This window comes from Desulfomonile tiedjei (assembly GCA_016212925.1).
Lineage (GTDB): Bacteria > Desulfobacterota > Desulfomonilia > Desulfomonilales > Desulfomonilaceae > JACRDF01.
Window position 1 is genome coordinate 173,014 of the sequence record JACRDF010000052.1, and the last position, 115,343, is coordinate 288,356.

The following is a 115,343-nucleotide window of genomic DNA, read 5'->3' on the forward strand; positions in this document are numbered from 1 at the left end:
TGCGAAATCTGCCGCGCATGATCCATTGACGTGAGAGTGTTTTTAGGCCCATCAGTCGCCTCGTGCTTGCTCGCCGGCGTCTCTTTGAAAACTGTGGTGTCTCCGGGAGTTGATGATGCCTGACCACAGGTACCGCGGTCAAGGGTAAAAGGGACAAACCCAGAGGCATCGCTTGTCCCACAACGAAGGGCACGAGCGATGCTGGATATTACGGATGCAAATCTCCCGGAAAGCTAGTAAGCTGTCTCGGAATTTTCAGGGAGAACCGTTTCAGACCAGCGAACCTGCAACGTTTCAAAGGTTCTCTCTGCCGTCGCCTCAGGGCTTCGCTCTACAGAGTGAACAATTCGGCCGCTCTCGGAGAGGCCGACATCGGGAGAATGGATGAGTTCGTCGCTTGGAGACTTGCTGGCACTTGTCGAGACCGATGTGCCGGAACGCCTGATTTCCGCTAATATGTTCTCAGCGCTGATGTCCATATGCCGTCTTCTGCCTATGGAGATCTCTTCAATGATCGGCTTTGAGGGCCGGTTGGCCGAGAAGTCCGGGGAGGTCGATCTCGCCCTCCGTGTGCCCGTGCCTCGAGGATTAGAGATCCTAGCGGGAAACGTCCGGTCATGTCGGCTTCCGGCCTCGTTGTTCGGGGACGTCTCGTGGGAACGGATGCGTAGTCTAGCTCTCGATTGGCAGTCATGGCCCAAGGAGTTGCGTGAGGCCGTGGTGGCTGTGTGGCTGGGGTTCGACGCGGATCAATTCTCGGGTCCCGTGTGGAGCCCAGGCCTGTTCTATATCAGAGTCGGCAAATCCGATAGCTCGCGGGAGTACTGCGGTCAGATCGCTCGGGCAGCTCACGCAATAGTGAAGAACCATCCGCTCCCCCGGGAGTTTGCGGTCGCGCTCGATACGTGCCTTAAAAGGCTGCCCGATCACGCTCTCGTCCGGTACGTGGGGATGGGGATCTCGCGGCCTACGGAAGCGATAAGAATACTCTTGGCGGACTTGACCTCAGGCGACATGCTGGACTATCTCGGTTCAATCGGGTGGCCGGGGAATTTACGAGAGCTTGAGTCCTTCTTCCTCGACGTGGCTCCGTTCGTACACCAATTCACTCTCGGTATTGATATTTTGGACTCGGTGTGCCCAAAATTAGCCATCGAGTGGTACATTGGCGGAGAAGAGCGTTCCGCAGTGGATCGGTCCTGGCCGGATTTCCTCGACTTCATCACCGGCAAGGGTTGGTGCCTGCAGGGAAAATCCGAGGGCCTTTTGCAGTGGCCCGGACAGAAATTATTCCAGGCCGGCAACGATCCTTGGCCGTGGGTTGTGGAAAGATTCCTCAATCACAGCAAGGTTAACTATGACCCGGTCTCCGGGGTGGAAGCAAAGGGTTATTTCGGCCTTTTGTGGCGACGCGCCTCGGAGGTGGTGACTTCTATCAAGGCGAGTTGAAGATCGAGGAAGCCGACGAAGAGCCGCATCCAACGATTTCTTGAATACGCGGCTCGCCCATTGCATAATCTGCAAGAAGTTCTACGCGGGCCTGCCGTGGAATAGCCGCCGCTGCGGAATTCTTGAGCACCAAAGCAGCTGAAAAAGCCAGGCTGGAGCAGCTCAATATGCTCCCCGCGGAGAATCCCCGTTCACGGAGTCCATGAATAGACCATTTGGCCGGCTACCAGGAATATGCGCCCGGCTTTGCCAGGAGTCAGTTGAATATGCCCTCTCATTCTACACCACTTAATGAAATAGAGCGCCGAATTGCAGCTCTTCAGGCAGGCTTGAGTCAGAACGGCTTTGACGGTGCGCTAATCGTTCAGCGCGCGGACCTCTTTTATTTCTCCGGGACAGGTCAGGATGCGCATCTGTTTGTCCCGGTCGAAGGCCAGCCGCTGCTCATGGTGCGCAGAGACTTTGACCGGGCCCGCCAAGAATCGCCTCTCGAAGCGGTGTTGCCCGCAAGCAGCCTATCCGAATTAAGCAAACCGGTGCTTGCGTGTCTGCCTCGCGGAACAAAGGCCATAGGCATGGAGTTGGACGTACTTCCGGTCAACAATTATCGCTTGTACCGTGACCTTTTTCAGGAAGTGAAAATCGAGGACGTTTCTCCCCTGATCAAGGAAGTCCGTATGATCAAGTCGGAGTACGAACTGGAATTGATACGCCGGGCAGCCGAAATGAACGACGCGATGTACAGGCACATCGGAGAAATACTCCGCGAGGGCATGACCGAAATAGAATTGGCGGGGATGCTCGAAGGCTTCTATAGAAAACTGGGACACCAGGGCTACGTAAGGGTCAGAAGCTTTAATCAGGAAGTTTTCTACGGCCATGTCATGTCCGGAAGCAATTTGGCAGTACCAAGTTGTTCCGTGGGCCCCACCGGAGGACCGGGCCCAAATGCGAGCCTACCGCAAGGAGCAGGATTCAAGAAGATAGCAAGACACGAGCCTGTTCAGGTTGATTACGTGGGCATGGTCGGCGGATACATGATAGACCAGGCCAGGACGTTCTTTGTCGGGGAACCGCCTGAAAAGTTCCTGCGGATTCACTCCGAAGCGTTAGCAATTCAGAACGCGCTGGTCCAACAGGGAAGGCCTGGGACCAAGGCTGAAGAATTATATGACACGGCCCTCAGAATGGCCGCGGACGCGAATCTAACCCAAGGATTCATGGGGTATCCTCAGCCGGTGCCGTTCGTGGGGCACGGCATTGGCCTGGAACTGGATGAATTGCCTCTCGTGGGCAGAAAGTCACCCCACTTGCTGCAGCCGGGAATGGTGATAGCCCTGGAGCCGAAATTCATACTGCCTGGAGAAGGTCTGGCGGGGATTGAGAATTCCTTCGTCGTCACCGAAACAAACCTGGAGAAGCTTACGAGGTTTGACGACGCAATTCAGGTGTTGTAATTTCGTGATAAACTGCACCCTGACCGGTTCCATCGTCAAAAAAGAATTTGACTGGCGCGGTGATTACGCTTACCCTCACACTGGATCAACTTCAAAAGGGGAGGGGAAGCCGTGGAAACACAAAAGAACTGCTGGGAAGCCATCCAGTGCGGCCGTTCCAAGGAGTGCCCTGCTTATCCCAAATTCGGCCGGGATTGCTTCGCCGTGACCGGAACGGTCTGCCGCGGTGAAACGCAAGGATCCTTTGAGGAAAAAATTGGAAAGTGCAGGGCATGCGACTTTTACAAGGGATTAATGGATGCCCGCTTCTGATGAAACGTTTCTCATGGTCTTTGCCAAGAAAGTTGATTTAGTTCAAGGTTAGCCTCGTGGAGAACCGGTGCGGTTCGACGTCCCTGTGGGGCCAGGCTACCGCCGCAAGGGTTTCGTTTGCGTACTGTCCGGCGTAAGGTGGGCCGGCTGCTGCCCATTCCCATGGGTCGCTTTTCGCAATCGGACATAGCTTCCCCCTATCGCTGTAAAACCTGAAATATTACCCGTCCCTTCTGAATCCTTTCCCTCGCCCGTGCACCTATATAATAGGATTGGAGCATAATGTCGTATTTTCGGCATAAGGGAGAGTACCATGGATAACGGTGTTATTTTTGGCATCGTGGCGTTTGCGCTGGCCGTGATAATGTTTGGCAGTGTTTTGATTTTCAGGCGCGGGCGTGGGGAAGCCGGCTCCTCGGTCGGCGGAGGCGGAAAAGAGTTTAAGGACTGTTACGATCTGTGCACGCAAGATTCAAGGCTGGCCTCCGAGGGATGCGCTACCATGTGCACCACCCAAGGTTCGCCATAGGCCGTTGTCTTAGCGGAAACCTGGCTTTGACATCCTGCGGAAATAAAGGGCCGCGTCGAAACGGGGCTCAGTAGGTGTAGTCCAAGCTCAAGCCTAAGGACCATGTGGATTGAGTAAAGGATGAATTGGGTATGTCTGAACTTCCAGGCTGAAGAGGGGTCGGTCGGGTGTCTGAAATGATCGTTGAACCGATGATAGATAGGCTCGAGTGCCCTGTGCCTTGAACGTCAAGCCACGAACCGCCGGCCCAGAACCCCGCTTTGGCGAACGGTGTGATGTTCAGGAACGCCTCGATATCCCCCTCAAACCAACGGCCGCCGCTTCCATTCAAACTGAAAACCGTCCTATGAATTTCCTGTTCCGGAAAACCGCCCGGACCATTCTGGATGCGGAAGTCAATGTTGCTGTACCATCTATTCCAGACCAAGGGGCTTCCCCTTACGCGCCATTTTAAGTAGGGGTCACTCAACGTTACCCAAGAGCCTCTACCCGTGCAAATCGGCTTCTTGCAACCTTTCCACATCCCGCGTATACCGACGTAAGGGTCCCAGATTTTACTCAATGGATCGCCCTCTATGACGCCCTGGCAGCCGGGACATATCCGATTGGCCGTAATAGCGCGGCCGAGAGCTTCAACTATGGGTGGAGTGGTGTCATCCCTCCATGTGTCGTTTCGCGGATCTGTGAGCCGGAAATCTATGTGCTCGGTGCGGAATCCGAATTCCACGCTGAACATGCGGGCCACGGAGAAAGCCACCCCGGCGTCAAGGACCCACCAACGGAAATCCGTCGCTGTCCAGTCCCAGGGAGAGACAAGATTCGCGTCGAAAGCCGGCGCCGCGTCAGTGGCACGGCCCACGGCATTCATCTTGATTGTGGCGTCCCTTAACGCGCTGGCTCCCATCTCGCCATAGAACAATATTCTGGGAACCGGCCGAAACTCTCCCCCCAGGAACCCTACCCACACATTAGCGTCCCTCAGTTGCAGATCCATGGAATCGAAGGCCCTGACCGAGGTGGCAGGATTTGCCCCCGGGACGGGGAAGTCCGCGCCAAAAGTCATCCACTGATAACCGACTCTCGAGTACAGTCTGAGCACCTCGGAGTCATCATCGAACAGGACCTGGGGCCCCGGAAGTCCGAAAACAGGAGGTCCGGGAAGAGCGAGCGGGCCTGCTCCCGGCACTCCATAAGGCGTCGGAGGAGGACCCACCTGACCCGGCTGATTCGCAAATTGGCCCATAGCGGCACAGGGCAGCAAGATGGCAGCCGCCAGAATCAAAGCATGAGACAGGGCTTTCAATTCGGTCGCTCCTTACAGGAGGGCACAAAGTGCGAGAGTCGAGTTGGGACAGCAGCGTGAGGCGTCCATCCACAATCTCAGGACACGGGATATTCTATCATAAAATGTTAATCCTATCAATCTATTAAATCAAATTACTAAAGTAATGGATTAACAAGTTCTGCAGCTGGTTGCAAAACCTCGATGGGACAAGAGGACGTTGTGTTATATTGTAGGGGCGGTTCGTGAACCGGCCTAAATCAGAGCGCTTCTCGAAGCGCCCCTACCGCACCAGAACCATCTACGGAGGTTTTGCAACCAGTTGTAGGCAATCGTCTGCTGGAAGTGGAAATCCCGCACTGCTTGCTATTTCGGCAATTGAAACCCGATGTCCGCCGAGAAGCAACCTCCAGGCTCCGAAACAGAAATCGCTTGTTCCTTTTTCCAGGGGCAACAACCGCGGTCTTGCCCCACCCGCAGCTGAATGATTAGATGCTTCAGCGATTAGGCTATTGCATTTCAACAAAAACTCGCGATACTAATCATATTTTAACAAGTTGTTGATCTTCCCTTCATCACGGATTGATCGTGCGCTTGAGTTTGAGGTGAAGGTCACCTGCCTGGACTGGCAGGGGCCGCGTTCCGCCGGGTGTTTCAGACTTGCCGGCATTTGTTGCTTTCACCCGATGAGAGGGCGCTCCAAATTGTTGCCGGAGATCTCTAAATGATGCCTGACAAGCTTCGCCGTCAAAATGAGAAGGACCGCTTCGGTTCCAAGGGCTTGCCCGGCACAGGCTCCGCGTCCGCACAGTGGCTCACTATCCTGCTGTTCCTGTTCTCATCCTCACTGCTGTTCCTTTGGTTGTTCGAGTGGGACCGCTACCGCATGATCGCAGGGCCGCGCATGCTCACGATGTCGGTCCTCGACAAAGCGTTATTGTTTTGGCTGCTGCTGGCCAAATCGCTGGTTTGGTTCTTGCCGTTACTGGTAATTTGGGGCCTTCTCGTAGCATCCGGGCTCAGGCGAACAACGAATTTCGTCGTCAACTTCTGCTGGGTAGCGCTATTTTATTATATGACGATTGACCTTGTTTCCGTGGGGTTTGCAGGGTATCACTTCTGGGACTACCTCCCTAATTTTCGAGACATGTTTGAGCATCCCGAGGTGAAGATCTGGCAATGGGCAGGCGACCGGCTCACTGTCGAGGGGCTTTTGCTGTTGGCCATCTTCGCTGTTTCGGGACCGGTCTTTTTCTTCTGCTTCAGGCGGACACTGGCACTCCTCTTACACCGCCTCCAATGGACATGCTCTCCCAAGGCTTCGACCGCGTTGACGTTTGCGTTCGTTTTCATTGTCCTGGGTTTGGCGCCGGCTATGCAGTTGTTCCAAGATAGATACGCGCTGGATAGGATCTATAATGCGTTGCCCCTTCCGCTCGGCATAAGGAATTCCTTTGAGCGTATGACCGACCGACTGGATACGTGGCTCGGCACAACCGACAAGCAGGCAATAAGCGCCAGCCTTTCGACTATCGGTGATCCGGGGGCTGAACGCTTGGTGCGGCGACTTGCTTCATTCGTGCGTCAGGGGCGTGAGGCCGACTCGCCGGACTCACCCGCGGATGCCGGTGTCGAAACGGCCCCAGGGACGGCTCGATCAAAGCAGTCAGTCGACCCGCGGCGCTCTCGGCAAGCTCGACTTAATCCGGGTGGCAAGCAAACGAACTTCCAGGAGCGTCCCTGGCCGGCCGGGGATAAGTCCGACGAGCCGGCACCGGTAAGACTGCTGAACGAAGCCCTGGACCCCGGACCTATAGATCGCCAGGCTGCCGTGAAAAAGCCGCGACTTCCCAATGTAATATTGATAATTTTCGAGAGCTTTCGGCCTTCCGCTTTGGGGCCGGGGCTAATGAAGGAACTCGATGTCTGGACCAGGCAGGGACTGCGACTTGAACGACACTATTCCGGGTCGAATTGCTCGCATCTGGGCCTGTTTTCTTTGTTCTACGGCAGGTCCGCTCTGGGCTATCACGAAACTCTGGATCGCAAGATACCCGCGCAGATGTTGGAATCACTGCGAGAGTCCGGCTATCGGATCACCTTTTTGACTGCAGGAGAAGTGAAAGGATTCCGGCGGCTCGGGCAGTGGATCAACGACAAATCCTGCGATGTTGTCATTGAGGACGGCGAATCCGCTGTGTCCGGGATGCCGGATTGGCCGAAATCGGATCGCCGCAAGCTGGAGCAAGTGCGGAGTATAGTCAACAACGCTCGCGATCAACCGCAGTTCGTGTTCTTTTATCTTCTTTCGTCTCATTACAGGTACGCGTTCCCGCCGGAATTCGACATTCTTAAAGAATCGGCCTCTTTTTGGCATTTCGTAAATCCCAGACAGCAGATTCAGAACCACATGAATCGCTACTCGAACGCTCTTATGTTTCTGCAACACGAGCTGATGAAGCTGTTCCAATCGATCGATCCGCAGCGCAACATCGTAATGATCACCGGTGACCACGGCGAGTCAATGGGCGAGGACGGAGTGTTCACTCACGGGAGCCGGATGTCGGAAGTGCAGTTGCGGGTCCCGTTCGCGATGGTCGGTCCGGGAATTGAACCTCGCACAATTTCCACCGCCACTGCGCACACGGACGTCTTGCCGACGCTGCTGCATGGTTTGGCCGGCACAGAGGTCCCCATCAGGAGCTGCCAGGGGAGAGATCTGATCGAAGAAACCTCTCCAGCGGATGAAGTGTCGCTTGTGCCGGCCAATGGACCGGACTGGGAAGGATTGATGGTCATCAGAGGGAATAAGCGCATGGTGTTTCGGACCGAATTGGCCGCAAAGCCCCCTTCAATTGAATTTGCGGGCCTGGTGGATGAATCCGGACAGTATGAATTGAAGGTGGAACCAACCCGGCCAGCATCGGGAACACGCCCGTAATTCCCCGTGCACATCTCCCACCGCAGATACTGCACAGGTCGCACAGAGAAGGTTACTTGGGCTATTCTTCGTGCCCGATGCGGCCTCAGCGGAAAGATGGACAATCCGGTACATTCGATGCTCCCGCGTAACCGAACGCTCACCGGTAGAAGCTCTTTCGTCTTGCAAGCACCGGCCGAGCGTGCAAAAAACACATAAACGAGCACGTTTGCCGGAAGGTCAGGAAGGGCCTGAGAATGCGAGTCCTAGTCATCGGCAATCCCATAGCCGGAACTGGAAGAACCGAGCAGCGAATTCACCGGTTCGTGCATGTTCTGCGCAAACATGGGCACGATGTCGAGGTGTACTTGACTTGCGAGGCAGGGGAAGCGTTTGAAAGGGCCCGGTCGGTGGACAAAGGGGTGGAGAGACTCGTGGTTGCGGGGGGAGACGGAACGATAAATGAGGTACTGAACGGCCTCGAAGATCCAGCCCGCATTCCGATTCTCCACTTCCCGACGGGGACGGCCAATCAACTGGCTCGTTCCTTGGGCTTACCCGCTGAACCCGGAATACTAGCCAGGCTTCTCGAAGATGGTCCCATTCAGCGCATCGACATGGGCGTTGCCGGTGATCGCAGATTCCTGCTGCTCGTCAGCGCAGGCTTTGATGCAAAGGTAACCCAGGAAATCCAGAAGCGGCGGAATGATACGCTGGGATATGCAGGCTATGTCCTGCCGGTTCTGAAGACGCTTGCCAGCCATAGCGACACAAAACTGGAAGTGGTATTGGATGGCCGGCAGAGAATCTCCGGCTACAACGTGATGGTGCTTAAGGTGCGAGAATATGGGGGCCTTTTCGTGTTCGCGGATGATGCCCGCCTGGACTCGGGCCATTTTGACGTGTGTGTATTTCGAGAAGGCACCGTCGGGTGGTTATGTCTTTATGCCGTTGCAGGCCTGACGAGAAAGGCGTCTGACTGCCCAGGGTTGGTCCACTTCAAGGCCCGCACAGTGAGAATTGAATCCGAAGAGCCGATCCCGGTGGAAATCGACGGTGATCACTTCGGGACAACTCCGGTTAATATTGATATGAGCCCTTCAATCGTCCCCGTTGTCACCCGCCGCGGGTGGTGAAGCGGCCAGAAGTCCACCCCTGTACGTTATCTGTGTCAAAGCGGATTTCCGTGACGGTGGGCCGCTGCGAGTCCTTCATACACATTTACGTAACGTTCGATCAGGACATTCCAGTCGCGGTGCATTTCCACCCACCGCCGGGCTCTGGTACCTAGTTCTGATCTGAGGTCGGGACTGGAGATCAGTTGTCGGCACTTGTCCACGAGATCGTCAACGTCCTCTGATTTGAACAAGGTCCCATTCACGACGTTTTCTATGTTTTCGCAATGCCCGCCGATATCGCTGGCGATCAAAGGCCTCTCCATGGCCATTATTTCCATGGGCTTTAAAGGCGTGACCAGCCGAGTTTCCCGCGTGTCCCTCCTGGGAAGAACCATGAGGTCGAAAAGGCGATAATAATCCGTCACTTCCTCGTGAGGGACCTTGCCTGTAAAGATCACTCGATCGCGAATATGTCGTTGATCCACCAATTCTTCCAGTGTTGGCATCAATTCACCGTGACCCACCAACAGAAGGGACAATTCGGGGAAAGCAGGTGCCAGCCTGCTCATGGCCTCAACCAGGAGGTCCAATCCTTCATAGTGAAAGAATGTTCCCAAGTAGCCCATGACGGTTCGGCCTTTCAAGCCCAACTTTTCCAGCAGCCGTTCATTCGCCGGCCCTGGAACGAATCTTTTTACATCGACTCCATTGGGGACCACAAAGGTCTTTTCCTCGCCTATCACGTGCCGGGAGAGAATCTCTTGTTTCAACGCTTCACAAATCATGCAGCAGCGATCCGCGCCTCTTAAGGCCATGTTCTCAAGACCGCGCACCACGCGATAACGGATCGAGTTTTCGGTAATTTTGTCGCGAGCAGCGTGAGAATCTTCCCAAATTCCCCTCATTTCATACACAATCGGAATTCCGCGCACGCGGCCCACAGCATCCGCTACCAGACCGCACGTGAACGGGGAATGCCCGTGAATCACGGAAGGCCTGTAATCACGGGCGACCCGCATGGCCGTCGTAAACAAAGACAGGTTTTGAAAGACCCTCAGCGAAGCTTTGATCGGGCTTTTGTCACTCACTTCGGTGGTCGGGGGCAGGACATTGCTGCAAGTCCTGAAATATCGAATGCCGTCAATGTATTCACAGCCTTCCGAATCCAGCGTTCCCAACGGGGCCTGAGAAGGAGAGGTGATCACTAGAGGCTCCAGCCCCTTGTCGCGCTGCTTCATCACAATCTCTCTGCTTCGAATGGCATACCCGTGAGTCCCGGGAACCGATCTGTGCAAAAGATGCATTACGCGCATGACGAATTCCTAAACAATTTATAGCGATTGCCACAATTAATGTCTGATTGCCCTTGAAGAAGCCTACCGCATCCAGCCGCATGGTGCCATTCCTGAGGAGTCACTTTGCAGCGGGTGCGCCTGCGGGCTTGTCCAGCAATGCATTTCCAGGGCATCCCGCGAATCGCGGGACTGGACAAGCCAGTCCCGCGTTGGCGGGATACCCAAGCCATAGCCCCCGTCGCTGGTGGCGGGTTGGAAACAGACAGAATTTCCGGCAACCGCTATAGGTCTATTTTCAAGATGCACCATCAAGCCCGGGTATCTTTCCACCTAATGAGAGCCCTCGGAAACACCTCGAAGCAATTACTCGATGCGAGAGAACCCCCATCGTTGGGCTAGTACTTTCAGCAGAAACATAGGGTTTCCCACCAGGTACCGTTTCCACAAGCGTCGAGGCTCTTCATAGAATCGAAACAGCCATTCCAGATTCCGCTCCCGCATCCAGCGAGGCGCGCGGGGGTGCAGGCCTGCCACGAAATCGAATAAGGCCCCTATAACCCAGACCACAGGTACTTCCAATTTATCTCTGTTGGCCTCGACCCATTTTTCCTGGATGGGTGTGCCCATGCCCACGAGCAGTATTTGCGGCGCGGCCGCATTGATGGCGGCTATTGCCTGGTCGTTGACACGGGGATCTTTGAGGTAACCGTGATGAGATCCAACAACCTGAAGTCCATGACATCGAGACTGCATGATTTCCGAAGCCCGCGCGGCCACGCCTTCCTGGCTCCCGAGAAAATACAACCGCGTGCCTCTCTCGGCCGACGACTCGCACAGGTCGTGTATCCAGTCCGCGCCTGTCATACGTTCCGGCAAATGCCTCCCTAGCAAGCGAATCCCCAGCTTGACGCCCGAACCGTCGCAATAAACAAAATCAGCCCGGTTCAGGATCTCGCGCAATTCCCGATCGCGGGCCGCGACGTTCAGCACATGAACATTGGCGTACATGATGGAATAGCGATCGTGTGAACGTGCCCAGATATGAATTTGGTCGAGAAAGTCGGTCAAAGGCAGGTAATCGACTTTCACGCCAAGAACGGCCACGGATTCTCCGGCAGTTCCGCCCATGGGACCACGTGTCAGCGTATTTTCAGGTGTTCTCTCCAAAGCTCCCCGTCCCTAAATAGTCTGGGTGTTGTTTTGCTCGGGTTTCCATAGGTCTCGTTGCGGACCTTCGAGTAAAGCTAACCGCCCCGCGGACGTGGGTTTGTATCCGGGGAAGCCTCCGTCTGCCGAGAACTTATCCGTTTTATTGCGAAAAAGCACGGAAAGTTCCTCCGGCAGGTCGGTGGGCATTTGCCGAGTTACAATAGGCCATTAGTGTCGCGTCCGCAGAAGGCGCGGCTGCGGAGATCGGCGCTTTAAATCTGGCGTTATGGAATAAGCCACACAAGATCAGATAGTTATAAGGTCTACCCATGTTTAACTTTAACAAATCATTATATCAATTGATTATCATTCGCTTATATGATAGAATAATCTCAAGTGTCAGCCCCTGCCCGTCAAATCTGTGCTTGCAGGTGTTTGAACCGTGACAAGTCCAAAGGAGCGGATCTGAAATTTGATTGGGCCATACCACACCTTGCGTGATGCCGTTGGAGCCGAGAGCCGCAAGAACACGCCGCGACTCAGGTCCAGGCGGCGCTTGGCAAGGAATAATACAGTCATCGGCTCTCAAAGGCAAGCGACCATTGATGCGAGAGCTTCGCGTACGAAGACCGGCGGAGCCGGCGCCTTTCAAGAAGAAAGGCGGCTGCTGACGTGAGGCCTTCATGAGACTGATGATCAAGATCTTGAAAAAGCTCCGTGGCATCTCTGGACGATCATCGCGACCCCGAAAGGGTCCGGGCCTGTCTGACCCGTCAAGCTCGCGCTCGTCGGACCAGGCTGTTGAAGACCTCGTATTCCATCCCGATGACTTGACCTTGCAGTCGGCTTGCGAGAAAAGCACTGGGCCAGGGAATCCCGAGCAGAGCATAGGCGACTTGGTCTTCAACCCGGGCGATCATACGTTCGAGCAACTCGGAGGCGGAGGCTGGAACCCTCGGGAAAAGTTGGTTCACTGCTATGTGTCCGTCAAGGAAATCCTGATCAGAATCCAGGGCAACCTTACACCTCCGCGCGCCATCGGGCTTGCAACTCTATTCATACTGCTGGGCATCATCTGTTATTTGGCATTGTGGGATTCCTATCGGGTGGAAACCAGGCTTCTTTTTTTCCAGAGGGACAATTTGGCCAATGGTTCTTCCGCTTCCGTCCTGGAGAGGGAAGTCGCAATGTTCAAGAACCTTGAGATGATGGCGCTTTTTGCCGCGGATGTTTACGGCCAAATTTCCTCCGTTCCCGAAGCGTTCAGTGGGGACCGGACAGTCACAGGAAGGACATCAGGTCGGCCGAAAGTGGCCTATACGAACTCCGCAAGCGCATCGGATTTGAGAGACTGGCTCCGGAAGTCCATGTCCGTGGATTCAGAGATTTCAAATGGCGTGGCCAAAGTCAGTCTCAGTCTTCAAGGGGATGAACCGGATCTGCTCAAGGCTGTGATGGATGCCTACATCAGCAGTTACGCCGAACACAGGCTCACACTGGAAGCACAGGGTGCGAGACCGGCCAGAGAGGAACCGCGAGACCAGGCAGGGCTCGATGGCCCTTCTTTGACAAAGGCTGCTTTTGAACAGTTGCAAAAAATCGAGCTTCAGCAGCATGGCTGTGAACTGGTCCTCAAATTGATAGATCAGGGAAAAGGGGTTTTCAGCGGGTTTGTCCCTGACGGCAGTATGGCGGGAACACCTTCTTTATCACAGTTTCAGGAAAAGATAGTGCAATTGGAAATTAAGAAGAGGGCACTGGAAGTCCAATTTACACCAAATGCCAGAGAGGTCAGGGCCGTGGACCTGGAAATACAAGGGGTCAAACGCGCCATGAGGGAATGTCTCGTGGAGCACCTGGAGTTTTTGAAAAAGGGCAAGGAACAGGTCTTGGTTCAAAACGAGCTATCCGCACCCAAGAACGTTCCTACCCGAGGCCCCCATCCAAACGGAGACAATGGTTCCCCAAGACACGAGTCCGCGTCCTCGGATTCGTGGATCTTGATAAGAGACGGTCTCTATATGCTGCGCGATACGCCGCGGATTGGCAAGAAGCCTTTGTTGGTACGAGCCGGAGACTTCAAGCGCAGCGCAGTGGCCTATTTCTCGCCAGCAGAGCGCGGGAAGCTAGCTTCCAAGGCGGATAGGACGAAGGGCTCTTCGCACCCTCCAAACAAAGAGAGTACCGGCAACGGAGCCAACCTTGACCGTACGGCAAATGCCCGATTTGAATCACAATCGCTGCCTGGCAACGCGAACGCGTTTTCGAGGGTTTCTTCCGGACGCGAGGACAGCTCCCGGGTGGAAGGGAAACCCGACAAAGAGGAGGTGCCTTACTGGGACCCCGTGCCCGCGAGCCACTTCGGGAGAAGACCACTATGGTGAGCCTCCGCCCCATAAGTCAGGAACCGCCTGCTGAGGTCCTCCGAAAAGGGTATCGAGTCCTGTCGGCCTGGATGCTGGCCGGCATGATGCTCATCCTGATTGCGTTCCCTGCGGTGTCCGCAGGCGACCCGCTGGATTGGAACGGCTTTGGTTCCGCGGGCGTGGAGGTGTGGCTGACCCGAATGGACGGACGCGCGGGTTTTGCAAGAGAAACAGGGGCAACGGGCACATTGAACGATTTCCGGGACGACCTTGGCATACCGGGCGGAAACACCACTTTCAGACTATTGGCCTCGCTGCGGCCTCTTGAACACCATCTGGTAAGACTGTTTGGGAGTATCCCCGAGACTTACCGCGGAGAGAAGCAACTGGAACGGCAATTAAGAACCAGAAATAACGTGTACGAGCCGAATACGATAGTAAAGTCGGAAACCCGCTATGGCATGTTCGGCTTCGGCTATGACCTGGATTTTCTGGTGGGGCCGCGATGGTTTGGGGGCCTTCACGGTGACCTTCGGTACCTGGATTTTCGGTTCCGCATTCGAGGCGAGACATCGGGCTTGGAAGACACAGCCGTGGTGGCCGAGGTGACCCCTTGTATCGGCGCGCATGTTCAGGGAAGGCTTCCGGTCGTGGATCAACGATTTCCCGGCCTCGGCGTAGGTCTTTTCAGCAGAATGACGTACGGCATGACCCCGAATTTCCTGAATTATTACGATATCACCACAGGGGTGGCTTTCACCGTGGCGCCGGGAGGATTGGTGGCGGTGGATCTCAAAGCTGCATACGCGCTTGAAGGCTTGGCCGAAGAGAACATCTCGGGAAAGGACGTGCAATTCCACAGAGACGGACTGATGTTTTCCGTTCAAGCGGCTTTTTAGGGCCGCTTGCGAGGCTTAGCATTTGACAGGGCAGAGGTCGTAACCGCACGAATGGGCATTTTTCAAGACATACCCGCACCCACAGGAAGCGGCATCATGCGGACAAGAATTCCTTCCGGAAGAATCGGCAATACTATGAGACGGATCATAGCGGTTGCTGTTGCCGCGCTTCTGGTGAACGGGTGTGTCATCCCTCTACATCGCGCTGTGGTCAATGAGACCCCCGCGGCGGTTGCGAAACGCGTCACGCAGTTTTTCCCCACAACTCTCTATCGGCTCGCCGCGGGAGATGTCCTGGAAATTCTTTACCTGACTGCTCCCGGGACGACCCCGACGCCGTATACGCTGCAACCCAAGGACTCCTTTGACCTGGAATTTGCTTTTCACCCCGAGCTGAATCGCACGGTCCGAGTTAGGCCTGACGGCAAAATCAGCATTCCCAGAAAGAACGACGTTTCCGTCGTCGGCCAGACCGCGGACGAAGTTAAGCAAATGCTGACGAAACTCTATTCGGATTTACTGCGAGATCCGGAAATTACGGTCAGTGTCAGGGAATTCAGCGCCAAAATGGATGAGCTGCAAAAGGCCATGTCCGCAGGCTCGATCGGGCAGCCGAGGCTCATAAACATCTTGCCTGACGGACAAATATCGCTTCCGCTTGTGCCGAGCATGCGCGCGGAAGGGTTCACCGTATCCGAGATTTCCCGGCGGGTGAACGACGCGTACAAGAAGCTTTTCCCGGAGATGAAGATCGCTATTATGCTCAGGGAAATACTGGGAAACGTGGTGTTTGTTGACGGCGAGGTAGCCAAGCCCGGTGTATACAATTCCAAAACCCGCCTGACGGTTCAGCAAGCAATTGCCCTGGCAGGAGGGACCAAAGAAACCGCAGAGCCCAGAACCGTCCTGGTGGTGTCCAAGGCTCCGGACGGCCGATTCCTCGCCCGGACCACGAACCTAACTAAGTTGACTTCCGAGTCGGATTACCTGCTGCAACCTAACGATCTGGTGTACGTCTCCATGAGCACCATAGCCCGCGCAGACGTCTGGGTCGACCAGAACATCCGAAAGCTTCTCATGTTTACCGGCTGGTCCCTGGGAATCGCCGCAGATCTGGGACGGACCACAGCCAGATAAGTCAGGACGGGCCGCCTATTCTTTCACCCCGCGCTCAGTGAGGAATTTCACCAACTCTTCATTCTTATTCCTCCTGGCGACCGTGAGGGCAGTAAATCCAAACTGATCCTTTAGCGTCACATCTGCCCCACCGTCGATGAGGGCCTTGAGCGTTGGAGTACGCCCCGCGGACGTGGTTATGCACGCGGCGATCAAAGGAGTGGCCCCAAGATGGCCCTTTTTGTTGACGTCAGCGCCATGTTGGAGAAGAAGGGTCACCAGTTCCGTATTGCCCCACCTTGCGGCTTCGATCAAAGGCGTGTCGCCCATTTGGCCGGCTATATTGGGATCGGCTCCCTTTTCCAAGAGCAACTTCACAATGCCAATATTCTTCCAGGTCTTCAAGGCCACTAATAGAGGCGGATCGCCCACTGTGTCCTTGAGATTCGGATCCGCGGCCTTATCCAAAAGAAGCCCGACAATCGCGGGTTTGTCTCTGCGCACCCCATGCGTGAGAGGAGTGTCGCCCGCCTTGTCTCGACCGTTGACATCAACTCCCTCGTTGAGGAGCTGGGTCACCTTCTCAATTTTTCCGAAAGAACACGCGCTCGTCAGTTCGTCGATGTTGTCGGAACCGGCGACAGGAGCAGCCCAAGACAACAGTCCTAACAACAGGCCGACCAGCAACATCTTTTTGCATTCAATACGCCGTCCATTCATCTTCAAAGCCAAACCCTTTCTTCGCTGATTTCACTCTCGTCCTCAGGCTCCAGCCTGGGAACGAGAAGATAAACTCCTCCGAAGCCAAAATGTTGTCCCTAGCAGGTCGCCAACACGCCGCCCGTGACTTCTTCAAAACTCCGGCATACACAGATTCCGCTGTAGGGGCGCTTCGAGAAGCGCCCTGGTTTCGGGCGGTTCACGAACCGCGCCGTACCGAGATGTGTCGCCAGCCCGAGCCGGGTAGGATGTGGTGAGCGAAGCGAACCGCATCGCTCGCGTGAAAAGAGCCCCACAAGGCCACCGATGCGGTTCCCGACGGTCACCGCATCCTACGCGCTATTCCTTTGCCCCAACTGCCTTGAGGTATTTTACGATCTCTTTCTGATCTCCCGCTTCTGCGATCTTTAGGGCGGTCATGTTTTTCAGGGTCCTGGCTCCTAAATCGGCGCCCTTGTCCACAAGCAATCTGGCCACCGCCAGGCGACCGTTCTTCGCAGCAGCCATCAGGGCTGTCCCGCCTTGCTGATCCTTCGCATTGATATCAGACCCCCTATTCAAAAGTAGCGTCACCACCTCCAAGCGACCTTCTGCAGCAGCCAGTTCCAAGGCTGTGAAGCCATCCTTGCTCTTTGCATTGACATCAGCGCCCTTATCCAACAGTAGCCTCACCACCTTTAGGTCACCGTTACTGGCCCCGTTCATTAACGCTGTGAATCCAAATGTGTCCTTCGCATTGATATCAGCGCCCTTTTCCAGAAAGAGCCTCAAAAGCTCCGAGTGACCTTCCGTTGCAGCTAGTTGCAAGGCTGTGACGCCCCGATTGCTCTTTGCATTGATATCAGCGCCCTTGTTCAGGAGTAGCCGCACTATTTCCATGTGACCCTTCGGCGCAGCCCCTATCAGAGCTGTGAAGCCATCGTCATTTGTTCCACTGATTTCAGCGCCCTTAGCCAAAAGAAACTCGACCACATTGAGATGTCCCGCAAAGGACGCCTCTGTCAGAGCCGTTTGTCCATCGTGGTCCTGTCCATTTGCGTCAGCGCCTTTAGCCAAAAGGGTTTTGACCGCCGCCAGATCGCCGATCTTTGCAGCGTCCACGAGTTGCTCTTGCAGAGACCCCGCTCCGTGGGCTTTGAGAAGTTCTATGATCCGGCTGTGACCGTTCTCGGTAGCGATCATCAATGCCGTCCTGCCCAGGTCATCCTTGGCACTGAGATGGGCTCCCTTTTTCAAAAGCAGGTTGACTATCTCTACGCGATCCCTTCTGGAAGCCTCCATCAGCGCCGTTTCTCCTCTTGCAGCCTTGTCATTGACCTCAGCGCCCCTATCCAGAAGGAGTTTCACCACGTACGCGTGCCCCCGTTTGGCAGCCATCATCAGTGCCGTCCAGCAATGCTGATCCTTTGCATTGACGTCAGCTCCCATGTCAATACGACTCTTGACCCACTCCAGATCCCCTTTGCTTGCTGCGTCGATGAGTTGCTCATCGAGGAAGGGCGCTGCCCTTCCGACCCCGACCCACAACTGCAAGGCCAAGACAAAAACCACCGCCAACCATTGCTTCGCGATCGCGGGAGTGCGGTAATTTTTCATGGCAAATCTCCGGTTCTACACAGGTTCGGCCTCGTTCCCAGGCTCCAGCCTGGGAACGCATACCGGGTGGCTCCAGCCTCCATTAGAGCCCTCTGAAGAAATACTCCGGAATTTCCGGGCCGGAGCCCGGACGGCAGACATTCCCAGGCTGGAGCCTGGGAACGAGAGGAACGATGCGGTTCCCGTTGGTCACCGCATCCTCCGCGCTGATCCAGCCGCGCACCTCGGAATCAAACCCCCAGGTACTTGGTCATAAGCTCCTGGTCCTGTCTGAGGCTCTGAACGGTCCCTTCGTAGACTATTGTGCCTTTGTCGATTACATACGCGCGGTCGCTCACGTCAAGCGCGAATAGAGCGTTCTGTTCGGTCAATAATATGGTCAGCCGCTCTGATTTGAGTTTCTCGATCTGGCGTTTGAGCAGTTGTACCACGATGGGCGCGAGTCCGATTGTCAGCTCGTCGAGCAACAGCAGCTCCGGTTCTCCCATGAGAGAACGCGCTATGGTGAGCATCTGCTGTTCACCGCCGCTCAAGGTCCCGCCGGCTCGATTCATCAGGTCCTTGAGCCTGGGGAAAAGCGAGTAAATTCTTTCCAGGGCTGCCGAAACCTGCCTGGAGTTCTTTCCGCGGCAACCAAGCTCCAAATTGTCTTTGACCGTCAGCTCGCTGAAGATCCACCGGTTCTCAGGCACGAATCCCATTCCCATGCGCGCGATCTCGTAGGGTTTTTTCCCCGTCAGATCCACGCCTTTGAACTTGACACTTCCCGACTTCGGTGGGTTCAGGCCGACTATGCTGCTCAAGGTGGTTGTCTTGCCGGCTCCGTTCCTTCCCAGAAGGCAAACAACCTCGCCTTTGTCGAGCTGCACGGAGACATCGAAAACAGCCTGGAAAATGTCATAAAAAGTGTTGATTTTGTTTACTTCTAGAAACATCAGCCCTCGCCCAGATATATTTCCCGGACCCTCTTATCGTTGTGGACCTCCTCCGGAGATCCTGAGGCGATCACCACGCCGAAATTCATCACGGTAATGTGCGCGGATACCGAAAAGACCATGTCCATCTTATGTTCGGTAAACAAGACCGTCGTCCCGGTGTCGCGGTTTATTTTCCGAATAAGATCGATAGTGCCCGTTGTCTCGGTGGCGGACATCCCGCAGGTCGGCTCGTCCAGGAGTATCATTTCAGGCCGCGTGCCCAGGACAATGCCCAACTCCAACCTTTTCATGTCGCCTGCAGAAAGCACTCCGGCAAGTTCGTCCGCTTTGTGGAGCAGATTCACCTGAGCCAGCACGGCCCGGGTTTCTTCGTGAGCCATGTTGGTGGAGTCCGAAAACAGGTTCAGGCCTTGTCCCTGGTTGAACAGAACCGCGGCCTGCACGTTTTCAAACACCGTCAGCTTCGGAAAGATCTTCGTCACCTGAAAGGATCTGCCCATGCCCAGTTTGACAGTCTGTTCCGGCTTGAACCCGGTCACGTCCCGGCCTTTGAAAATGACCTGCCCGCGGTCGCAAAGGTAGAATCCGCTTATCATGTTGAAGAGCGTGGTCTTTCCCGCTCCATTGGGGCCGATAACACTGTAGATTCGGCCCTGTTCCACACTGAGGTCAACTCCTCCAACGGCAACAACACCACCGAATGTTTTCGTGAGGCCCTTCAGTTCCAGGATAGCCATTTAAACCTTTTTCCTTTTGGAAGAGAATCCGAGCTTTTCTTTGATGAGGCCGCCGACGCCTTCAGGGAAGAACAAAACTATCAAAACTAGAGTCACGCCCAGGACCATTCCCCAATACTGAGTGTAAGAGGTGAGAAAACTGTTCAGGAGCACCATTATTGCCGCGCCGAGCGCCGGGCCCAAGAAAAGGTGCATGCCGCCGAGCAATCCCATGAGTATGACTTCGCCTGAGGAACTCCAGAAGAGGATTTCAGGTGACAAAGATGTTTCGAGAAAAGTGAACAGCGCTCCTGCAACGCCTGAGAAGAAAGCGGATACCACAAAGGCCACGAGCCTGTAGTTGTTTACATTCACGCCAATAAAATTGGCGCGTTCCGTGTTTTCTCGCATAGTCCGCAGAATCAGCCCGAAGGGGGATTTCGTAATCCGCCACAAAACGTAAATGCATACCAGTGTGACCGCCAGCGCGAAGAAGTAATAATTCACATAGGATTCAAGTGTGGAAAGCAGCTCGGGAACCGGTATTCCCTGGATGCCGTCGTCGCCGTACGTAAAGCTCCGCCATTTGTAGACCAGGATGTAAAGGAGTTGCGAGAAGGATAGTGTAAGGGTGGCAAAATAGAACGTGCCCCTTATTTTTACACAGAAATAGCCTATCATGCCCCCGACCACCGAAGCCGCCAGCGGAGCGGCCAGGAACGCTACAACCGTCGGGCACGAGGTTTTCACCAGGAGCAAGCCGCACGCGTACGCGCCCGCACCGAAAAAAGCCGCGTGGCCGAACGACATCATACCCCCGTACCCGAGCACCAGATTGAAACTCATGGCAAACAGGGTCCAGACGAGTATTTTAGTTATTAGATATAAATAGTATTGCGAAACCGACTCCACCACGAAAGGCAGCGCAATAAAAACAGCCCCCAGAGCTAATCCCCAGCAAATCTTCCCGACGGTTCCGAGCTTCATGAATTCTGTCTCACCCCAATTCGCATTCGAAGAAGTGATCTGGATGGGAGCAAAAGTGAGGCCGTCGGTCAAAATCCCCCCTTCCCCCCTTTAAAGAAGGGGGGGAAGCCAGAATGTTACCCCCCTTTGCTAAAGGGGGGTTGGGGGGATTTTTTTGAGAACACTCCATGCGCCCGCGACTTTGGATGTTACTTCTTTGATTGCGCATTGGTCTCAGTTACCTAGTCGTTTTACCCAGCAGGCCTGAAGGCCTGAATATTATGATCAAGGCGGCCAAAGCAAAGAGAAAAGCCATGGCATACTTTTCCAGAACCAGTATGCCGAAAGCGTAGGTTTGGCCGGTTATAAGAGCGGCAAGGAGTGCTCCCCATACGTTTCCCAAGCCCCCGATTATGACCACCAGAAAGCATTCGATGATGATCAAAACGTCCATTCCTAGAGCCAGCCTGACGGTAGGCGCAATTACAACACCGGCCAGCCCCGCCAGACCCGTAGCCACCATGAAGACCAAAGTGAACAAAGTCCCCACATTGTAGCCCAGCAAGCCGACCATATCGCCCTGTTCCGAAGCCGCCCTCATCAGCTTGCCGAGCTTGGTGGTGTTCAGAATGAACCACATGCCCACTGCCACAGCCAGGCCTGTGCCTATTATGAAAAAGTAATAAGCAGGAAAGGCCTGCCCCAAGAGGTTCACTGACCCTTCAAGCTGCGGGGGCATTCTCACGATCCTCATGTCCGATCCCCAGAGCAGCTTGACGGCATCGTTGAAAATGAATATCAGCGCATAGGTCAGAAGAATCTGCAGCAAATGCTCCTTCTCGTAGATCCTTCGCAGCAGGAAATATTCCACAGCTCCTCCGACAACGCCTATCGCGCACGGTACCACGATCAACGCAATCCAGAATCCATAGCCGGCCCCCATGAAAAGCTGGGTGAGAGAATAGGCCATATAGGCGGCCAACATGTAGAAAGACCCATGAGCAAAATTTATTACGCGCATCACCCCGAATACCAGGGTAAGGCCGGAGGCCATAAGGAACAGGATCATGCCGCGACATAACCCGCTGACGAACTGCGCCACCAACATTGAAGGGTCTATACTCATGAAGTCACACCAATGTGGGCTCAAGCAAATGCGCTTGCCGTCCTCACTCCGATTCCCTCCCAGAGGGAAAGTGGAGCAATTACGTGGGCCTTTGGGTTCCCTTTACTGCCGAGAGAGGGCAGAGTGAGGGTCCCTTCCGTGATTGTGAACAGATACGAATGAGCTTTCAGACCGGGAAATTCAGAGGGAAGCTTGCTTGCACAAAAGGGTTTCCCTCGCGGATTCCCTGTCTGATACCCGATCGCGTTCAAACACTGAAGGATCAGGTAGATCCCGCACGGACCTAAGCGACCTTAGGTCCGTGCTGATTTTGGATCAAACAATCTTCACCGTTTGAAAGCGAATCCGTATGAAAGCTTATAACAATCGATCCAGGAACCGGGACCGACTTGTCGCTGTGTCGTCTACTTGGCTGTTTTCCTGGCTTCCGCGATCTCTGCGCAGGAAGGCATCGTCTCTCCCGCCGGGGTAGTGACCACATCTTTGATCACGGGGAACGGAAACCCATCGACCTTGACTATTTTCCCCCAAAAAGCCGGAGTTTCCGCCTGATGATCGCACTCTCGCATCTTGATCTTGCCAATTGGCGTGTCAATGGTGAGACCTTCCAGAGCCGCGATTACTTTCTCAGTGTCCGTGGTCCCGGCTTTTCGTATCGCCTCGGTGAGGAACTTGGCACAGCAGTAGCCCGCAAAACTCCCAATTCCCGAGGGATAGGGATCGGGCGCGCCGGCCTTGGTAGTGAAGTCGAGATATTGTTTCACAAATTCCTTGTTTTGTGGGGTATCCGGATAGTACCAAAGGTAATTTACCCCGCCGTACGCGCCTATAGGCATGTCTTCCTTCAGAGCTTTAGGGAACAGCGAGTCTGACAGGGCAAAGGCGTATACCGGAAATTGCTCGAAAAGGCCAAAGAGCTTGGCCTGCTTCATGAAAGCAATCAGTCCGGAAGCCCCGAAAGCCGCGTACACAGCGTCGGGTTTCTTCGCGGCCAAAGCCGTCAGATAAGGAGTATAATCGGTCTCTCCAACCTTGGGCCACACATCGCCGACTTTTTCCACGTCAGGCTTTATCTTTTTCAGTCCGTCCCAGAAATTCTCGGCAATCGAGTGGCCGTATTCATAATCATCGCCAATAATGTACCAGTTCTTATAAGGTTGCTGGGACGCATATCGGCTTCCCGCCAGCCCTTCAATAGCAGCGCTGGGGCATCCTCGGAACACATATTTGTGGCCCTTGTCGCCGGTGATCCGGTGACTCCTGGAAATGTGAACCATGAAAAGCTTCTTCTTCTGCTTAGCGAACTCGGAAACAGCAAGGGCGCCACTGCTATTTACGGTCCCGGCAAGGAAATCGACGTTTTCTTTGAGGGTCAACTCTCTGGCGTGCGCGAGGGCTTCATCCGCCTTGAACTTGTCGTCACGGGTCAGGATCTCTATCTTTCGGCCATTGATCCCCCCTTTTGCATTGATCTCTTCAACCACCATTTGCCAACCTATGAGGGCAGGCTTGGTAAACGCCGCCGCTCCTCCGGTGTAGCAGTCAATCATTCCGATCTTGATCGGTTTCTCCGCAGCTGAGGCCACCAAGGTAACCGAGAAAACCATGACTGCCGCGAGGCCCAAGACCAGCCCGGCATATCGGCATCTAGCACTGAACCGCATTTTATGCCTCCTTGTGTGAAAGCTTTACTCCAAATGCAACCGTAGTTCGGCCGCTCAATAACTCCCCATTAGACGAAGAATATCGGAGCACCTGAATCCCGTATTCGCGGAATAATCACACTGATATGACTGCAAACATACTTTAGCGGAACAGTTGGTTCGGAAAGTTTTCGGCTTACACATATTGCCAGGACAGATGCCCTAAAATGCTACACGATCAAGGTTGTCGCCAACAATCAGGGTCGGCGGGCACGGCCCGCCGACTACGATTGGGCGAGACCTATCCTGTAGCGGGCCGTACCCGCCTTTTTGGGCTGGTTGCTAAAAGGGATGCCTAAGATTGAGGTCTTTTTTGCCGACAGCTCAGTCGCGCTGTTCCGACAAAACCTTTGGCAACATCTACATGCGTTCTAGCCTGTTTGGGAGGATACGCCACCACTGGTTTGCGTGTCAACGATAACCTACCCGGTTTCTCGTCATACCGGCAAAATGGTGCCCACGAGCCTTTTAACTTTTCTCGCTATTTGGGAACGCATACCGGGAGGCTCCCGCCTCCATTATGACCCCCTGAGGAAATGCGCCGGAATTTCCGGGCCGGAGCCCGGACAGCAGACATTCCCAGGCTGGAGCCTGGGAACGAGAAGACCACGAGCCTTTAACTTTTCTCGCTATTCCGGCTCCTTGGCAAGGGACCTCCTGACAAGCTCTATTGTATGCACGACTTCCGTGCAATCGTCGTCGGAGAGGTTCCCGGCAAGGGTAAGGCGGCAGCCGGGACATCCTGTGGCCACTATTTTCGCGCCGGTTGCAAATATGTTGTGTTTCTTCTTTAAGGTAATTTCCCGTGAGAGATCGACGTTATCGAATTGGTACGAGCCCCCGCCGCCGCAACATTCGTTCGCTCCTTCCATGTTCACCAGACTTACACCGGGAAGAGATCGCAGTATTTTCCTGGGCTCTTCACTAACGCCCATGCCACGGATCAGGTGACACGGATCATGGTAGGTCACGGAAAGAGGTTCACCGGAACACGAGTCTTGAATCGGCAAATCGTCGACGTGCTCGGCCACAATTTGCGAGATGTCTTTCACCTTTGCCGCGACCCTTTTCGACTTTTCCGCGTCCATGCCCAGATCTTCGAGAAGTTCCGGAATGCCTTTCTTCAAGGCTGAACCGCAGGTGGCGCAATCTACCACTATCGCGTCAACGTCAACGCTATCGAAAATATCCAGGTTCTTGAAGATATTCGGCAACGCCTGTTTGGCCGCGCCGCTGAGGAACATCGGAGCGGAGCAGCACACCTGATCCTGCGGAACTACCACTTCTATGCCCAATCGAAGCAATACTTCCAGCATCGCGTTTCCCACATCGCCGTAGATCAGGTCCGTAGCGCAACCTACAAAATATGCGACTCGACCGACCTTTTTGTTTTTAGGCGACAGCTTTTCCGGTGTTGTTTGCCGGAAAGGCTTTTTGTTAGGCCTTGGCAATTTCTCGATTGGGATGTTGCCGACCTTCAACTGCAATCCCAGTGTGTCCACAAGAAGGCTTTGCCCTGCTCGAGCTGCGGCCGAAGCTTTCCAGGCTCGCGAACTCTTGCTCAGGGCCGAGAAAAGGATCCTCTTGGAAAATGGCTTGCCGAAAATATGGTCAAGTTCCAGTCGCATGTTTCTGAACAGCCTGTCGATCCGAACGCCGGACGGACAAAAGGCTGCGCAGGCGTCGCACAACATGCAGCTCATCAAGGCCTGTTCCACTCTGGGAGAGATCTTCAGGTCGCCTTCCAGATAATGCTTCACGATCTGCGCTCTCCCCCTCGGGGCAAAGTATTCCTGCCTGGTAATCTTGTAGGTGGGGCACACCTGCTGGCACATCCCGCATTTACGACAGTGGTGCAGATCTTGTTCGATTGCCTGGGAAAACATGGGTTGTCTACCTATCTGCTTCTATTGTCAAAGCCAATGGATTGGCGGGCCTTTGAGGCTCAGACGAACTTGCCCGGATTGAGAATTCCTTTTGGATCGAAGTAGTCCTTAATGCCGTGCATCACTCTGAGCGCGACGCTATCCATTGCCAGTGGCATGAAGGGTGCCTTGGCCAGCCCGATACCGTGTTCGCCTGAAAGGGTCCCGCCCAGGGCCAATGCTTCGGGAACCAGTTCGTCACAGGCCTTTAGGACTCTTTGGTATTCTTCTTCATCTCGCCGATCGAACACCATGCAGGGATGAAGATTCCCATCGCCTGCATGCGCGAACACACCTACGGAAATCCCGTTGCGCTCGCAGATTTCCACGACCTTCCTTATCATCGCGGTGAGATTGGAAACCGGCACTGTAACGTCTTCCGTTACAATGTTCGGCTTGATCCGCATCAAGGCAGTCCCCGCGGATCGTCGGGCCAACCACAAACGGTCCGCTTCGGCAGCGTCCGCGGCGCTGACGATGTTTACCGCGTGCTTTTCCTTGAGAACAGCTTCAATCTGCTTGACCTCTCGTTCCAGGGTTTCAGGACCGCCGTCCACCTGAATGAGGAGTATTCCTTCCACATCAACTGGCAGTCCCAAGTTGAAGGATTTCTCAACCGCTCTTACTGTGAACTGATCCATAAGCTCCAGCGAGGCGGGAATGATGCCGCCGGCCAGGATGGCTGACACCGCATCGGAGCAATCTTCGAGCTTGACGAAGTCGGCCCGAACCGTCCGACTTGCGAGCGGCCTGGGGACCAGGCGTACTATTATTTCCGTGATGATCCCAAGGGTGCCTTCTGAACCGCACAGAAGCGTTGTCAGGTTGTACCCCGTCACGTTCTTCAGAGTGCGTCCACCTGTCTTCAGCACATCACCGTTGGCGAGGACAACAGTCAGCCCCAGCAAATAGTCCTTGGTCACGCCGTACTTCAGAGTCCGAGGTCCTCCCGCGTTGGTTGCCACCGTGCCCCCCATGGTGGCCACAGCCCAGGAAGCCGGGTCCGGCGGATACATAAAGCCGAGCTTTTCAACCGCCTTCTGAAGATCGAGATTCACCACTCCGGGCTGTACCGTGGCCGTAAGGCTACCTGTATCAATTGCGAGAATTTTGTCCATTTTGGTCAGGCAGACGACAATACCGCCCCGAATCGGGATGCTTTCCCCGGCCAGGTTGCTGCCTCCTCCCCTCGGAGTCACGGGAACGTCTTCCCGGTATGCAACTTTCATGATGGCCGATACTTCTTCCGTAGTAACAGGAAAGAGTACGATCTCCGGAAGATGCTCTTCGGTATAGGCATCGAACGAATAAGTCACAAGATGTTCAGGCGCATCAGTGGCCCGATCCGGACCGACTATTTTCGCAAGCTCCTTCTTTATTTCATCCCTCATTAAGGCCTCCAAACCTTACTTAAATCATGGTTGGGCCGACATTGCTCGGCTTCTCTTGTTCAAGGAAGCCTGCCTCAAATGGGCGAGATTCTCTTCCGGAAAAGGCTCGATCGCCAGGATTAGGCTTTCTTCCGCGGTTTTCACCGAATTCATTCCGGTTTTTGTCCTGATTAGCATGGTATTCCACCCGGGCCTGCCCTCGAACATGCCTACCGATATGTCGGCAAATTCAGAAGTCATGTCAGGGCATCGTTGACAAGCGCTTTGAATCAGAGGGCGGAGTTCGTCAAGGGAGATGGATTCCACTCCGTCCGCGGTTTCAATGTTCAGAGTATTTGCCGGCGGCGGAGGAATGTCATATTTCTTGATCTCCTTATTGGGCCATCGCATGGAGAGAAGTGAGTTGAATTCCCGCGCTGAAAACGTCCAGTTGCAGAACAGCCCCACCAGGAGCACGATTCGTCCTTTAAGGTTTTCCTTTTTCAGGTCATAGACCTGCATTTTACGAACCGACCTGATTTGACAGGGAAGTCCGACCACTCCGATTCGATTGAAACCTCTGTCCAAAGCCTGTCGCAAAGCCTCCAAAGAATGGGCCCCGATGAACTTCGATCCTGTGCAGGCTTTTATTTCGTCAGCAGTAGTTGCAACCACCCCACGGGCAAACCCATCGGGACCGCCGGAAGCGGTGAGGACAGCCGCGTCGATGAGACCTTTTTCCAACGCCATGACCATCAAGGAGGTGACTGTGCCGCCGGCTTGCGCAACCGAAGCTATTTCACCGGAGGTCGATCGGGATGCTTTGGCTTCAATCCAATTGCCTAGGCCGTCCCCGTCGTACTGGGCGGCAAAGACCTCTCGTGCGACAACAGCCTCGTCGAAGGACACGGCGGGGCAGTACGCGTAGCATCGGCCCTCGGATCGGGTGCATGAATCCAATTTAACCGTTTTGCCCTTGAATTTCGTGAGGTAAGGGCATTGTCCGACGCATGCGCCACAGGCAGCGCATACCCCCTGGGCAATGACTCGCTCATACAGTTCTTCCAGTATGCCGGCTTGCTGCACTGTTGCTCCTTTCACAGCGGACGCTTCCGAACTTACGAGAGGCCTTCACACCATCGGCTCAGTTGCCTCGCATCGAGCGTCTCGTTTGTCAATCTCTTGAAGTGTATTCTGACCTCAGCTCCCTTTGACCGACGGACCTCCATTCGCCCCCCCAGTTGCTTGACCAGGATGTTGACGAGGCGCAAGCCCAAGGTTTGTGGGCTATTGAGATCAACGTTTTCGGGGAGGCCGACCCCGTTGTCGGAAACAATCAGATCGAACCGATCGTCACTGGACGCAAAAAAGAATCGAATCGTGCCGGGCCTGCCGTCCGGGAAAGCATGCTTAAGGCAATTGGAGACCAGCTCATTGGCAATAAGTGCACATGGAGTTGCGATGTCTACCGTCAATGGAACGACTTCGATGTCAAGCTTCACAACAACCTGGTTTGAGTTCGCGCCGAAAGAGTGGAACAGGTCAGCCAGAAGACTGCGGATATATTCCTTGAAGTCAATGTGGGCCAGGTCGCTTGCCCGGTAGAGTTTCTCGTGGATGAGCGCCATTGATTGGATGCGGCTGCGGCTCTCCGAAAACATCTGTTCGTATGTCTTTGTTTTCGAATCTCGAGATTGTAGATTCAGCAGGCTCGATACAACCTGAAGATTGTTCTTGACCCTGTGGTGGACTTCCCGCAACAGGACTTCGTTCTCCTTTAGGGATTCCCTGAGCTGATCTTCCGCTATTTTGCGGTCTGTTATATCACGGTCGAAAATGGCGACTGCCTTGACATTTCCGCTGTCATCCAAAATGGGATAAACAGAGTTGTCAAAAAAACGTCCGGCGCATTCATCGTGGAATCGGACACCCGCGCCGGATTGAACCGCCTTGTCAAGCCAGCTCTCTCTAATTTCCCGCACTCCCGTAGGGAGGTAATTCAGCGCTTTTTTGCCTATCAATTCGCTCACCGGTTTCCCAATTCTCCTGGCGGCGGCTTCGTTCAAAGCCAGAAAATTTGCTTCAGGATCGAGCAACAGGGCATGGTCGGTTGTGCCGTTAAGTAAGGCCTCGATGGTATCTTTGCTTTCCCTCAAGGCCTCTTCTTGACGTTTGCGCTGGGTGATGTCCCGGGAGATGCCGATTATGCCCACAGGGGTTCCGTTCTCGTCACGCAAAAAAGAGGTGGTGATCTCGAACCACACGATGGTCCCGTTCTTGTGGTAATGTTCGACCGTCACGGTGCGGGAGACGAACCTGTCCCTGGGCTTAGGTTTTTCCAAGCCCAGTTCTTCCTCCAAAGCACTGAGGACGAGTTCACGAGATTGCGGGGTCAGGACGTCGAGAGGGTTCAATGACATGATCTCTTCGACAGTATAACCGAGGACTTCATGGACGGAGGGACTGATGTATGTATATTTGAGATTCAAGTCAACCGACCAGATGAGGTCTTTGGCCGTCTCTACGAGCATCCGGTGGAGCAATTCACTTTTCGCCAGCTCATCCTGTATTTTCTCTCGCCGCGAGATCTCATTTCTTAGTTGGGCGTTGGCTTTCGACAATTCCGCTGTGCGTACCCGGACTCTCTTTTCGAGTTCATCGTGCGCCTGACGTAAAGCCACCTCCGCCCGCTTTTGCTCCGTGATATCACGGGCGAAAACAGCCAAGGCCGTGACGGTGCCTTGTGAGTCCAAAATAGGATAAATGCTCTCATCAAAGACGCGGCCACGGTTCTCTTGTTCTTCCCGGAGAGGTTTGCCTGTGCGAATCACCCTTGCGAGTCGGTTTTGCCTTCGTTTGGTCACGTCAGGGGGGAAGAATTGGAAGGCCGATTGCCCCAGCAGTTCATCCGGCCTTTTCCCCAGTCTCTGAGCCAGAGCATCATTCACAGCAAGATAAACCCCTGAAGAGTCCGTGATACACGCTACATCCGTAGTGGCATTGAGAAGCGCAGCGAATCTCTCATTTGTCTGTTTCACCAGTTGTCGAGCGTTTTCTTCCCCCGGCTTCGCGTGATTCCTTTGCTCCTGGGCGGCCTGAAGCTCCGAGAGCTTGCTCCGCAAATCCTTGAGTTCGTCCAAGAGCTGTTCTCGGGTTTTGTCTCTATCCTGCATGCGGGTTTTCCCGGAAGAAAGCCATCCTCGGCGGGGTCGCTGCTCCGTGGCATAAACCGTTAGACACTAAGCTTATGCCAAACTATCGGTTAAGTCAAAACAATGGCACTGAAATGGTTTCGCGATCCCTCAGGTTTCAGGAATTGCAGGGGCGGGGTAGGGGAAAGTCACAGATCGGCTCTTTCAGAGCTTATATAGCAGTTCTCGAAGGTAATCGCAGATTGACTTATGAGTGTCCCGCGAACGCGGGACCGGCTTGTCCGGCAGTGCGACTCCCTTCGGAAAAAACTTTTGAGAATCATCATATAGTAGTTCTCGAAAGTAATCACGGATTCACTTGTGGTTGTTCCGCCAGACGGGATCGGCTTGTTCGACAGTGCCACGCTCCAGTCGACAGGACGCTGCTTCCGGCAAGCTGCTCCTTTGTCCAGGATTCCCCGAAGGGGAATGCCGTGAGTAGCCCTGGGTGAAACCCAGGGAAAGAGCCCCCGGCAATCACGGTTCCGGCCCCGGAGGGGTCGGCCCCTCCAGGGCCGTATGAAACTAATTCTTGGCTCTGCATACCACGGGTTTCACCCGTGGCTACTCAAGGAACTCCCCCTTCAGGGGAACGATTTATGCGATAGCTATTTTCGCGATTAGTTTTGGGAAGTACTATAGTAATACCAACTTCCGTGGCGGCGAGTGCCACAACGAATTATGAAAACGCCGGTAGCGCCGTCCCGCGCTGAACGCGGGATTGCCGGTTGTCTTCGAGGCGTTTTCAAGGGAATGCGCTTTCAAGAAGGGACATTAGCAGTGGCCGGCAGGGACGCCAGCCGCTACCATAATGTGGTGGCGGTCCCGCGGGACGCGGGATGCCCGCCATCTTCAGTTGTACGAAAGCGCATTGGCATAAGTGGTAATGGCAAAGCCGATGTCCCATTGCATACAGGGCGGTGAGCGCCATCCGGTCGCAATTTTGGCTACGGGCAGAGAATTTGCCGAAAGACCTTATTCTATACTTTCTTGTCCGACACCAGGGCTCGCCGGACAGCCTCAGACAGCTCGATCACTGTGTAAGGTTTTGCCACAACTCCAATAAAGCCATGTTTTTCATGATTGGCCATAATGGGATCATTGGAATAGCCGCTGGACACGATTGCTCTTATCTTGGGGTCAGATTTGCCAAGTATATCGATGGCTTCCTTCCCTCCCATGCCGCCGGGAACCGTCAAGTCTACTATAACAAGGTCATAGGGTTCCTCGGTCTTCAGGGCTTTCCCGTAAAGTTCCACCGCCTCGGCCCCATCGGTTGCTACATCCACGTCATAGCCCAGCATACTTAGTATTTCTTTGGCCAGATCGCCTATTATTTGCTCGTCATCCATCAACAATATCTTGGCCTTGCCGGTAAGGAGCCGCAGCTTCGTGCCGTTGTCCTCCGGGATTTTATCGTCCGATCTGGGGAGATACACATCAAACGTGGTGCCCGTTCCCGAGGTCGAAGAGACCGCAATCAGCCCGTCATGTTTTTTGATTATGGAATAGGATGTGGCCAGGCCGAGGCCGCTCCCTTTCTGTTTGGTCGTAAAATACGGGTCAAAGATCTTGGACAGATGCTCTTCGGGTATCCCGCGGCCATGATCCTCGATTGATATCCTCACGTAGGGCCCGGGTGATATTGGCAAACCATGCTCCGGTGCCACGACAACATCTTCCACCCTCATCTTGATCACACCACCCTGCGGCATGGCCTGCTGAGCATTTATGACGAGGTTGCTGATAACCTGACTGATCTGTCCTTCATCCACGTTCACCGTCCAGACGGTCTTCGGAATGGAAAATTCGCATCGGACCGTGGAACCCCTCAATGTGAATTCGCACGCGTCTCGTACCAGGCCCGCAATGCGGCATGCCTTTCTAACCGGCTCACCTCCTCTGGAGAATGTGAGCAACTGTTGTGTGAGGTCTTTAGCTCTTGTGGACGCCTTTTCCGCATTTTCCAGCAAGTGATACACCTTGTCGCCAGGTCTTGCGGTCAACTTGGCCAGCGACACACTCCCTTGAATGGCTGTCAGAATATTGTTGAAATCGTGCGCAATGCCGCCCGCAAGGACGCCTATGGATTCAAGCTTGGCCACCTTGAAGAGTTCCTCCTCCGCTTGTCTGCGGCCGGTAACATCCCGCCAGATGCCTCTGAACCCCAACGGGTCTCCTAACGAGTCTCTGATCAAAGAGACGGACACCTCCATGTCTCTTTCGGAGCCGTCCTTGGTCACCATCTTCCAGTGAGACGCATTGACGGGCTTCCCCGTCTCCAGCACTTTCTTAAAGGTTTCATGCGCGTCCGGCAGACTATGGTCGTGTATGCTCGAGCGGAAATCCTTTCCCAGGAGACACTCTTTTTCATGGCCCAGTAGTTTGCACGCCGAATCGTTCAAGAAGTTGAAATTGCCTGCGTTATCCAGTTCGTAATAGGCTTCCTCGATGGTCTCGACTATGGTGCGATATTTCTCTTCCGACTCACGGAGCGCGGCCTCGGCTCTTTTTCGTTCGACGACCTCCAGCTTAAGCTGTTTATTGGCGGCCAGCAGCTCAGCAGTGCGTTGGTCGACGTGCTTTTCGAGTTCGGCATGGGCTCTTTGCAATTCCTGTTCCGCTCGTTGCCGCTCGGCAATCTCCTGGCGCAGGCGCCAATTGGTCGCTGCCAGTTCCGCTGTACGGTCCTCCACACGCCTCTCCAGTTCATCTCGCGCGGTCTGAAGCGTGGCCCCGTGTTTCTTGATAAGAAAAAGCTGCTTCTTCTCAAGGGTGAGGTCTTCGATGAGGACAAGTAACAGCCTGTCCCTGTCGAGCTTGATGGATCGAAAATGCATGCGCGCCCAGATCTTTTTTCCGCGAACCTGTAACAGGCCTTCACTCACCTGCCGTTTCTTCTCGTAGAAAACCTTGTCCACCAGCACCTGAACAGCGAGGGCGTTGCGAGGATGAGGGAAGAGTGCGAAAAAGGGACCGCCGGCCATGTTTCGATAATCAATATTGATTTTTTCTGATGCTTCGTTTGCAAAGACAGCCGAATAGCTTTGATCCACGAGCATGGCAGGGATGGGCAACGCATTCAACAATCGATGAAATCCCTCTGCCTGAGTTCCGCTGACCTTGAAGCTCCCCGAGCCGGTCATGGGATCCGTGTCAATTGTTGCCAGATCAATCGAATCGGCGAAGACCTTCTCCAGAGTGACGCTCTCGGGCACCCGATAATGCGCCTCTGTGAAATCGAAAGCTCGTAATTCCTGACCCGACATGGCATGCTCCTGGTTTGTCAATTAAGGCGCCTAATAATTGTCGCCAAGTTGCGGTGTCAATGGTTTTGACGCTCTGGCGGCCCCCACGCGTTACGTTTACGCGTTGCAACGAGTATGCCACTTTCGTGCCCATGAGAAGAAAACTCAGCACACTTAGTGATAACAACTAAGTAGATATGGATGCTCCCACGGTCATCCCCGGACAAGCTGCTCCCGAATCGCGTCGAGGCAAAGAAGAGGCGCGAAAATCGTACAGCCTCGCCTCTGCCTGAACGCGTTTACCGGCATTCCAGGTTTTCCAATGTGCCTTTGTTACTTACTCCGGTACGGTTATAGAGGCTCTCTCGACCACATTTATGCGTGAGCGCTTTTCGGGCATTCTCGCCGACAATGTTGCTCGCTCGCTGCACAGTCTGGGTCGTGTCGTTGGCAATCGTAGCCCCAGTCAGGACTCCTTGACGCGAAAGAAACCACTAAACCAGCGCAGGAATAGCTGATCGGCACTGAACTGGGATGGACATCTTAAAGAAAAAAGAAGAATGGTGATCCAAAAAAGACTAGAGTTTTTGAAGCAATGGGCATAACTGCATGTTATAATAGTGATGTGCAGGAGGGCCCCAAGCAATGTCACCAAAACGGGAAATAAGCGCCAGAGATTTTGTCGCGGATCTGCGTTTTTCGGGATTCAGCAATCGCCAATTAATGGAGAAGTATCGACTCACCGAAAGAGAACTGGAGTTCATTTTCAAGAAGCTCGTTGCGGTAAAGGCTATCAACCCCTCCGAACTAAATGAGAGGTCCGCGCCTGCCGATCCGGCGCTATATCCTGAAATGCCCTCGGATTTTCGCATATCCATAAGAGATGAACTGGACTTTCCTTTGCCTGTTTATGAAAAGGACTTTCCTGACGAACGGGGTCTGGTCCTGAACGTCTCGACCATGGGGCTGGGAGTGAAAGGAATTGAGGCCAGTGTGGGCGAGATAAAGACTTTAGTGATCCCCGCACACGAGCTGTTCCACATTAACCTGATCGAGGTGGAGGGGCAGTGTCGTTGGGCAACGAGGGAAAGTCTATCCGGGGTTTTTTCAGCAGGCTTCGAAATAATCAACGTAGTTAGCGGCAGTTTGGAAGAACTACAGATGATGATCCGATCCATCCCCCTTGAGGATCGGGTGGCAATGAGAAAGAAGCTCTAAAATCAAGGGGGTTCTCAGTTAAAGATTCGGCCGGTGTCCCTTCCTTGGAAAGCGTTCTCGGACTCCTGCATGTTCATCCAAAAACAGTTGCCTAGAGCGCCACGGCTACCGTGCTAATTCAATGGCCTTCTCCAGTGCCGACAGCAGAAGAATCACGTTTTCCCTTCGGCTGTTAAAGCCCATCAATCCGATACGCCAAACCTTTCCGGCCAACTGCCCTAATCCTGCGGCCATTTCTATGTTGTAGTTTTCCAGGAGCCAGCCGCTGACTGCCTTGCTGTCGATGCCTTCGGGCACAAGCGCGGTGGTAAGGCTCGGCAGACGAAACTGCTTCTCCACATGACATCCGATGCCCAACTCTTCGAGCCCTTCCCACAGGAGTTCCGCGTTGGCTCGATGTCGTGCCCAGCGATCTTCAAGGCCTTCCTCCGCGACAACACGCAGAGCCTCACGAAACGCGTAAACCATATTGATCGGAGCGGTGTGGTGATACGTCCGCTCTCCGTTCCAGTATTTTCTGATGAGGGTCATGTCCAGGTACCAGTTGGCCGGTTTTGATTTGCGGCTGTTCAGCTTCTCCATGGCTCTGGGGCCTAGAGTAAAAGGAGCGACCCCGGGCGGGCAGCTAAGGCACTTCTGGCTCCCGCTGTAGGCTACGTCCACATGCCAGCGGTCGAGAAAGACAGGGATTCCTCCCAGACTGGTAACCGTGTCCAACAGGAGGAGCGCGTGAAATTCACGGCACAGCTTGCCTATGCCGTCCATGGGTTGAAGCGCGCCTGTGGATGTTTCGGCATGCACCAAGCCGAGTAATGCGGGACGATGGGTTTCCAGGCCTTCCGCGACTTCCTCAAGGGAGAAAACCTCACCCCAAGGTTTTTCCATTCTTCGCACATCCGCTCCGTATCTGGAGGCCATTTCGCAAAGCCGTTCTCCGAAATAACCGTTAACGCCGATCAGTACCACATCACCGGGTTCTACGCAGTTGGCCAAGGTTGCCTCCATGGCCGCGCTTCCCGTGCCGCTCACGGGAATGGTAAATTGGTTGTCAGTTTGCCACACGTAGCGGAGCAATTCCTGCGTCTCACTCATCAGCTCGATGAACTTGGGGTCCAGGTGGCCCACTATATTCATGCCGAGGGCCTGGCGAACCCTCGGGTGAATGTTCGAGGGGCCGGGGCCGAGCAGTAGCCTGGGAGGCATCTCCAGTTGACCGGTTTGAATCCGATGAGCGTCATCCACTTGCAGATTTGTGCTTTGCATGCAATATGCCCTCTTCATTACTGTTGTTTTTGAGGAAGCTCGGGTAAGTGTGAATAGTGAATAATATGGACTTTGCGACAAAAGTGCAAGATTGCGTTTGAAAAAAGTTCCGCGCTATTCTGTGGGAAAGCATTTCCCGACGAACGGACAACGCCCCGGCGATTGCGTGAGCCTAAGATCTGTCTGGTTCCCAGGCGAGCCTGGGAACGAGGAACAAAAAAAGACCCGACGCTGCTTCCCAAAAAAATGGATGGAGACTCTTTGATGATCGAAACGAGTTGTTTTGACGGCGTAACCCAAATCAAAATGTCCCGTGGAGGCAAGGGCAGGATCCACTATTGGGTGTCCGCTTATCTGGTTGACGGGGTGCTTATCGACACGGGGTGCAGTCACTGTGCCAAGGAGTTCGTGGACTATCTGGAAGGCACGGACGTGCGCGTTGCGGTCAACACCCATTACCACGAAGATCACGTAGGGGCCAATAAACTGCTCCAAGAGAGGCTGGGCATAGAAATACTCGCCCATCCCCAGGCAATTCCTCTGATCAAAAGGCCGCCGGCTCTGCCATCGTACCGCGAAATCACATGGGGAAACCCTGAGCCGTCGGAAGTCAATCCCGTACCCCGAAGAATCGAGACTTCGAGGTTCTGTTTTGATGTCATCGAAACGCCGGGGCATTGTGAAGACCACATTAGTCTGGTGGAATCCTCCCGGGGGTGGTGTTTCACCGGTGACTTGTATTTCGGGGAAAAGCTGAAAACAGCGGGACGGGAAACCGATATTACCGCGATGATGCACTCCATGAAAAAGATCCTTGAATTGGGGACGGAAAACCTAATGCTTTTCACCGCGCTGAGAACCGTGGAGAAGCGCGGTCAAAAGGCCCTTCGAGCTGCAATTAATTACTTTGAGACCCTCGGTATGAAAGCCAAAGATCTTCAAGAGAGAGGACTCGATGTCTCAGCCATCGTGGATGAATTAATGGGCGGTGAAAGCATGTTTTGTCGGCAAACAGCCGGGCATTTTTCTTCTGCGAACCTCGTACGGCTGTTGCTCGACGCGGACCTTTCCTGACCGGGCCGCGCTCGCCTGCCTGGCTCACTCCTCTTTGAGCGACAGCCCCGCGGGTGCTCTGATCAGCTTGTAAGTCGGATAGAGCGCGGAAACGAGGCATGCCAGCATAGTCAGGAGGAAGCTTTTGGCAAATATCCACAAATTGACATGAACATCCACCGACCAGCCGAACGATCGATAGTTGATAGCGTATATTATTATGTAAGTCAGGATGAGGCCGCATATTATGGAGATGGAGAAAGCCGCAAACCCCATGATCAGAGCCTGATACACATTCATCTTGCCCATCTCCCGCCTGGTAAGCCCGAGATAGCCCAACACTGTCATTTCTCTGGATCTTTCCAGTAAGATCGCCATGAGAGCCGTGGCCACCCCCAGAAGCGCCACCAAGAGAGAAACTCCTTTCAGAGTCGCAGTAGGAGCGAAGGTCTTGTCAAATATAACGAGAACGTCGTTTTTCATTTTGGTGTTCGACGCCATGGTACGATCCAGGTCGGGATATTTCCGCAATATGGATTCACGTATTTCCTCCACAGACGCGGTCGGCTTCAAAAAAAGGGCTATTGACTGCACGCGCTTGTCCTTCCAGATCTTCTCATAGATCTCCCGATCCATGTGGATGGTCCCCTGGTCCGAGGAGTAGTCTCGTAAAACGGAAACCACACGGAATGGCCGCTCGCCTTCCGGAGTGACGAGACCTACCATGTCGCCCAAAGACAAACCGAATCGGTACGCGAGAGACTCCGAAATAAAGACCCCTCCTGCAACGAGCTTGTCCCAGGCGGATTTCTTGCCTTCGAGAAAACGGAATGAAGAGTGGTGCTTCAGAACCGACCCGTCCACCACACGCAATTTCACAGACTTGTCCTGGAGGAACACATCATAGGCGGCATATCGTTCGACCGCCTCGACACGAGGGTCGTTCTTCAAATCTACGACCAGGTCTGCAGGAAGTGGATGGTCCCACTTGGTCGTCCCCGGAGAAATATACAGATGCCCCTCTAATGATCCTTCCAGCCAATCCGCCACGGATTTCCTGAAGCTGTGGATCATGGTATCCACACCGATGGTCATGGAAAGAGCTACAGCCAGTGCGGCAACAGCCATGCTCGTGCGACTCAAAGAAGCTCTAATCGTGCGAGCGGCCAGAAAAGCCTCCAATAATCCTCGGATTTTACGCAGATGGATCCCTGCATAGTGCGTGAATGGAGAAAGAAGGGAAGGGGTGAAAAGCGCGAACGCAAGGGTCATTCCGAAGGCTGACAAAAACCCCCAGTAAATGGAAAAGCGCGATCCCCAGGCGGCAACCAACGCGGCCAGGAAGCAGAAGATCCCACCCGCAAAAAGAAAGCCTTTCAACCCGTGAGCGCGGTCTTCGATGCTTTGACGCTTTATTCCCAATATCGGGGAGGTAACCGCGACCTCAAGGGCCGGGAGCCCGGTCCCCAAGAAAGTGGCCAAATATCCTACTCCAAAACCGCTCAAGACCACGGGCAAGGTCAGCCGCACACTCTCAACTCTTACATAGAAATAGAGTTCACCGATTGTCGATGAAACTCTGTCGATACTCCACCACGCCACCGCGTAGCCGAAAAATATTCCGACCAGACTTCCCAAAGTCCCCAGGAGGAGCGATTCCGTCATGAACGCTACAACGAGGCCTTTCCTATCCGCGCCAAGTGTGAGTAGCAGCGACATGTTTTCGCGACGGGACAAGACGGAAAACATGGAAAAATTGTAGATCAGGAAAATCCCAACAAAAAGGGCAAGCAAACTCATGGCTGCCAGGTTCAACTGGAACGAATAGAGCATGGCCTTGAGCGCTGCCTTCCTTGAATTTCCGTCAGTAAGCCTGAGACTTGTAGGTAGCCGCTTCGTAAGTTGTTCAACATCTCCGGAATAAACGATGTCGATGCGATCCAAGTGCCCTTCTTTGCCGAAAATCTCCTGGGCCGCGGATATATCCATTATAGCGATATTGTCTCCTAGGCCGGCGTCTGCAGATCTTGGCAGACTCCCCAGTATCTTCACCTTTTTTTCGATGCCCGCGGTCAGAACGGTTAAGGTCCCGCCGGTCTCCAAGCCGTGGCTTTCCATGAGCTTTCCGGACACCAAGATCGACGGAACGCGACCCGCAAGGAACCTTTCGAAATCGTCCGCTTTGGCCGCAGCTGGAGCTAGCGCCCGAAAATCGGAGTCCAGAAAAGGGTCCAATCCCAAGAAACGAATGGGCTCTCGCCCGGTCTCCAGGGTGTGGGCCATGACTTCTACCACGGGCGAAGCAGCTTCAATGTCCGGGTCGTTCCATATTTTAGCGAACAGCTTTTCGTCGATGCGACCATAATTGGAAACGAGCGAGTGAGTAGCTCGGCCGGAAAGGAAATCCACGGATGCTGAAACCGATGATAGGGCTGAATTATTTATCAACTCGACAGCGATTACGATTCCCACGCCGAGGGATATCCCCATAAGACACAGGAGTGACAGCAGACGGTGACGCCGATAATACCGCAAATTGAATTTAAGCAGTGGAAGAATAGTCATGGACAGCCCATCAGGAGATGCCAGTGCCCGCAAGGCTTACAAATACTTCTCAGCAGATTGTTCCGGGTCTTCCTGCTGGTGCCCAGGCTCGCCTGGGAACCTTCACCTTCGGGGCTCTGCCCGGAAACACGTGTCATTTCAAGCCAGTCAGGAAGGCTCCCTTGGTCCTCCGATCCTAGATGACCTCTCCGGACTCGGATTCTTCGACCAATTTTCCGCCGCGCAGTCTATACTTGCGATGAGCCAACCAGAGCGCTTCGGCGCTGTGGGTAGCCATGACAAGCGTCGCGTCGGTCCTGCTGCAAATTTCGTGAATCAGTTCCAGGACGCTGTTTCCTGTCTCAAGGTCCAGGTTGCCGGTAGGCTCGTCCGCCAGGATTAGTTTGGGGCCCTTCACCAGCGCCCTCGCAATCGCTACTCTCTGCTGTTCCCCGCCGGAAAGCTGTTCCGGGAATTTGTCCCAATGACTTGCAAGCCCGACTGCCTCAAGAACCTCGCGCGCCTTGGTTTCATCGGTTATTCCTAACAGATCCAACGGAAGCGTAAGGTTTTCTCCCACAGTGAGGGTAGGAAACAGATTAAATGACTGAAATACGAATCCCACTTCTTTGCGGCGGTACAAAGCCAACTCTTGCTGGGGAAGGGTCGAAATTTCACGACCGTCATACAACACGCGGCCGCTCGTGGGTAGATCCACTCCCCCCAAGATGTTCAAAAAAGTGCTCTTCCCGGATCCGCTCTTTCCCAGCAGCAATATCCTTTCGCCCTGATGAATCTCCAGGCTGACTTCCTTTAACGGCACTACCGCACGGGACATTCCGCTCGGATAGCGCTTTGTTACGTTTTCCAGGCGTATCAGAGGATGCATGGGCTGCCCGGCCTCCGAATTGGTCCAGAGACAGATTATTCCGATTCGCGATCGAATGCGTAACAATTATTCTCGGGGAGCGCGTTCTATCAGGACAGACGACAATGGCTCCGTTTGGCGGGCACTACTTGCCCCACGCGCAGCAATTTTTAAAGCCATATCTATTTGTTGGAGCGTTTCTGCGCGGAGCTGCCGTCAGAGGACTTCTCGTTGGCCGTATGGCCGTAGATCTCTTTGAGCCTCTTCTGAAAATACTCGCTCCGCTTCTTTCTGAATGCCATGTAGTCATTCGGCTTCGGGAGCTTATTGTCGTTGAAGACCAGCCACAGCCGCGTCAAAGTTACTTCCTCGAGGGTCCAGCCGAGCTTCATGCAAATGAGTTCCCCTTCCGAAAGTTTGCCCATTTCGGTGTCCAATGCTTCGGGAGTGGATTCGCAGAGCCGATAAATCTCGTCTCTGAATTTGCGATCCGGGATCAATTCCATCGGATGTTTTCTTCTCTTGTCGGCAAGCTGCTTGGCCGCTTCGATTACCTTGAGGAAATCTCGCTTCGTCAGAGGAATCCCATACGAGACAATCCTGTCGGCCGCGGATTTAAGCCCGAGTATCTTTTTCTTTTCGCCGGATGAGAACGCGACAGAGTAGGGGAGCGAATCTATGTTCTTCTGAGCGTCGCGCAGCCTGTGGGTTTGTTCTTCCAGGAACAGGAGGTTTTTGAACGGTCCCCTTTCCGCTTGTTTTATGAAGAATGACACCGAAGGATGATCCTTCAAGAGCGGCTTAGCCGCGTATTCGTTGACTTCCCTCAATTCATACCTGAGGAACTCCTCTATTATTACTCTATTGTTGTCCTTTCCCACCTCCTGGGCCACTTCCGCGTCGGAAAGGGTTTTCCCCGCAGCAAGAATGGGGATCAGCATCGCTATTCCACAGAGTAAGAGTATGGTTGAGTAATATCCTTTGCGAGGATATTGGATTGTCATCAAGATTTGTCCTTTCCGGCCGCGAGTTTTTCCCGCTCCCAGGCGCTATGCGTCTCGGACCGCAGCTCCGGCTGTTCAATCCCAAGTTTGCGAACGGCTTATTTTGCTGTTTGGATCTGGTCTGCCAGCCACCCCGCCAAATTATCAATCCCTTCTCCGGTTTTTGCCGATACCGGGAAGATCTGAATAGAAGGATTCATTGCACGGACGGTCTTGTTCAATTCCTCCATGTTGAAATCCGTGTACGGCAGCAAGTCGATCTTATTCAGTATCAAAGCATTAGATTCCGTGAACATCAACGGGTACTTGAGCGGCTTGTCGTGGCCTTCGGGGATCGACAGGATCATCACTTTAATGTTCTCTCCAAGCCTGAATTCCGCCGGGCATACCAGGTTTCCCACGTTTTCTATTATCACAAGGTCTTTTCCCTGAATGCCGAGGCTTTCCGACGCGGACAAAATCATATTTGCGTCCAGGTGGCAAGCCCCGTCGGTGTTGATCTGGACCACGTCCACCTTGGTCTCCTGGACCTTCTGCGCGTCCACGTCCGAAGCGATGTCGCCTTCAATGACTCCGATTTTGAACCTGTCGGAAAGGGACCGGATAAGCCTCAGAATAAGGGATGTCTTGCCGGCTCCAGGCGAAGACATAAGGTTCATGACGAAGACCTTGGAATTGTCAAACCGTGCTCGCAAATTATCGGCAAGCAGATCGTTCGCGCTGAGGATATCTTTGTTGACTTGTAGCGTCTTGACGGCCATTATCGCCTCCTTTTGGAATTGCGGGTCCTTTTTCTATTGTCAGCGGCCACACGAACCTCGGCCAAAGTATCTATATGCCTGATATGTGCCACGTAAGCGCAGTCTTCCGGCAACCAGTCGAGGGAACGAACGAGGTGCTCGGTCAGGCTTATGCAGTCGGGCTCGGCCTCATGACGATTGTGGTATACCTTACACAGATTGGTCTCAACATCCAGGTGCTGGCAGGGCTCGTCGGTGTACCGGACCACGCCTGCACCCAAATCAACCTTTTCATAACAGCACTTGCCACACTTACTGCAAATGCTTTCCCATTCCTCTCGTTTCATCTTTTCCCGTCCCGTAGTCCCAGCCCGCCGAAAGTATTTACCTAGCATAAAACTCGGAGAAGAAAAAGGGAGGCGAACTCTCCCTGTCCGGTCCTTGTATGATGTTCGAATGTTATGCACTTAATCGAAGAATGGTAGGCTCCCGGCTCTGCCCAGGGGCATCCAACTGTTGAACGGCCACTTCTGCAGTCTATTGCCCTCTTGCCACCGTCAATACCCTGCCCGGGATTTCCAGGCTCCGCATTCTATATCCCATCTCTCACAAACTTTTATTGAGAATTTGCTACCTTAGCCGTATAATCGGCCATCTGGAAGCTACAGAAGCGGCTTGATGTTACAATAGGCGACATGTCTTCGGCCGGAGATCCTGACTTGCCCCTGAACGAATCCGACCCCCGTGCTAAGCTAACAGACCCTGCCATTAATGGCCGTGGATGGACAGAGGACTTGATCCGCCGCGAGGAAACCGCGGGGACTATCGAGATCATTGACGGCAAGGTCCGCAAGAGATTCAAGGGCCGCGTCGATTACACCCTGCGCGTGAAAGTTCATACCGGAGCCGGAAAGGATGTTCACAGCTTGAGTCAGGTTCACGATGGGTCTTGCGAACCACATCTGTTGGACGTACTCTGATGTGGAGAACGGAAAAGGGGATAACAACACATGAGGTTCTATTCATTTCAAATTGTGATTGAAAAGGAATCTGACGACGAAGGCTATTTCGCCTACAGCCCGACCATTCCTGGCTGTTTCAGCAATGGAAAGACAATCGAAGAGACAAAACGGAACATCCGCGATGCCGTAGAGCAACATTTGGCATCTCTGCTGGAGCACGCTCAGACCGTGCCCCAACACGAGCGCCTCGTTCATGTGGAAGAGCTTAGTATTGGGGTGCCATAATGAGCAGGATGCCACAAGTTACAGCACGGGAACTGATCCTCAAAGCGAAGGGCTTCGTGGAGAATCGACAATCCGGGAGCCACTTGACTCTTTGGCATGAGGAACGAAAGCTCTCGATAACGGTTCCCGTCCGCACCGGATGCGAGATTGGGCGAGGTTTGGCTGTGCGGCTTCTCGAGGATGCGGGCTTCACTGTGGAGGACTATCTGGGCCGGAAATGACAACGTGCCCACGAGAATGGCCGGGCGCCCCCGACCCTGCTTGGGGCATTTAACTGAGAGCAAACGGCTCGTATTCACCGGTCGAGCAAATCTCGTCGTCGGGGTTGTGCTTTATTCGCACCAGGTTGATGCGGTCCAAGTGATTCAGGACCATGTACATGAACTCTGTTCCCCTAAGAAGTCCAAGCGAACCACTTGAACAATCTATTTCATTGAAAGACCGGACATTGTCACGGCGGGCGTTCGCCCCGACCATGGTCAGCGGAACCGGCTCTCCGGAATGGATCAAAGGGCCCGAACTGGGGGTCGAGTGGTCGGAAGTAACAACCAGGAGCACGTCGGGGTTGTCCAGAATGGGCTGAATCGACTCCCCAATTGCTCTATCCAGGGCCTCGATGGCTCTCACCTTGGCGGTCGGGCTCTTGGTGTGCGCTGCCTCATCAGGCGCCATGGTGTGAACGTGAATGAACTCGTAGTCATGCAGATTCTCTGCGGCGAGAACGATCCTCTCCTTAAGGTCGCGTCCAGGATCGTCGCTGCTCTTTACCCTGCGAACTTCCATGCCCAGGACCTTGCCTAGGCCCCATTGAACCAGTTTTGAAGAAATGAGCAGCCCTTTGAGTCCCCAGCGTCTGCTGAACGGCGTCACCGCCTTAGGCTTGTCCGCGAGATGGGTCACCAAGGCATTAAGCGGCCCCTGCCCGCGCTTGGCCCTTGCTTTGTTGATTGGGTGCTTGTTCAGGCTTTTGTACACCCATACCAGATAGTCTTTTAGTGCGTGAGCGGTGATTGCCGCGGTATTGGTATCAGCCTCCGTTTTCAAGGGTTTTATTTCAGCCGCGGGAAGGCCGCTGAACATCGGGTCCATGTCGGTTATCTGGGGCGACACGCGTCCTCTCATTACCAGGATGCCTTCCACCTGTTTGGTCTGCGTGAAATGGAATTCAATCCCGCGTGATGCGAAGGTCGCGACTTCAGCCATCAGAGCCTTAATCTCTTCCGGCGTCGCATCCGGCACACGGTCAACGATAACCAGCTTGCCCATGTCCTCGTTGGCCGTCACAAGGCGGGCGAGAGCCGCGACATCTTCGCTTTCCACATTCATCCCGGAGCCTAACGCTTCCAATATGCTCCGCCGCGGCATGTCCCGCCAATCGTAACCGAAAAGGGAAAAGTGCGCGTCTTGACTGGAAAAGGCTGTCCCCACTTTGTCCGCATGAAATAATCCGTTGGCTCCTACTGCGGCCAGAGAGTCCAGCGTGGGGGTCTCAGCGGCCTGGAGAGGGGTCATGAAGCCCAACTCCGGAAAGGATCGGTCCCCAAGCCCGTCCAGAAGAATGACTACACAACGAGACGGCATGACCAAAGCTCCTCCGGTAAATGGAATTTGTTTCATGTTGTCAGGGAGTTGGAGTCTAGTCGCAAAAGTGGTGAAAGTCGAGGCATTTCGTGTTAGCATAATACGTTTCGGGCCAGCCGAAACATACAACTCTTTGATTATCCGGGAAAACCTTGAATCATCTTGCTTTGGCTTTGTCATCAATAGTTTTGCTTTTCGTCATCTCCTTTTGGATGCTGAGAATGCGGGACGTACTGCAAGCCTTGCTTCGGGTGCCGCACATTGATCCGATCGAGGAAGCAAATCTTCCGCCGACGCCCCCTTTGATTTCCGTTATCGTGCCGGCTCACAACGAAGAGGCCAAGTTAAGAGCATGCCTGCAATCTGTTATTGAGCAGGACTACCCCCGGTTTGAACTTATTGTGGTCGACGACCGCTCGACGGACGATACAGCCGCGATTGCCGCGTCTGTGGTTCGCGGCCTCGAAAACTGCAAAATAGTATCGGTTGATCATCTGAGACCGGGATGGACGGGCAAGTGCCACGCGTTGGACGTGGGAGTCAGACATGCGACAGGCGAATGGCTGGCATTCCTCGACGCAGACAGCAGGCTTCACAGGTCTGCTTTGCGTCAATGCTATCATCACGCGACGCGTTCACACGTGAACATGATAACGTTAAGCCCCAAGTTCATTATGAACAGCTTCTGGGAAAAAGCCTTGCAGCCCAGCTTTGCAGCCATGTCGTGCATTCTCTTTCCTCTCGATAAGGTGAATGATCCCGACAGCTCCGTGGCCTCCGCAAACGGGATGTTCTATCTCATAACCAGGCATGCTTACGAAAAGATCGGCGGCCACCACGACGTGCGAGAACTGGCCGTGGAAGATATCGGCATAGGAAAAAGGGTCAAGGCGGCAGGGCTGGGGCTTATATTCGCAAATGGCCGCCACATTTTGCAAACACGCATGTACACTAGTTTCAGGGAAATCCTGCGTGGTTGGACCCGGATTCTCAGTGCCGCCATGAATTACGAACTTCCCACGGTCTTGAGATTCCTGGGAATGCACCTGTTGATGAGCTTTCCGGTTTTGCTGGCTTCAATGTACTTTTACGTATGCGGGGCCCCGTCGGTCTGGCCTGGAGGGTGGTTCCTCTTGCCCGCCGTTTGCCTGGGCGTAATGTGCCTAGTCCCCGCCCTTTTTTATTCTCAATTGGGAACCGCCCATAGATATACGGTTCTCCTCATTCTGGGAAACCTTATGTTGATCTGGGTGTTTCTAGTGATTGTCAAGAAGATACTGTTCAAAGACGCTCTTCAATGGCGCGGAACCACTTATCATGGAAGCCGCTATCAGCCGACAAGACTGGAGCCCGGTACGTCACATGCGTATCCGGCCAGGTCACCGGTGTTTGAGTAGAGGTCTATCCCGCGTGGTGGCGTGTTCGTGATGGCCTCGAACCGCTAAGGTTGCCCACAATCACCAAACCAACAGAACGCTCCTCACAATCCTCATTTTAGATTGCATGGTATTTTCACGTGCCGGCCTCCAATCGGCGTCTGGCGGTGAGTTCGTCCAAACCGCTTACAAGCAACACCTTGTCCCTGGAAGCATGTCCCCGAACGATTGTGATTGAGGATGGGGCAACTCCCAGCCGTTTGGCCAGGAACTTTACCAGACTCTTGTTGGCTTTCCCCTCCGTAGGAGGGGCCGTAAGCCTAATTATCAGCCGGCCGGCGCTATCTAACATGATTGCGTTGCGGGAGGCATTTGGAGCAATCCTGGCCTCTATGGTAACCCCTTCCGAATGATCTCTAAGATACATCGGCACCTATCCACCTCGGCAATAACATGTTTGCCCTCGGCTCGCGAAGCTCGACGCGCAAATGCAGCGGTCCGTCGCAGGCCGGTACACGGTACTTACTCAAATCAGTAGTTGCCTATTGAAGGTTTACGGCGATCTGGTGCAAGGTCTTCACGAGAAACTGCTGCAAGAACACAATTACCAACAAGACTATGATGGGAGAGAAGTCAATCCCCATGGCAGGCAAAGGGAGATGGCGCCGCACGATCCCAAAAACAGGCTCGGTCACACTATAGAGAAAACGAACAATGGGATTATACGGATCGGGATTTACCCAGGAGATTAAGGCAGCTATAATAATGATCCACATATAAATAGTAAGCACTATATCAATTACGCCCGCTACGGCGTCTATCAAATTCGCCACCACAAACATACACGTTCCTGTTACTATGATCTTCCGGAAAGCAAAGCCGGTGTGACCGGCCTCCCGTGCAGATTGAAACTATCAAGTTCGCAAAACCGTGTCAAGGCCTGTCAGAGGAGTTTCCCCGAGGGACTAAACGGCGGGTGCTGGACCCAGCTAGAGCACTGGGCGACATCACTGGGACTTGCCCCGAGACCGCAATCCTCAACGTCCGGTCCGCATCATTACAAAAAGATGCCAGCCGTACCGCGAGGCACAGGGACGATAGCGCTGAAACCTGAACAAAAAAGTATCCCGAACCTGAGGTTAAACCACTACCTCAAGCCCCAGCCGGGACATCAGACGTCCAGGAAACTACAATTGGGTTCAGTGAGTCGATCCGGCTACAGACCACCTACAGGGGAACAAGAAAACCGATGCTTCGCCCCCCTATCGTTCCGAACAATTTGAACCGGATCTAGACTTACTTAACCGATTCCTTCAAGGCCTTTGCTGCCGAAAACTTCGGAGCTTTCGTGGCCTTGATTTTGATCTTCTTCTTGGTCTGAGGATTGATGCCTGTGCGGGCAGCCCTCTTGACCACGGAGAACTTTCCGAACCCTGGAATCGAGATCTGCTGTTCCTTGGTCAACAGCTCCTTTATCGCTCCGAAAACTAAGTCAATAGCTTCAGCAGCGTGCTTCTTGGTGGTTTCCCCCTTCTTGGCCAACTTGTCAACAAATTCGGCCTTTGTCATGTTCCCTCCTCGATGACGCCTGTGGATTCAGGTGATTTTTCCAGAGCCCATAAGAACTCTATTGACACCCAAAAACAGGGTAGTCAAGGAAATTCGCACTGGTGAGGCCGGATTTTGAGGCGCGAAGGCACTGTCAAATCCGGCCGTCCCGAACATCCCTTTTCTTATCAATCGGTTGTGCCCAGTACCCTGCAACTGAAACCAGGTCGCCAAGTTCGAACCGACCGCAGGTGAAGGAGCCGGCAGCTCGCTGCACGCGCGTGTCGGCTAGGAAGCGGAGGTCCTTTCGGGCCTTTCTAACGCTTGTCAAAAATACTGTCCGATTACGAAAGGGTCTCTTTAAATTTGGTAGGTGCCGGCCTCCGTGCCGGCACATTTTGCTGATAAAAATGAACTAGTTCGGACCGGCAGGGACGCCGGTCCCTACCGGTTCTTTTGGGGCGCTGCGGTGCAAAAGGTCAAAATTTGCGGCAAACGGTATAAGCTGCAGAACACAACTTAGGCGCAACTACGGCTAGCCGAACGCGGGGCTGGGTTCTCCCAAGAGGTTTTTCCATGTGAGTGAATGGTTGAAAGAGATTCCAAAATGGGGTTGACTGGAAAAACAGGAAGATGTAAAGCTCACATGATAAAGACTTTTAGTTTTCTCAAAACAGCGGAACATAGGGAAAGGAGAAACAATGGCAAAGACGGTCGTGATAGATGAAGAAGCTTGCAGCGGATGCGGTACATGTGCAGCAATAGCGGAAGATTGCTTCGTACTCAATGAAGAGACTGAAAAGGCCTCGGTGGTTAGTCAAACCGCATGCGCCGAGGATGTCATGCAGGAAGCCATAGACACTTGTCCTGAAGAGGCGATCAGTTGGCAGGACTGAACGAGGTTACCCTTTCTTGCCCGTCGCTTGCTTGTATCTGAAAGGGTTACTTCCCAGGTCTCTTGAAAAGAGAAGTCCGTGGAAGCGCTGTCCCGGATGATGTGCAGCGACGTTTGGGAGTGTAACACATGCTCACCGGGGATGAACTGATACCCCGTCTCACTGGGCTCTACAGGCTCATCGATTCAGCCTATGGTGAAGCCGCGGAGGAAATGGGCTTTTCATGTGAAGGTTGCGATGGTGTGAAATGTTGCACCGTCGATCTGACTTTGCACACCTTTGCAGAAATGCTCTACTTGAGACGGGGTTTCAACGCCCTGGACACTTCCAGGCAACTGGAGATCCTTGGCCGATGTTTGGCCATGATCAAGGCCAAAGAGGATGACCCCTGCGGCGCCGTTTACCGGAACGGCGTTTGCGTGCTGAACTTCGAAGGAATTTGCTCTCTTTACGAATTTCGTCCAATGATTTGTCGCCTTGCCGGCATACGGCACTTCATCGGCCGGCCGGACGGCACCACGATGGAAAGTGGCGGATGCGCGCGCTATGAGCAAGAAGTAATAAAACAGTACCCGGATTTGAAAATTGATCGAACCTCGTATTACAGAAAAATGGCTGAAATCGAAATCGAAGTGGTACGAACCTTAGGCAAACGCACGTCCCCTCGGACCATTTCGGAAACTCTTGGTATCGATGACCCGGACCTCCATTTGCCGTAATGGGTCAATTGATGCGTGTGCGCGTATTCGGCCGGATTGGGCCAAGTCCTTGAGACAGACGTGGAAATAACCTGAGGGTTTATTGTGTACGTGTTTGTTCCTTCCTTTTTGAGAACCGAGAGCTGCTGATCTTCGGTTCGCCTTCCTGTGAAGAAATCCTGGCTTCATGAACATGTTGACTCAACTAACCCGGAATCCGAAAGACAAGCGTCCCGCGGGATCTTTGCCATCATTTGATTCTTCACGTGGATTTTGGCTTCCTTTGTTTTTTTTGCTCTTTCTCTGGGGAGTAATCGTAGTTGTTGTCAATCCCATCGGAGAATTCCAGGTCAATGATGACTGGAGTTTTCAAAGGGCACTGGAAAGACTCGCTTCTCAAGGAAAAATCGAGTCCACAGGGTGGGGACCCAACTGGGCGCCGGGTGGACCGTCCCTGATATTCCATCTTTTGTGGGGAAGGCTGTTCACGCTTTTCGGCGGATGGTCGGCCACCACACTTAGAATATCGGTTCTGGTAATGGGTGTCCTTGGCTCGATAGGGATGTTGATGTTGCTGCGGCGGTGCGCAGGCAGTGAGTGCTTTGCGCTCTGGGGAACCCTCACGTTCCTCCTAAACCCACTGGTTCTGTCTCAGTGCTTCACCTACATGAGCGATGTTACGTTCGCCGCTGTGACCCTGTTTTCAGTATTGTTCGTTTACGTGGCGGTACGAAGGGGAGGCATTCCCTTCTTGGTCGTGGGTTTAGTATTGGCCTTGTGCTCAATTCTCACAAGACAGCTCGGATTGGTTGTGCCCGCGGCTCTCCTCGGAGCATGGGCACTGCATCCTGGAGTCAGGCCACTGAGCACCGTGTGGATGCTGGTCCTAATTGTGTCGATCGTTCTGGCGCCCTGGTTAGCATACGAGTATTTCCTTTCTTGGACAGGTGGCACCCCGTTAACCCAACACCAGGTGCTGTACAATGTTTTGCGTCACCCTCAGGCAAAGGGGTTCTTCGGGTATCTAGCGTTTCTCGCTGCCAACTGCGCAATTGCTTTTGCCTATGTCGGTTTTCTTATTTCGCCCGTATTGGCGCTCAGATTGCCTTCTTATCTCAAGTGGAAGCCATTCGCGTATTTCGCTGCGGCACTTACAGCCGCTTGCCTACTTTTCGAGTCGGCTCTGCTCGCGGGTCTGATTGACCCACCGGTCGGGTTCTTGCGCAATGTTATATTTGATTTCGGTATCGGCCCCATACTGCTCAAAGATACGTACATAATGGAAATCCAGCGGACCATCGGTCTTCCCAAGGCTTTGTTTTATTTGTTGGTTTATTGGGCTGCTCTTTTTGCCGCGGTGTTGGGGTGCGGGATTTGCGAATCCCTGAGGCATCTGTTCACGGAAGAGGAGGGCTATCGCCAAGAGCCCAGGGGCTTTCTCTCCACTTTTTGCCTGCTGGCGGCCCTGTTATACCTGGGGGTGATAATCTTGTCCGGGTTTCACGATCGGTACCTGATCCCGGTCTGCATGTGGCTCATTGTCTGGTTTGTGGCCGACAAGCCAAGCGACAAGGCCTTGCCCGTTCGACGGTTGACCTGGATCCCGGCTGCCGTCCCATTGGTGCTCATGGGTCTGTTCGCGGTGATTGGAACTCATGACTTCATGTCCATGAAACGGTCCCTCCATCAGGCACAAAATTACCTGGTCGCAGATCTGCATGTGAACCCGTGCCATGTTGATGGAGGCTTCGAATTCAATGGATACCGGTGCTATCGGCCTGATTTTATGCCTAAACAGGGTCTGAGCTGGTGGTGGGTCGAACAAGAGGACTACCTATTGGCGATGGGCCCTCTGCCTGACTACAGTGTGGTCCGAACATTTCCCTTCCCGCGCATTATAGGAGGGCAGGCTGCCGTATATGTTCTCAAGCCTGACGAACCCGCCAGCGCCGGTGGACATTGAGAGCGTTGCCTTGTGGCTGGAAATATTCCCAAAATAGTAGTTGTCGCCGGCCCGACTGCCTCGGGTAAGACAGCAGTCGGAATCAGGTTGGCCGAAAGATTCTCCGGCGAGATTGTTTCAGCCGATTCCGTTCAGGTCTACAGATACCTCGATATCGGCTCGGCAAAACCCACAGCGGAAGAACGAGAGCGAATCGCTCATCATATGATAGACATTCGTGACCCTGATGAAGAGTTCTCCGCGGGAGATTACGTGAGGGAGGCTCGAGCAACCATTGGGAAAATCCTGCAAAAGGGACGCGTTCCCTTTGTGGTTGGGGGAACCGGGCTCTATATTAGATCCCTGTTGGGAGGCATGGCCGACTTACCTCCCGCCCAACCTGCACTGAGAAGCCGGATGCTGGAAGCGGAAGCAGACTCGAAAGGAACCTTATTTGCAAGGCTGGAGCAAGTCGACCCTGCAACGGCGCGCAGTACGCCGCCTGATAATATCCCCAGAATCATTCGAGCCCTTGAGGTCTTCGAAGTGACGGGAAAAACCATGTCGCAGGTTCAGGAAGAACACGGCTTCCGGGATCGGCCTTACGGGCACATTTTTATATGTTTGTCGTTGGAAAAGTCACTTTTGTACGAACGTATTGATAAGCGAGTTGACAGTATGATAGAAGGTGGATTATTGGAGGAAGTAGTCTCTTTGTACGAGCGCGGGTATTCCCCAAATCTCAATTCCATGCAAAGTCTGGGATATAGGCACATCGGCATGATATTGTCCGGACAGATTGAAACCCAGGAAGCAATCCGGCTCATGAAAAGAGATACCCGACACTACGCCAAAAGACAGTTAACATGGTTTCGTTCCGAACCCGGGGTTTTGTGGTGTGATCCTGAAGAAATCGCAGGGATCGGATTGATGGTTACTAATTTTCTCGAGCGCTGATCAGCGGTGCGAGATTTTTTCCCATGAACGCGCAAGCCTTTGAATGTGGAGGCGCAAGCGCGCTCGGGGGATTAGTGCACGGGGGTGCGGAAAATGCCAAAGACTCATTTCAACATTCAAGATCAATTTCTGAATCAGGTGCGAAAAGCCCGAATTAAAGTTGAAGCCCTTCTCATATCGGGCGATTCCATCAAGGGGTACGTCCGTAGTTTCGACAGCTTCTGTATCATCCTGGAAGACGCGGACGACATCAGGTTGATCTACAAGCATGCCCTGACCCAGATTAAGCCCGCAGAGACAGGGGTGAAGATCCCAGGCCTCGTGTAATACGCCGGTTGCGTTCGTGGAAGCTCCGAAGACTTGATTCTTGAAGCTACGTCTGTGATCGCGCATGGGCAGAATTGAATTATTCTTGCGCGGCAAGGGTCCTCAGGAACCTGACGGTACGACGCCGACGAGTGCGGAAAACCTCTCATGGTGTAGCGGAAGCCAGAGTGTGAACATGGTTCCTTCTTCGTCCGATTTCACGGAGATGGAACCATCGTGCTCCTCGACGATCTTCTTTGCAAGTGTGAGACCGATTCCGGTGCCGTAATTCTTTGTAGTGTAGAAGGGGCTAAAGATCTTTTGCAGCTCGTCAGGCGGAATCTCGCGACCCTGATTCCCAATTTTCATCTCGAAGTAGCTTTCCGATTCGAGCCCCCCGGTCTCGCTGGCCTTCTCACTTGGAATGAAAAAGCCCGTTGAAACCGTAATGACTTCGCCGTTAGGGGAAGCCTCAATCGCGTTGGACACCAGGTTCCGGACCACCTGCTCGAACCGTTCAGGGTCCAGGGACACGTCGCCTACATGCTTTTCCAGATTGACCTCGACGCGTAGATTCTTCTCGCCAATTCTGCCTTGATTCACGCGCAGCACGTTCTCGATTATGTCGTTGGGGTCTACTCGCTTAAGATGTATGCGTTCATGACGAGTGAAGTCGATGAGGGTGTCGAGTATCTTCTCCAGCCTTTTTATCTCGTCAATGATAATGCGGCAGGACTCTCTTTGCCCACCGGTGTCCGTTATCTCGCAGGAATCAAATTGCCTCGCTAAACGCCGGGCGAATCCGCCTATAATGGCAAGTGGCTGCCGGAGTTCATGGGCCACTTCCGCTGTATGGTCAGCGATGGCTTTTGATTTGCCCGTTTGAACTATATGTTCGTACAAGTCATCAATAATTTTAATCTTTTCAATCAGCTGTTCCCGCGAGGCTTTGACCTCCTCCTCCAAGCTTTTCCGGCGTGTAATGTCCCTCATGACGCCTTCATAACGGATTGGCCCGGTCTCCTCCGAAAGGATCGCTTTGGATCGGATGCGCGCAAACTTCTCCGCTCCGGAGGCATCTATCATGCCCACTTCCTCGTCCCAGATTGCGTCAGGGCTCATCGTGAACATGGTTTCCACCAATGCTCGGTCTTCAGGGACAACGTGGTCTTGGAGGGGAGTCTCCAAGATCTTTTCGACTGGATAGTGGATGAACTTCTCAACTTGCGTGTTGACGTAAGTGAAGTGCCCTTCTTTGTCCAGCAGGAATATGACGTCGGGGACTTCTTCAAGGAGTGTGCGATAACGACGCTCAGAATCTTTCAGCCACCGCACCATTTTCTTGCGTTCACTCAGCTCTTGTTTCAGCGATGCAGTCTTTTCCTTAACCTGCCTTTCCAATTCATCTGTTCGCACAATCATCTTTCCTGCAAGAGGTCTGACCAGGAGCACCATTCCCAGCGTACCAAGCAGGATCAACACGACTATGATGCTGCTTGTGGAGAAAATTTGCTGTTTTACCGGCGCGTAAAGCTCGTCCTGGTCCATCTTTACGGCGATGCACCAATCCGAGTTTCGCACCGGGCCGAACGCGACTACGTCTTTGTCGTCGGCCGAAGTTTCATGACGAAGAAAGCCGCTCTGCTTCATGGCAGCCTTTTGAAGGGCCTGTCCCAGGGTCGATTCTTTTGGAATGCTTCCAGGGACTTCGTCCTTACTTCCCCGAAGAGGAAAGACCAGATCTATGCGCCCGTCGTTAATCACTCCCAGGACTGTTTCTCCCGTTTTCCCGAGGCCGGTATAGTCTTCGATGATTCGCTGCAAATGAAAGAGCCTGAACAGGATCAAATCGGTTCCTACCAGGACCGATTGTCTATCCATGATGGGAGCCCGGATTACCAAAAAGGAGCGATTTCCCATGGGGAACGGTCCATAGAAGCCGGTGTGCTTTGATGTCACTTCCGGGACAGGCCAGGCCGCTTCCGGAAGCTCCAACCCAACTTGAACGACCGTTTCCCCCTTTTTGTCCAGTCTCGTAATGCCCCAGACTTCTTCTGAATAATGGACCGCATCCAGCAGGATCTCCCCCGTAATCTCAGCGAGCTTTGCCCGACTTATCCGGCCCTGGTTATATTGCTCGAGTATTTGCCGGGCTACGGTACGGCTTGCTATTTGGGATGCCACGTCCTTGGCCCTGGCCAGATACTCCTCCACAGCCATGGTCTTGGCGTTCATGGCAAGGACAAGATTTCTTTCCTCTTCCTTCTTCAGGTACTCGTACAAAGGGACTATTGAGGCCACCGCGACTATGACGCCAACGGTGAAAATGCCCACAACCGAGGATAGGACGAGTGAATTCTGAAGACGTTTTGCAGGACTCTGGCCTATCATGGAGCCTCTATCCAAGAGCCATCGCGGGAAATTGCACGTCAGCCAAGATACATTATAGCAGTGTTTTTCATGGGTACAAAAAACTCGATGTGCCGGCCTCGTGGTCGTAGAGATAGGCGACGCGGGAAATCTCCCGTCGAATTAGGCGGATTCTCGGAATCCAAGAGAGCGCTTGGTCACGCGTGGGTGTCGCTGAGTCATTCGGAACACGGGACAAACCTTCTCGAATCTCGCGCTTTTTCAAAAAGGTAGGTGACAGCGTGAATTTGAGAAATGGCTACTCTGAGTCGGCTAGCCTTTATGCCGCTTGTATGATCGCTCACTCGTTCTACGCCTCCAGGGCGTACAGATTTCCATCTCCGCATCCGAAGTAGACAACCCCTCCGTGTACGGACGGGCAGGAGACGATCCAATTCCTCGTCTGGATGCGCCATCTTTCTTTTCCGGTTTCCTGATCCAGCCCGTAAAAAGCTCCGCCGCCACCTCCGAAATAGATGGTTCCGCGATCTACTGCCGGCGCGCACATGATCCAACCTCTGGCCTTGAACTTCCACTTTTCTTCTCCACTGGCTGTATCGACTGCATACAAGTAATGATCGTTGCTGCCGAAATACACGGTGTCATCCGCCACCACGGGCCGCGACACAATAGGATGAGACTGCCACCAGTCCCCGGTCTCGAATCGCCATCGTTCAGTGCCCTTATCAATTGCCGCGGCGTACAAATTCCCGTCCCTACTCCCACAATAAATGGCCGCGCCGGCCACAACCGGAGACGAGACATCTCCGCCGGTCTTGAGGGTCCACCTTTCCTTTCGCGCGTCGATGTCCACCGCGTGAAGTCGGGAATCGCCGCTGCCGAAAAAGATCACGCCCTCATGCACTACAGGAGCGGAGATCATCCAGTTTCGTGCGGAGTATTTCCAGACCGCTTGGCCTGTAAGAAGATCGACCCCGTAAAGATTTCCGTCGTTGCATGCTGCGTAGACATTCCCGTTCCAAAAGACCGGCGAGCCCATGATCCAATCACCGGCCCTGAACCTCCATTGAGATTGCCCGGATTGGGTGTCTATCCCGTACAGGTACCCATCATTGCTGCCTACACACACCAACTCACCGATCACCACAGGGGAGCAGTCCACTCTCCCGGCGGTTTGGAATCTCCACTTTTCAGCGCCCGAGCCGGCGTCGATCGCGTACAGATTCCCGTCTCTGCTACCGCAATAGAGAATGCCGCGATCCAGACATGGAGACGACGCAACCGCCGCGGAGGTCTTGAACACCCATTTGTGCCTTTCGATTACCGGCGGAAACAATAGGTCCCTATAGTACGGCGGCAATTCTTCCTCGCGCTCGATAAGCCCGATGATATGCCGCCTCTCTGCTTCAGTGAGTCGGCGCATTGATCACTCTCCTCAGGTTAAACGGGAAAACCCTATTCCTGCAAACTGGTATTTCCTCCGGCGGTCCGGGCGTCAGGGAAGACAATTAATCCCGTGCCTACTTTGCCCCGTGATCCCGCAAAAGGCCCACGATTTGGCTATGGCCCATGGATGAGGCCCACATTAAAGCAGTCCATCCGTTCCTGTCCTTAGCTGTGACATCCGCGCCCTTCTCCACGAGAAGTCTGACAACGTCCGTCCGGCACTCGGATACTGCAATAATCAGGGCCGTTGCCCCGTACTGGTCTTTGGCCTCTACATCCGCGCCTTTTTCCAGCAACGCTGCAGCGAGTTCCAGAGCGCCTCGGCGGCAGGCCCGCATCAACGGCGTCCATCCGTATTCGTCCCGAGCATGGACATCCGCACCTTTTTCCAGAAGCGCGACCGCCACTTCCAAGTGACCTCTTCGGCAAGCCTTCATCAATGAGGTTGCGCCGTACTGGTCCTTTGCCTCAAGGTCCGCTCCTCTTTCCACCAGCATTTTCGCGATTTCCGGATATCCCATCGACGAAGCCCACAGCAAGGCGGTCCAGTTCGACTGGGTCGTAGCATTTGGATCCGCTCCCGCTGCCAGCAACTCTGCGACCATTTCCGTTCGACCTTCAGAGCAGGCCAGAATCAGGGGCGTGTAACCGTACTGGTCTTTGATGGTTGGATTGGCGCCTTTGGCCAACAGGGCCTTCACTTTGGCCAAATCCCCCGAACTGGCTGCACTCCAAAGCTTTTCATCCATGAGCTTGTCTCCTTGCCCCGATCAAGAATTCCCGCACCGTCCGGGACAATAGAAGCGGATGGGCTCCATCCTGTCCGGTCAGCAATGGGTTGCGACCGACCTCAATAGAAGGGGAGGAATCCTCCCAAGCCGCCGTCCGAAATCACCTCACGCTTTCTCGTGTTTTTTCAGAAGGTCTACAACGTCCTTGTGGCGCATCGAGATTGCCCACATAAGAGCGGTCCAGCTATTCCTGTCACGGGCGTGGACGTCCGCGCCGCGTTCCAGGAGCAATTTGACCACGTCGGTATGGCCCTCGGCCGCGGCCATGATCAGCGCGGTCGCACCGTATTGGTCCGCCTCTTCCAGCCGGGCCCCCGAATCCAGCAAGAGCCTCACCACATCGACGTATCCCCTCCGCGATGCCCTCATAAGAGCGGTCCAGCCGAATTCATCGCCCGCATTCACTTGCGCTCCCGCCTCTACCAGGCGTTGAGCTACGTCGTAAAAGCCTCTGCGGCAGGCTTTCATCAGAGCGGTGGCGCCGTACTGGTCCCGCGCGTCCCTGTCCGCCCCGGCTGCCAGCAGCATTCCGACTACGTCCGAGAAGCCCATAGAGGCCGCCCACATTAAAGCACTCCAGCCAAAATCATCTTTTGCATTGGGGTCAGCGCCCAGAGAAAAAAGGCGCCGGATTTCGGCCAGGTCGCCCGAAGTCGCCGCGGTCAAGACTTTTTCGTTCATGACTTAAAACTCCTGAATAACCGTTCAGTCTTGCCCGTAGAAGCCGGGGAAGCAGTCCGCCGCCACGCTCTCCAATCCGCCCGGCCACCAAACGGTCAAGCGATTCTGTAATTTGATTACGCAATAGGTGTGCCAAGAGGGCGCGGTAGGCACGAAGCCTGTAACACTTGTTCGGACCGGAGTTTGTGGCACATGTTCGAATCTCCGCTCCAGGCTCAAACAGATCGCCTGTCCGGAATCTTTACATGATGTAAAGCTGTTAGCTCCGGAGAAGCATGGAGCTGGAGTCAGGCAAATTCCCGTTCAGACTCTTGATGTCATTGAGATCGGGTCCAAGGCCCGGAGTTCGGAAATGAGGGGGAAAGCATTTGAGTAGTGGGTACAGATAACTTGAGAGCGGAGCGCTGTTGTCTAATGAGTCAGGAAGGGCGCGAAAAGCGCATACCGTGTCGGAAGGTGAGGCACCAATTTCGAAGCCACTCGCCGAAAGCCGATAGCTCTCGAACGGCATAATACGGCTCTCTGTACTCTCCGTAAAAGCAGCCTTCGCAAGCATTTGCCGTCTCTTCGGCTCGACGGCCAAATTCCCGGCTCCGATAGAAAGACAGAAAGTCATGGTCGAGGATGTTGGCTATGGGTTCCTTTTCTTTGCAAAAACACACCCCTCCGTCGGGGCGAACATCCAAGCTTAATCGCCCTGCCTGGCACCGCCACGCACTATCTTCGTTGGCCAAGTTGTGAAGCCAATCCTGAAGAAAACGGGTCGAATTCGTCAGGCCCATTCCGGCTCGGCGCATTGCCATGAGCTGCATGACTACACGGTCCCGGACACTTTCGTCGAGTCCCTGAAGAGTGAAGCTCCTGTCTTCCCCCCGGAATTGGTAATCATTGCTTCTCTCGCCCGGGTTCCGGGCTATCATTACAGGAGTTACGTAGGTATATACGCCCATCTTCCGGAAAAAGCCTACAAGCTCCGGCAGCTCTTCAAAGTTGTAGCGCGATGCCACCACATTGGCTTGCGTCAAACCCCTTGACAATAGTTTTCTGGCCAACTTAAGGGTACGCAATGAATTAGCTACGGCATTCCGCGTCCCGGAGATGGAGTCCTGGACCGCCTCATCCAGCGTGTCAATCGATACACTCAAGTCCCTGAGCCCGGCACGTGAGCATGCGGCCATGAGTTCGGGGGTCACTTGAGGCCCTCCGTTCGTCTGAACTCGAACTGAAAAGCCCTGATTTGCAAACACGGCGACGACATCGGGAAGATCCTTTCGGAGGAAAGGTTCCCCGCCAGTGATCACCACGTGGCGAGCACCAAGTTTCGCCAGCCGCCGACCAACTTCAGTGATGGACTGTAGGTCAAGTTCTGTAGAATCTCCTCCACGCCTGTGGATTCCGCACATTCGGCAGTCGTAATTGCATCTGTACGTAACGTGCAATCGTACATAAAAAGGGCGTCCAAAAAACCTGGCACCCAGAATCCCTGCCGCAGTGTTAAACAGTTTCATGCAGGGCTCTCACGTTTCTCCATTTCACATCTCTCATCGTAATGGGAGCGACCTGTCTGCGTCGACAGATGACATTCCATAGTCGCAGGGAACCTTGCCTGCGGACTCCACCGCAAGTCCATCAAGTCGGCTGGACAGCCGCGTTCATGCCTGGCAGGGGCCGAGTCCCGCGGGCAAACGGCCTGTCCGGCTAAGGCTTGATTATATCTCATCGTGAGACTGCGCGCCACTCCCCAGGTTGAGGGGCCTGATTGGGTTGCACACTCCCGGAATCCTCTTATCGGGCCAAATGCTCAGCCCGTGTGGATCGGCCACACCAGGTGTAGCACGCAGGAATAGGGTCTTGCGGAAGAGATTGGAACTTATTTCATTTTCTTGCATACGGACACTTGATAACGGTGCCCTTGACGCGGACCTCTGTCTCGCTTTTAATACCTGCAAGGCATGCAGGCCTTAATGGGCTTCGCTGGAAGAAAGCTTGCGTGGGCGAATGATAATCTTCCCGCACACGCCATCGGCTTCGACGGAGACTTCGATGACCAGGAACAATTGGAGCTTACTGCTTGTTGTCCTGCCCATGTTTATTCTTGTGGCATTGGCCCTGCATTGGAACTCCTTTACCGCGCCCATGTACTACGACAGTGTTGGAGAGCTGGAATCGAAGGAGCATATCTATGCTTCGGGCCTGCTCAAGGTTATCCAACTTTACCCTCAGCGGCCTGTCCCGTTTCTGAGTTTCTATCTCAACTACATGATATGGGGGATGAATCCGTTCTATTTTAGGATCATCAATGCGGTGATTCTGGCGCTTACCGCTCTGGTTGCGGCCGGAGTCTTCATTCTCATGATTGATATTGCCGTGCCCGCGAACTCAGCGAGTTGGAGACAAAGGCAGGCTGTCGGTATTTTTCTCGGGCTTGTGTTTCTAGCGCATCCTATTCAGACCTATTTTGTTGCGTACATCTGGCAAAGAGTCGGGCTTCTATGTTGTTTTTTCTACATCTCCTCATTGGGGATGTACTTGGCCACCCGTACGGGTCGATTTCCGCACACCGTTGCGGGTTACATCTTCTGTTTGGTCCTCTTTTGCCTGGCGCTGATGAGCAAGGAGAAGGCGGCCACGCTCCCCGTGGTCTTGACACTCGCGGAAATCGCGTTTTTCCGGAATGGGTGGAAGAATCTGCTCAGGCGCATCGGAGTATTCATCGTACTGCTGATTCCGCTGCTCGTTATACTATCATTTCTTGTGCGTCCGCACGGTGAGATAGCGGGATCACCAGGGATCCTGGCCACTATTGGCAAACATTATGCCTATAGCAATTTAAGCCTCTCTCAGGTTGTACTCTCGCAGTGCAGGGTCTTATTCTCTTACCTGGAGATGATTATAGCCCCCGTGTCCTCTAATGTGAGGTTTACCACTGCCCACGTCATATTCTCCTCGCCCTTGGAATCGCTGGAGATTGCGGTTTCGGTTCTCGGGGTATGCGCGATTTTCGCCGCGAGCATTCTCTTGATCAAGAAAAGGCCGCTTAGTGGATTTGGTTTGCTTTTCTTTCTCGTGAACCTGATCCCGGAAGCGATTTCTGTCCCGCAGTACCTTTTCTTTGCCCATCGAGCGAATCTGCCTATGTTCGGCCTGTTGTTGGTTTTGGGAGACGTTGTTCTTGTAATCCTGGCACGCGCCAGATCTCTTGCCTCGCGGAAATGGTATTTGAGCGCACCCGTCGCGGCTTCCTTGGCCGCGCTGGTGATCCTGGCGATCAGCGCTGTGACCATCTCAAAGGCAAGACTGTGGCAGGACCCGGTGGCCTTCTGGACGGAGATAGTGGACGGGCTCCCCCTTAATCACGAGAAGCTTGAAAAACGGGTCATTGTTGATGCACTGGGCAATCTGGGCACTTCCCTGCAACGCCAGGCAAAGGTCTCTGAAGCTATCTCGATCCTTCGGAGGGCAGCGGGAATCGATCCCCTCTATGCGCGGACGCATCTCGCCCTCGGGGTTGCTCACAGTCAGTTGGGCGAAATGTCCGAAGCGGAGTCAGCACTAAAAAGGGCCGTAGAGACAGATCCGAGTTCGGCGGCTGCCCGATTTGGTTTAGCCGAACTTTATTTGACTCAGGACAAGGTTTCGGAAGCATGGCCTCATATGCAGAAAGTGGCAGATCTCGCACCGTACGATCCGAAAGGCTTTAATGGTATGGGCACGGTCTTGCTTCGCCAGGGGAATGCATCCGAGGCTGTTGCGTTTTTTCGAAAGGCGATTGAGATCGCGCCCGGGTTTCACGAGGCGCAGTACAACCTTGGGGAAGCGCTCGCAAACTTGGGACGGGACGGAGAGGCAGTCAAGCACCTCAGGAGGTCCGTGGACTTGAAGCCCAGCAACTGGAGAGCCCACAACAGTCTGGGACTCGTCCTAACAAAAACCGGGAACACGAGGGAAGCCACGACGCACTTTCGTGAGGCTCTGGCCCTGAAACCTGACGATTGGGGCGTCCACAACAATCTCGGAGCCCTCCTGGCCAAATCAGGAAACCTTGAACAAGCCGCTGTCCACTTTCAAGAGGCTGTAAGAATAAATCCGGATGACATTTCGGCAAGGAAGAATCTTGAAAGAGTTCGTCGGTTGATCGGAACTCTACGGTAGGGGAACCCCAGTCGGGTTGGTCGTCAATTGCCTCGCTCTCAAGGTTTATTCTGTCGCCGAATCCGCCCCCCGGTTCCTGGGGTTGCTGCACTGAGCCGCTGTCAGTGCGGGTAGTTTTTCAGCATGACTGAAATATTCACATGAACAAGGAGCATCGCGCAATGGGGCTTAATTGGCGCTTATGGTTTGTTGCGCTTCTGCTGTTTATTATCGCGGCTCTGGCGCTTCACTACAGTTCCTTCAGCGCGCCCATGTACTACGACAGTCTCATCCAGTTGCAGACCAAGGAGCACATTTACGCTTCGGGGGATTTGTTAAAGGTCATCCAGATTTTTCCTCAACGCCCCGCGGCCATGATCAGCTTCTATGTTAACTACCTGATATGGGGCATGAATCCATATTATTTTCGGGTGGTCAACGCTGTGCTCCTCGCCCTCACCGCGTTCATGGCCGCTCTGACAATCATGCTCATCTTTGTGGCTTCAGGGTCTGCGAACGCAGTTGATTCACGCGAGAAGCAAGCTGTGGCCCTGGTCCTCGGGTTCGTCTTTCTGGTGCACCCTGTGCAAACGTATTTCGTTGCGTACATCTGGCAGAGGATGGGGCTTCTGGCATGCCTCTTCTTTTTTTCAGCTTTCACCGCTTATTTGGGCGCTCGGACAGGCTTAATTAAGCGCGCCGTGTGGGGTTACGCCGCGTGTGCGATGCTGTTCATTCTGGCCCTCTCAAGCAAAGAGAACGCTGCCACGCTCCCTGTTGTGCTGATACTCGCTGAAACTGCGTTCTTCCGGGAGGGTCGGAAAAGCCTGCTTAAACGCTCGGGTGTAATTGCAGCGATCGCTATCGTTGTGGTGGCGGCCCTGTCGCTTCTGGAGCGTCCGCATGGGTTGGGAGAATCCTCCGGGATTCTGACCACAGTTGCAAAGTATTACGGGGAGGCCGGTCTGGCGGTCTCTCAGGTCGTTATTTCCCAGTGCCGGGTCCTGTTCTCCTATCTGTTCATGCTCCTGATTCCTGCCGCCTCCAACGTGCCGTTAACCGCTGCTCAAGTCATTTATGACTCGCCGTTTGAATCTCCCGTAATAGCGGCAGCGGTGGTCGGGACTCTGGCCATCCTTTCAATAGGGATATACCTTCTCCGGAAGCGTCCGTTAACAGGATTCGGATTGCTCTTTTTTCTGCTGAACCTAATGCCGGAAGCCTTTCTGGTCCCCCAATACCTGTTTTTCGCTTACCGGGCGACATTGCCGATGTTCGGGCTCCTGCTGGTTTTGGCCGATGGACTTCTCTTCGTTTTGGCGAAGACCGGCTCTGTTTCTTCGAGGAAATGGCATCTGGGACCGCTTGCCGCAGGCCTTGCGGCCGCGATAGTTATAATGAGCGCGCTTACAGTATCAAAGGCGCAATTGTGGAGAGATCCCGTCGCCTTTTGGACGGACATCGTGGAAGCCTTGCCGCCCTATAAAGACAAGGTGGAGAAAAAAATCACGCTTCATGCTTTGATTAGCCTGAGCGCCGCGCTTCACGCGGAAAACAGAAGCAGCGAAGCGATTGCCATAATCCAGAGAACCTTGGAAGTTGATCCGAACAACTCCATGGCTTACGGGCAACTTGGCGAAGCGTATAGGACTCTGGGGGACCTGAAAAAGGGTGAATCTTACTTGAAGAAAGCTGTTGAGCTTGATCCCGATGCGGTGGCCTTCCGGACCGTACTGGCAGAATTCTATTTGGCGCAGGACAACCTGCCGGAGGCTTGGTTACATATGCAGCGGGCCGCGGCACTTGCGCCATCTGATCCGCGGTGCTTGACAGGGCTCGGTAGGATTCTGGTTCGGCAGGGCAAAGATACCGAGGCGATATCATACTTCCGCCAGGCCATTAAGGTCGCGCCAGGCTCCGGGGAGGCCCGGTACCACCTCGGCGAGACTTACGTAAATATGGGGATGGACCGAGATGCGGAACACCAGTTCAGGCAGGCCCTGCAACTGAAACGGCAATACTGGCAGGCACATAACAGCCTGGGTTTGCTGCTGGCAAAATCCGGCAACGTCACTTCCGCGACGGCCCACTTCCGCGAAGCTCTGGCCCTGAATCCGGGAAACTGGAGAGTCCACAACAACCTGGGGGCCCTCCTTGCCAAATCCGGAAACTTCCAACAGGCGGCCGTTCACTTCCAAGAAGCTGTAAGAATTAACCCCGATGACATGTCGGCCAGGAAGAATCTTGAAAGAATTCGGCGCATGACAGGGACGTCCCGGTAAAATGAGATGAATCAGATTGGCTCTCAGGGTCTTTCAATTGGTTTTGATCACGTGATTGTTGCTTGCAACGGCAGATCCTCACGTGAAAAAAAACATTGACCTTGCGAGAATTCTTTAATATTATCGGATCAAGTCAAAAGGTTCGAAATTTCATTGTTGGATTGCGAATCTGACGCTCCTGGCGCAGGTTTGTTTCGTTTTTTGTCTGGAGGTATGGTCATGAAAAAGGGTTTGATTCTTTTTGCCGCCTTATTAATAATCACCGGCGCCGCTTCTGTGCATGCTCAAGGCCTATTGGGTTACGGTTTGCCGGGAGTCCCCATGTTCGGGGGAGGCGGTCCGGGCGCGTATGGTCCTTACGCACGGCCTTTCTTTACCCCCCCCACTTTCTACGTCGGGTGGATGGAATCCTACAAACATGCCACCTTTGGGTATGACGACACGGACTTTGGCACCCTCCTTGGTATAAAACACCGCTATCCCCTGTCAGGTCTGTGGCTGGGGCTGGAAGAAAAGATCAACGTGGGTGAAAACTGTGAAATCATTCTCGACGGTTGGGTACTAGTGCCCTCAAATCGTAGGGGCACAGAGCAGGAAGTTAACACTTTCGCCATCGGAACTATCGGCGGCCAATTCGCGTCAATTCAAGGCGGAAGAAGCTGGAACGCCAGGCCTGATTGGTGGTACATAGACGCCCTGGGCGCCTGCGGTTGCTCCAAGACCTTTATGGTGCTGGCCGGCTTTCGGTACGAGCATTTTTCAGTGCAGCTCAACGATCCCCAGGACCCTGTTTTCGTCGCGATAACCGGTGACGATAGGGCTGACCTCACTGTCAACAGCTATCAGCCCTTGGTCGGGGTTCAGTACAGATTAGGGGGCGGGTCCGGTGGAAGTATTAACGTCCGGATGATGGGCTTCCCTTATGTGCCTGCTGACGTGAAATTCTATCAAACCGCGACGGGTGGGACCACCAGAGTCGAGTCCAATGGAAATTTCAAGGACAGCTATTTCTTTGAGATTTTTGCTCAAGCCGAGCGGAACATATTTGGCGACGCTAATATAGGCGCGTTTTTCCGCTGGAACCTGCTTCACGGCCGCGCAAGACTGAACAGCGAATTGGTGCCGGGGGGGCTTTTCAATAACGAAGATAGAGCTACCCTTGACCGAAATACTCTAACGTTTGGCGGAAGCTTTTCATTGAATTTCGTAACCCCGTACTAGCGGCACGGTCCCGCGATTTTGACGGAAAATTGCCGGTGCACCACCGGTCGAGATCACGTTAGCTACGGTTGTTGGCTGCCGTAAGCGCAACGAAACGTTGCATATCCCTACAAAAGCCCCCAGGTTCCTTTGGGATCTTGGGGGTTTTTTTGCATCTCGTGGGTCGGAGTTCGACCATCCTGAGAGGCTGATGCGAGGGTCACGTTTTGGCTGCCTTGTGGCCCGTACTGTGCTCCAAATGCGGGAACGGCGGGAACAGAGGTTCCCCACAGTTAGGCCGACACGATCTTGCTTTTTCTAAGCCATGAACCTTACATGGAGAAAAACATTGACGTTGCGAGGATTCTTTTATAATATTACGCCAAGTTAAAAGATTGAGATTAGGTTTCTTGCCTTACGAATCTGCCGCTTCGGGCGCAGATTTGTTGAGGTTTTCTTTGGAGGAATGGTCATGAAAAAGGGCTTGTTCCTATTCATTGCGTTATTGATACTAACAGGTGCCGCTTCTGTGCATGCGCAGGGGTTATTGGGCTACGGTCTGCCTGGGGCGCCTCAATTTCCGGCAAGCGGTGCGGGCGCGTATGGTTATTCCACAACGCCTTTTCTAGCCCCACCCACCTTCTACATCGGTTGGATGGAATCCTACAAGAATACCACTTTTAGGTTTGACGGCAGCAACCTTGGCAGCGCCAGATGGCCGGCGGCAGGCCTGTGGTTGGGTCTGGAAGAAAAGATCAACGTCAGCGAAAGCTGTGGCGTGGCCGTTGACGGGTGGATCCTCGTGCCGACGAATCGCCGGAGCGGCGGAGCGGAGCCCTTAACCACGGTAGTTTTTGACACTTCTGGCATACCTATCTCAACAACGACAAGTCTAGGCTCGGGAACGTGGGATACCAGGAATGACTGGTGGTACGTGGATGCGATGGGGTACTGTGGTTGTTCCAAGACCTTTGCAGTGTTGGCAGGGTTTCGATACGAGCATTTTTCAACGCGTTTCAGGGATCCGAAGGCCTTTGAGCAGATCACAATAGATTTCAATGGCGGAACTGCGACCACATCAGACCCCGATGCTGGGGCGGATTTTACGGTCAACAGCTACCAGCCGTACGTGGGCGTCCAATACTTTCTAGGCGGACCGACCGGCAGCATTAACATCCGGCTGCTCGGTTTCCCCTACGTGCCGGCCGACGTGAACTGGCTTTTAACAGGGGGGGGCGCCTCAATCACGTCGAAAGGAAATTTGAAAGACAGCTATTTTTTTGAGCTTTTTGCTCAGGCCGAACGGAACATTTTCGGCAACGCCAATATTGGCGGCTTTTTCCGCTGGAACTTGCTTCACGGTCGCACATCACTTCATACAGAAGTTTTGCCGGCAATTGGCAGCATCGATAATGTTGGCTCTTTTGACCGGAATACCCTGACGTTCGGCGGAAGTTTTTCCTTGAACTTCGTCACTCCGTACTAACGGCGGATTTTGCAGAACATTTAGATTACGCGCCGGCTGCATAGAAGCCACCACGCAGTAAGAATAATTCAAAAAGCCCCCAAGTTCGTCTTTACGATCTTGGGGGCTTTTTTGGGTGCTCTTGTCCCCTGCTTTAGTATGGTCAAAGCCGGTTTGGGGCGAATAGCGAAAAGATTCCGGGGAGAATCCTCGTGAAAGACCCTCCCCGGGAAAAGACTCGCTGTGGTCTAATCTTTACCGGTGCACGAACGGCGCTTTAGAGCGAGCGCCTTTTTCGATGAAGTTCTGTAATCCAATGCGGTTGTCTTCGGTGGTCCAGCACTGGCCGAACAATTTTGCCTCGTGCTTGAGGCCGTCCTCCAGTGTCATTTTTCCGCCTTCGAGCATAGCCTGAACGGCAAGTTTGTCCATTGCTCTGGACAGGTGGCCGATGTCGATGTCCGGCAGCTTGTCGGGCACGTTGGAAAGAGGGCCCATTTCGATCAGTTTGACTTTGGTCTTTCCCGCCGCGAGTTCTCGCGCCAGCTCAATGGCACGCTCCAGAACGTCTCCCTGAACCTCCTCGTTAATCAGGCCGTATTCTAGCGCCTGTGCGGTCGAGATCGGATTTGCGGTGCGGATCATTGCTGCAGCCTTTTCAAAACCGACTAATCGAGGCAGCCTCTGAGTTCCTCCCATGCCGGGAATTAGCCCCAGGTTGACTTCCGGCTGGCCTATCAGCACCTTGAGCCCCTTGGGGGCTACACGGGCAGTGCAACACATGGCAATCTCGCAACCGCCACCCAATGCAATGCCGTTGATAGCCGCAACAATGGGTTTGCCGAGGAGTTCCAGCCTGTGGGACGCAATTTGACCTTCGCGGGCAAAGGCCTCACCTCCAGCGGGATTGGTAAGCCCGGCCATTTGCTTGATGTCCGCGCCTGCCACAAAAGCCTTGTTTCCGAAGCCTGTAATGACCGCAGCCTTGATGGCCGGATCGTTCTTTATAATTTCACAGCAGGCCTCCAACTCTTTGAAGACCTTGGTGTTGAGGGCGTTCAAGGCCTTGGGCCTCCGGATGGTGATAACGCCCACGTCCCCTTTTTTCTCGAACAGCACGTCGAGGACTTCCCAGGGCCTCCCGGAAGCGGCCTGTTCCTTCAGGCTACGGGCGATCGGCATATCAGGGTACTTTTTTGAATAGGCTTCGACCAGTTGCAGGGCTTTGTCCACGCCAAGGGAGTTCATGAATGCGAAAGGAGGTTTCATGTCCAGCGCGACGTTGATCAAGAGGTCGAAATCGCTCGTGGTTATGATGCCGGCATCGATCATTTCGGACACCATGGCGAAATAAGCCCCTTGCAGCTCTTCACTGATGGCCTTTTCCTTATCCGGCGGCACTTCGACAACCTCGCCGCGGCCTGGAACCTCCCAGTTGGCGTTGGCCTTTACCATCTCCTTAAGCCGCTCGGGTACCCGAAACCAGGCGTTGATGGCATCGTGCATTCCGGCAAGCCCATGAACACAGATTGGATTCCCTCCGGTAAGATTCTGGGCCGTGAACGGACCCACCGCAAGGCCCAGAATCTTGCAGGCCACAGTATCTATCTGCTTGGTGTCGCCAAGGCCCTCGTCCAGACACTGCATGCCCGCGAGGAACAACCCTTCGAAAATCGGGTCCACAGCGTAGCCGTATCTGGAGCCCACTTTGACGGGAATCTTCCCGATATACTCATAGAAACGCATCATAAATTCTGTGACATCGGACTTTGTATCTTTGCCAGGGATGATTTCCATGGCAGGGTTGCGTTCCGCGGGAAAGAAGTAGTGAGCGCACACGGCCCTGCCTTTGTGTTCGACTTCTTCGAAAATGCGTTCGGGTTCAAGGTGAGAAGAATTACTCGCGAGGATCGCATCGGCGTTAACAAGACCCTCCAATTGCTTAAAAATTCTACGTTTCAAAGGAAGATCTTCGGTTGCGGCTTCCACAACAATATCGGCTCCCTTGAGTTGGCCGTAATCGGAAGTAAAGCTGACGTGACTCTTCATTCCCTCTACTTCATGGGGCTTGAACGCTCCTGTCTCGCCGCCTTTGTCCACTTTCTTGAAGAGTTTGGCTTTTCCTTTCTCCAGAGCCGCCTCCGCAACGTCGACCACCACTACCTGGGCATCGTAAGCGTGCAGGACTTTGACGAAGTGCAAGGCTATATCGGGTCCTATCTGCCCGGAGCCGACAACACCTATCTTGCTGATATTACGACCGCGGAACGAAAATGCCATTTTCATCCTCCTTCAGGGGAATCATCGACTGAAAAGAGACTTGTGCAATGCTGCCTTGGTCAATTCATGTTAGTTAGGACCGGTTGCCGAGGGACCTGCCCTCGGTCGGTTGCCTCCCGGACAGGACGGATTCGGGACCGAATCTTCTTGAGTCTCTGACCGCAACTATGTTGAAAACTACCATTCTCGTCGGCTGGTTGTAAAGGCGAATTGTTCACTGGGTAGCATAATTATATCCTGCGGCGGCAAGATGGTTATGCGGTTGAGAATGTTGGAATACCAACTACTGGTGAGGATTAATGAGATTTCGGCGAAGGCGCGGTCGCCTTTGGTCGTGTCTCCTGGGGTTCGCTATTATGAAATACCGGCCAATTGCAGTTTATATTTCTCCGCGCGACCAATCGTGTTATTCTTAGCGTTTGTTTGTAGACTAAAGCTTCGGGAGGGATATGATATGGAATTCGATGCCGTTGTCCTGGGTAGGAGAAGCATTCGCGCTTTCCTGCCGGACCCGGTTCCACGAGACAAGATCACAAAGATCGTTAAGCTGGCGCAATGGGCGCCATCGTGGGGAAACACTCAACCGTGGGAAATCGTTGTGGCGGATGGCGAAAAGGCAAAGCGTCTGGCCCAGGCGTTTTCGGAAGAGGTGATGAAGGGCGGCGCAGCTCGTTCGGACATCCCCATGCCGGTGGAATTTCCTGAAGTGAACAAGAAACGCTACTCAGGGCTGGGCAGAGATCTGCTGGGCTTCCTCGGAATTGCCAGAGACGACTCGGCAGGCCGCGCGCAACACTATCTCAATATGTTTAAGCTCTTCGGCGCTCCGGCCGTCATCTACCTAGTTGTCGATGCTCGTCTGAGCGTTCCGTATGCCTGTCTCGATTTAGGTTCGATCGGCACAACGATATGTTACGCAGCGGTGCAGGAAGGTCTGGGAACAATATATCTGGCGGCTGCAATGCAGTTCCCCGATATAGTCAAAAGTGTGCTCGAAATCCCCGAAGACAAGAAGGTCGTCATAGGCATTGCAATAGGCTTTCCCGATCCTGATGCCCCTGCGGCCTTGTTCAGGAGCAGCCGGGCGCCGCTGGAAGAAATCCTGAGATTTGCGTGAAGCTTGCCTGTCTGCCTGGGCGTGTTGCCAACACACTAAATTGAAAGTGTCCTCTGACATTTCCTTTGGCAACGGCTATGGGTGGGGCTAAAAAGGTGCAGTCTTGACTGGGGAGTGAATTTTCACTATGATACCGTCCGTCCCCATCGATAATCCAAAAACCCGAGACCAGTTTCGAGAGTTTCCCGGAGACGATAGAGGTCTCCGCAACTCATCACAGCAGGTGACGGCTAAATCTGTCCGCGGGGCCGAAATGTTTTCGCTGCTCGGACCGTGTGCAGGTTTTTCGAAACATGGGGGAGGGTTGCCGTTATACTCCATTCTCGGACCCGAATCCGGGGCGAATAAGCTCCGTTTTGAGGACCCTTGCGCTGTTGCGAGAACCGTGAGGGGTCAGATCGGGGAGCATGGGGTGTACGCCGAGCAATTCCCTTTCACAACAGAAATGACAGGTGGTAGCTATGGGGAACATCGTGAAGAGTAGTGAGGTAGAAGTAGTTACGCATGACGTATTGATTTTCGGGACGGGATTGGCCGGGCTCCGAGCCGCGGTGGAAATCGCACGGACCTCCCGGGACTCCGTCAACATGGCCCTGGTGTCCAAGGTTCAGATTCAGCGCCCCCATTCAGTGTGCGCTGAAGGAGGGACCGCCGCGGTCCTCCAGCCTGAAGCCGGGGACAATCTGGACCTTCATGCCTGGGACACGGTCAAAGGATCCGACTTCCTTGCCGACCAGGATGTAGTCTATAGACTTGTTGAGCTTGCGCCCAAAGAGATGCTGCTTTTAGAGCACTGGGGAATACCGTGGTCGCGTCGCCCGGATGGGAGAATCATGCAGCGCGCGTTTGGAGGCCACAGCTTCCCGAGGGCCACGATGGCGCAGGATAAAACCGGCTTCTTCGAAGTGCAGACCCTGCACGACACTTTGATGAAATACAAGAATTTTCAACGTTACGATGAATTCTTCGCCACTTCGATTCTTCACAAGAATGGTGAGTTTGCCGGCCTAACCGGAATAGATATGGCCACAGGAAAGTTCATGGTCTTGAGAGGCAAGGCTATGCTTATTGCCTCGGGCGGCCTTGGCACCCTTTACGGATTCACAACCTACTCTCAAACGGTCAGTGGCGATGGGCAGGCAATGGCCTACCGTGCCGGCATTAACATTGAAGACCCTGAATTTCTGCAGTTTCACCCGACAGGTCTTATTCCTTCGGGCATTCTAATGACCGAGGCATGTAGAGCGGAAGGCGGGTACCTTATAAACTCCAACGGCGACAGACTCATGGAGAAATACGCTCCCAAGATGATGGAGCTTGCACCGCGCGACATCGTGTCCCGGTCGGAGATGACGGAAATCAAGGAAGGAAGAGGGTTCCCAGGTCCTCCAGGCCTTGATTACATTCATTTGGACCTGACTCATCTGGGGGCGGAATGCATAAACAAGGCCCTGCCATTGATTCGGGAAGTGTGCATGAAATTCATCGGACTCGACCCCATACTTGAGCCGATACCGATTCGTCCGGTGGCCCATTATGCGATGGGGGGCATTGAAGCGGACATTAACGGGGCAACCTCCATGAAAGGGGTCTGGGCGGCGGGAGAGGCGGCTTGCCACTCCCTGCACGGCGCCAACCGTCTGGGATCGAACTCCACGACCGAATGCATTGTGTGGGGCGGTATCACCGGAGGAGAAATCGCCAAGTACATGAAGACAAACCCGAGCCTGCTGGATGTCCCGCAGGAACAGGTGAAGGCGGAAAAGAAGCGTATTTACGAAGACCTCCTCGAGAACCAGGGCGGGGAAAACCTGTATGACATCAAGAAGGAATTGCGGGAGCTGATGGACCAGCATGCCGGGGTGTTCCGCACCGGCGAGCAACTAAGTGCAGGTTTGGAGAAGGTCAAGGACCTGAAACAGCGCTTCGGCAAGGTCCACATTACCGACAAAAGTTCTGCCTATAACACCAACCTGACAAACGCGATGGAAGTCGAGAATCTCATCGATCTAGCGGAAATGCTGGTCATTGCGGCCCTTGTTAGGGAAGAGTCCCGTGGCGGACATGCCCGATATGATTTCCCGGACCGCGATGATGAAAAATGGCTCAAACATACGCTGGTCAGTTACAGCCCGGAAGGACCGAAACTTTCCTACAAGCCGGTAACCATTACCAAGTGGAAGCCGGTTGAGCGCAAGTATTAGGGGGCGGAAAGATGAAAAACAAACATTACGAAAACCGTTTGGGAATAACCGGATGGCTTGGCGGTGGCCGCTGGGGTGTGGAGCGCTATCTGTACATTTTGCATCGTCTTACAGGGCTGGCGATTCTAGGGTTCTTTCTGCTGCACATATTTGCCAGCTCTGCAAGGATGTACGGCCCGGAAAATTGGAATGCGGCCATGCAGATCCTGAAGAATCCGGTTCTCAAGGTTGGCGAGTTCCTTGTCTTTGTGGCCTTCGCGTTCCATGCCTTGAACGGCATCCGGCTAATTCTTATTGAACTGGGTCTGGCTGTGGGAAGAGCCGAGGAGCCCATATTTCCTTACAAGTCCTCCATTAACAACCAGCGACCTTTAATGGTTGTGGCGATGGTGCTTGCCGGCATTCTCATCGCGTTCGGAGGATTCAACGCTTTCTTTATGAGTCATTAGGGAGGTACCCATGAAGGAAACAGCATATTGGACCTGGTTCATAATTGCTGCGATTGTTATCCTCGTGCTTGCAGGATTACACATGGTGGTAATGCATTTGCCGGCCCTTGGGGTCTACAACCCGGCCAGCGGCGCCGCGACGGATTGGCAAAACGTGGCTTTCCGCAGTCAGCATCAGTTCATTGCCTTTACCTATATTATTCTGCTTGCCGCGGCTTTGTACCACGGGCTATACGGCCTGCGAACCATCGTGTTTGAACTCGGCCCCACAAAAGCATTTCAGGAAGTCTTTACTGTTGTTTTGTGGATAGTCGGACTGATTCTGTTCGGCGTCGGCGCATATGCGGACCTCGCGGCAAAGTCGGTTGGAAGAGTACTATAGGAAGGACGGCAACATGGAAACAAAGACTCAGAAGAAATACAATATTACCGTTTATGTACGCCGCTTTGACCCTGATAAGGACGCCGCACCCAGGCAGCAACAATATACGATTCAAATCGAGAAGGGGTTGACTGTCCTCGATGCGTTGAACCTGATCAAACAGACCCAAGATCCCACGGTCGGTTTCCGGTTTTCCTGCCGCATGGGCGTTTGTGGCTCGTGCGGAATGCTCATAAACGGCAAACCGGGATTGGCCTGCAACACGCAGGTTCTCGATGTGACGGAATCCGCACTGACGCTGGCGCCCCTGCCCAATTTCTCCATTATCAGAGACCTGGTAGCTGATCTGGTCCCCATGTTTGGGGTCCTCACCGGCGTTCAGCCTTACATCCAGAGAAGCGATGTGGAAGAAATGGAAAATCCGACAAGGGAATATTTCCAGACGCCTCACCAGTTGGAAGAATTCCTGCAATTCACCTACTGCATAAAATGCGGTTCCTGCATGGCCGCGTGTCCGACAATGGCCACCGACAAGGAGTATCTGGGGCCGATGCCGTTAACGCAGGCCTACAGGTACAACACGGATTCCCGCGACGATGCCGCGGACGCGCGCAGGGAAATAGTGTCGTCGTGCCACGCTATTTTTAACTGCCACTATGCTGCGGAATGCTCCAACGTTTGTCCCAAGGGAGTTGATCCTGCGCGGGCGATTCAGCTTATGAAAAAGGATCTGGTGCTCCGATACTTCGGCCTGCGCAAGAAGAAGTGCGCGCATGTTCACGAAGGCCCTTCTCAGTCGGATTATAAGCCGAAGATCGAGGCCCCTCCATTCACCGTGGACCAGTGAGGCGGAATTTGACGAGAAGGTAGCCTTATACCCATGCGCTTACTAACCGGTGAAATGAATTCCCTGTTCCACGACAAGCCTAGGTGACCCTGTAGGGGCAGACCTGCGTGTCTGCCCTCTATTTGGGCGCACACGCAGGTGCGCGCCGTACACGGGCCCCCTGTACTCAATGGTTTTGAGACAGCCTCCAGGCCGCGTCCCAGTGCCGGATCATCTAGAAGTATCAGGAGATCCTGACAGGCCGTTCATCAGCTTCTAGGACCCTGACAGTCCTTCCCGGTAGACGAAAACGTAGTCCTCGTCGTTAATGTCCACAGAGTATCTGCCGCCCCGTGACTCCGCGTACACCAGCCAGGTCGGCTTTTCCGTGCCGCAACAGGTTACGTCCGGCGCATACCGGCCGGATTTCTTGTCGAACCAGGACAGGAGCACGGGATCTGTGGTCAGCTCCTTGGCCCTTCTATCTGCAATTGCTTTTGCGTCATAAAAAGTCAACTCGCCCTTATCTTTGGTCCGTACTTCAATGGGATCAGCCAACATCTCTCTGGTAATGAATTTGCAGTCGAACATGGTTTTCTCCTTGTCAATAACAGCTTGGACAAGCTCAAATGGCATGTACAGCCGCGCTTGGAAATGGTCGGCGGTTTCGAGAGGCTCTTGCCTCCTATTCTAGTAATTAATCATGCCCGCGCTGATGTGACAGGGCAGGGCGGACGATTTATGCCAAACTTTGAATGCGACCCGGTACCGGCTAAGAAATGGTCTATTGCCGGTTCTAGGATGGACAATGCCGCTGCATGCTTCTATACTAACGGCAAATTCAACTTATGGAGAAGATTGTCTTGGACCACGTCTTGAAACAAATCGCCCTTGAAGAGGGCGTGGATGAACGAACTTTCGAGCAAAGCTTCGTCAAAGGTCGGATAGCAGTCTGCAAGGCTCCGCCTACGGGCAAGCCCCTCGCGGTCGGGGAAAACCTTCGTGTGAAAGTCAATACCAACATTGGCACGTCGGGCGACGTTCATGACGAGGACCTGGAATTGCGTAAGCTGGAAACGGCAGTTAAAGCCGGCACCGATGCGGTAATGGATCTGTCCACAGGCGGCGACCTGCGGTCTGTGCGACGAAAGATAGTCCGGAGTTCACCGGTCCCCGTGGGATCGGTCCCGATCTATGAGGCTCTTGTCGAATCGGTTCGCAAACGCGGCGGTGTGGAGCGAATGGAACCCGAAGAAATGCTCGACGCGATCCGCCTGCACGGGGAAGACGGCATAAGCTTTGTCACCGTCCACTGCGGCGTCACGCTTTCGGCTCTAGCGCATCTGGAAAACAAGCCCAGAGTTTGCGGTATAGTGAGCCGAGGTGGAAGCTTTCTGGCCAAGTGGATGCGGGCCAACAAAAAAGAAAATCCCTTGTTCGAGCGATACGATGAGGTGCTGGATATCTGCGAGCAGTACGGAATGGTCATCAGCCTCGGTGACGGCCTCAGACCCGGAGCTATTGCAGACTCGATGGATCAGGCCCAGGTGGAAGAGCTGGTGACGCTGGGGCAATTGAACCGCCGTGCCCGTGAAAGAGGCGTGCAAGCCATAATCGAGGGGCCGGGACATGTGCCTCTGGATCAGATACCCGCTCAAATGATGATGCAGAAGAAGTTGTGCGACAATGCGCCCTTCTACGTGCTCGGGCCTCTGGTCACCGACATTGCGCCGGGACTGGATCATATAACCTCTGCAATCGGAGGGGCCGTGGCAGCTATGCACGGGGCTGATTTCCTATGCTATGTGACTCCTTCGGAGCATCTGGGCTTACCGGACGTGAACGACGTGCGAATGGGCGTGCTTGCCGCTCGCGTCGCCGGACACGCCGCGGACATTGTTCGCGGGAGGCGCGATGCGTGGGAATGGGACGAGAAAATGAGCCGGGCCCGGAAGAACCGCGAGTGGGACGAACAAATCAGATTAGCCCTCGATCCTGACCTTGCACGGGAAATCCGTGGACGCACATGCAAGGAAGACCACGAAACATGCACCATGTGCGGGGATCTGTGCGCGTATAAGGCGGACTCCATCGGGTGAATTCACGCGTGGATGCAAGACGGGTCACAGAACTCTTTGCAGCGAACAGTTCTCAGTAAGAATGGAACCAGCAATCTACTCGGACTGTGGCACGGGCACAGCATAGAGGCTGTCAACAAGGTTACAGATCGTGCCGAATTGTAGGACGAATTCCCCTCATCCTGTCCTTCTCCCGGAGGGAGAAGGGACTCCAAAGCGGTCCCTAACAGCCCCCTCTCCCTCTGGGAGAGGGTTGGGGTGAGGGCGGCACAACGGGGAGATGGGTGTGAGGCGAGCTGTGCTCGCCGTCATAGAACTCGCCTGGCCGGCATGCCCTCCCTGCGGATTGATACCAGTTCGCTTTCAAACGGCGCAGACCACCTTGGATCAAAAACAGCACTGACCTGGTTCCCAGGTCAGTGGCACCCAACAGCCAATCAATATCGGCCCAGGGGTGCCACGGACCTGGGCTTTGGCAGGTCCGTGTCTGATTCACCTGAATATTCATTGTTTGACGGCACAGTGGTATGAGTCAAAAACTGCTGCACAGACGTTGCCGAAACAGCACCCCAGGAGTTTCAAAATCCCCCGGCGTCGGGAAAATATCACGGGTTCCCACATCAAACGTAGTTTGTAGGGCGAGCCGTGCCCGCCATCCTAGAATTCCCGTGGCGGGAACGGCCCGCCCTACAATATGTGGTCTCTTCGGCTCGGAGCAGGAATCGGGCACCGGGGCTGCTCGTAAAGCACCATTGCCTCAGTAGGCGACAACGCTAGAAAATTACAGGAGTTTTTGGGGAGGGGTCCGGGGAGGGCGTTTTTGCAGAAACGCCCTCCCCGGATACTCTTGCAGTTTCTAAAACGGCGATTTTCGCAGGATGCTTTGCTCTCTGCCGGGGCCTACGGAAACCAAGGTTACAGGCACGGCGGTCAGGTGTTCTATGGTTTCGACGTAGTCCCGTGCTCCCTTGGGCAGGTCATCGAAGGACCTGCATTCGTGAAGCGGCTCGTCCCACCCTTTTAATTCCCTGTACTTAGGTTCCAGGCGTTCCAGGTCACTTATTTCGGCAGGGACCCTGTCTATAACCTTTCCGTCCAACTTATAACCGGTACAGATACGCAGGGGTGAGATGCCTGTCAGCACGTCCATTTTTGTCAGAGCTATGCCGTTCAAACCGTTTAAGCGGATGCTGTGGTTTACCACGACCAGGTCCAGCCAGCCGCATCGACGCGGCCGTCCTGTTGTGGCTCCGTATTCCGCACCGGTCTCCCGTATCTCTTCTCCGAGTTTGTTGTTCAGCTCGGTCGGAAACCCGCCTTGGCCCACACGAGTGGAATAAGCCTTCACTACACCCCAGACGCTCTCCAAGCGATTGGGGCTGACGCCCGATCCACAGCAGACATTTCCTGCCACAACATTTGAAGATGTCACAAAGGGATATGTCCCGTGATCGATGTCCAGGAGTGTGCCCTGCGCACCCTCGAACAGAACGTGATGGCCTTCCGCTACCCGTTGCTGGAGCACCTGCGCGGCATCGGTGATGTGCGGCTTAAGCTGTTTCCCGTAATCGAGGTATTCCTTGACAACCTCATCCGGATCGAGCTTCGCGCGTTTGAACCTGTGTTCGATGAGGAAATTCTTTTCTTCAAGCGCCGCGGTCACTCGCTGCCGGAGTTTCTCCGGTCTCAGTAGATCTCCCATTCGGATGCCCATGCGCGATGCCTTGTCTTCGTACGCCGGGCCTATCCCTCTGCCTGTAGTTCCGATTTTTGCACTGCCCAGGATCTCTTCGCGACCTTGGTCGATAACCCTGTGGTAGGGCATGATCACGTGCGCGCGTTCGGATATGATCAGTTGGCTATCCTTTTTGAAATGCCCTCTTTTACGCAGTTCATCTTTCTCGCGAAGAAGGACCGCAGGATCAACCACGAGGCCGTTTCCGATAACATTGAGCGTATCAGGATAGAGTATTCCGGATGGGATAAGATGAACGATAACCTGCTCTCCGCCTACTTTCAAAGTATGTCCGGCATTGCTGCCGCCTTGAAATCGAACCACCACGTCTGCTCGACTGGTCAACAGGTCAACGATCTTCCCTTTGCCTTCGTCACCCCATTGAGTTCCAACTATGACAAGAGTTCCCAAAATTTCACGCCTTTCTATATCATTCTTGAAGGCCGAATAAGATCGGCCTGGGCGCCGACCGCGAGCTATTGATCCAAGATCACTTGCTTCACGGTCAGAATCCCGTCAATTTTTCGAATAGCATCCAGTGTGCCCTCTTCGGCCGGCGTGTCGATGTTTATGATCGACATGGCGCTCCCCCCCACACGATCGCGTGAAAGGTTCATCTGGGCTATGTTGATTCCGGCCGCGGCCAAAACGCCCGACATTCCGGCGATCATCCCCGGTATGTCCTTGTTGGTCACAATGAGCATTGGTCCCGCAGGCACCGCCTCTGTAACGAATCTGTCAATGCCGATTATTCGGGGTTCGTGGCCTATTCTACTGATCAGCGCGCCCTGCACACTTCGTAGGCTTCCATCCTTGGCTTTGACTCTGATCTCCAGGGCGGAACCGTGATTTGCGCTTTCCGTCAAGGTGGTCTGTGAAACCCGAATACCTCGGTCCCGAGCGATCATGGGCGCGTTAACCTGGTTGACCTCCTGGCCCTCAAATCCGGAGAGCAACCCAACCAGGGCCGCGTTTGTTATGGGCTCGAAATCCCACCCTGCAACTTCCCCACTGTAAATCATTTCCAGGTCCACAATGCCTTGCGGGGTCAAACCGGCTAAAAACTGGGCCAGCCTGCGCGCGAGATCCAGGTAAGGGCCTACCTTGAGGCTCAACTTCGCGTCCATCGTTGGCAAATTCACGGCATTTCTGGCCACGCCCTTCTCGAGGAAATCAATGATTTGTTCTGCGATTGCCACGGCCACGTTGATCTGAGCTTCGCTGGTGGATGCCCCCAGGTGAGGCGTGGTAACGACATTGGGGTGCATAACAAGAGGGTGCTTTTCAGGCGAGCCGGCCGCCAGCACATCAAGCGCGGCCGCTGCAACCTTTCCCGATTCCAATGCCGCCAACAAGGCATCTTCGTTGATGATGCCTCCGCGAGCACAATTGACTACGATGACCCCATTCTTCATGCTCGAGAAAGCATCCGCATCAACCATGTCCCGTGTGTCGTCATTCAGAGGCGTGTGCACGGTTATGACATCGGAACGCCGAAAGATCTCCTCCAGGTCGGCAAGAGTCACACCCATATTGGCGGCCGCTTCTTCGCTTGTAACAGGATCGTACCCCAGCACATTCATCTTCAATCCGCGTGAGGCTAATCTTGCCACCAGGCCTCCAACTTTGCCCAGGCCTATTATCCCGAGGGTCCGTCCGGTCATCTCTCGGCCCTGGAACTTCTTTTTCTCCCACTTCCCTTCTTTCATGGAGGCCACGGCTTGAGGTATGTGCCGGTGCGCGGCCATGATCATGGCTATGGAATGTTCCGCGGTAGCCATAGAGTTTCCGCCCGGAGTGTTCATCACCACTATACCTCGCCGCGTAGCCTCTACCACGTCCACGTTGTCCAATCCGGTGCCGGCCCTTCCCACTACCTTCAATTGCGTGGCGGCTTCGAGCACTTCTTTGGTCACCTTGGTAGCGCTGCGTATAACCAGGGCGTGGTAATCTCCCAGGATCGCTTTCAACTCATCCTGGCTAAGACCCATTTTCACGTCTACGGCAAAGCCCTCTCGCCCCGCGAATCGGTCAATCCCCTGCTGATGAACGTTGTCTGAAACAAGAATACGGTACATCAATCTAATCCTCTCCAGGTCAGGAGGATCAAGGAGGATCCATGAAAAACCGGACCTCGGCCGTGGGGCAAGTCCGTGAAAGACGCATTCGCATCCCCACGCGGCAAACGTTTCCGCACGTAGCAAAACATCCGCCTCGAACAGGCCCCCTGACGGGCAAGTCTCACCCGTTCTTTTGTTCGAAAACTCTCATGAAATCTACAAGTGCCTGAACCACGTCAAGTCCTATCGCATTATATATGGAAGCTCGGCATCCGCCGACAGAGCGATGACCTTTCAGGCCACCCATTCCGTTTGCCAGTGCTTCGGCCACGAATTTCTTTTCCAGGTCCTCATCGGCCAGACGGAACGTGACGTTCATCATGGATCGGCTGTCAGAGTCGGCAGTCCCTTTATAAAAACCGCTCTTGTCGATTGCCCCGTAGATCAGGTCCGCCTTTTGTTTGTTGATCTTGGCCATAGCCTCAAGCCCGCCGACTGTCTCTTCCAGCCACTTTAGCACCACCTGAACCATGTAAATGGCCACGCAGGGTGGGGTATTGTACAGAGAATTCTTTTCCGCAAATGTCGTGTAGCGCAGCATGGTAGGGATGTCTTTGGGCGACCTCTCCAGCATGTCATCCCTGATAATCACAAGGGTGACACCCGCGGGGCCCAGGTTCTTCTGCGCACCGGCATAAATCAGACCGAACGGGCGCGGATCAAAAGGCTTTGATAGCATGTCCGATGACATGTCCGACACTAGAGGGACTTGTCCCGCGTCGGGGAATTTCTGCCACTGTGTTCCTTTTATGGTGTTGTTTGACGTAAAGTGCAAATAGGCCGCACCCGGAGACACTGAGAAGTCCTTCGGAATGTACCGAAAGTCCCTGTCCTTGCTGGACGCGATAACCTTATGGGGCTTGTTGAGTATCTGTACTTCGGCGATGGCCTTTGTAGCCCACGTGCCTGTATTAATGTAGTCGGCAGACGACCCGTCCGGGATCAGATTCATCGGGATCATGCTGAACTGCAGGCTTGCACCACCCTGCAAGAAAAGCACTTTGAAATTTTCCGGCAGCTTCAGCAATCGCTTGATACGTGCCACAGCATCGTTCAGCACGTCTTCGAATACGGCCGAGCGATGGCTGACTTCAGCAATGGACATTCCCGAGTCCTTGAAATTGAGAAACCCTTCCCTGACCTCTTCCAGAACCTGGAGCGGCAAGGCTGCCGGACCGGGGCCAAAGTTGTGGATACGAGCGGCCATTTGTTTCTACCTCCTGGCGGGGACAATGATGAAGTGGCTGAAATAAACAATATAATCTACCCTATCCCGTGCGCAGATTTCAACACAAATCGCCGAACAGGCAGGATTGAGAAACCGGGGACTTTCTCATTCTGAAGGCTCTTTGGAAGGGATGGTATCAAAACGGCCCGGGTCAGATTCCACATCCGGTTTGGTCCGATCCGGGTCCGTATTTATGACAAGCCAGCGCCACGGGCCTGCCGTGTCCGGCGTGAATTCGAATGAGGTCCTTCCCTGCGGAACCTTCAGCAAAACGTATGTGCCCGACGGCCTTATGAAAACAACATAGTAGCCCTTCCCGGAGCCTTCTTCAGGAGGGCAGGTCCAACTGAACAACCCCGCCTTACCCAACTCTATAGGCCCCACCCTATCGAGCATCGGCTTGCACACCTGGTTGGCCTGGTCTTGCGCTGCGACTCGTCGGGTAGGCGCGACGAACCACGCGGAAGTCAGAAGCAAACAGAAGCTAGTGATGATCACCGAAGCTCTTGTATTCATTGCAGTATTCAAGGGGCGGTTGCCCCCTTGACTGACTCCTCGCTTGGTTCGCATCCGGCCACTGAGTTTAAGGTCAGCTCCGCGATGGATTAGTTTCGCCGTTTCCCAGACTAGCCAAAAGCATCTGTTGTCGAAAGAAGTTAGCCCATCTTTTTAATCTTGGCAAGGCATATCAAGAGCTTCGGGTATCCATTCACTTACGGGTGGAAAAGATTGTCATTGCGAACGTAGAGAAGCAATCTCAGCGTTTGAAGGCAGAGATTGCTTTCCCGCGGAACGCGGGATTTCACTCCTCGCATTGACAAAGAACGGCAATTGCCCCCGCATAAGTGAATGATCACAGTTTCAGCCCGGTGCCTCGGGGTCCAATATATAAAGTAATTTCTAGATAATTGATACAATATATGAATGTCGCTTGACATTTTATGCATTGTATTCTATAAAAAAGCTGCCATTGCCTATATGAGGTGATTACCATGAACGCGGCCCCAAGCACTCAAGAAAAACGCAGCATAAAAGTGAAGGATTTTCTCGCGGATTTCCGGTCAGGGACGGGAGACGAAACCCTTCTCGCCAAATACCATCTCACGCCTGTAGGGTTGGAGAAGTTCTATGCCATGCTGGTGGAACGAGAAATTCTCCGCCAAGACGAGCTGACCGGGCGAAATGCCTTTCCGGCTCCGGGCCGGAAGTCTGCGGGTGATGCTGAGAAATCCAGCTTCATCTGCCCTGCCTGCCTCGCGGCCCATGATACGATGTTCGACATATGCCCTTGCTGCGGGGTTTCATTTCAAGAAATGATAAGCTCGCAGAGCAGCGCCGACAGACCCGTCGCGGAACAACAGGATCAAGATTATTTTGCCGGGCAAAAACAGCAACAGGCAGACAGCAAGGGAGATCTGTTCGTTTCGCCCCCGCCGAGCAATCGTGAACGACCGGCCAGGCTTCGTTCGCCCGCGGGCAATCCTCTGACGGCCGATGTGAGGGAAGAAGACGAGTTTGCGCACCCCTACGATTGGCGAAAAACCAATTCCCAGTTCGAGGACCCTCTGGATGAAATAGTGTGCGGAATGCCGGTGGAAGACGACTACGCATACGAGAACAAGACCCCGGATCAAAAGACCGTTACGTGCGACAATTGCCAAGGAAAGGCCTCCGCGGCCCTGAGAGACATCTATGATCGCAAGCGAAGCTTGTTGTCTCTCGGGCTTTGCGGCGTTTCTTTGTTTTTGGGACTGGTCGGGGCCATTGTTATCACCTTCTTTGAGGGGTACTCGTTTGCCAGGCTGTTGACGCTATATTTTACGGGCCTGTTCCTGATGTTCGGCGGCGTACTTTGCGCTGTGGGTTCTTTCATGTATTTAGCACGGGAAAAGGTCTACTACTGCGCGGCCTGCGGCCGAGTGTATCCCAGGGGTTGACGGGCGGACTCCCTGCCTGCTAATTTGCCACGGCGCCTTTCTGGTGTAATGGACCATGTCACCGCTATGGCGGCGCCGAAACAATCCCGTTGGTCGGACAGGCTTCCAGCCTTTCTATCAAGAAGACCGGCAGGCTGCCGGTCCCGCTGAGCATGGGATCGTATTCCCACGGAACGCGCAATTTCTCCCCTTGTAATCACAACAGCGGTAACCATCCCGAAGCAAAGCTTGTGGATCTCATGTACAATCCGTTGTGTAAAAGGGCCTCCTCAATGGTTTCCTGTTCGAATGTAATTGCGCGTGGCCGGTATCGGCCGGGATGGCCTCGATGGAATTGAATCTCATAAGAGTATTCTTCGGCAAACTGCTGGACGCGCTTCGTATCAAGAGCCGGCCGGGTGCGACTGCCGTGTCTGATGCCCTCAAAGATAGACGGCAAGATGCTTTTCAGGCCGTTTGTGAGGGCATAACGATCCGCGGGCGGACCTTCTTCCCTGTGGCCAAGCCTTCGAGGCAATACCCTGTTGTAATCATATGCCACGGTATTCCTGGCAGCGGCGCTCAGAGGCCTCCGGACGACCCTGGATATGACGGCCTGGCGGAGGAACTCGCGTCCAAAGGTTTGGTAGCGGTCATCTTCAATTTCAGAGGGTGCGGAGATTCCGGCGGCAATTTCGATATGATGGGGTGGGCTCGGGACCTGGAAACCGTTGTAGATAGGGTCCTCAACACCCCGTATATCGATCCCACTCGAATTGTGGTTCTAGGATTCAGCGGGGGAGGTGCTGCCGCAATTTACGCGGCTGCGGACAATCCTCAGATATTTGGGCTTGCTGTGGTTGGCACGCCTGCTGATTTTAAGATCTTCGAGGCAGACCCTGACAAAATAATAGCGGATTTCAGGAAAAGAGGGATCATTAGAGACCCGGCTTTTCCTCCTGATGTGAAAAACTGGGTACACGGCTTCGAAGCGATCGAGCCCTGCCGATGGATAGCTCATTTCAAAGGCAAACACCTCTTGATCGTTCACGGTGACGCTGACGAGTTGATACCGCTGGAACAGGCGTACGAATTGTTCGAGAGGGCCCCCGCGGGCCTTGCACAAGTCTTCGTGATTCCCGAGGGAGTTCATCGCCTCAGACTTGACCAACGCTGCATTGATATCTTGGAGAAGTGGTTCTCACAAATCTTGGGGTGGTAGCCCTCGTGATTGCGGGGATTTGAGGGACGAAGGTATGGGGGGAAGAAGAACCGGCCGGCAAAGAAAACCTTTACCGATCAGACTTGATAAAACCTCATCCGGGGGAGTTCTACAGCGGTGAGCTTGTTGCCGTAAACAGCGCCCGTGTCTATCCCGATTTTGCCGGGGGTCACGAAAGGCGTTTCAAGGGCCGTGTGTCCGAAAATAATGCGCTTGTTCCAATCGAAAGCGGAGTAGATGAATTCTTCCCTGATCCAGAGAAGGTCTTCTTCGGACTGCGTATCGATCGGGATTCCATCCCTGAGTCCCGCATGGACGAAAATGTAGTCATCAGTTTCGTAATAGAGGCTCAGCGAGAGGAAAAACTCCAGGTGGTCTTCCGGGAGGACAAACGCCTTCCTCCCTATTCCTCCCTCCACATAGCTTGCGATGGTTTCCGCACCGCCGTTGGCCACGTAAAGCATCTGGTCTTTCTGATGAATGTAATAATCCAGAAGCATTTTTTCGTGGTTGCCCTTGAGGAATACTAATTCTCCTCCCTTGTTGCGGATGTTTACAAGATGGTCCACCACTTCTCGGGATTTAGGACCGCGGTCGATATAGTCTCCAATGAACAAGAGCAAATCACCATTGTCCTTGTCCCAGGGAAGGATCTTCATCATTGCTACGAGTTTGTCGTAACAGCCGTGAATGTCGCCGACAGCAAATATTTTTCTGGTCATCATGGTAAAATATAGTTCCTGATTTGGCGGCTTGTCAACGGTTCGAGATCCGGCGGTGTCCCGCTTTCATGCCGTCCCGTTGCTGCGCCACGACCATCTGGACAGATCGAAGCTGGAAGCTTGGGACAGGCGCTCGCTGAAACGGCGCGTGGTACCATTCCGCTGAATTTAGAGCAGAAATGCAGGTTCTCGACACGATGATCAATATTTTAACAAAATTTAAACGAGCCACGAGCATTAGACAAGGAAAAAAAGCCTTCACCGGAAACCCCTCCATACAGGGCCGTTTCGCTGACCGCGCCTGGAAGGTCCGGATGTATTTTCATTCAAGGGAAGAACCGATCCGTATTTCAGTGGTCAACTGAACTTAAGTTGTCCGCACTCTTCTTCGAGGGTGCCGGCACTTACGGGCATGTAGCGTAGGTGTTCGATTCTTATCGGCTATCCAGCAGAACGTCTTTGACCGGAACGAGTCGTATTGATATCCAGCAACGCGGAGTCAAATAGATGCGTCGTTTTTACAAGGTATTATCCGTATTACTAGTCCTAATCGCCTTGATTGCAGCTACCGCGTTGGTAGCTGTCCGCTTCCTCCCGGAAAGCGACCTGATCCGGAACAACGTCCAGGAAAAGCTGGGGGCCTTGATAGGGCATGAAGTTGTTTTGGGGGCCCTGAAGATCTCTGCCTCCTTTCCCAGTTTGATTCATTTGAGTTTCGAGGGGATTTCGGTCAATTCCCCACGAGGAAAAAGAATCCTCTCAGCCGATAAGGTGGTACTGTCCCCGGCTTTAAGGCCGTTGCTGAACCGCGAGGTATCGGTGGAGTCGATCACCGTGCAGGGATTGAGACTCTCGGTGGATCATATTCGCGAAGGCGAGGACAAGGAAACATCGGAACCCGCTTCGCGATTGGCGGCACAGAAGCAGACTCAAGGAGACGGCGGGGTCGATGCCCCGCCCACCGGTGCAACGCAAGCAGCCGGACCTGAAGAAAGACCTGCGGAAAAGGCCGGCACCTTTCGGTGGTCCGTGAATAAGGTCAAGGTGGTGGATGCACGAATCGACTGGGCGGACAGGCAGATTGTCCCAGGCAGGGAAGTAGTGGTCTCGCTCAACGGACTTGATGGCTCTCTGATTCGCCGGAACGAGGGGAATTCCTTCGCTGTGAACCTGGCCGCGTTGATCAGCGTGGACAAAGCAAACAGCGGGGCGGTCAAGATCGGAGGAACTATCACCGCGAACAGCGATTTGTCACGCGTAATAGGAGGGCAGATCGACCTTTCGGGGGAATCATTGGAACTCAAGCCTTTCCATGCGTTACTCCCGGCATCAACGCCCCTTTTCAGGGAATTCGACTCGGCCGTGGTTGGCGGCCGATTTTCGTGGGAAGACGCACAGCGGCCCAGAATAACCTGTAAATTGGACTTGAAAGCCGCAAACAAGGGGCACGCGCAAGTAGGCCTCCAAGCAGAGTTGGTAGCGGCCGAAGATTTGTCATCAGTTGAAGAAATCCGTGGGACCGCAGAGACGGCTTCTCTTCCATTAAGTTTTATCAGAGCACATTTGCCTGCACAGATTCCCCTCGATCCATCTCAAGGAGTTGTCAAAGGCAGCCTCAAGGGAGAATGGACCACGGGCAAAGACTGGTTGGTAGGAGGCGCTCTCGGGGTGGAAGATGCAGCCCCGACTGGAAGCATCAAAGGCATCGCCAAGCACTTGCGGTTATGGGCGCACATCAAGGTGAATCCTCAACTGTTACTCCTGGAAAATATGGAAGTCTTTGGGGCCACCAGGCTTGCGTCCATAGGGGGTAAAGTCACCAAGCCATTTTCACCGAACCCCGGCATAGACCTGAAGGGGGAGGTGGCTGTGGAGCCACATTGGCTCAAAGGATTCGGCATTCAGATCCCGAAAACCCTTGAAATCGGCGGCGTGATCCCCGTTCGAGGACTCGTAAGAGGCGACGCGGACCAACTGTGGATGGATTTGACCGGAGACCTTACGGGGACATCCATCAAGTGGAACCAATCTTTTCGCAAGGAGCCGGGGAAGAAAGCGACCCTATCCTTCAAAGGGAAATTTCTGCCGAGTCGGGACGGCAAGGTCCGCCAGCAGAAACCCGAAGCCTTGATTCGCCTGAGCATGGCTGGTGTGAATCTCCGGTTGACCCCCAAAGCGCCTTGGATGTCGGGCGCTGTTGTTCAGTTGGATTCTAGAGTCCTTACAAACGGAAGCGCTTTTGATTTCAAAGACGCTGTCCTCGCTGTGAGGCGGGGATCGGAGGCCGGCGACCTTCTGACCGCCAAGGCGTCTGCCAACGGGGTGGGGTCGGCTTCACCTCGGATCGAGGCGAACGGGACGGTGGTTCTGGACAAAAGACTGCTTGATCTGGGAGGTATCGAGACCCCGGCAGGGGTCGCTGTATCCGGCAGCGCTCCCTTGAAGGTCTCCTTTAGCGGTTTCCCGCCCAACTTGGACTGGACCGCTGAGGTTCCATTGACTCATCTGGACATAACCATTCAGCAGGCCTTCAGAAAGCCAGGCGGAGTGAACGGCTCTCTGAGCGCTTCCGGTAAATTTGTAGGAGATGAGCTATTGCTGACCAACGGTCGCTTGACCATGCCCGGGCTCCACGTTGCGGCTAGCGGAATGCTGCGAGATGCCGCGGGAAATTTCCGTGGCATAACTCTCAACGTGAAAAAGACCGAATTGAAAGATGTAGCTCGGCTGGTCCCCGCAGCCGCGGGTATGGGCCTGTCAGGGCCGATTGAAGCCGCACTGAGCATAAAGCCTATCCAGAAAGGAGCGGCTCCCGCTGGGACTATTCGTCTATTGGGTGTGGATTATCGCCCGGACAAGGCTGGTTGGGCCGTTGAAAAAATGAAAGGGACCATTGAACTGGACGGCACCTCGGTAGAAGTTCCCGATTTGACCGGCAACCTTTCCGGGGCCGTTGAAGGACCACTGAAACTCAAAGGGGCCCTGAACGGGATCGGTTCTGTGGAGAGCCTCAACGGCCGGGTCTCTGCGTATGTTGGTCAGGGGAGAATCAAAGCGGACCGACTCCGAGGCATACTAGATCAGACGCGACTCTTGGTTGGGACCCTGATAAACCCTCAATCCCCGGACAAGGCGAAAGATCCCCTGGAATTCCAGTCTCTGGCAGGAGATTTCCAGATAGCCTCGGGAACGGCTCGGACGGACAATCTGACACTGAAAGGGCCTAATCTGGGGTGTGGCGTGATAGGAAGTCTGCGCTTGACGTCCATGGACTTGGACGCGCTGGTCGGCATTCACACGGTAACTGTGGTGGGCGACGCACTCGGGAAAATACCCGCGGTGAAGCAATTCGTTAAAAAACACGAGGGCCTCCTCGCAGCAACCGGGCTTGACAAGGAACTGAAACGAATCGGCATAGACGTTGGTGATACAAAGGAAGCAAAGCCCGGCCAGCCTCCCCAAGTGGTAAAAACCCCGGTAACGATGATCCTGAAGCTAAAGGGGCCGGCGTCTTCGCCAAACGTCGCCCCTGTATTGGAGACCGCGGTGGAGAAAGGAACTCTCACACGGCTGAAATCCCTGATGAACTGATGTGGCGTTCTTGTTCCCAGGCAGAGCCTCCCGGGCACTAACTAAACGAGACGTGAGAAGGATGGGTGTCACTGCTGAAACTGTCTCAAGACCCTGAAATGGACGGATCTCAGGGTAGGGGCGCTTCGAGAAGCGCCCTGGTTCCAGGCGGTTCATCCCGCGTCCCGCGGGACCCGTACCGACCTTGGGGTGAAATTCTCAGTTTTGACCCAGTTTCTGCCGCTTGTCCGGCAGTGCAGGAGATCGTTCATTATTGGAGTCCATGATCTGACCGGGACAGCGCCCAGTTAACGTTGTGCAAATCCGCCGTTGATGTTCATGTCCACACATGATAATATTCACAAAACATAAACGTTTGCAGCGTGAGAAGTTCACTATAACGAATTGAAATCCCAATCGCGCCTGAAAAACTTTCCATCCCGATACAAGGAGAAGTAAATGGCGAAACCAAGGGTCGCTGTCATCGGTGTTGGGCAAAGCACTTTCGTGCGATCGTACCCGGGTTCCATCCGAGAACTCGCGTTTGAGGCCTACCGGGCCGCTATGTTGGATGCGGGACTCAAAGCCGAGCAAATAGATGCGTCGGTGGTGTGCTCTGCACCGGAATACGACAAACAAAGAACACCCGCCGGGCTCATGGCGGAGTACATGGGGCTGAATCCGCAGCCCACTTTCTATGTTGAAAGCGTGTGCTCCTCAAGCTCCAGCGGCCTGCGCACCGCCTATGCATTGATCGCTTCGGGACTCCATGACGTGGTGCTCATCCTGGGGTTTCAGAAGATGTCCGAGATCACCTCCGCGGAGTCGCAAGAAAGGATGGGCCGAGGAGCAGACATCCAGTGGGAAGCGCCCTTTGGAACAATGATGCCTGCTTATTATGCCATGTTCGCCCGAGGCCACATGACCCAATACGGCACCACAGAGGAAGACCTGGCCCTGATCAGAGTCAAAGCCTCCACGTACGGGCAGATCAACGACAAGGCGGTGTTTCGCAAAGCCGTTACCCTTGAGCAAGTCCTCGAACCAAAATATATAGCGACGCCGTTGAAAATGTTCGATTGCTGCGCCAACGCTGACGGCTCCTCATGCATTATTCTTGCTTCAGAAGAGAAGGCCAAGGAACTGAGCCAAAAGCCGGTTTGGATCAAAGGCCTGGGTATGGCCACCGCCCCGATAAATATGTCCGGGCGGGATACATTCAGCGGGCTGAGATGCGCTCAATTGGCCGCGAAAAGGGCCTACGACATGGCCGGAATCAAGGCCTCGGACGTAAATGTGGCTGAAGTCCACGACTGCTTCACCATAGCCGAAATGATGGCTTACGAAGACCTGGGCTTTGCCGAGCCCGGCCAGGGCAAGGAACTTATCCGAAACAAAGAAACTTATAAGGAAGGCAAAATACCCGTGAATGTCGACGGTGGGCTCCTTTCCAAGGGACACCCTATCGGAGCGACAGGGGGCTCCCAAATCAGAACCATAATTCTACAACTGCGGGGGGAAGCCGGTGAAATGCAGGTCCCCAACGCAAAAATCGGACTCGTCCATAATATCGGCGGTGTCGGAATCTACGGCAACGTGAGCATTTTTGGGGCAGAGTGAGGGAGAAAATGGCAGAGTAAGACCAGGGAGGCCCTTTTTTGCAAAAAAGGGCCTCCCCGGACCCCTCCCCAAAAAACTCCCATATTATGTAACTCGCTGGGGGATGCCTTCGGAGTTGCGTATCGATCCAGTCAGACAGTTGCCAGCCGGCGATTTTGTGAAGAGCTTAATGGAGAAAGAAACATGGGCTTCGAACAATTCGGTATCATAAGCTTCACCGGGACCACGAAAGCTGAACAGTTCATCGATTTTTTGAAAGACAACGAGCTTCGAGGGACTGTGTGCATGCGTTGCGGCGCGAAATTCTTTCCACCGCGAAGCGATTGCGACGTCTGCCTGAGCAGTGACATGGAATGGTACGCTGTCACGGGCGAAGGCACTCTTATTACGTTCACCAAGGCAATGTTCGCTCCCGCAGGGTTCGAAAAGGACGCCCCGTACGTGCTGGGTGTGGCTGAATTCCCCGATGGGACAAAGGTTTTCGGCCGTTTGGACAAGTCGCTTAGCGATGACGCGATTAAGCCCGGAATGAAAGTGAAGATCAAAACCGTCAACCTGGAAAACGACCGCCTGAGCTACGAATTGACAGCCGCCTGAACTGTTGTCCGGAGGCCGTTCCCCAAAGAACGGCTTCCGGACAGTATTGCCAAGCCCCTCCGGTCCTTGTCCCGCCCTATCGAGCCGTGACGCAAGTCTGGTAATTTGGCATTCCCGCAAAGTCTCCATTAATAGTAGTTCCCGAATGTAAACACGGATTTATTCGCGGGTGTCCCGCCAACGCAGGCGACCTCATTCGGGAAGAGCTTTTGGGAACAACTATAGCGGTTCTCGAAAGTAATCACGGATTGAATTGTGGGTGCCACTGCTGGCTTGTCCAGCAGTGCGACTTCATTCCGCGAAAACTTTTGAGAATCACTATATAGTAGCCCCTTCTGTCAAACCATGCCTTTTGTATTGGGTGCCACGGACCTGGGCCTTGCCAGGTCCGTGCTTCCTGCCGGTTCTATCGCCACGATAACTCGGAAGATTCCCAGCCTTACCGTACCGTCGGCTCGCTTTTCAATTTGGTGTTCAATGCGGGGGACAATCTTACTGTTTTACAAAAACGCCGGCACGGACCTGGCGGAACCCAGGTCCGTGGCACCCAGGAGTCAATTCGTGATAACTTTCGAGAACTCCTATAGTTGTCTTATATCCGAAACACGTACCGGCACGGAGGCCGGCACCTACCATTTTCCAAGAGGCGCTTTTCGTAACGGGACATTGCTTTTAACACTTGCTATAGATGTTACTAACATGACCGCGCTTCGGCATGAACACCACTCATTCGCACTGCTCTCGCAGGAAGAATCGCTTGCACCGAGCCCAAGCTTATGCTAACAAACACGCGAATAACTCTAAGTTGTATTTTCCATGAAATGAGAAACCCACCTGAAGGGTAGGGTCTTCTTATCCCATGGTTTAATTGTATGGGGGTATGCGTTATGACGAGGCACTGGGCCATTTTAATTGCCCTGGCTATTATTGTCACATGTCTTGCGCCGGCTTTTGCCCAGGATGTGACCTCTTCTTCGTTCCTCTCAGGCGGGTCGCCAGTGGGGACAGGCCAAGCTTCGTTTCCCGGGCTGAACGTAGGAGACATCAGTATCTGGCCCACGGTCAAACTGGGCTACAAAGCGCTTGGACTCAACTTCAATCTCAACATCCCACCGACCCAGGTGCTCAGCCCCTTTTTGCTCTTCCCCAACTATGGCTCCCTTCTCGACTCGTATCCGTTGGATGCCAAGATACAGCACGCCGACCTCCTGGTCGGGGGAATCCGCGTCGATACCAGGATCACACCGACGCTGAATTTTTTTGGCAGCATTTCGGCGAACGTTCCGCGAACCATAGGATTTCAGGCAAGTGAGGGTCCCGCCATCGGGCAGATTCCTCCCCAGGCGTGGGATTGGACGGGATCGAGGCTCCAGTGGTCTCAGTATGAATTAGGTGGTTCGTGCAGAATTGCTCAAAACCTTGCATTTGTCGCGGGGATAAAATTCGATCGCACCACCGTGCGGTTCTCCGATCCTGAGCCTATCCCCAGTTACGGACTCCTGGTCTTCACTCCGTTCCCCACAATTCAAACGTTCAGTTTTCCGGATTATGGCGGTGACTTCGATGCTCGATTTACGATCCCGTACATCGGCTGTGAAATCCTCGGCCCATATTTCAAGGGAACGATGATAGCAGGGCTCGCCAGCGGTCGTTTGAGGTTGCCTCTCAACCTCAATCACGGCGGCACCTACTTCAACTTCTTGGTCCCCTTTCTGGGACGGCAGGATATTTCGGAACAGGCCGAGTATGCTTTCTCTAAGACCGGGCTTTTTCTTGAAGGAATTATGGAATCAAGCTTTCCCGTTACCGACCGGATAAGTCTCAATGCGTGGTTGAAAGGAAGCTGGCTGAGAATACGCGGCTCCGGAGACGTGAACCTAAACGGTCAAAGCAGCCTGTTCTTCTTCGTATTTGCCTTACCGGAGCCCTTCTCGTCGTCGGCAAGCGGGACGTCCACGCTGACCCAGTATAGCTTCGATGTGGGGTTCTCAGGCGCCATCAATTTCTAGCTAGGGCCTCTATCAACGCTAATAGTTCCTGGGTCTTTTCGTGCAGCAAGTCCTTGTTCTGCCTGGTTTCCACGTTCAATCGTATGACAGGTTCGGTGTTTGAAGGACGGAGGTTAAATCTCCAGTCCTTGAATTCCATGCTCAGGCCGTCGATATGGTCGACGGACAAAGCATAATTTTTGTACTTGGTCTCGATCCCGGCCATGGCCCCATGTGGATCGGAGACGGTCCGGTTAATCTCGCCGCTCACCGGGTATTTTTCCATTCTAGCTCGCATGAGTTCCGAAAACGGCTTGCCTTCAGCGCTGATCAATTCCGCAAGAAGAAGCCATGGAATCATACCGCTGTCACAGTATGCGAAGTCCCTGAAATAGTGGTGCGCTGACATTTCACCGCCATAAATAGCATCTTCCTGACGCATTCTCTCCTTAATAAAGGCGTGGCCGGCCTTGGTGACGACCGGGATTCCGCCTGCTTCCCGGACCATCTCGACCGTGTTCCATATCAGCCTTGGATCGTGAACTATCCGGGCGCCGGGACGGCCTCTGAGAAAGGCCTTGGCCAGGAACCCGACCAGGTAGTACCCTTCAATGAACTGCCCTTTTTCGTCGAAGAAGAAGCACCGGTCGCAATCGCCATCCCAGGCTATCCCCAGGTCGGCCTTGTTCGAAATAACGGCTTCCGCGGTGACCCCCCTGTTCTCCGGAAGAATTGGGTTCGGAATGCCGTTGGGAAAACTTCCGTCCGGTTCAGGAAACATTTTGATGCATTCCAGAGGCAGTCTGGGCTCAAGTTTGTTAATCACAGGACCCGCGCATCCGTTTCCGCAATTCATGACGACTTTGAGTGGGGCGATCTTCGCCGGATCAACGTAACCGAGGAGATGTTCCACGTACGCGTCTCTGGTATCAATTGACTGAGCAGAACCCTTTTTCGCGGACTCCGCTTTGAAAGCCTCAGCCAGAACCATTTGCTCTATGTCCTTCAATCCCGTGTCAGCGCTTATAGGCCGGGACTCCTCCTTGACCAGTTTCATGCCGTTGTAGTCCACCGGATTGTGGCTGGCCGTCACCATGATGCCCCCGCCAAGTTTCATGTGCGACGTGACAAAGTAGACTTCTTCGGTGGGACAAAGGCCGATGTCGACAACGTCGCATCCCTGGACGTTCAGTCCCTTTGTAAGCGCGGCTGAAATCGCCTCACTGGAGAGCCGCACATCGCGGCCGACGCATACCCTCGATGGGGAAAGCATGGAAGCGTAGGCCCTGCCGATCTTATAGGCCATCTCTTCATTAAACTCGCCAGGGATGCGCCCGCGTATGTCGTATGCTTTAAAGCTGCTCAACGCCTTTTTGTCAGAATTTGCCATGACCCCTCCCGTTTTATCCGGATTAATTTATGCCGGTCGCCCAGGAAAAATTGTCCGATGGTATGATGTTTGTAAGTCTCAGGAAATCGCGTCATTGCCAGGGTGAAGAGTGAAGGCACGCCTCCCGCGAGAAATCAATCTACGGATAATTGCAGTCGCGCAGAACGCTCCCGCGTGGGATACGGCAGTTCTTACCGGTCCGCGCGTCAATTTTAACCTCCCCTTCGATCCGAACATCCCGCTCGAAATAAGCCGGTCCTCTCACCTCCAGCGAGGAAGCCAGGACCATTGACACTGACGCCGGGTCCTCGAAACGTTCTCCAAGCTTATGAGGAGATACCAAGAAATCATCCCCAAAATAGACTTTCGGGACTAATGGAAGCGATGCGGGACGCAAGGGATTCCTCTGCAACCGGGACATGGAATCCAGTATGCACACATCTGATTGAAGCACGAAAAGATCGCTGACTTTTTTGGTGGGAAAGAACCTGTCTCTGCCCACCCTCAGGCCGCGAGAGCGGGGAAACGACCCAATTGCCGCTCCCATTGCGGTTTCAAGCTGGACGACCCTTATTCCGTCAATGCTTTTATGGTTTTGAATTATGGGAAGATTGAGCGATCTCTCTTGCAACACCCGGTCGAGCGCCTCCAAATCAACCCAGACGTTGTTGGTATTGAAAACCCGGAATCGGTCGATGTCCATGAAATCGTCCCGCTCCGCCGGCGCCACTTGGGCAATCTCCAGCAAATCGAGGCGTCCGTTTTTGACCACCAGGGTCCCACCCTTCCGGTCAGCGGGAGTCCGGTCAGTGACTTCCAATAGGAATTCAATTTCGTGACGGTCGAGCAGGCCGATTATCCACGGTTCCAGACAGGCCGCCAGATTGTCCAGGTTGCTGATGAAGGCCCAGCGGCATCCCCGTTCCCTGAGGTTACGCAGTAAGCCTGTTGTTCTGAGGCTTTCGTAGACATCGCCGTGTCCCGGCGGCACCCAGTCTTCGTCGGTCCCCGTTTCCAGCGGCGCCAAGGTGTCTTCCACCAGGCGAGGAACCTGATTCTGGACAAAGGTCAGCGCGGAAATGTTGTGCCGGTTCACAATTTCCATGGTCGGACCATGTGTAAAGAAACTATTCATGAGAACCAGCGGCACGTCCACGCGCCATTTCCTTCTAATTGACGCGATTTGGCCTATGATGATTTCAAGATAAGATCGTCCGTTCTTGGCCTCCAGAATTCCCTTGGGGACCCGCGTCCCCATGGTGGTGCTGCGGCCCCCATTCAGCTTGATGACCGCGACTTTGTTCAGTAACTTTTCGCCGCGCTCCTCCAGTCCCGGGAGATCCTTCAGTTCGGACTGCGCGTCCAACAACCGGCTCGGATCGGGCGTCGCGACGGAATCCAACGGCATGTAGCCGGAATTTCCTTCCGAGACATGCCGGAGCATGTCCAGAAACCGATCCACAGCGCCCGAGCTGATAGCTCTGCCTTCCATCTTGCGCCTGATCCGATCTTCTATGGCCTCCAATCTCATCTTATCCTCGATCGTAATTGCGACGGCCGCAAAAGGTCATCCCTAGCGAACCGGACACGCATGCACGTAACCGAGACTATATCAGTCCATACGATTCGTGGCAACGATGAACGCCGTTGGGTAGTGGCCCAGTTTGCGTTTTTCCATCTCTAGCGAAAGCAGATCTTTTCGTCACCCCGTTGAAAAACTGGTTGTTATACTTGACAACCCCAAGAAAAGGGGGACTTAATTCATCCCCCTTTTCTAAAGGGGGGCAGGGGGGATTCTTACCAAACACTGACAGGAGATGCGAAGTGGAATCACTCAAGCAAATTGCCAAACTGGTCGAGCTTCCGGAGACCGCCGGGACCGAAGAGGTGATCGGCGCGGTCGAAGGGCCAAAAGGCGGCGCTGCTGTCGCCTGCAAGGAAGTGCTGGACGCCCTGGGGCTTTCCATGGAAGCCGGAAAAAGCGAGGCGGTTGCGACCATACACGCCCTGCGCCAAACGCCGACCTGACGCTCGAAGTCGCGTCCCTCAAGCGCAGACTGGCCGAGCGCGACCGGGACGACCTGGTCCTTGTGGCGCTGAAAGAAGGCAAAATCACGCCAGCGCAGCGCAAATGGGCCGAAAAGTACGCCTTGGCCGACGCCGAAAGCTTCAAGCTCTTCGTCGCCAAAGCGCCCCGGGTCGTCCCCTTCGACAGGATCGGGGCGCCCCCTGCAGCCCCGGCGCGGGTGCGCCCGACGCCGGCCAGCTCCGCATCAATAAGCTCCTCGGAATATCCGCGGAAACGTGGCGAAAATACGAGGGGTCAAACCTACACTCCTGACAAAGCGAAGCCTCTCGCCCCATGCTTTGCGACGGCGCATTGTCAAGAGTGTAGACCTGACCTCTGGCTGCCGGCCTCATCGCGAACCACTTCGAACATGCGATCCATCAAAGCAGCGCCGTATCCGGCTACGTCTTTTTTAATGGCCGCGACTGCCGCCGGCACGTCATGCCGCTTGAGGGCCTCGATGAGTTGCAGGTGAGGGTGCTCGTCGTAGAGATGCACAAATGGTTTGCGATAAAGATAGGAAAGCGACGGACCGGTTTGCGCCCACAGCCCTTCGATAATGGCTAGGAGTTCCGGCATGCGTGACGCCTGATATAAAACGAAATGGAATTCCCAGTTGTTGCTTAGCACGCCCTCTTTCTCTTCCTTGAGTTTATCTCCGTGCATTTTTTTATGGATCTTTTGAAGTTTCGATATTTCCGCTCCGGTAATGAGCGGCGTCGCTCGTTCGGTGGCCAGCATCTCTAAGCAAAGCCGAATGTCACGGAGTTCCTGGAGTCTATTTTTGCCCAAAATAGGTACAGTTATGGATTTTCCGGGCGACATCGCCAACGCCCGCTCCGATACGAGTTGTAATAAAGCCTCCCGGACCGGTGTCTGGCTGGTGCCGAACGTTTCGCTTATCGAACGCAGCTTTAGGGTATCGCCAGGTTTCAGGGTCCCGGTCATCAACCGGCTTTTCATCTGCCGATAAATCCTGGCCGTTATATTTTCTCGTGGTAGCGGTGTTAGCTCTGCCTTCATGATTTCGAAAATTCCCCTGTTCGGCGTGAATCGGGCGATCTGATTTTCAAATGGGTTGGGTCGAACTCGAGTTTGGCTGTCCGCCGCGCTGTCTAACTTTTCAAGCACGGGAAATCCGGGCCGGTTTGCCGGGCCCGATGAACTCAAGCGCGGCAGCTTCGGCCCCGGCGGCCAACTCCAGCAACGTCAATACCGACCCTTTTCATGTAATACAATACTACAATGAGCACGGAGAAGCTGATGACAAGAAACAAATTATAAAAAATATAAAAAAAAAGAGCCGGCCGGTCTGAAACAGTAATTGGCCGCCGGTTGTAAGCGGAGCATGACGACGATGACCCCTTTCCCCGGTGGCGAGACCTTTCAGACTTCCTCCTGGAATGCTTCCTCCCGTTTTTTGTGCATCCTCGGGCTTATTACCACCAGCAGCGCAACCAGCGCCACACACAGCATGGCCAAGCTGACCGGCCGGGTGACCAGCACCATCGGGTCCCCTCTGGAGAGCTGCAAGGCTCGCCGCAAGTACTCTTCTATCATCGGTCCCAAAATAAAACCGAGCATCATCGGCGCGGGTTCACACCCCAGCTTGCGAAAAATGTAGCCGAGGAAACCGAAGACCGCCATCAGGTAAAGATCGAAAGTCCTATTGGATAGCCCGAAGGCGCCGATTGCGCAGAACACCAGAATTGCCTGATAGAGCAGGTGATAGGGTACCGCTATCATCCTCACCCAAATCCCGATCAGCGGCAGATTGAGCACCAGCAGCATCAGATTGCCCATCCACATCGAGACGATGAGCCCCCAGAACAGCGCCGGCTGTTCGGTCATGACCGATGGTCCGGGCTGAATGCCGTGGATGATCATCGCGCCGATCATAAGGGCCATGACAGGATTGGAAGGGAGCCCCAAGGTGAGCATTGGAATGAACGAGGTCTGCGCGCCGGCGTTGTTTGCCGATTCCGGCGCGGCCACGCCTTCGATGGCCCCCCGGCCGAATTTCTCCGGCGTCTTGGATACCATTTTCTCGAGGGCATAGGATGCAAAGGATGACAACAAGGCGCCGCCTCCAGGCAAAATACCCAGCACCGACCCGATCGCCGATCCACGCGCCACCGGCGGCAAAATGCGTTTAAAATCCTCCCGTGTCAGCAGAAAGCCGCTCACCTTGGTCGGTATGGGCTCCCTTATATTTTCGTGCTGCAGGTTGGCTACTATCTCGCCCAACCCGTAGACACCCATGGCGATGACTACGAAATTGATGCCGTCCATCAGTTCCGGGAAACCCAGAGTGAAGCGGGCCGTTCCCGAGTTTACGTCTGTTCCCACCAGCCCGAGCAGCAGCCCCAGGACAACCATACCCGCGGCGTGGAGGAGCGAGCCGGCGCCCAGCACGATCGACATGACCAGGCCGAGCACCATTAAGGAAAAGTATTCTGCCGGTCCGAATCTGAGGGCCATCTCGGCAAGCGGCGCCGCCGCCAGTGCGATGACGAAGGTTGCGGTCGTTCCGGCGATAAAGGAGCCGATTGCGGCGGTCGACAGTGCTTTACCCGCGTTCCCCCGGCGCGCCATTTGGTAGCCGTCGATGGTTGTCACCGCCGAAGAGGCTTCACCCGGAAGATTTACCAGGATGGAGGTCGTCGATCCACCGTACTGCGCACCGTAGTAGATGCCGGAGAGCATGATGAGCGCGGACACCGGCTTCAAGCCAAAGGTCATTGGCAGCAGCAGGGCGATGGTCGCCACCGGTCCCAATCCGGGCAAGACCCCGATCGCGGTGCCGACGATGACGCCGACAAGGCAGTAGAGAAGGTTGCTCAAACTCATGCATGTTTGCAGGCCCAGCGACAGGTGGTCCAGCAACTCCATCGTTGATCCTCGCTACCTGCCGAGCCATGAGCCTAGCAGGGGTATCGGAACGCCCAAAGCTTTGATAAAGACCAGCACGCAGAATACGATCAGACCAAGCATGACCGCAACTGTACGTAAATCGATGCGGGACTTGCCGCTTCCCAGTCCACTGAGCAGAATCAGCGCCGCCAGTGAGACAGGAAGCCCCGCCCCTTTCAGCAGCAGGCCAAAGACCACCACAGCGCCGCATACGATCAGGCACTGTTTCCATGCCAGCTTGCCTATCGGCTCCCCATCGCGCAGGAACGAGCGCGCCAGTGCAATCATACCGAAAACCATCAGCAAGCCGCTCAGCAGCGTCGGGAAGTATCCGGCCCCCATCCGTGCGGAAGTACCCGGGCTGTAGTGTCGGGCTATGGCCAGCCCCGCCGCTCCAAAACCCGCATACAAGATTCCCGCCCAGAAATCCTTCTGATTTCGAACCCTCACTGCCATGTTTATTCTTCTCCGAGGAAGAGCGTGCCGCTCCTCCTCCTTATACCGGATCATGAACTCATATTCAGTCGATACGCGGCAAATTGGCGGCCTTGATGGCGCTACCCATTTTTTCATAGCCCTGCTTGAGGGTGTCCCTGTATTCTTTGCCGCTCAGGTTTGCGGGATCGACACCCATCCGGTTGAGGTTATCGCGCACCACCGAGTCCATCATTGTGGTGCCGGCCGCCGAGGCGAGCCTCTCAATCACGTCCGGCGGAGTGCCTTTCGGTACGGCGATCCCGAGCCAGGAATCGATTTCCACTGGATAGCCCTGCTCCTTCACGGTCGGCACGTCAGGCAGTTCGGGCCAACGCACGGGGCTTGCGGACGCCAGCAAACGCATTTTTCCGCTTTTCACATGCGGCAAAATATCGGACGGATTCTGCACGATAACTTCTACCTGCCCCCCCAGTAGCGCGGTGACCGTTTCCGCCCCGGATTTGTAGAATACCTGTTCGAATTTGGCGCCGGTCAGGCGGCCCAGCTCAAACAAGGCAAGATTGTTCGGGGCCGACGGGGCGCCAAAAAACATGCTTTTGCCGTTCCTTGCCGCTGCTACGAGATCTTTGATGGTTTTGTACGGAGAATCGCTTCGCACGGCCACGCCATAACGATAACGTCCAAAACCGTAAATGAAATCGAAGTTATCGATAGTATAGTTTACCTTCATAAGATGTGGAGTTATGGCTATGGTCGAGTAAGTGACGACGCCCACATTATAGCCGTCTGCCGCCTGACGCGCGACATACGATGGTCCGAGGGTCCCGAATGCCCCCGGCCGGTTTTCTACAATCACCGGCTTTCCAAGCGCCTTTTCCATCCCCTGACCCAGTGCGCGCGAGGCCCCGTCAGTATTTCCGCCGGCGCCGTAGTTAACGATCAGAGTAATTTCGTGGTCCGGGAAACCCGCGGCCAGAGCGAATCCCGTTGCAGCAAAGACAAGCACTCCGAAAACAAACAATGATTTCATGATCTTTGACATGATGTCTCCTTTCAGGATCCTTTGCACTATGTTTCATTTTCAATGGGGACCTGCCTCAAGGCATAAAGAAACCGCCATTGATGTCGATAATGGCCCCATTAATAAATCCGGCCTGCTCTCCGCAAAGAAAGGCGATGGCTTCCCCGACTTCTTCCGGTGTTCCCAACCGCCGCACAGGTATTTTTTCAGCATAGCGTAGGTTTACTTCCGGGCCCGCCTGCCGCGCCATATCGGTCAGGATGCGCCCGGGCGCGACGCAATTGGCTGTTATACCAAACGGCCCCATCTCCGAGGCGATAGCGCGGGTAAGCCCGATCAACCCGGCCTTGGAGGCCATATAACTCGGACCGGCGACCACTGATTTGGTCCGGCCGGCAAGCGACGCCAGATTGACAATGCGGCCGAAACCGCCGGCCTTCATGGCGGGCAGGAACAGCCGGCACAACAGCATGACACTGGTAAGATTGATGTGTATGACCTGTGCCCACTCGTTTTCGGTCACGTCGAGAATCCCGGAAGAGGAGCCGTCAGGGCGCTTTGGCGAGATGCCGGCGTTGTTGACCAGAACGGACACCGGCTCAATTTCTGCTTCGATGCGCTCTTTCAGGTCCCTGACGGCGTTAAGGTCCGCAACGTCCACGACCGCGGTTGTCACCCGCAAAAGATGATCTTCGCGGAGCAACCCTTCAGCGTCGATCGGGTTGCAGTCCACCATCACGACATGGTTGCCGTTGGCCAGCAAAATGCGACTCGTTGCCAGACCGATTCCCTTGGCGGCGCCGGTTACGAGCGCAACGCGCTTTTTGCTCATGACTTCACCTCGGCTTCCGGCGTGAAGGCCGTGATCGGGGGAAACGCGTTCTCATCGCAGATTACTTCAACCAATGTAGTCAGGGGCGATTTCCTGGCGTGGGCAAGGGAGGCGCTAAGCTCGCTCGGATCGGTGACGCGAATCCCGTCGCATCCGCAGGCGCGCGCGATTGCCGCATGATCGACCGCGTGAAACTGCACCGCGGAGGTATGCGCGCCGAATTTCACGTTTTCCGCATGTTTTTGATAGCCCAGAATGCCGTTGTTGATCAGAAGTATTGTCACCTTAATGTCCATGCGGGCCGCCGTCTCCATCTCCGACCAAACGTGGCCGAAGCCGCCGTCTCCAACGACGGAGAAGACTTCCGACCCCGGCCTGGCGATCTTTGCGCCAAGGGCCATGGGCAAGCCCCACCCTAAACCCGCCAGGCCGCGCGGGGTAATGAAACGCATCCCGGCGCGAAGCGATGTCAGGAAGTTGCTGATCCATATGGAAGAATAGCTGGCATCGGCAACTACGACAGACTCCGGCGTGAGATGCCGTTGCAGCTCGCACATGATTCGCTCCGGGCGAATCGGAATCGAAGATGAATTCCGAACTTCGGAAGATTCTTTCAGATAGGACTCGCGCCCGGAAGAAATGGCATGTTCGATTTCCGGGCGCCGGTTTTTGCGCTCCGACAGGTCCATCGTCCCGAGGGCATCCGCAAGGGCGTTCAACGTCAGGCGCGCATCTCCCACAAGGCGCTGTGATTCGTAGTTGCGGCCGACCTCCAGGCCGTCGATGTCGACATGGATATAGGCGGCGTCCCTGGGATAGAGCTGCCAGGAATCCGTCCCGTTTTGATTCGTGCGGTTGCCGACGAGCAAAACGACGTCCGCTTCGGCGATGAGCCTGCGGTGGTGTCGCGTTGCACTGTTGGGACCCATAGAATAGCCGACTACGCCGATTGACAGCGGATGTCGTTCGTCAACGGCTCCCTTGCCCATGACGGTTGTCGCAACTGGCAGATGGGCCTCCTCCTGCAGGCGGACCAGGGCATCACAAGCGGCGGAAATATGTACGCCGCCGCCGGCTATCACGACGGGACGCTTCGCGGCGGCAAGCAGCTTCGCCGCTCGTTGAATCGATTCCTGCGCGGGAACCGCGCGATCCAGCGGAAACCGTCCAAGCGATGCCTTGCGCCGGCCCGAGGGCGCCTGGTCGAGCAACAGATCGGCTGGAAGCATCAGGGCGACGGGACCGGGTCGGCCTGAACAGGCGATTGCAAATGCCTGGTCGATGTAGTCCTCGACGCGGGAAGCCTCCGTCACGCGACGTGCCCACTTTGTAACCGGGGAGAAAAGAGCCGTGTGATCGAATTCCTGAAACGCGTTGCGGTCGGTTTGGTTGCGGTTGACGTCCTGGACCAGCGCAATGATCGGCACGGAGGCTTTCAATGCTTCGGCAAGAGGCGCGACCAGCAGCGTAGCAGCCGGGCCATTCTGCGCCGTAACGATCGCCGGCTTTCCCGATAGCCGGGCGTAGGCGTCAGCCATGCAGCCGCCGGCATTTTCCGTGCGATAGGCAATTTGTTTCATGCCTGCCTGTTCGGCCGCGAGCTGAAACATGGTGGGCAGACTTTGTCCGAAAGTCGTGCTGACGCCGTGGCGCTGCAAGGCTCGGACGATCGCGTGCGCAATGGTATTGGCGTGATTAAAGCCGGGGGCCGAAAGCGGTTTTGGCATTGGCATGGTTTTAACCTGCTCCTCGGGCTCTGGAATGAAGGTCATAGTGATCGACTCCCTCGAGTAAGAACAGCATCAATTCTGCACCCGGCCGTTTAAGGGGCTGCGTTTAAACGATGATGTTATATTTTATAAAATATATGTCACTGCTTCCGGAGGGTGTCAAGCAAAAAAGAGAAAAAATCTTCGCAAGAAACCGGCCCGGACCCTCGATAGAGGGAAATCAGCCCTTTTTGCTGCTCCAACATCCCGGTTTCAATCCGTAAATCAAACTTATCACTACGTGAGAAAACCGCGCCCTATAGTCCCCCACTAACGCGGCCGGAAGCTCGCCGAGCTGCTCCGGGCGGCCCTGACCAACGCCCCGCGCCTTAACTGGATACGGCCGATCGTAGCCAAGGAAGGTCCGCCCTTTTCCAAAGAAGGGCCTAATCCACCCCCTTTTCTTGGGGTTGTGAAGTATAACAACCCGTTGAAAAACGGGGTCCAGTGTGTTTTCCCTGGATTTCGGCCCCGGTTTTCACCGGGATAAACTTGGCAATCGCCGGAATGACGGTAGGGCTGCGTCCACCGAATCCGAAATTTCAAACTGACCCACTACCGGCCGTTGGATTTCCTTCAAATGTGTGGAAGGCAGGGAAGCCGAGAAGGATGTTCGGTGGGATGTGGTTCAAGCGTCCTGGAAGTCAGGACGCAGGCGCTGCGGATGCTATTGTTTCTGCTTGTTTTCGAGGGTCTTGCGGGCTTGTTCGATCAATTCAATCAAGGTGACGACTTTCGAAAGGGGCTGTTCCAAGAAACACGCGTCAAACTCGTCGGGGGTAAGTCGTTCCCGGAAGAACGCCGCCACGTCGAAATGGCCGCTCCAGCATTTGATGGCCCTCTGGCAGGGGCGCTGTTGCCTCTCGATGCGGCAGTATCCGAAGGTAACCGGCCCGCCGAGCCTGGGGCACCTGATTTCCGTCTCTTCAAATGGTGGACTGAAAGAGGAATCTTTCATTTCTTCACATGAGGGTAAAGGTAGAATTCTCGCGTGGAGCTAAGCCCACCGCAGGGCCGCTCGCGCATCGAAACCATAGCGTCATTCTAGCCCTTTTCTTGACAAAATGAAAGCGCCGGACCACGGCTGTCGCAGCTCCGGCGCTTTCAGTCCTCATCCCAGCTTCGGCTTGGGGAATGCTTCGATGGCCTTCAGAGCTTCGTCGATCGCGCTCTGGGGAAGGTCGTAATCCGAAAGCTTGCCCTGGAAGAACGCGTCATAAGCCGCCAGGTCGACTAAGCCGTGACCGCTCCAGTTGACCAGGATGGTCTTCTCCTTTCCTTCCTCCTTGGCCTTGTGGGCCTCTTGTATCAGAGCGGCCAGCGCGTGATTGGTCTCGGGCGCGCTGATAAATCCCTCGCTCCTGGCCCATGTTACCCCGGCATTGAATGTTTCGAGCTGAGGAACGGCCCTGGCCTCTATGATTCCGTCCATCACCAACTGGCTCACGAGAGGGGCCATGCCGTGGTAACGCAGCCCACCGGCATGGATGGGCTCCGGCACAAAAGTGTGTCCCAGTGTATGCATCGGCAAAAGCGGCGTCATCTGAACCGTATCCCCGAAGTCATATGCAAATCTACCCTTGGTCATGGTGGGGCAAGACGTTGGTTCCACGGCAATAATATCAATCTTCTTTCCGGCGATTTTGTCCCTGACGAAGGGGAATGCGCACCCCGCGAAGTTACTACCGCCGCCCGCACAGCCTATCACTATGTCCGGGTAATCCCCTACCTTTGCGAGTTGCTTTTGCGCTTCCAGCCCTATCACGGTCTGGTGAAGCAGCACATGGTTAAGGACGCTCCCCAGGGAATACCTGGTTAAGGGCCTGCCCATAGCTTCGCTGGTGACCGCGTCCTCTACGGCTTCGCTGATCGCGATGCCGAGACTCCCCGGAGAATTGGGGTCCATGCTCAGTATTTTCCGTCCGGCCTCTGTTTCAGTGCTGGGACTGGGAATGCACGTCGCGCCCCACGTGTTCATCATCAATCGGCGATAAGGTTTCTGCTCATAACTTACCCGGACCATGTAAACCTTGGCTTCAAGCCCGAACTGATTGCACGCAAAGGCCAGGGCGCTTCCCCACTGGCCCGCGCCGGTTTCCGTGGCTATCCGTTTGATCCCGAAAACCTTATTGTAATAGGCCTGGGGAATGGCAGTGTTCGGTTTGTGGCTGCCCGCCGGGCTGACTCCTTCGTTCTTGTAATAAATCTTCACGGGGCAACCGAGGAACTTCTCCAGATGAACCGCACGGTACAAAGGACTAGGGCGCCAGATGAGATACTTATCCAGGACCTCGTCCGGGATGTCGATCCACCTTTCCTGGCTCACTTCCTGTTCAATAAGATTCATGGGAAAAACAGGGGCCAAATCCTGAGGACCAACCGGTTGCATCGTTCCAGGGTGCAAAGGCGGCTGCATCGGGTTCGGCATGTCAGCAGCAATATTGTACCACTGGCGCGGGATCTCATCCTCGTTGAGAAAAATCTTCACTGGCATAAGCATCTCCCTTCTTAGAAGTTTTAGGCCGGTATGGGTGTTCCCTTTCTCAAATGCCGGAAGAAAAAGGACAGGACAGGAAAGTGGAAAGATTCACGGTTCATGATCGGGTCCGGTGCCGGAAGCCAGAGAAGGGTCCCCGCGTTTAGTACCTGGAAATCCTCATCCCCGTGCCTGTTATTGGTGGTGAAGTAAGGCCAAATGATATCGGATTCTACTTTCAACGGACTCCGGGCGCAAGTTTTTTTGCTTGAGGTAAGTAACCCTTTGAGTAAGTGGGGGGTGGATTTCCCATAACTGCTGACTGTATAGGCAAAGCCCATTCGTCCCGGAGGGACGACAAACCGCTTTCTGCGTTTTCTGCACAAAAAATGGTATTCTGCTCCCTCCCTGCGTAATTGATAAGAATGCGGGGATGGTTTCACCTGAAGAAAAGTATGATGCGAGCTGCCTGTATGGATACTGACACTGTAGTGATCCACGATTCCGCGTTGCAGCAATGGCTGACTTTTCGCCGTCCTCACCATGTGATTAGCGCGCACCGGGTCGAACAAGTCATTCCCGCTCTAAAACGCCTTGAAGAACTTGTGGAGGGACATAACTTATACGCGGCAGGGTGGCTGGCCTATGAGGCCGCGGCCGCGTTCGATTCCGCGCTGGCGGTCAGGGAATGCGGATCGTTTCCCCTACTATGGTTTGGCTTGTACAGCGAGCCTGAACGCGGACCCTTGCTTGAAGCCGACGAGCCGTGTCCAACCGATGCTTTGGCTTGGGAGGCATCGGTCACGCGAGATGCGTATTACTCTGCTATCGCTCGGATCAAGGACTGCATAGAAAAGGGCGATACGTACCAGGTGAATTACACGTACCGGTTGAACACACCTTTCACGATTGACCCCTGGTCGTACTTCCTCCGTCTGGCCGAGGCGCAGAACGCTCTGTACAGCGCGTTTGTGAATACCGAGCGTTGGGCATTGTGCTCCGCGTCCCCTGAGTTGTTCTTTCGTCTGGACGGAACGACCCTTGTGTCCCGTCCCATGAAGGGCACGGCAGCCAGGGGCGTACAATTGTCTGACGACCTTGAGCAATGCCAATGGCTCGAACACAGCGAAAAGAACCGAGCCGAAAACGTTATGATCGTGGACATGGTGCGGAATGACATGTCCCGTGTTGCAGAAACCGGGACAGTACACGTACCCAGGCTCTTCGAGGTTGAGAAGTATCCAACCGTATGGCAAATGACCTCAACGGTAGTTGCCACTACTCAGGCCTCCCTAACAAGCATCTTGAAGGCCCTGTTTCCTCCGGCCTCGATTACCGGCGCGCCCAAACCGAGGACAATGGAAATCATTGCCGACCTCGAAACTGAGCCGCGGAGGATATATACGGGAAGCATCGGATTCGTCGCCCCCGACCGCGTAGCTCAGTTCAATGTCGCAATCAGGACTGTACTCGTGGATAAAGCGCTCAAACAGGCGGAATACGGTGTGGGAGGCGGCATAGTGTGGGATTCAACCGCGGATAGTGAGTTCGAAGAATGCCACACAAAGGCAAGGATACTCACCCAGCGGCCGCCGAATTTCTCATTACTGGAAAGTATATTGTGGACGCCTGGCGCGGGCTGGTTCTTGCTCGATTACCACATGGCTCGCTTGAAGGATTCCGCGGATTATTTTTCTTTCAGTGTGGATGTGGACGCTGTCCGTGAGGTACTGGCGATGCTGGCTGATACCTTGGAGCCCGTTCCTTACAAGGTCCGCGTCATCGTTGACAAGTTTGGACGTGTGACTTGCCAGAGCGAGTCTCTTCCCCACGATCACGCTTTGTCCGTGCCGCGGGTGTGCCTGGCGCGCTCGCCGGTCAATTCTTCGGACCGATTCCTGTACCACAAGACGACCCATCGGAGCGTATACGATGCCGCATTGGCCGCATGCCCCGGATTCGATGACGTGATTCTGTGGAACGAGAAAGGCGAAGTGACGGAATCATGTTTTGCCAACGTCGTTGTGCGCCTCGATGGAGAGCTGTACACTCCGCCGATTCGATCCGGTTTGCTAGCCGGTACGTTTCGGGCGTGGCTCCTGGAGCGCGGGGAGATTCAGGAACGTGTCATTCTCAAGGATGACCTTACGAGGAGCGACAAAATATATCTCATCAACTCCGTCCGCAGAATGCGTGAGGCGATACTATTCGTGCAAGGGGGTCGTTAGTGGCTCTTCGCGGGACAAGAACCTGGCGACCCTGTGGTCAGTTCAACTTATGGGTGTCCCCTCGGGGACGCACTCTCCCAGTTCCCCGGGTGCCACGGACCTGGGCTCCGTCAGGTCCGTGCCGGCTTTCTTGGAAAACAGCAAGGTTGACCTCAGCACTGAACGCCAAATTGAAAGGCGAGGCGATGGCACGGTGAAGCTGGGAATCTTCCAAGTCATCGTGGTGACAGAACTGGCAGGAAGCACTGACCTGGTAAGGCGCAGGTCCGTGGCACCCAATACAGAAGGCATCGTTTGACAGATGGGGTACTATAGTTCTTCCCCAAAGCTCTTCCCGAATGAGGTCGTCCCACGTTTTCGGGACGCCCGCAAATGAATCCGTAATTCCTTTCCAGAACAACTATATTCTCGACGGAGCGTCGCACTCTCCCAGTACCCCTGAGCCAGAATTAGCGTCTGTCATTGAGAGGACTTTCTAACTTCAACGACTTTCAGACCGGGATTTGAAATTTTGTGCGCGTTCCTCCAGTTTTGAGGCCTCTTCTTCGTTTCCCGTCTTTCTGTAGAGTGCAGCCAGTTTGCTAAGAGAAATTGCTACATTGGGATGTTCAGGTCCTAGCTTCTGTTCCCATATCGCCAAGGACCGGTTATAAAGAGGTTCTGCATCAGAATACTTGCCCTGAGCCAAGTAAAGGCTGGCTAGATTCATCAGAGCCCCGGCTACATAGAGATGTTCAGGTCCTAGCTTCTTTTCCAATATCGCCAGGGACCGCTTATAAAGAGGCTCTGCATGAGAATACTTGCCTTGGTCCAAGTAAAGCGTACCCAGATTGCCCAGAGATCCGGCTATGTTGGGATGTTCAGGTCCTAGCTTCTTTTCCTCTATTGCCAGAGAGCGCTTATAAAGAGGCTCTGCATCAGAATACTTGCCCTGGGCGCTGTAGAGATTGCCCAGGCCGTCCAGGGCCGTGGCCACATCGGGATGTTCAGTTCCTAACGCCCTCTCCCTTATTGCCAATGACCGCTTCAACAGAGGCTCTGCATCAGCATACTTCCCCTGTCTCATATAGAAAAGGGCCAGGTTGTTCAGCGACGTGGCCACAATGGTATTGGTAGGGCCAAAGGTTTGTTCAGCAATGTCCAAGGCGCGGGCTGCCACGCTGGCGGCTTCTACGTACTTACCCTGATTCGAGAGCTGTAACGCCTGGTCGTTGAGTTCCTTCAGCCCGGGCTCTTGTGCCAAGGCAACCCCAACAAGGCCAAGGCACAGGACATGGACAAGAATGAGTCTGGTGCCCTTCATGCTGCACTCCGTCCTAAGTGATTCCCCACAAAATCTGGTGCTTCAAGCTCTTCTCATGCCGCCACCAATGGAATAGTTCTCAATTGGGTCAATAGCCTCAAGAATATCCGCTAGACGGGCTCGATCGTCTCTCATAGGGGAACCGCTTCTTTAAGGGCTCGGTCGCGCACTCTTTCTTTTAAAGTTTTTCCAGTAAAGACATCGACTTTCACTTCGAGCAGTGAATTCAAATCCGACCACAGTCCCCCAAGGTCAAGCAGACTTCGCCCCGGCTCCATTTCCACCAGCAGATCCAAGTCGCTCTTTTCGTCGGCTTCCCTTCGGGCAACAGAGCCGAAGACGCGTACGTTGCGGGCTCCTCGGCTGACGGCTATCTTGAGAATCTCTTCACGTTTTTCTTCTAATAGCCAGTATAAGTCCACGCACCCGTCCTCTCAACTTATAGGTGTCCCCGCGGGGACATCCCCTGCCAGTTCGCACACGGTCACTTTGCCATCTTTTCCCGCGGCAGCGAGGACCATTCCCTGGCTCAGGCCGAACCGCATCTTTCTGGGTTTGAGGTTGGCGATAACCACGACTGTCTTTCCCACAAGGTCTTCGGGTTGATACGACCCCTTTATACCCGCGAATACAGTCCTGGTTTCACGGCCCAAGTCCACGGTGAGCTTGAGGAGCTTGTCCGAGCCTTCCACTGTTTCGGCAGTCATGATCCGAGCTGCCCGCAAATCCATTTTCGCGAAATCGTCAATGGTTATTTCTTCCTTGAAATCGGGCGCCTCCGGCAAAGGTGGGGCCTCAGCGGCGCGGAGGCTCTCACGGCTTGCTTCAATGAGTTTCTCGAAAGAGCCGGGTTCAAGCCGGTCCAGAAGCTTCTCAAACGTTCCAATGGTAGTGTTTTCCATATCAAAACGCGCGTGGTCCCATTTCAATTCGCCCAGGCCGAGGATCTCCTCCACCCTAAGGCAATAGGACGGCAGAATCGGTTTAAGCAATACGGTTATTACCTTTATGCAATTGACCGCGAAGGTCAGACAATTCCTGGCGCGCTCGGGATCCGACTTCATCAAGGCCCAGGGTTCTGCGTGTTGGACGTAATTGTTGGCAAGATCGGAGATGGCCAGGATATGGCGAGTCGCAAGGCTGAATCGAAGCCCGCGGTAGTCCTCGAGAGTTTTCCGCACCAAAGACAAGACCTCATCCACAAGGTGCCGGGTGTCCTTGGGAATGGAACCCAGTTTTGATTCCAATCTCTTGTTAAGGAAGCCGATAGTTCGGCTGATGAGGTTGGTGATGTTGTTGACCAGCTCCGCGTTGGTGCGATTTACGAACTCCTCCACATTGAGGTCCAGGTCATCAATGGAATCGCTCAACTTGGTCGCATAATAGTAGCGCAGGTACCAGGGGCTCAGGAAGTCGGCGAACTGCCTCGCGGTGATGAACGTGCCCCGGCTCTTGGACATCTTGCGAGAGTCGACGGTAAGGAACCCGTGCACGTGAACAGCTGTTGGAATTCGATAGTCCGCGGCTTTGAGGACAGCCGGCCAAAAGAGGGTGTGAAAGTACGCTATATCCTTGCCGATGAAATGATGTATCTCCACGTCCGAATCCGGCTCAAGCCAGTACTCTGCCGCACTGCGGCCGTCCAAGGTCTCGCAAAAATGCTCTGTCGCTGCGATATATCCGATGGGCGCGTCAAGCCAGACGTAAAAGAACTTATCTTCTTCCCCGGGGATCTTGAAGCCGAAATACGGGCCGTCCCGCGATATGTCCCAGTCCTGAAGCCCTTGATCGATCCAGGTTTTTACGAAGGCCCTCACTTCATCTTGCAGATGCCCCGGCTCTGAAGTCCATTGTGTAAGGAATTCATTGAAATCGACCAGCCGGAAGAAGAAGTGCCTGGAAGTGCGCAATATCGGAGTGGCCCCACAGATCGCGCACCGGGCGGCGATCAACTCTGTCGGCCGATAAGTTGCACCGCACGATTCGCATACGTCACCGTACTGATCCGCCGCGCCGCATTTCGGGCAGGTCCCCCTGATGTACCTGTCCGGGAGGAAACGTTGGCAATTGGGACAATAGAATTGCTCGATTTCTCGGCTGACAATATGCCCTTTTCCCTTCGCTCGAAGATAGATCGTTTCGCAATGGCGGCGGTTTTCCGGCGAATCGGTGGTGTAGAATTCGTCGAACCCGACTTCAAACCGCGCGAAGTCTTTCTTGTGGCGATCGTGGAATTCATTCACCAATTGTTGGGGAGAAATGCCTCTTTTGGCTGCATTGATTTCAATGGGGGTACCGTGCGCATCGGAAGCGCACAAATAGATTACGTCCTCTCCGATGAGCCTGAGGAAGCGGACATAGATGTCGGTTTGAATGTACTCCACCAGGTGCCCTATGTGAATGTCGCCATTGGCATAGGGAAGCGCGCTGGTAATTAAGATCTTCGGCAAACTAATCTCCTATCTCATGTCATCGGTGCGTGTCTGCACGGAATTCACAACGCTTACCGGCAGGCTTCGTCGCTTTCGGTATTAGCCCGAACGATCGCGCGGCGAGGACCGGGGGCCGCCGGTCCTCGCGGATATCTTACCGTCTGAATGATGTTTTCCAGCGGACGGCCGGCAGGCCTACTATTCCAGGGCTATTTCCAGTGCCTCCAGATTGGGGTCTTTTTCCCTGTCGATCTTGAACACTCTGGCCTTCATTACTACGGTTTCCATCTCCTTCAGCGAATCCAAAACCTTGGCCTTCTCTTTCTTCATCCAAACCTTGTTCAGAGTAATATAACTTACGCGGTCAGCTATTATGAAATTCACGTAATCCTCGCCCAGTGGACAGGAAAGGTCGCCCTTCTTGTAATATCGGACCGAAAAGACAATTTCCTTGTTAAGGTATTTATTAGGATTTTCGGTCAGGCTCACAATCGTGAGATTCTCGTCGAGGTCCCGGTGAATTCCGCTCTTCAGGAATTTGGTCGCGCTGCAACCTCCGACGGTAAGCAAAGCCACTACAATGGGTACAAGCATCTTGTGAGCGGTCATACCGTGATCTTTCATACCGGACATATGGAGACACATAGGATAGTTAAAGGCGGCCGGAAAGTCAAAAGGATTTGATTTGACCGGAGAAAAGGAAATTGGGCGACTTTGTTGCAACTTTTTTGTTCCGTAAGTATACTAACAACAATGGACAGGTTGCGTTGGCCTCGGAGACCCCACCGGGAATTGCCCGTGACGAGGTCTGGATCAGATCCCCCGATTTCTTAAGATTTGATCGCTTATAGACTTCTTCCTTCATGTCTGCGAAGTCTTCCCCGTGGATTCGACAAGTACGTATTTGACAACTTGGGACGCACGTGGTAAGACTCCCGTTGACATGCTCAAAGGCGGTTTGAAAGAGAGCCTGAGTAGAATTTTAGAATCACCCCACAGCCTATCCGCAGAGTTTACGTGAGCATTTCCCGCTCGTTAATGTCGAGAAGGTTTGGTCGAAACGGTTTTTCTCAGCCCAACCGAGAATTGTGACCGCGTTGTACTCTTGGGGCAAACTTTCCCGTCGCTCGATTGTCTTGAGCAATACGGAAGGGCAGTTGGCAGGGGCATGATTCAGAGAGCGTCCTGAACGATAGGTCAGGGACGAAACATCTCATGATAGCGCTATAAGGATTTTTGGGGAAAGATGAACCGTTGTGCATAGGGCTATTTCGGGCCTCGTGTGCACGGCGCGGCAAGCAAAAACTTGCCGCCACATTGTTACCTGGAGAAAAATTAGAGAGCCACTTAATTCAAGATGTCCCAAATTGGGGATCACCTCGATCGCCTGAAATAGGTTGACATCGTTGATCCAAGCTATTATAGGCGTCCATTATTTTTTCACCACGAAAGTGGGGAAATCGTTTTCACATTAACACGGGGGCAACTTCGACCAACAAAGGGCCGTTAGCTTGCGGCCAAGGAGGATATTTTGCAGAAATGTAAGACTTGTGGCAGGGAGTACACCGTCACGCAGACAATGACCTATTCAGTTTACGGATATTGTTCATGGGATTGCCTTATGAACAAGAAAATCCGGGGCGGAAACCAACCATCAAGGCCTAATCGCAGGAACGGCGGTCCCAGACACGGGATGAACGGCACTCCGGGTCAACGCAAGACAGCCTAATTTACTCCACAGTGTTTCGTCTCCACGGTCCGGCCGTGTACTGAGCCAAACGCGCCGTGCGATGGCGCTTCCGGGTTTAATTGTTCGGCAAGAATCATCTCTAGTTGCCTGTGGGCCTTTTGGACCTTCTGTGTCCTCCCAAAGCGTTGACAGGCTTCCAAGACAGAGACAAAACTCGTTGGAGATACCGGGTTGCAACCAGTACAGTTGCGCCATATGGGAAAGAACTGCCGTGAGCCGCTTGAGAGTTGAAAAAGTTGTTGAGGAGATCGACGCGATTCACCGGGAACTGGCTCGCCTGACGGTGAACCATTTTCTGGGGACCCCGTCCGCACTTAACGCGGCAGATATCCTGGAATCCCATCCCACCCCGCTTAGACCGAAGACAGTGGCCTATCTCCGGCAAGCCATGAAGGACTCGGAGGACAGCGAAGAAACACTCAGGATCGAACGCGTGCTATTCGGCTGTATGGACCTTACTGTGGAGGAGCAGACCGCGTCTCTGGCTGACATGCTGAAGTTCTATTTCGAGCGCGGGCGGATGATTATAGGGCAATCGAAAATTCCTGCGGTGGAAGTGGTTCCATGGTTGCAAACCGAGTCCGATTTCGACAAGCGTGAGGAGATGCGGAAAGAGAATACGATATTCTTGAAGGGCATCATAAACCCCATGCTGATGGGAATGCTGGAACTCTCTATCCGGACTGTGACGGAGAGGTTTGGCTTCGCGAACTACGCACGGTTTTCAGAAGCCAAGAAGGGAGTCTCCTTCGAGGACTATGCAGGTATCTTTGAGCGTTTTCTTGAAGACACCTCGGAGGTTTACTACCGGCGGATGACCCCCTGGGTCGAGGACCGGATCGGCCGACCGTTTGAGGGTCTTAGCAGGTACCATGCACTGCATTTACTTCGCCTGAGAGAACTCGACGAGTTCTTTCCGCTTTCCGCTCTGCGAGAAACGGTCGGAAGGACTTTCCAAGGGCTCGGCTTCGACCCATGGTCCAGACCCGACGTGATAATGGATGTTTCCGACGGGCCTACCAAGAATCCGAATGGGATCTGCATAGGCGTTGAGATACCCGGTGAGATTTACGTCCTGGCTAAACCCGTGGGCGGGTTAATAGATGTCGAGACCCTTCTCCACGAAACCGGGCACGCGTTCTTTCTAAGCAACTTCGATCCGGCTTTGCCCTTTGAGTATAGACGCCTCTATCGGTCGCCCGCTCTTGATGAGACGTTTGCCTTTCTGTTCATGGGCCTTATTGAGAACAAAGCGTGGTTGACCAAGATTGGCGGCCTGCCTGGAAGCAGTGCTGAAGAATTGTTGGGCCTTTTCCGCACAAAACGCCTGTGCCTGATGCGCCGTTACGTCGGCAAGTTTTTGGCCGAGAAGGAGCTTCACGAGACAGGAGACTTCAAGAACCCTGAACCTTATTGTCGCCGTTTGAACAACGCAACCGGGTTCACGTACGAGCCCCAGGGTTATCTCATCGACATGGAGCCTGATTTCTACGCGCTGGATTACTTGCTGGCCTGGTGCGGTGCGGATGTTCTGCGCGAATTCCTGGAAATCCGATTTGGTGTGGAATGGTTCGAGCGCGCGGAAGCCGGAGAGTTTCTGAGGAGGATAGCTTTGCAGGGCCGCCGCGATTCCTTGGAAAAGGTGCTGAATTCCTTCTGTGGCGAAGATCT

The 115,343-nt window shown here is 54.2% G+C and carries 91 protein-coding genes (2 of these 91 only partly in view); 39 read left to right on the plus strand and 52 right to left on the minus strand.

Going from position 1 to position 115,343, the window contains the following annotated elements; genetic code table 11:
- Positions 1 to 19 carry the beginning of a glycosyltransferase gene (locus HY913_24080; GenBank protein ID MBI4966380.1) on the minus strand. Its footprint begins 839 nt before the window's first position, so only the first 19 of its 858 coding nucleotides appear in the window; its start codon is at positions 17 to 19; the stop codon falls past the left edge of the window.
- A gap of 365 nt (positions 20 to 384) precedes the next feature.
- On the opposite strand from HY913_24080, the gene HY913_24085 reads away from it, so the two are divergent.
- The 4 genes from HY913_24085 (at position 385) to HY913_24100 (ending at position 3,747) form a co-directional block, all read left to right on the plus strand.
- Positions 385 to 1,449 carry a hypothetical protein gene (locus tag HY913_24085; protein ID MBI4966381.1) on the plus strand — a complete coding sequence of 355 codons (1,065 nt, stop codon included), beginning with the start codon at positions 385 to 387 and terminating at the stop codon, positions 1,447 to 1,449.
- Positions 1,450 to 1,715: 266 nt separating this feature from the next.
- Positions 1,716 to 2,906: an aminopeptidase P family protein gene (locus tag HY913_24090; protein MBI4966382.1), complete on the plus strand. Its 1,191-nt coding sequence runs from the start codon at positions 1,716 to 1,718 to the stop codon at positions 2,904 to 2,906.
- Between the two features lie 111 nt (positions 2,907 to 3,017).
- On the plus strand, positions 3,018 to 3,218 hold the full coding sequence (locus HY913_24095; GenBank protein ID MBI4966383.1) for a hypothetical protein: 201 nt from the start codon (positions 3,018 to 3,020) through the stop codon (positions 3,216 to 3,218).
- 313 nt (positions 3,219 to 3,531) lie between these two features.
- Entirely contained in the window at positions 3,532 to 3,747 is a 216-nt protein-coding gene (locus HY913_24100) for a hypothetical protein (protein ID MBI4966384.1), read from the plus strand.
- Between the two features lie 67 nt (positions 3,748 to 3,814).
- Here HY913_24100 and HY913_24105 read toward each other — a convergent pair whose 3' ends face one another.
- Positions 3,815 to 5,050, minus strand: a complete 1,236-nt coding sequence (locus tag HY913_24105; protein ID MBI4966385.1) for a hypothetical protein — start codon at positions 5,048 to 5,050, stop codon at positions 3,815 to 3,817.
- A 703-nt stretch (positions 5,051 to 5,753) separates the two neighbouring features.
- On the opposite strand from HY913_24105, the gene HY913_24110 reads away from it, so the two are divergent.
- A complete protein-coding gene (locus tag HY913_24110) occupies positions 5,754 to 7,970 on the plus strand; it encodes a sulfatase-like hydrolase/transferase (protein MBI4966386.1) in 2,217 nt (738 codons plus the stop codon).
- Between the two features lie 236 nt (positions 7,971 to 8,206).
- Entirely contained in the window at positions 8,207 to 9,085 is an 879-nt protein-coding gene (locus HY913_24115; protein ID MBI4966387.1) for a diacylglycerol kinase family lipid kinase, read from the plus strand.
- Positions 9,086 to 9,120: 35 nt separating this feature from the next.
- On the opposite strand, the gene HY913_24120 is transcribed toward HY913_24115, so the two are convergent.
- Positions 9,121 to 10,380, minus strand: a complete 1,260-nt coding sequence (locus tag HY913_24120) for a glycosyltransferase (GenBank protein MBI4966388.1) — start codon at positions 10,378 to 10,380, stop codon at positions 9,121 to 9,123.
- Between the two features lie 345 nt (positions 10,381 to 10,725).
- Entirely contained in the window at positions 10,726 to 11,529 is an 804-nt protein-coding gene (locus HY913_24125) for a WecB/TagA/CpsF family glycosyltransferase (protein MBI4966389.1), read from the minus strand.
- 665 nt (positions 11,530 to 12,194) lie between these two features.
- Here HY913_24125 and HY913_24130 point away from each other — a divergent pair.
- The 3 genes from HY913_24130 to HY913_24140 all read left to right on the plus strand — a co-directional run bounded on the left by HY913_24130 (position 12,195) and on the right by HY913_24140 (position 15,913).
- The gene (locus HY913_24130) at positions 12,195 to 13,895 is read left to right on the plus strand and encodes a hypothetical protein (GenBank protein ID MBI4966390.1); all 1,701 of its coding nucleotides are present in this window, start codon (positions 12,195 to 12,197) and stop codon (positions 13,893 to 13,895) included.
- Positions 13,889 to 14,776, plus strand: coding sequence for a hypothetical protein (locus tag HY913_24135; protein ID MBI4966391.1), 888 nt, complete (start codon positions 13,889 to 13,891; stop codon positions 14,774 to 14,776). Before HY913_24130 ends, HY913_24135 begins: the two co-directional genes overlap by 7 nt.
- A gap of 96 nt (positions 14,777 to 14,872) precedes the next feature.
- Positions 14,873 to 15,913, plus strand: a complete 1,041-nt coding sequence (locus tag HY913_24140) for a polysaccharide biosynthesis/export family protein (protein ID MBI4966392.1) — start codon at positions 14,873 to 14,875, stop codon at positions 15,911 to 15,913.
- Positions 15,914 to 15,928: 15 nt separating this feature from the next.
- Here HY913_24140 and HY913_24145 read toward each other — a convergent pair whose 3' ends face one another.
- The 12 genes from HY913_24145 to HY913_24200 form a co-directional block, all read right to left on the minus strand.
- A complete protein-coding gene (locus HY913_24145; protein ID MBI4966393.1) occupies positions 15,929 to 16,624 on the minus strand; it encodes an ankyrin repeat domain-containing protein in 696 nt (231 codons plus the stop codon).
- Between the two features lie 327 nt (positions 16,625 to 16,951).
- On the minus strand, positions 16,952 to 18,208 hold the full coding sequence (locus HY913_24150) for an ankyrin repeat domain-containing protein (GenBank protein ID MBI4966394.1): 1,257 nt from the start codon (positions 18,206 to 18,208) through the stop codon (positions 16,952 to 16,954).
- A 230-nt stretch (positions 18,209 to 18,438) separates the two neighbouring features.
- Positions 18,439 to 19,143: an ABC transporter ATP-binding protein gene (locus HY913_24155; GenBank protein ID MBI4966395.1), complete on the minus strand. Its 705-nt coding sequence runs from the start codon at positions 19,141 to 19,143 to the stop codon at positions 18,439 to 18,441.
- On the minus strand, positions 19,143 to 19,883 hold the full coding sequence (locus HY913_24160) for an ABC transporter ATP-binding protein (protein ID MBI4966396.1): 741 nt from the start codon (positions 19,881 to 19,883) through the stop codon (positions 19,143 to 19,145). The genes HY913_24155 and HY913_24160 overlap by 1 nt, the downstream gene beginning before the upstream one ends.
- On the minus strand, positions 19,884 to 20,849 hold the full coding sequence (locus HY913_24165) for a branched-chain amino acid ABC transporter permease (GenBank protein MBI4966397.1): 966 nt from the start codon (positions 20,847 to 20,849) through the stop codon (positions 19,884 to 19,886).
- A gap of 217 nt (positions 20,850 to 21,066) precedes the next feature.
- Positions 21,067 to 21,954 (minus strand): branched-chain amino acid ABC transporter permease, encoded by an 888-nt coding sequence (locus HY913_24170; GenBank protein ID MBI4966398.1) that lies wholly within the window; start codon positions 21,952 to 21,954, stop codon positions 21,067 to 21,069.
- A 404-nt stretch (positions 21,955 to 22,358) separates the two neighbouring features.
- Positions 22,359 to 23,618 (minus strand): ABC transporter substrate-binding protein, encoded by a 1,260-nt coding sequence (locus HY913_24175; protein ID MBI4966399.1) that lies wholly within the window; start codon positions 23,616 to 23,618, stop codon positions 22,359 to 22,361.
- A gap of 668 nt (positions 23,619 to 24,286) precedes the next feature.
- Positions 24,287 to 25,543 carry a (Fe-S)-binding protein gene (locus tag HY913_24180; GenBank protein MBI4966400.1) on the minus strand — a complete coding sequence of 419 codons (1,257 nt, stop codon included), beginning with the start codon at positions 25,541 to 25,543 and terminating at the stop codon, positions 24,287 to 24,289.
- A 59-nt stretch (positions 25,544 to 25,602) separates the two neighbouring features.
- Positions 25,603 to 26,973, minus strand: coding sequence for an FAD-binding protein (locus tag HY913_24185; GenBank protein ID MBI4966401.1), 1,371 nt, complete (start codon positions 26,971 to 26,973; stop codon positions 25,603 to 25,605).
- Positions 26,974 to 26,997: 24 nt separating this feature from the next.
- Positions 26,998 to 28,053, minus strand: coding sequence for a Coenzyme F420 hydrogenase/dehydrogenase, beta subunit C-terminal domain (locus HY913_24190; protein MBI4966402.1), 1,056 nt, complete (start codon positions 28,051 to 28,053; stop codon positions 26,998 to 27,000).
- A gap of 17 nt (positions 28,054 to 28,070) precedes the next feature.
- A complete protein-coding gene (locus tag HY913_24195) occupies positions 28,071 to 30,125 on the minus strand; it encodes a PAS domain-containing protein (GenBank protein MBI4966403.1) in 2,055 nt (684 codons plus the stop codon).
- Between the two features lie 998 nt (positions 30,126 to 31,123).
- Positions 31,124 to 33,412 (minus strand): PAS domain S-box protein, encoded by a 2,289-nt coding sequence (locus HY913_24200; protein MBI4966404.1) that lies wholly within the window; start codon positions 33,410 to 33,412, stop codon positions 31,124 to 31,126.
- A 624-nt stretch (positions 33,413 to 34,036) separates the two neighbouring features.
- Between HY913_24200 and HY913_24205 the strand changes: the two genes are divergently transcribed.
- Entirely contained in the window at positions 34,037 to 34,609 is a 573-nt protein-coding gene (locus HY913_24205) for a hypothetical protein (protein MBI4966405.1), read from the plus strand.
- Between the two features lie 105 nt (positions 34,610 to 34,714).
- Here the strand turns inward: HY913_24205 and HY913_24210 are convergent, their stop codons facing one another.
- Positions 34,715 to 35,872, minus strand: a complete 1,158-nt coding sequence (locus HY913_24210; GenBank protein MBI4966406.1) for an alanine--glyoxylate aminotransferase family protein — start codon at positions 35,870 to 35,872, stop codon at positions 34,715 to 34,717.
- Between the two features lie 264 nt (positions 35,873 to 36,136).
- On the opposite strand from HY913_24210, the gene HY913_24215 reads away from it, so the two are divergent.
- The gene (locus tag HY913_24215) at positions 36,137 to 36,946 is read left to right on the plus strand and encodes an MBL fold metallo-hydrolase (protein ID MBI4966407.1); all 810 of its coding nucleotides are present in this window, start codon (positions 36,137 to 36,139) and stop codon (positions 36,944 to 36,946) included.
- A 24-nt stretch (positions 36,947 to 36,970) separates the two neighbouring features.
- Here HY913_24215 and HY913_24220 read toward each other — a convergent pair whose 3' ends face one another.
- The 5 genes from HY913_24220 to HY913_24240 form a co-directional block, all read right to left on the minus strand.
- The gene (locus tag HY913_24220; GenBank protein ID MBI4966408.1) at positions 36,971 to 39,490 is read right to left on the minus strand and encodes an ABC transporter permease; all 2,520 of its coding nucleotides are present in this window, start codon (positions 39,488 to 39,490) and stop codon (positions 36,971 to 36,973) included.
- Between the two features lie 175 nt (positions 39,491 to 39,665).
- Positions 39,666 to 40,358, minus strand: coding sequence for an ABC transporter ATP-binding protein (locus tag HY913_24225; GenBank protein MBI4966409.1), 693 nt, complete (start codon positions 40,356 to 40,358; stop codon positions 39,666 to 39,668).
- A gap of 161 nt (positions 40,359 to 40,519) precedes the next feature.
- Positions 40,520 to 41,341, minus strand: a complete 822-nt coding sequence (locus HY913_24230; GenBank protein ID MBI4966410.1) for a hypothetical protein — start codon at positions 41,339 to 41,341, stop codon at positions 40,520 to 40,522.
- Between the two features lie 98 nt (positions 41,342 to 41,439).
- A complete protein-coding gene (hypB, locus tag HY913_24235) occupies positions 41,440 to 42,102 on the minus strand; it encodes a hydrogenase nickel incorporation protein HypB (GenBank protein ID MBI4966411.1) in 663 nt (220 codons plus the stop codon).
- Entirely contained in the window at positions 42,102 to 42,428 is a 327-nt protein-coding gene (locus tag HY913_24240) for a hypothetical protein (protein ID MBI4966412.1), read from the minus strand. The genes hypB and HY913_24240 overlap by 1 nt, the downstream gene beginning before the upstream one ends.
- Before the next feature lie 372 nt (positions 42,429 to 42,800).
- Between HY913_24240 and HY913_24245 the strand changes: the two genes are divergently transcribed.
- The 3 genes from HY913_24245 to HY913_24255 are packed head-to-tail and all read left to right on the plus strand — an operon-like array spanning position 42,801 to position 43,549.
- Positions 42,801 to 43,061, plus strand: coding sequence for a hypothetical protein (locus HY913_24245; protein ID MBI4966413.1), 261 nt, complete (start codon positions 42,801 to 42,803; stop codon positions 43,059 to 43,061).
- Positions 43,062 to 43,091: 30 nt separating this feature from the next.
- On the plus strand, positions 43,092 to 43,328 hold the full coding sequence (locus HY913_24250; GenBank protein MBI4966414.1) for a type II toxin-antitoxin system HicB family antitoxin: 237 nt from the start codon (positions 43,092 to 43,094) through the stop codon (positions 43,326 to 43,328).
- Positions 43,328 to 43,549 (plus strand): type II toxin-antitoxin system HicA family toxin, encoded by a 222-nt coding sequence (locus tag HY913_24255; GenBank protein ID MBI4966415.1) that lies wholly within the window; start codon positions 43,328 to 43,330, stop codon positions 43,547 to 43,549. The genes HY913_24250 and HY913_24255 overlap by 1 nt, the downstream gene beginning before the upstream one ends.
- 49 nt (positions 43,550 to 43,598) lie before the next feature.
- Here the strand turns inward: HY913_24255 and apgM are convergent, their stop codons facing one another.
- On the minus strand, positions 43,599 to 44,909 hold the full coding sequence (gene apgM, locus HY913_24260) for a 2,3-bisphosphoglycerate-independent phosphoglycerate mutase (protein MBI4966416.1): 1,311 nt from the start codon (positions 44,907 to 44,909) through the stop codon (positions 43,599 to 43,601).
- A gap of 221 nt (positions 44,910 to 45,130) precedes the next feature.
- Here apgM and HY913_24265 point away from each other — a divergent pair, with 221 nt between their 5' ends.
- A complete protein-coding gene (locus HY913_24265) occupies positions 45,131 to 46,306 on the plus strand; it encodes a glycosyltransferase (GenBank protein MBI4966417.1) in 1,176 nt (391 codons plus the stop codon).
- 115 nt (positions 46,307 to 46,421) lie between these two features.
- On the opposite strand, the gene HY913_24270 is transcribed toward HY913_24265, so the two are convergent.
- The 3 genes from HY913_24270 to HY913_24280 form a co-directional block, all read right to left on the minus strand.
- Entirely contained in the window at positions 46,422 to 46,712 is a 291-nt protein-coding gene (locus HY913_24270; protein MBI4966418.1) for a YggU family protein, read from the minus strand.
- Positions 46,713 to 46,827: 115 nt separating this feature from the next.
- The gene (locus tag HY913_24275) at positions 46,828 to 47,127 is read right to left on the minus strand and encodes a YggT family protein (GenBank protein MBI4966419.1); all 300 of its coding nucleotides are present in this window, start codon (positions 47,125 to 47,127) and stop codon (positions 46,828 to 46,830) included.
- Between the two features lie 454 nt (positions 47,128 to 47,581).
- Positions 47,582 to 47,854 carry an HU family DNA-binding protein gene (locus tag HY913_24280; GenBank protein MBI4966420.1) on the minus strand — a complete coding sequence of 91 codons (273 nt, stop codon included), beginning with the start codon at positions 47,852 to 47,854 and terminating at the stop codon, positions 47,582 to 47,584.
- 680 nt (positions 47,855 to 48,534) lie between these two features.
- Between HY913_24280 and HY913_24285 the strand changes: the two genes are divergently transcribed.
- The 5 genes from HY913_24285 (at position 48,535) to hfq (ending at position 52,653) form a co-directional block, all read left to right on the plus strand.
- Positions 48,535 to 48,729 (plus strand): ferredoxin, encoded by a 195-nt coding sequence (locus HY913_24285; protein MBI4966421.1) that lies wholly within the window; start codon positions 48,535 to 48,537, stop codon positions 48,727 to 48,729.
- A 128-nt stretch (positions 48,730 to 48,857) separates the two neighbouring features.
- Positions 48,858 to 49,448 (plus strand): hypothetical protein, encoded by a 591-nt coding sequence (locus HY913_24290; protein ID MBI4966422.1) that lies wholly within the window; start codon positions 48,858 to 48,860, stop codon positions 49,446 to 49,448.
- Between the two features lie 262 nt (positions 49,449 to 49,710).
- Complete coding sequence (locus HY913_24295; GenBank protein MBI4966423.1) at positions 49,711 to 51,390, plus strand: glycosyltransferase family 39 protein; 1,680 nt, start codon at positions 49,711 to 49,713, stop codon at positions 51,388 to 51,390.
- A gap of 24 nt (positions 51,391 to 51,414) precedes the next feature.
- On the plus strand, positions 51,415 to 52,326 hold the full coding sequence (gene miaA / locus HY913_24300; GenBank protein ID MBI4966424.1) for a tRNA (adenosine(37)-N6)-dimethylallyltransferase MiaA: 912 nt from the start codon (positions 51,415 to 51,417) through the stop codon (positions 52,324 to 52,326).
- A 93-nt stretch (positions 52,327 to 52,419) separates the two neighbouring features.
- The gene (gene hfq / locus HY913_24305; GenBank protein ID MBI4966425.1) at positions 52,420 to 52,653 is read left to right on the plus strand and encodes an RNA chaperone Hfq; all 234 of its coding nucleotides are present in this window, start codon (positions 52,420 to 52,422) and stop codon (positions 52,651 to 52,653) included.
- Between the two features lie 102 nt (positions 52,654 to 52,755).
- Here hfq and HY913_24310 read toward each other — a convergent pair whose 3' ends face one another.
- The 5 genes from HY913_24310 to HY913_24330 form a co-directional block, all read right to left on the minus strand.
- Complete coding sequence (locus tag HY913_24310; protein MBI4966426.1) at positions 52,756 to 55,023, minus strand: PAS domain S-box protein; 2,268 nt, start codon at positions 55,021 to 55,023, stop codon at positions 52,756 to 52,758.
- A gap of 328 nt (positions 55,024 to 55,351) precedes the next feature.
- Positions 55,352 to 56,425, minus strand: a complete 1,074-nt coding sequence (locus HY913_24315) for a PQQ-binding-like beta-propeller repeat protein (GenBank protein ID MBI4966427.1) — start codon at positions 56,423 to 56,425, stop codon at positions 55,352 to 55,354.
- Between the two features lie 97 nt (positions 56,426 to 56,522).
- Positions 56,523 to 57,197: an ankyrin repeat domain-containing protein gene (locus HY913_24320; GenBank protein MBI4966428.1), complete on the minus strand. Its 675-nt coding sequence runs from the start codon at positions 57,195 to 57,197 to the stop codon at positions 56,523 to 56,525.
- 147 nt (positions 57,198 to 57,344) lie between these two features.
- On the minus strand, positions 57,345 to 57,920 hold the full coding sequence (locus HY913_24325) for an ankyrin repeat domain-containing protein (protein MBI4966429.1): 576 nt from the start codon (positions 57,918 to 57,920) through the stop codon (positions 57,345 to 57,347).
- A 419-nt stretch (positions 57,921 to 58,339) separates the two neighbouring features.
- On the minus strand, positions 58,340 to 59,428 hold the full coding sequence (locus tag HY913_24330) for a radical SAM protein (GenBank protein MBI4966430.1): 1,089 nt from the start codon (positions 59,426 to 59,428) through the stop codon (positions 58,340 to 58,342).
- A 535-nt stretch (positions 59,429 to 59,963) separates the two neighbouring features.
- Between HY913_24330 and HY913_24335 the strand changes: the two genes are divergently transcribed.
- From HY913_24335 to HY913_24350, 4 genes are all read left to right on the plus strand, one after another.
- Positions 59,964 to 62,072 (plus strand): tetratricopeptide repeat protein, encoded by a 2,109-nt coding sequence (locus HY913_24335; protein MBI4966431.1) that lies wholly within the window; start codon positions 59,964 to 59,966, stop codon positions 62,070 to 62,072.
- Positions 62,073 to 62,233: 161 nt separating this feature from the next.
- Positions 62,234 to 64,333 (plus strand): tetratricopeptide repeat protein, encoded by a 2,100-nt coding sequence (locus HY913_24340; protein MBI4966432.1) that lies wholly within the window; start codon positions 62,234 to 62,236, stop codon positions 64,331 to 64,333.
- 219 nt (positions 64,334 to 64,552) lie between these two features.
- A complete protein-coding gene (locus HY913_24345; GenBank protein MBI4966433.1) occupies positions 64,553 to 65,554 on the plus strand; it encodes a hypothetical protein in 1,002 nt (333 codons plus the stop codon).
- A gap of 451 nt (positions 65,555 to 66,005) precedes the next feature.
- A complete protein-coding gene (locus HY913_24350) occupies positions 66,006 to 67,019 on the plus strand; it encodes a hypothetical protein (protein ID MBI4966434.1) in 1,014 nt (337 codons plus the stop codon).
- A 234-nt stretch (positions 67,020 to 67,253) separates the two neighbouring features.
- Here the strand turns inward: HY913_24350 and HY913_24355 are convergent, their stop codons facing one another.
- Entirely contained in the window at positions 67,254 to 69,278 is a 2,025-nt protein-coding gene (locus HY913_24355) for an enoyl-CoA hydratase/isomerase family protein (GenBank protein MBI4966435.1), read from the minus strand.
- A 454-nt stretch (positions 69,279 to 69,732) separates the two neighbouring features.
- On the opposite strand from HY913_24355, the gene HY913_24360 reads away from it, so the two are divergent.
- From HY913_24360 to HY913_24380, 5 genes are all read left to right on the plus strand, one after another.
- Positions 69,733 to 70,395, plus strand: a complete 663-nt coding sequence (locus HY913_24360) for a nitroreductase family protein (GenBank protein ID MBI4966436.1) — start codon at positions 69,733 to 69,735, stop codon at positions 70,393 to 70,395.
- Positions 70,396 to 70,856: 461 nt separating this feature from the next.
- The gene (locus HY913_24365) at positions 70,857 to 72,599 is read left to right on the plus strand and encodes a succinate dehydrogenase/fumarate reductase flavoprotein subunit (GenBank protein MBI4966437.1); all 1,743 of its coding nucleotides are present in this window, start codon (positions 70,857 to 70,859) and stop codon (positions 72,597 to 72,599) included.
- A gap of 11 nt (positions 72,600 to 72,610) precedes the next feature.
- Complete coding sequence (gene sdhC / locus HY913_24370; GenBank protein MBI4966438.1) at positions 72,611 to 73,048, plus strand: succinate dehydrogenase, cytochrome b556 subunit; 438 nt, start codon at positions 72,611 to 72,613, stop codon at positions 73,046 to 73,048.
- Positions 73,049 to 73,058: 10 nt separating this feature from the next.
- The gene (locus HY913_24375) at positions 73,059 to 73,430 is read left to right on the plus strand and encodes a hypothetical protein (protein MBI4966439.1); all 372 of its coding nucleotides are present in this window, start codon (positions 73,059 to 73,061) and stop codon (positions 73,428 to 73,430) included.
- 13 nt (positions 73,431 to 73,443) lie between these two features.
- Positions 73,444 to 74,277 (plus strand): succinate dehydrogenase iron-sulfur subunit, encoded by an 834-nt coding sequence (locus HY913_24380; GenBank protein ID MBI4966440.1) that lies wholly within the window; start codon positions 73,444 to 73,446, stop codon positions 74,275 to 74,277.
- A 255-nt stretch (positions 74,278 to 74,532) separates the two neighbouring features.
- Here the strand turns inward: HY913_24380 and HY913_24385 are convergent, their stop codons facing one another.
- A complete protein-coding gene (locus HY913_24385; protein ID MBI4966441.1) occupies positions 74,533 to 74,847 on the minus strand; it encodes an AF1514 family protein in 315 nt (104 codons plus the stop codon).
- A 257-nt stretch (positions 74,848 to 75,104) separates the two neighbouring features.
- Here HY913_24385 and thiC point away from each other — a divergent pair, with 257 nt between their 5' ends.
- Complete coding sequence (thiC, locus tag HY913_24390; GenBank protein ID MBI4966442.1) at positions 75,105 to 76,355, plus strand: phosphomethylpyrimidine synthase ThiC; 1,251 nt, start codon at positions 75,105 to 75,107, stop codon at positions 76,353 to 76,355.
- Between the two features lie 835 nt (positions 76,356 to 77,190).
- On the opposite strand, the gene HY913_24395 is transcribed toward thiC, so the two are convergent.
- The 4 genes from HY913_24395 to HY913_24410 form a co-directional block, all read right to left on the minus strand.
- Positions 77,191 to 78,480 (minus strand): adenylosuccinate synthase, encoded by a 1,290-nt coding sequence (locus HY913_24395; protein ID MBI4966443.1) that lies wholly within the window; start codon positions 78,478 to 78,480, stop codon positions 77,191 to 77,193.
- A gap of 65 nt (positions 78,481 to 78,545) precedes the next feature.
- Positions 78,546 to 80,147 (minus strand): phosphoglycerate dehydrogenase, encoded by a 1,602-nt coding sequence (locus HY913_24400; protein MBI4966444.1) that lies wholly within the window; start codon positions 80,145 to 80,147, stop codon positions 78,546 to 78,548.
- A 163-nt stretch (positions 80,148 to 80,310) separates the two neighbouring features.
- On the minus strand, positions 80,311 to 81,396 hold the full coding sequence (serC, locus tag HY913_24405) for a 3-phosphoserine/phosphohydroxythreonine transaminase (protein MBI4966445.1): 1,086 nt from the start codon (positions 81,394 to 81,396) through the stop codon (positions 80,311 to 80,313).
- Between the two features lie 126 nt (positions 81,397 to 81,522).
- Positions 81,523 to 81,933: a hypothetical protein gene (locus HY913_24410; protein ID MBI4966446.1), complete on the minus strand. Its 411-nt coding sequence runs from the start codon at positions 81,931 to 81,933 to the stop codon at positions 81,523 to 81,525.
- Positions 81,934 to 82,409: 476 nt separating this feature from the next.
- On the opposite strand from HY913_24410, the gene HY913_24415 reads away from it, so the two are divergent.
- Positions 82,410 to 83,354, plus strand: a complete 945-nt coding sequence (locus HY913_24415) for a hypothetical protein (GenBank protein ID MBI4966447.1) — start codon at positions 82,410 to 82,412, stop codon at positions 83,352 to 83,354.
- A 328-nt stretch (positions 83,355 to 83,682) separates the two neighbouring features.
- Positions 83,683 to 84,555, plus strand: a complete 873-nt coding sequence (locus tag HY913_24420; GenBank protein MBI4966448.1) for an alpha/beta fold hydrolase — start codon at positions 83,683 to 83,685, stop codon at positions 84,553 to 84,555.
- Between the two features lie 77 nt (positions 84,556 to 84,632).
- Here HY913_24420 and HY913_24425 read toward each other — a convergent pair whose 3' ends face one another.
- Positions 84,633 to 85,277, minus strand: a complete 645-nt coding sequence (locus tag HY913_24425; protein ID MBI4966449.1) for a serine/threonine protein phosphatase — start codon at positions 85,275 to 85,277, stop codon at positions 84,633 to 84,635.
- A 507-nt stretch (positions 85,278 to 85,784) separates the two neighbouring features.
- Between HY913_24425 and HY913_24430 the strand changes: the two genes are divergently transcribed.
- From HY913_24430 to HY913_24445, 4 genes are all read left to right on the plus strand, one after another.
- Positions 85,785 to 88,868, plus strand: a complete 3,084-nt coding sequence (locus HY913_24430) for a DUF748 domain-containing protein (GenBank protein MBI4966450.1) — start codon at positions 85,785 to 85,787, stop codon at positions 88,866 to 88,868.
- Positions 88,869 to 89,306: 438 nt separating this feature from the next.
- Positions 89,307 to 90,467 (plus strand): thiolase domain-containing protein, encoded by a 1,161-nt coding sequence (locus HY913_24435; protein ID MBI4966451.1) that lies wholly within the window; start codon positions 89,307 to 89,309, stop codon positions 90,465 to 90,467.
- 183 nt (positions 90,468 to 90,650) lie between these two features.
- Positions 90,651 to 91,064 carry a Zn-ribbon domain-containing OB-fold protein gene (locus tag HY913_24440; GenBank protein ID MBI4966452.1) on the plus strand — a complete coding sequence of 138 codons (414 nt, stop codon included), beginning with the start codon at positions 90,651 to 90,653 and terminating at the stop codon, positions 91,062 to 91,064.
- An 887-nt stretch (positions 91,065 to 91,951) separates the two neighbouring features.
- Positions 91,952 to 93,073, plus strand: coding sequence for a hypothetical protein (locus HY913_24445; protein MBI4966453.1), 1,122 nt, complete (start codon positions 91,952 to 91,954; stop codon positions 93,071 to 93,073).
- On the opposite strand, the gene HY913_24450 is transcribed toward HY913_24445, so the two are convergent.
- Positions 93,063 to 94,442: a phosphomannomutase gene (locus tag HY913_24450; protein MBI4966454.1), complete on the minus strand. Its 1,380-nt coding sequence runs from the start codon at positions 94,440 to 94,442 to the stop codon at positions 93,063 to 93,065. The genes HY913_24445 and HY913_24450 overlap by 11 nt on opposite strands.
- A 139-nt stretch (positions 94,443 to 94,581) precedes the next feature.
- Positions 94,582 to 95,973 carry a UTP--glucose-1-phosphate uridylyltransferase gene (locus HY913_24455; protein ID MBI4966455.1) on the minus strand — a complete coding sequence of 464 codons (1,392 nt, stop codon included), beginning with the start codon at positions 95,971 to 95,973 and terminating at the stop codon, positions 94,582 to 94,584.
- A gap of 293 nt (positions 95,974 to 96,266) precedes the next feature.
- Here HY913_24455 and HY913_24460 point away from each other — a divergent pair, with 293 nt between their 5' ends.
- Positions 96,267 to 96,470: a hypothetical protein gene (locus tag HY913_24460; protein ID MBI4966456.1), complete on the plus strand. Its 204-nt coding sequence runs from the start codon at positions 96,267 to 96,269 to the stop codon at positions 96,468 to 96,470.
- A 355-nt stretch (positions 96,471 to 96,825) separates the two neighbouring features.
- Here the strand turns inward: HY913_24460 and HY913_24465 are convergent, their stop codons facing one another.
- The 8 genes from HY913_24465 to HY913_24500 all read right to left on the minus strand — a co-directional run bounded on the left by HY913_24465 (position 96,826) and on the right by HY913_24500 (position 105,977).
- Complete coding sequence (locus HY913_24465; protein MBI4966457.1) at positions 96,826 to 97,533, minus strand: GntR family transcriptional regulator; 708 nt, start codon at positions 97,531 to 97,533, stop codon at positions 96,826 to 96,828.
- Positions 97,534 to 97,896: 363 nt separating this feature from the next.
- Positions 97,897 to 99,402, minus strand: coding sequence for a tripartite tricarboxylate transporter permease (locus HY913_24470; protein ID MBI4966458.1), 1,506 nt, complete (start codon positions 99,400 to 99,402; stop codon positions 97,897 to 97,899).
- Between the two features lie 12 nt (positions 99,403 to 99,414).
- A complete protein-coding gene (locus HY913_24475) occupies positions 99,415 to 99,879 on the minus strand; it encodes a tripartite tricarboxylate transporter TctB family protein (protein ID MBI4966459.1) in 465 nt (154 codons plus the stop codon).
- A 64-nt stretch (positions 99,880 to 99,943) separates the two neighbouring features.
- Complete coding sequence (locus HY913_24480) at positions 99,944 to 100,891, minus strand: tripartite tricarboxylate transporter substrate binding protein (GenBank protein MBI4966460.1); 948 nt, start codon at positions 100,889 to 100,891, stop codon at positions 99,944 to 99,946.
- 67 nt (positions 100,892 to 100,958) lie between these two features.
- Positions 100,959 to 101,714, minus strand: a complete 756-nt coding sequence (locus HY913_24485) for a 3-oxoacyl-ACP reductase (GenBank protein MBI4966461.1) — start codon at positions 101,712 to 101,714, stop codon at positions 100,959 to 100,961.
- The gene (locus HY913_24490) at positions 101,711 to 103,441 is read right to left on the minus strand and encodes an acetolactate synthase catalytic subunit (GenBank protein MBI4966462.1); all 1,731 of its coding nucleotides are present in this window, start codon (positions 103,439 to 103,441) and stop codon (positions 101,711 to 101,713) included. The genes HY913_24485 and HY913_24490 overlap by 4 nt, the downstream gene beginning before the upstream one ends.
- Before the next feature lie 709 nt (positions 103,442 to 104,150).
- Entirely contained in the window at positions 104,151 to 104,441 is a 291-nt protein-coding gene (locus HY913_24495) for a hypothetical protein (protein ID MBI4966463.1), read from the minus strand.
- Between the two features lie 153 nt (positions 104,442 to 104,594).
- Complete coding sequence (locus HY913_24500; GenBank protein MBI4966464.1) at positions 104,595 to 105,977, minus strand: TrpB-like pyridoxal phosphate-dependent enzyme; 1,383 nt, start codon at positions 105,975 to 105,977, stop codon at positions 104,595 to 104,597.
- Positions 105,978 to 106,414: 437 nt separating this feature from the next.
- Here HY913_24500 and pabB point away from each other — a divergent pair, with 437 nt between their 5' ends.
- Positions 106,415 to 108,187, plus strand: a complete 1,773-nt coding sequence (gene pabB, locus HY913_24505; protein ID MBI4966465.1) for an aminodeoxychorismate synthase component I — start codon at positions 106,415 to 106,417, stop codon at positions 108,185 to 108,187.
- A 481-nt stretch (positions 108,188 to 108,668) separates the two neighbouring features.
- Here the strand turns inward: pabB and HY913_24510 are convergent, their stop codons facing one another.
- The 4 genes from HY913_24510 to HY913_24525 form a co-directional block, all read right to left on the minus strand.
- A complete protein-coding gene (locus HY913_24510) occupies positions 108,669 to 109,490 on the minus strand; it encodes a tetratricopeptide repeat protein (GenBank protein ID MBI4966466.1) in 822 nt (273 codons plus the stop codon).
- Positions 109,491 to 109,621: 131 nt separating this feature from the next.
- Positions 109,622 to 109,912, minus strand: a complete 291-nt coding sequence (locus HY913_24515) for a nucleotidyltransferase family protein (GenBank protein MBI4966467.1) — start codon at positions 109,910 to 109,912, stop codon at positions 109,622 to 109,624.
- Between the two features lie 12 nt (positions 109,913 to 109,924).
- A complete protein-coding gene (metG, locus tag HY913_24520) occupies positions 109,925 to 111,946 on the minus strand; it encodes a methionine--tRNA ligase (GenBank protein ID MBI4966468.1) in 2,022 nt (673 codons plus the stop codon).
- 174 nt (positions 111,947 to 112,120) lie between these two features.
- The gene (locus HY913_24525; protein ID MBI4966469.1) at positions 112,121 to 112,531 is read right to left on the minus strand and encodes a hypothetical protein; all 411 of its coding nucleotides are present in this window, start codon (positions 112,529 to 112,531) and stop codon (positions 112,121 to 112,123) included.
- Between the two features lie 1,352 nt (positions 112,532 to 113,883).
- On the opposite strand from HY913_24525, the gene HY913_24530 reads away from it, so the two are divergent.
- Positions 113,884 to 115,343 carry the 5' portion of a hypothetical protein gene (locus tag HY913_24530; GenBank protein MBI4966470.1) on the plus strand. It continues 28 nt past the right edge of the window, so the window shows 1,460 of its 1,488 coding nt (coding positions 1-1,460); the start codon lies at positions 113,884 to 113,886; the stop codon falls past the right edge of the window.

Bases quoted from the DNA above. Each gene is read 5' to 3' on its own strand.
- HY913_24240 (MBI4966412.1), bottom strand. From the start codon at position 42,428: ATGAAACGAGAGGAATGGGAAAGCATTTGCAGTAAGTGTGGCAAGTGC.
- HY913_24140 (MBI4966392.1), top strand. From the start codon at position 14,873: ATGCGGACAAGAATTCCTTCCGGAAGAATCGGCAATACTATGAGACGG.
- HY913_24185 (MBI4966401.1), bottom strand. From the start codon at position 26,973: ATGAGGGATGAAATAAAGAAGGAGCTTGCGAAAATAGTCGGTCCGGAT.
- HY913_24085 (MBI4966381.1), top strand. From the start codon at position 385: ATGAGTTCGTCGCTTGGAGACTTGCTGGCACTTGTCGAGACCGATGTG.
- HY913_24410 (MBI4966446.1), bottom strand. From the start codon at position 81,933: ATGAATACAAGAGCTTCGGTGATCATCACTAGCTTCTGTTTGCTTCTG.
- HY913_24230 (MBI4966410.1), bottom strand. From the start codon at position 41,341: ATGACAATCCAATATCCTCGCAAAGGATATTACTCAACCATACTCTTA.
- hypB (MBI4966411.1), bottom strand. From the start codon at position 42,102: ATGGCCGTCAAGACGCTACAAGTCAACAAAGATATCCTCAGCGCGAAC.
- HY913_24110 (MBI4966386.1), top strand. From the start codon at position 5,754: ATGATGCCTGACAAGCTTCGCCGTCAAAATGAGAAGGACCGCTTCGGT.
- HY913_24100 (MBI4966384.1), top strand. From the start codon at position 3,532: ATGGATAACGGTGTTATTTTTGGCATCGTGGCGTTTGCGCTGGCCGTG.
- HY913_24225 (MBI4966409.1), bottom strand. From the start codon at position 40,358: ATGCATCCTCTGATACGCCTGGAAAACGTAACAAAGCGCTATCCGAGC.
- HY913_24500 (MBI4966464.1), bottom strand. From the start codon at position 105,977: ATGCCAGTGAAGATTTTTCTCAACGAGGATGAGATCCCGCGCCAGTGG.
- HY913_24275 (MBI4966419.1), bottom strand. From the start codon at position 47,127: ATGTTTGTGGTGGCGAATTTGATAGACGCCGTAGCGGGCGTAATTGAT.
- HY913_24445 (MBI4966453.1), top strand. From the start codon at position 91,952: ATGACGAGGCACTGGGCCATTTTAATTGCCCTGGCTATTATTGTCACA.
- HY913_24430 (MBI4966450.1), top strand. From the start codon at position 85,785: ATGCGTCGTTTTTACAAGGTATTATCCGTATTACTAGTCCTAATCGCC.
- HY913_24090 (MBI4966382.1), top strand. From the start codon at position 1,716: ATGCCCTCTCATTCTACACCACTTAATGAAATAGAGCGCCGAATTGCA.
- HY913_24255 (MBI4966415.1), top strand. From the start codon at position 43,328: ATGAGCAGGATGCCACAAGTTACAGCACGGGAACTGATCCTCAAAGCG.
- HY913_24265 (MBI4966417.1), top strand. From the start codon at position 45,131: ATGCGGGACGTACTGCAAGCCTTGCTTCGGGTGCCGCACATTGATCCG.
- HY913_24365 (MBI4966437.1), top strand. From the start codon at position 70,857: ATGGGGAACATCGTGAAGAGTAGTGAGGTAGAAGTAGTTACGCATGAC.
- HY913_24355 (MBI4966435.1), bottom strand. From the start codon at position 69,278: ATGGCATTTTCGTTCCGCGGTCGTAATATCAGCAAGATAGGTGTTGTC.
- HY913_24320 (MBI4966428.1), bottom strand. From the start codon at position 57,197: ATGGATGAAAAGCTTTGGAGTGCAGCCAGTTCGGGGGATTTGGCCAAA.
- HY913_24425 (MBI4966449.1), bottom strand. From the start codon at position 85,277: ATGACCAGAAAAATATTTGCTGTCGGCGACATTCACGGCTGTTACGAC.
- HY913_24285 (MBI4966421.1), top strand. From the start codon at position 48,535: ATGGCAAAGACGGTCGTGATAGATGAAGAAGCTTGCAGCGGATGCGGT.
- HY913_24165 (MBI4966397.1), bottom strand. From the start codon at position 20,849: ATGAAGCTCGGAACCGTCGGGAAGATTTGCTGGGGATTAGCTCTGGGG.
- HY913_24155 (MBI4966395.1), bottom strand. From the start codon at position 19,143: ATGTTTCTAGAAGTAAACAAAATCAACACTTTTTATGACATTTTCCAG.
- HY913_24180 (MBI4966400.1), bottom strand. From the start codon at position 25,543: ATGTTTTCCCAGGCAATCGAACAAGATCTGCACCACTGTCGTAAATGC.
- HY913_24375 (MBI4966439.1), top strand. From the start codon at position 73,059: ATGAAGGAAACAGCATATTGGACCTGGTTCATAATTGCTGCGATTGTT.
- HY913_24510 (MBI4966466.1), bottom strand. From the start codon at position 109,490: ATGAAGGGCACCAGACTCATTCTTGTCCATGTCCTGTGCCTTGGCCTT.
- HY913_24210 (MBI4966406.1), bottom strand. From the start codon at position 35,872: ATGCAAAGCACAAATCTGCAAGTGGATGACGCTCATCGGATTCAAACC.
- HY913_24440 (MBI4966452.1), top strand. From the start codon at position 90,651: ATGGGCTTCGAACAATTCGGTATCATAAGCTTCACCGGGACCACGAAA.
- HY913_24120 (MBI4966388.1), bottom strand. From the start codon at position 10,380: ATGCGCGTAATGCATCTTTTGCACAGATCGGTTCCCGGGACTCACGGG.
- HY913_24215 (MBI4966407.1), top strand. From the start codon at position 36,137: ATGATCGAAACGAGTTGTTTTGACGGCGTAACCCAAATCAAAATGTCC.
- HY913_24250 (MBI4966414.1), top strand. From the start codon at position 43,092: ATGAGGTTCTATTCATTTCAAATTGTGATTGAAAAGGAATCTGACGAC.
- HY913_24290 (MBI4966422.1), top strand. From the start codon at position 48,858: ATGCTCACCGGGGATGAACTGATACCCCGTCTCACTGGGCTCTACAGG.
- HY913_24490 (MBI4966462.1), bottom strand. From the start codon at position 103,441: ATGCCAAAACCGCTTTCGGCCCCCGGCTTTAATCACGCCAATACCATT.
- HY913_24220 (MBI4966408.1), bottom strand. From the start codon at position 39,490: ATGACTATTCTTCCACTGCTTAAATTCAATTTGCGGTATTATCGGCGT.
- HY913_24325 (MBI4966429.1), bottom strand. From the start codon at position 57,920: ATGAACGAAAAAGTCTTGACCGCGGCGACTTCGGGCGACCTGGCCGAA.
- HY913_24435 (MBI4966451.1), top strand. From the start codon at position 89,307: ATGGCGAAACCAAGGGTCGCTGTCATCGGTGTTGGGCAAAGCACTTTC.
- HY913_24470 (MBI4966458.1), bottom strand. From the start codon at position 99,402: ATGGAGTTGCTGGACCACCTGTCGCTGGGCCTGCAAACATGCATGAGT.
- pabB (MBI4966465.1), top strand. From the start codon at position 106,415: ATGATGCGAGCTGCCTGTATGGATACTGACACTGTAGTGATCCACGAT.
- HY913_24380 (MBI4966440.1), top strand. From the start codon at position 73,444: ATGGAAACAAAGACTCAGAAGAAATACAATATTACCGTTTATGTACGC.
- serC (MBI4966445.1), bottom strand. From the start codon at position 81,396: ATGGCCGCTCGTATCCACAACTTTGGCCCCGGTCCGGCAGCCTTGCCG.
- HY913_24115 (MBI4966387.1), top strand. From the start codon at position 8,207: ATGCGAGTCCTAGTCATCGGCAATCCCATAGCCGGAACTGGAAGAACC.
- hfq (MBI4966425.1), top strand. From the start codon at position 52,420: ATGCCAAAGACTCATTTCAACATTCAAGATCAATTTCTGAATCAGGTG.
- sdhC (MBI4966438.1), top strand. From the start codon at position 72,611: ATGAAAAACAAACATTACGAAAACCGTTTGGGAATAACCGGATGGCTT.
- thiC (MBI4966442.1), top strand. From the start codon at position 75,105: ATGGAGAAGATTGTCTTGGACCACGTCTTGAAACAAATCGCCCTTGAA.
- HY913_24310 (MBI4966426.1), bottom strand. From the start codon at position 55,023: ATGATAGGCCAGAGTCCTGCAAAACGTCTTCAGAATTCACTCGTCCTA.
- HY913_24340 (MBI4966432.1), top strand. From the start codon at position 62,234: ATGGGGCTTAATTGGCGCTTATGGTTTGTTGCGCTTCTGCTGTTTATT.
- HY913_24150 (MBI4966394.1), bottom strand. From the start codon at position 18,208: ATGAAAAATTACCGCACTCCCGCGATCGCGAAGCAATGGTTGGCGGTG.
- HY913_24195 (MBI4966403.1), bottom strand. From the start codon at position 30,125: ATGCAGGATAGAGACAAAACCCGAGAACAGCTCTTGGACGAACTCAAG.
- apgM (MBI4966416.1), bottom strand. From the start codon at position 44,909: ATGCCGTCTCGTTGTGTAGTCATTCTTCTGGACGGGCTTGGGGACCGA.
- HY913_24450 (MBI4966454.1), bottom strand. From the start codon at position 94,442: ATGGCAAATTCTGACAAAAAGGCGTTGAGCAGCTTTAAAGCATACGAC.
- HY913_24485 (MBI4966461.1), bottom strand. From the start codon at position 101,714: ATGAGCAAAAAGCGCGTTGCGCTCGTAACCGGCGCCGCCAAGGGAATC.
- HY913_24330 (MBI4966430.1), bottom strand. From the start codon at position 59,428: ATGAAACTGTTTAACACTGCGGCAGGGATTCTGGGTGCCAGGTTTTTT.
- HY913_24415 (MBI4966447.1), top strand. From the start codon at position 82,410: ATGAACGCGGCCCCAAGCACTCAAGAAAAACGCAGCATAAAAGTGAAG.
- HY913_24280 (MBI4966420.1), bottom strand. From the start codon at position 47,854: ATGACAAAGGCCGAATTTGTTGACAAGTTGGCCAAGAAGGGGGAAACC.
- HY913_24170 (MBI4966398.1), bottom strand. From the start codon at position 21,954: ATGAGTATAGACCCTTCAATGTTGGTGGCGCAGTTCGTCAGCGGGTTA.
- HY913_24525 (MBI4966469.1), bottom strand. From the start codon at position 112,531: ATGACCGCTCACAAGATGCTTGTACCCATTGTAGTGGCTTTGCTTACC.
- HY913_24200 (MBI4966404.1), bottom strand. From the start codon at position 33,412: ATGTCGGGTCAGGAATTACGAGCTTTCGATTTCACAGAGGCGCATTAT.
- HY913_24345 (MBI4966433.1), top strand. From the start codon at position 64,553: ATGAAAAAGGGTTTGATTCTTTTTGCCGCCTTATTAATAATCACCGGC.
- HY913_24270 (MBI4966418.1), bottom strand. From the start codon at position 46,712: ATGTATCTTAGAGATCATTCGGAAGGGGTTACCATAGAGGCCAGGATT.
- HY913_24455 (MBI4966455.1), bottom strand. From the start codon at position 95,973: ATGAGATTGGAGGCCATAGAAGATCGGATCAGGCGCAAGATGGAAGGC.
- HY913_24420 (MBI4966448.1), top strand. From the start codon at position 83,683: ATGGAATTGAATCTCATAAGAGTATTCTTCGGCAAACTGCTGGACGCG.
- HY913_24205 (MBI4966405.1), top strand. From the start codon at position 34,037: ATGTCACCAAAACGGGAAATAAGCGCCAGAGATTTTGTCGCGGATCTG.
- HY913_24135 (MBI4966391.1), top strand. From the start codon at position 13,889: ATGGTGAGCCTCCGCCCCATAAGTCAGGAACCGCCTGCTGAGGTCCTC.
- HY913_24475 (MBI4966459.1), bottom strand. From the start codon at position 99,879: ATGGCAGTGAGGGTTCGAAATCAGAAGGATTTCTGGGCGGGAATCTTG.
- HY913_24465 (MBI4966457.1), bottom strand. From the start codon at position 97,533: ATGAAGGCAGAGCTAACACCGCTACCACGAGAAAATATAACGGCCAGG.
- HY913_24175 (MBI4966399.1), bottom strand. From the start codon at position 23,618: ATGCGGTTCAGTGCTAGATGCCGATATGCCGGGCTGGTCTTGGGCCTC.
- HY913_24130 (MBI4966390.1), top strand. From the start codon at position 12,195: ATGAGACTGATGATCAAGATCTTGAAAAAGCTCCGTGGCATCTCTGGA.
- HY913_24350 (MBI4966434.1), top strand. From the start codon at position 66,006: ATGAAAAAGGGCTTGTTCCTATTCATTGCGTTATTGATACTAACAGGT.
- HY913_24480 (MBI4966460.1), bottom strand. From the start codon at position 100,891: ATGAAATCATTGTTTGTTTTCGGAGTGCTTGTCTTTGCTGCAACGGGA.
- HY913_24335 (MBI4966431.1), top strand. From the start codon at position 59,964: ATGACCAGGAACAATTGGAGCTTACTGCTTGTTGTCCTGCCCATGTTT.
- HY913_24360 (MBI4966436.1), top strand. From the start codon at position 69,733: ATGGAATTCGATGCCGTTGTCCTGGGTAGGAGAAGCATTCGCGCTTTC.
- HY913_24160 (MBI4966396.1), bottom strand. From the start codon at position 19,883: ATGGCTATCCTGGAACTGAAGGGCCTCACGAAAACATTCGGTGGTGTT.
- HY913_24385 (MBI4966441.1), bottom strand. From the start codon at position 74,847: ATGTTCGACTGCAAATTCATTACCAGAGAGATGTTGGCTGATCCCATT.
- HY913_24495 (MBI4966463.1), bottom strand. From the start codon at position 104,441: ATGAAAGATTCCTCTTTCAGTCCACCATTTGAAGAGACGGAAATCAGG.
- HY913_24315 (MBI4966427.1), bottom strand. From the start codon at position 56,425: ATGCGCCGACTCACTGAAGCAGAGAGGCGGCATATCATCGGGCTTATC.
- HY913_24400 (MBI4966444.1), bottom strand. From the start codon at position 80,147: ATGTACCGTATTCTTGTTTCAGACAACGTTCATCAGCAGGGGATTGAC.